The following is a 114624-nucleotide window of genomic DNA, read 5'->3' on the forward strand; positions in this document are numbered from 1 at the left end:
GAAACAGCGCGGCATCGCACACCAGGCAGTGGTAGACGCCATCGCGTTTGTTGTGGAGCAACCGCCCGGTGAACGGCGGTTCAGTACCGTGATTCTGCGTCACGTAAAACTGCATCTCGCTCAAATTTTTTTTGAGCTCGTCCGAAGAGGGTTTATTCGACATTGGCTTGCTTCTCGCTGTGAAAGGACAACTTTTCACGTCAATTCTAACAAAATATTAACAATGAAGCGTGCACTTTTGTTCTAAACTTAGGCGACGCCAAAAGGCAGCCACACAATTGTGATGAATATCACATTTTTATCTTCAGTGACCTTTAAAATTCCGGGCGCAGCCCCCATATGGAATTGGGCTCAAAGGGAAAGTGGGATAAATCGACCGCGCAAAGGCATGCTCTGGATTGATTTGTCGCAATGATTGACACGATTCCGCTTGACGCTGCGTAAGGTTTTTGTAATTTTACAGGCAACCTTTTATTCACTAACAAATAGCTGGTGGAATATATGACTATCAAAGTAGGTATCAACGGTTTTGGCCGTATCGGTCGCATTGTTTTCCGTGCTGCTCAGGAACGTTCTGACATCGAGATCGTTGCAATCAACGACCTGTTAGACGCTGACTACATGGCTTACATGCTGAAGTATGACTCCACTCACGGCCGTTTCAACGGTACCGTTGAAGTGAAAGACGGTCATCTGATCGTTAACGGTAAAAAAATCCGTGTTACCGCTGAGCGTGACCCGGCTAACCTGAAGTGGGACGAAGTGGGTGTTGACGTTGTTGCTGAAGCAACCGGTATCTTCCTGACCGACGAAACCGCTCGTAAACACATCACCGCTGGCGCGAAAAAAGTCGTACTGACTGGCCCGTCCAAAGACAACACTCCGATGTTTGTTAAAGGCGCTAACTTTGACAAATACGAAGGCCAGGACATCGTTTCCAACGCATCCTGCACCACCAACTGCCTGGCTCCGCTTGCAAAAGTTATCAACGACAACTTCGGCATCATCGAAGGTCTGATGACTACCGTTCACGCAACCACCGCGACTCAGAAAACCGTTGATGGCCCGTCTCACAAAGACTGGCGCGGCGGCCGCGGCGCAGCTCAGAACATCATCCCGTCCTCTACCGGCGCTGCTAAAGCTGTAGGTAAAGTTCTGCCAGAACTGAATGGCAAACTGACCGGTATGGCGTTCCGCGTTCCGACTCCGAACGTATCCGTTGTTGACCTGACCGTTCGTCTGGAAAAAGCTGCTTCTTATGAAGAAATTAAGAAAGCAATCAAAGCTGCTTCCGAAGGCGCAATGAAAGGCGTTCTGGGCTACACCGAAGACGACGTGGTATCCACCGATTTCAACGGTGAAATCTGCACTTCCGTATTTGACGCCAAAGCGGGTATCGCTCTGAACGACAACTTTGTGAAACTGGTTTCCTGGTACGATAACGAAACTGGTTACTCCAACAAGGTTCTGGACCTGATTGCTCACATCTCCAAATAAGTTGAGATGAGACAGTAATCTGTAAGAGCGACTTCGGTCGCTCTTTTTTTTGTCTGAAGATAAAGGATTGCGTAATGATTAATAAAATTTTTGCCCTCCCGGTTATCGAACAGCTTACCCCTGTACTTTCCCGCCGCCAGCTTGATGACCTGGAGCTGATCGTCGTTGACCATCCGCAGGTGAAAGCGTCCGTGGCTTTCCAGGGCGCTCACCTGCTCTCCTGGAAGCCCGCTGGCGAAGAAGAAGTCCTGTGGCTCAGCGGCAACACTCCATTTAAAAACGGCGTTGCCCTGCGCGGCGGCGTGCCGATTTGCTGGCCGTGGTTTGGTCCTTCTGCTCAGCAGGGCCTGCCCTCCCACGGCTTCGCCCGCAACCTGCCGTGGGCCCTGAAAGGGCACGATGAAGACGACAACGGCGTGGTGCTGACCTTTGCACTGAAAAGCAGCGACGCCACCCGCCAGTACTGGCCGCACGAGTTCACCCTGCTGGCGCGCTTTAAGCTGGGCAAAACCTGCGAAATTGAGCTGGAGGCGCACGGCGAATTTGAAACCACGTCAGCCCTGCATACCTATTTCAACGTCGGCGACATTGCGGCAGTGAAGGTCAGCGGTCTGGGCGACCGTTATATTGATAAAGTGAAAAATGCGGAAGAAGGCGTATTAAGCAACGGCACAGAGACTTTTCCCGATCGTACCGACCGCGTCTATCTGAATGCCGAAACCTGCAGCGTGATTCATGACGATGCGCTGAACCGCAACATCGACGTTACGCATCATCACAACAGCAACGTAGTGGCCTGGAACCCGGGCCCGGCGCTTTCCGTCAGCATGGGCGACATGCCGGATGATGGTTACAAGACCTTCGTTTGTGTAGAAACCTGCTGCGTGACCGAAACGCAGAAGGCCAGCGAAGAGAAACCTTCGCGCCTGACGCAAACCCTTCGCGTGGTGAAACGCTAACGCCAGGAAGGTTGGCCCACGGGTTAACCGCGTGTGCGCCACATCTGCCGAATGACGGCTGAAGCCCCGCGAAGTCGGGGCTTTTCTTTAACGCTTGTTCAGACCATATCCAGCGGCGTTTTTCTGGCCGGCGCCGGGTAGGCGTTATCCAGAAGCGCAAGCTCCTCATCGTTCAGCACAATATCCAGCACCGCGGCATTTTGCCTGACATGCTCAATGCTTGACGCTTTCGGGATCGCCATTACGCCCCGGTGGCTTATCACCCACGCCAGCAGAATCTGCGCCGCGGTTACGCCCCGCTCCTGCGCAATATTTTTCACAACGGTATGATTTAAAAGTCCATTGCGCAGTCGACCGGCCTGAGCCAGCGGACAATATGCCATCACCGGCAGCCGCTGCTGCTGGCACCACGGCAGCAGGTCATGTTCAATACCGCGTGAGGCCAGATGGTAGAGCACCTGATTGGTCGCGCACTGTTCGCCGCCGTCCGCCTGCCAGAGTTCCTGCATATCATCGTAATCGAGGTTTGATACGCCCCAGCGGCGAATTTTTCCCTGCGCAACGAGCGCGTCCATGCCAGCAACCGTCTCCTGCAATGAATAGTCCCCGCGCCAGTGCAGCAGGTAGAGATCCAGATAGTCGGTATTGAGGCGGCGCAGGCTCTCCTCGCAGGCGCTGGCTATTTTGCGACCGCCAGCGTTCCACGGATAGACTTTAGACACCAGCACCACGCGCTCGCGCTGCCCGCGAATGGCCTCGCCGACAACCTCTTCGGCGCCGCCGTCGGCGTACATTTCCGCCGTATCGATCACCGTCAGGCCAAGATCGATGCCCGCGCGTAGTGCAGCAGACTCCTGCGCGCGCAGAGCCGGGTTTTCGCCCATGAACCAGGTCCCCTGCCCTATGAGCGGAACCGCTGAATGCTCGCCAAAACGGATTGTCCTTTCTGCCATGACATGCTCCTGTGTTTGATTGCACCACCGTAATGCAAAACAGGGCTTTACGCCCTGTTTTGATGCACAAATTGCACTGTAATAATGCACTATCAGAAGGAGTAAGTGATCCCGGTTGAAATCAGCCCGCTCCAGGATTTGTCCACCATCGGACTATCGGTAATTTCGTCAGACAGGCGGGTATAGCGCGCCACGCCGTATACGCTCCAGTCGCCGAGGAAACGATAGTTAGCCGACAGCTCGAGGTACGGGTTCCAGCTGCTGTCCGGATCGTAGCTGCGCATGCCGCTGCGATTCGATTCATGCTTCGAAACACCGTAGTAGTACTCGTTCTGGTTGTCGCTGTTCCACTCCACGCCAATACCCGGCGTAAGCGTCAGGTTGCCGTTGGTATAGCGATACAGCCAGGCCAGATCCCACACGATACCGTTGCTGTTATCGAGGGTGTCCCCCGACAGCGCGGTGCGCAGGAAACCGTACTGCGTATAGTGTTCGTAGGAAAGCCCTGCCATCACCGTGGACTTACGTTTATCCAGACGGCGCATCTGCTCGCTATCGCTGTCGCCTGGCTTAAAGTACATCGGCGACCAGTAGGCGGTCACGGAGAGCTTATCGTTGGTATCATTCCACAGGTAGAGGCCACCGCCCAGGCCGCGGAACCAGAAGTTATCGCTCTCGTAATTAATCACCGGCACCGGGTAAACATCAGCATCATATTGCTTGTACGGATGTTCAACGACGCCTACACCCGCCCCTAAAGTGAACTTCCCTTCAGCGTGTACGGCGGATGCTGAAGTCGCAATCAACACACCAAGTGCCAGAAGTTTGATTTTAGTCACGATCCATATTCCTGTTGTCAAATTATTAGCGCAGGCAGTTTAACGTTGTATACGTCATGCCTCAAATTCTTTACCAGTCATTACACTGAATTCACCAGATTCTCATCATCAGATGACCACCCGCTGACAGCTGAATGACAGCGTCATGACGCGGCGAAACCCAAGGTGCGAATGAGACGCTGCTTTTCCGGATGAGTTGTTGATAAGTCATTGAAATTGATTTTCTGCGCCATGCAAGTTTTCCAAATGCATCTACGCTTTAATTTAGAAGAAGTAAATGCGGGGCACGTTATCCCGAGACTTCGGCAACCTGGCATAAGGGTTGCTGGAGATTCAGAGAGCGCTGTGCAGCTTACCTCTTCCGGGGGCTCCCACTATTCATATGAACGGCTCTCAACCTGTGCTAAAAACGAAAGGACGGCATGCCATGAATATATTCGATCACTATCGCCAGCGCTATGAAGCTGCCAAGGACGAAGAGTTCACACTGCAGGAGTTTCTTACCATCTGTCGGCAAGATCGCAGTGCTTATGCTAACGCAGCAGAAAGATTGCTGATGGCCATCGGTGAGCCGGTCATGGTCGATACGGCCCTCGAACCCAGGCTATCCCGTCTCTTTTCAAACCGGGTCGTCGCGCGCTACCCGGCCTTTGAAGAGTTTTACGGTATGGAAGATGCCATCGAGCAAATTGTTTCTTACTTAAAACACGCCGCTCAGGGGCTGGAAGAGAAGAAACAGATTCTGTATCTGCTGGGCCCCGTGGGCGGCGGTAAATCATCGCTTGCCGAACGCCTGAAGTCCTTGATGCAGCGCGTCCCTATCTATGTGCTCAGCGCAAACGGTGAGCGCAGCCCGGTCAACGACCATCCGCTGTGTCTGTTTAACCCGCAGGAGGATGCGCAAATCCTCGAAAAAGAGTACGGCATTCCAAACCGCTATCTGGGGACGATTATGTCGCCGTGGGCGGCCAAGCGTCTGCATGAATTCGGCGGCGACATCACGAAATTCCGCGTGGTGAAAGTGTGGCCGTCAATCCTGGCGCAGATTGCCATCGCCAAAACCGAGCCCGGTGACGAAAACAACCAGGACATCTCGGCGCTGGTCGGTAAAGTCGATATCCGTAAACTGGAACACTACGCGCAGAATGACCCGGATGCCTACGGCTACTCCGGCGCTCTGTGCCGCGCCAACCAGGGGCTGATGGAGTTCGTCGAGATGTTTAAAGCGCCTATCAAGGTGCTGCATCCGCTGCTGACCGCGACGCAGGAAGGCAACTATAACGGTACCGAAGGGATCTCCGCCCTGCCGTTCAACGGGATTATCCTCGCCCACTCCAACGAATCGGAATGGGTGACCTTCCGTAATAACAAAAACAATGAGGCCTTCCTCGACCGCGTGTATATCGTCAAGGTGCCTTATTGCCTGCGTATCTCGGAAGAGATCCGTATCTATGAAAAACTGCTTAACAACAGCGAGCTGACCCATGCGCCGTGCGCGCCGGGCACGCTGGAAACGCTGTCGCGCTTCTCCATTCTGTCGCGCCTGAAAGAGCCGGAAAACTCGAGTATTTATTCAAAAATGCGCGTCTATGACGGCGAAAGCCTGAAAGACACCGACCCGAAAGCGAAATCCTATCAGGAGTATCGCGATTATGCCGGCGTTGATGAAGGGATGAACGGCCTGTCTACCCGCTTCGCGTTCAAAATCCTGTCGCGGGTATTTAACTTTGACCATGCCGAAGTCGCCGCCAACCCGGTGCATCTGTTCTACGTCCTCGAGCAGCAGATCGAGCGCGAGCAGTTCCCGCAGGAGCAGTCAGAGCGTTACCTTGAGTTCCTCAAAGGCTATCTGATCCCGAAATACGCCGAGTTTATCGGGAAAGAGATCCAGACCGCCTACCTTGAATCCTACTCGGAGTACGGGCAGAACATTTTTGACCGTTATGTCACCTACGCTGACTTCTGGATTCAGGATCAGGAGTATCGCGACCCGGATACCGGCCAGCTGTTTGACCGCGAGTCGCTGAATGCGGAACTGGAGAAAATCGAGAAGCCCGCCGGGATCAGCAACCCGAAAGACTTCCGTAATGAAATAGTCAACTTCGTGCTGCGCGCCAGAGCGCACAACAGCGGGCGTAATCCAAACTGGACCAGCTACGAGAAACTGCGCACGGTTATCGAGAAGAAAATGTTCTCCAATACCGAAGAGCTGTTGCCGGTGATTTCCTTCAACACCAAAACGTCAACCGATGAGCAGAAAAAACACGATGACTTTGTCGACCGCATGATGGAGAAAGGCTATACCCGCAAGCAGGTTCGCCTGCTGTGCGAATGGTATCTGCGGGTACGTAAATCATCCTGATAGACCAGCCCGGCAGGCAGCGGCTGCCGGGCTAATAATAACTGCGAAGACCCAATGACATTCAGCGCCAGGCATATTTCGGCGCCTGAATGGCCGGGGCATAAGTTGGCAAATGCAGTACAGGAGGGCATATGACCTGGTTCATAGACCGACGCCTGAACGGGAAAAATAAAAGCGCCGTCAACCGGCAGCGCTTTCTGCGCCGCTATAAAGCGCAGATAAAACAGTCGATCTCCGAGGCCATAAACAAGCGCTCGGTAACCGATATTCAGAGCGGAGAGTCCGTCTCCATCCCAACGGACGATATTAACGAACCGATGTTTCATCAGGGGCGCGGCGGCCTGCGCAATCGCGTACACCCGGGTAACGATCACTTCGTACAGAATGACCGCATTGAGCGCCCTCAGGGCGGCGGAGGCGGTGGAGGCAGCGGTCAGGGCCAGGCCAGCGCCGACGGCGAAGGCCAGGATGAGTTTGTTTTTCAGATTTCGAAAGACGAATATCTCGATCTGCTCTTTGAAGATCTCGCCCTGCCGAACCTGAAGAAAAACCAGCAGCGTCAGTTGACGGAGTATAAAACCCATCGCGCGGGCTATACCGCTAACGGTGTGCCCGCTAACATCAGCGTCGTTCGCTCGCTGCAAAACTCGCTGGCGCGCCGCACGGCGATGACCGCCGGTAAACGCCGGGAACTGCACGCGCTGGAAGAAGACCTGGACACCATTAGCAAAAGCGAACCGGCGCAGCTGCTGGAAGAGGAGCGGCTGCGTAAAGAGATAGCCGAACTGCGGGCGAAAATTGACCGCGTGCCGTTCATTGACACTTTCGATCTGCGTTACAAGAACTACGAAAAACGGCCAGAACCGTCAAGTCAGGCGGTGATGTTCTGCCTGATGGACGTTTCCGGCTCCATGGACCAGGCGACAAAGGACATGGCAAAACGCTTTTACATCCTGCTGTATCTGTTCCTCAGCCGGACCTATAAAAACGTTGATGTGGTTTATATCCGCCACCATACGCAGGCGAAAGAGGTCGACGAACACGAATTCTTCTATTCGCAAGAAACCGGCGGCACCATTGTCTCCAGCGCCCTGAAGCTGATGGATGAAGTGGTCAAAGAGCGCTATGACCCGGCGCAGTGGAATATCTACGCCGCGCAGGCTTCGGATGGCGATAACTGGGCGGACGATTCACCGCTGTGTCACGAACTGCTGGCGAAGAAAATCCTGCCCGTGGTGCGCTACTATAGCTATATCGAGATAACCCGGCGCGCGCACCAGACGCTGTGGCGGGAATATGAACACCTGCAGTCAACCTTCGAAAACTTTGCTATGCAGCATATTCGCGACCCGGAAGATATTTATCCGGTGTTCCGTGAACTGTTTCATAAGCAAACCTCAAAAGCGGACGGTTAAGCCTTTCCGGACAGCCAGCACAGACGCTGGCTGTTTTTTTACCCCACCTTACCCGGCTCGCGCCTGTTGCAGGGTGACGGGATCAATCTCCGACATTATCAGGTCGGGCAAGCTCTCCAGCTGGTATACCTTGCCGCATTTAACGATAATCTGCCGCGCGTTGTCGTACCCCGGAGCCCAGAGTCGATTATTCATCCGCACATCTTTGTAGACCGCGATAAGCGGTTTTTTCCACGCCGCCGCCATATGGACCACCGAGGTATCCGGCGAGATAACTAAGTCGGCCTCGGCGATAAGCGCCATGCAGTGGTGCAGCGTTTTAAACGGATTCACGCAGACCTTCTCCGGCAGGGGGATCCGGATTTCATTGCGATGATCGAGCAATATGATATTGACGTCCGGATAATCCTCACACAGCCTGGCCAGAAGCGTTGCCAGCTGCGCCTGCGACATGCTGCGGTCCTGATGCCCGGCAAAAATATTAATCACCACGTTACGCCCGTTGAGCGCCGCCAGATAATCACGAACCTGCTGGCAGATATCCTGTGGTATATGCAGATCATAAGATTGCAGAGATTTTTTATCCAGCTGCAGATAATCAGCGATAAAAGAAAATGTCTTACTGACGTGCCAGTTTTCACAGTCAAAATCAAAAGACTTGCTGTAGTGTTTAATAGAAGGCCACTTATTGAAACCCAGTACCGCTCTGGGCTTTATCTGTCGTAACAGCAGCATCCTGTGTACCGGAATATCAAACAACGACGGGTCGATTACAATATCGTACTTATTATTCGCAAGCTCAGTAATAACTGACTGAGGAACGTTATGGGTAAATTTGTGCAAATAATCCGCCGAGTCGACATTCTCGGCCTCATAGATATGGCGAATGCGCGGATTATAGCGCATGACCTGACTATTGGATTTGGTCAACAGAAAGTCAACGGTCATTCCCGCCTCGTGAAGACATTTAACCAGCGCTGAATCAACAACTACATCGCCGATCGCACCTTCATTACGCATTAACAGCACCGTTTTCGCGGAGGTTAAATCAGCTTCGCGGCGCGCGCGACTATCCCAGAACGCTTTAGCGATATAGACTCGCAGATCATTGCGTATTTTCTTAAAAAAATAATTTCGACGCCTGTTTAGCGCCCTTATTTTTTTAAACTTTCGAGGGGTTCCCTGCACCGCTGCGTTTTCCATCATGATAACCTCATTGCCGCTTTCAATAGTACTGTCTGTAACCCTGCTAAGGACTGGTAAAAATAAGAAAAGTTCGCTTGATAATTAACATTATTTCATTTGTAGCTGCACCAGGATAGCCATAGCAGCATCATTGCAGCATATTTCATTGAGGATAAAATGAGTGAAAAATGGATTTTGCAGGATATTTACGACAGCAATATTCATTAGCGCCCTCATATTTAATAAACTATTTATTTTCATTGCCGCGCGGTGGTGCCCGATTCCGGCACTGGATAGATAAACAGTCTGCCTGCCACCGAACGTGGCGTCCCTGCGCCGCACATGGTAGAATTGTCTTAATTGTGCTGGCGAAATTATCATCATGAAATTACAGAATAAATTACTCCGACATTTCATTTCTGCGGGGGTGGTTGTCCTGACATCTTCATTTCTGGTGTATGAATTAGTCGCCAGCCATCGGGATATGTCGGAATACATGCGCTACATCGTCGAGAAGGGCGAATCCGCCTTTCTGTACGATAAATATCAAAATCAGCTGGTTATCTCCCAGGTCGCGCGAAAGCTGGATACGCACCCCACTGCCGAAAAGGCCCAACAGGCCTGCGCTGGCGTGCAGACCAATGGCAACGTATACGGGCTCAATATCGCCGGGCATACCTTCCCCGGGCTTCACGGTACGCTCAGTACCACCCAGCCTTCGTGCGAGCCGTGGATTAACGATCTCCCGGCGCTGCAGGCTTTTGATGCCGCGATAGCCCAAAGCGATATTATCGCCGCGCTGAATTCGGCAACCTTCAAATCCGATAAACGCTTCCGCTATTACCTCGATTTAGACAATAAATACGCGTATTTCTATTCGCCGATTGAGATAAATAGCAGCCCCGTTGATAACTGGAACTTTCTTCACGACAGTAAACTGGGCATCACTCAGTTCAGTCTTAACGGTTTACTTCGCGGGCGTACGCTAATTTCCAGTATCTATGCTGACGCGCTAACCGGACAGAATATTTTGTCGTTCTTAACCCCGGTCTATCATCGGGATCGGCTGAAGGGCATTGTGATGGTGGACGTCACTCGTCACGATATTGAGAAGCTGCTCTATACCACCGACCGCCCCCTGGTCTGGCGCTATCTCGACATCACCTTAACGGACTCGGACTCAACGTCTGAAATCCGCGTTCACCGCAGCAACACGCATTTTTTCAGCTACGCCCACCATAGCCAGCAGGTGGCGGAAAACCTGCACATTTCGCTGTCGCTGGATATGTCCTATTTTCTGCTTAGCTCCTGGAAGCTATTTTTGTTTTACCTGATATCTACCGGCGTTCTGCTGCACCTGGTACGCATGCACTTTCGCCTGTATACCGACGTTTTTAAAGAAAACATTAGTGATTCTTTAACCGGTCTGTACAACCGAAAAATTCTCTCCTCGCTGCTGGAATCGCGTATGCAAAAGCTCACCGAGCAAGGCGTGAATATCGTGTTTATGGCGCTGGACTGCGACCGGCTAAAATACCTTAATGACACCTGGGGACACGATGAAGGCGACCGCGCCATCGTGCTGCTCGCCCAGTCCATTTCCGCCGCCATACGTAAAAGCGATTACGGCATCCGGCTGGGCGGCGATGAGTTCTTCCTGATACTGATCGATTATGAGGAACAGGAGGCGAAAAATATACCCGAGCGTATTCGCCAGCACCTGAAGGAAATTGACATTAACCAGCGCGTTAATTTCTCATGGGGGGCCTGCAGCATGGCGCCGGGGGATAGCCTGGCCGACGTCATGAAAATCGCGGATGCCCGGCTGTACGAAAATAAAAAGCAAAAAAAACACGCTTACCCGGGGCGAGAGGATTAATCTTGAGGTTTTATTTTTAAGGAAAAAAACGACATGAACGCGCCGGTAAAAGTGAGTATTCATCAGCAGCTGTTGGCGCTGCTTAACCGCGACCACGCCCGTTACCGGGTCGTGGAACATGAAGCCGTCGGAAAGTGTGAAGCCGTGTCGAAGATCCGCGGCACCGCGCTGGGTCAGGGAGCAAAAGCGCTGGTATGTAAAATTAAAGGACATGGGGTTAATCAGCACGTTCTGGCTATCCTTGCCGCCGATCTGCAGGCGGATTTAGCCCGTCTGGCCGAATACGTCGGCGGCAGCAAAGCCTCTCTGGCCAGTCCGGCGGAAGTTGACGCCCTGACCGCCTGCGTCTTTGGCGCCATTCCCCCTTTCAGCTTCCACCCCTCTTTACGCCTGGTCGCCGACCCGCTGCTGTTTGAGCGCTTCCCGGAAATCGCCTTCAACGCCGGGCAGCTTGATAAGTCCATCATCCTTGATACCGCCGACTATCTGCGTATTGCCCGTCCGGAACTGATCGCGTTTCATCGCGAAGCCTGATTGTTCCCTCTCCTGCGCCAGGGCGCGCATTGTACCGCGGGGGAAAATCGATCGTGCAGATGCCTCAAATCGCGAGTCTGCGATAAAAAACCTGTTTACTTACGCGATTATGCGTAGAGTAAACGGGCTGTTCTTTTTTATATTCTGGCAAGGACCTCTGCACATGCTCGACACCACCCTGTTAATACTGCTGGGCCTGGCGGCGCTCGGCTTTATTAGCCATAACACCACCGTAGCTATTTCAATCCTGGTATTAATTATCGTCCGCGTCACCCCGCTCAACGCCTTCTTTCCGTGGATTGAAAAGCAAGGGCTGACCATCGGTATTATTATTCTCACCATCGGCGTGATGGCGCCCATTGCCAGCGGCACGCTACCGCCCTCTACGCTGCTGCACTCCTTCGTGAACTGGAAATCGTTGCTGGCGATTGCCGTGGGAGTTTTTGTTTCCTGGCTCGGCGGGCGCGGCGTGGCGCTGATGGGCTCGCAGCCGCAGCTGGTAGCCGGACTGCTGGTCGGCACCGTGCTCGGCGTCGCCCTCTTCCGCGGCGTCCCGGTCGGCCCGCTGATCGCCGCCGGGATCATTTCGCTGTTTATTGGGAAGTCGTAGCCAGGCTGGCAAGATAGCGCCCCGGGGTTTGCCCGAGGCCCTTTTTAAACATAGTAATAAAGGCGGTGGTCGAGTCATAGCCCAGGCTCTGCGCCGTCTGCTGTACCGTCTGCCCGCGGATCAGCATCTGCAGGGAGAGGATCAGCTGCAGCTGATGTCGCCAGCGGCGAAAGCTTAAGCCCGTCTCACGCACCACCAGCCGCGCCAGATTGCGTTCGCTCATGGCAAACTCCGCCGCCCACTGCGCCAGCGTTTGCCAGCGGGCCGGGTCGACGGCCATCATGTCCACCATCTGACGAATTTTTGGATGCCCGGAGACCGGGAGCTGCAGGTGCTCCTGCGGCTGCTGCGGGAGTTCATCGAACAGCACCTGCACCAGGCGGTTCATTGCCGGTTTAGCGAGTTCGGCCCTGCCGCGCTCGGCCATAACGAGGATAAGCTCGCGCACCAGCGGCGAAATCTTTAGCGTGCAGCAGAAATCCGGCATCGGCGCCGCGTGGGGTTCAATAAATAAAAAGCAGACCTGCGCCTCCGGCGTCGCGCGATTGCTGTGCGGCACCTGTCCCGGTACCCACACCGCGTACTGCGGGGGCACCATCCACATCGCGTTCTCCACTTCGCAGGTCAGCGCCCCGTGTAGCGCCAGGATGAGCTGACCTTTACGGTGATGATGGCGCGGAATGTACTGCTCGTCCGCGACCACCTGAATACGAAAAGCCGCCGCCGCTTCGTGGCCGCTGTCCGGGTCGTAGCCGTCCAGGCCGAGTCCGATCATGATATTGTCCGATTTTAGCGATAATCTGTCATTTTAGCTTGATTTAAACAGGCGGCAAACAGGCTATGGTAAGCGCCACGTATTCTTGTTTGAGATAGCCATGAATTCTGTTTCACCTTCTGCCGGCCGCCGTAATCTGCTATTGATTACCGGTATTCTGCTTATCGCCACCACCTTGCGGGTCACCTTTACCGGCGCCGCGCCGCTGCTTGATGCCATTCGCAGCGAATATGGCCTCACCACCGCGCAAACCGGTCTGTTAACCACCCTGCCGCTGCTGGCCTTTGGCCTGGTCTCGCCGCTGGCGGCGGGTGTCGCCCGCCGATTCGGCATTGAACGTAGCCTGCTGCTGGCGATGATCCTGATTTGCCTCGGCGTGGGTCTGCGCTCCCTGCCCTTCGTCTCGCTGCTGTTTATCGGAACCGCGATTATCGGCTGCGGCATCGCCCTGGGAAACGTTCTGCTGCCCGGACTGATCAAACGTGACTTCTCGCAGCACGTCGCCAAAATGACCGGCGCTTACTCTCTCACCATGGGGGGCGCGGCGGCGCTGGGTTCGGCAATGGTCGTTCCGCTGGCGCTCGCCGGACTGGGCTGGCGCGGCGCGCTGTTGATGCTGATGGCATTTCCGCTGCTGGCGCTGTTTATCTGGCTACCGCAGGCGCGCAGGCAAGTCACCGCGCCGCTGACGGGGTCGGGCGCCATCCACAACCGCGGGATCTGGCGCTCGGCGCTGGCCTGGCAGGTGACGCTGTTTCTCGGGATTAACTCGCTGGTCTACTACGTCATCATCGGCTGGCTGCCCGCCATTTTGCAAAGCATAGGCTACAGCGAAGCGCAGGCGGGCTCCCTGCACGGGCTGCTCCAGTTGGCCACCGCGGCGCCGGGGCTGGCGATCCCGTTAATACTGCATCGGCTGAAAGATCAGCGCGGCATTGCGGTGCTGGTCGCCCTGATGTGTGCAGTCAGCGCGCTCGGTTTATGGTTTTTACCCGCTCAGGCGGTGCTGTGGACGCTTATCTTTGGCTTCGGTTCCGGCGCGACCATGATTCTGGGATTGACCTTTATCGGGCTGCGCGCCAGCTCGGCGCACCAGGCCGCCGCGCTGTCGGGAATGGCGCAGGCGGTGGGCTATCTGCTGGCCGCCTGCGGGCCGCCGGTGATGGGAAAAATTCATGATGCCAACGGCGACTGGCATATCCCGCTGATCGCCGTGGCGCTGATTTCCGTTGCGATGGCGGTATTTGGCGCGCTGGCCGGTCGCGATCGGGAGATCAACGGCTAGCGATATCGACGCCCGGCAACCGCCGCCGGGCGTTCGCTCACTGACTTGCCGCGCGTAAAAACGCGTGAACCAGCGGCGCAGGTCTGCCTTCCAGCGCATTGCGCTCGTGCTGAAATAGCGTGGCGACAAAGAACGGATGCGTCACCAGTTCTACCGCCCGAATCTCACCGTCATCATCCCAGCCCGTAACCCGCAGGTCGCCCTGCTCCAGCTCGCGGGCAAAATCGCTGGCAATCCCGTAGCTGCAGTGGTAACCCTCTTCAATACTGTCGCGGCCATAGGCGCGAGAGATCAGCGTATTGGCCCGCAGTTCAATGTTGTCCGACTTTTCTACCAGCGAGCAGCTAAGCGGCGCGATAACCATCCGGCCTTCGGTATCGGTTTCCGCATGTGCGGCATCCCGCCAGCCCATAACGTTGCGCGCGTATTCGATAATCGCGTGCTGGAATCCTCCGCAGGTGCCAAGGAACGGAATGCTGTTTTCCCGCGCGTGGCGTATAGCGATAAATGCGCCTTCGGCGTTTTTATAGGGGCTGGCGGGAACCACCCAGATAGCATCGTAATCAGCGAGATCGTCAGCGGACTTTATTTCGCTGGTGGCCAGCCAGTCATAACGCAGCGGCAGCTCCAGTACGGCGGCGGCATCATCAATTGCCAGGGGAATCGCTTTATGGGCAACTACATCAGGGTTGTAATCACCAACCAGGGCAATACGCAGGGGGGAGTTCATAGCAGAATCCTTATGTCAGAGCGAATATCAGGCAACACAAGGAGCCTCAGGTTAGCGATCTCAACGGCAGAACACAATCCTTATTTTGTCTGCTTCTGAACGCGGGTAATTTAGCCTGACTGGCGCTATGGTATAGGGCAGACAAATCGCTATGGATGCATGATGAAGGACAAAATTTTGGTTAGCGCCTGCCTGATGGGCTTTCAGGTTCGCTATAACGGCAGCCACAAAGCCCGGCTGGCTAACGCGCTGTCTCGCTGGCAGAGCGAGGGGCGGCTGGTCACCCACTGCCCGGAGTTGGCTGCCGGATTGCCCATCCCCAGGCTACCGGCGGAAATCCTTGGCGCGCAGGGAGCGGATGTCATGCAAAACCGTGCGAAAATTGTTGAAAGTGACGGCCAGGACGTCACTGCGCGCTATCAGCTAGCCGCCTGGCTGGCGCTAAAAGCAGCGCAGGAGGAAGGCTGTACCGCAGCATTGCTCACCGACGGCAGCCCAACCTGCGGCAGTCAGTTTATCTATGATGGTACCTTTAACGGACAGCGCAAACCCGGTGCCGGCGTTGCCGCCGCCCTGCTTCGCGAATACGGGATAACGGTATTTTCCGAGCAGCAGTTGCCGCAGCTGCTTGCCTGGATGGAACAGAGGGAGAGTGACGATGATTCAATGTAAACGGGTTTATGACCCGCAGGAAGCGAGCGACGGCTACCGGATACTGGTAGACCGCCTGTGGCCGCGCGGAATAAAAAAAGAGGCGCTGAATTACGATGAGTGGTGCAAAATCCTGGCGCCATCGACTGATTTGCGTAAAGCTTTTCACGGCGAGACGCTTGATTTTGCCCACTTTAGCCAGCGCTATCGCCGGGAGCTGGAAGCCCACCGCGATGAAGGCGAGCGCATGGCCGCGCTTGCCAGGCAGCAGCCGCTGACGCTGCTCTACGCGGCGAAAAATACCCGGCAAAACCATGCCCAGGTGCTGGCTGACTGGCTGAAAGCGCTATGACTTAGCCGGATGATCGCGCCGCCAGAGCGCCCATTCATCTAACGTTTCACCACTGGGTAGCTTGCACTCGGTGCGCACGCCCTGCGGGCTTTGGACAGGAACCTGTTTCCCTCCCAGCTGCTGGCAGTATACCGAAGCCGGGTTAGCCATCCCTATCGGGTGTGCTTGCTGCGCTGGCTGACTCTGCGCGCATCCGGCAAGCGCCAGAGGTAGCATGACTATCATCCCCTTCATTTCCCCTCCTTAATCGATTAAAACGGTCTTTCACCCTGAATCTCCACGGTTTCTCCATTTTAGCTGCACTTTTGCATCGTAGAGTAGCCCTGTTCTCGAATTGACCAGAGAACAGATCATTCCATAATCAATGAGTTTTCCCCGTCGCCCCCGACGGGGCTTTTTTTCCCGCCGCGGATGCAGGTATTCTCCCCCCAGATGTGTTAAATTTTGTGTATCTCTGTTAATTCTGCGCTGATTGTTTTTTAGCATCATTTGCTGGTAGTGACGATTAGCATTCGGGAGCCGTATTTCTCATGTCCGATTTTATTCTCGCTCGCGTGTCGCAAACGCTCGCTAATGAACACTCCCTCGAAACCCTGGTGCGACAGCTGCTTGAGATGCTGGAGCTGGTTACCCGAATGGAATCTACCTACCTGACTCGTATCGACTTCGACGCGCAGCGCCAGCATATTATGTACGCGCACAACAGCAGCGAAATGCAGATCCCCGAAGGGTTCTCCGTCCCGTGGAACGACTCGCTGTGCAAACGCGCGCTGGACGACCGCTGCATTTTTAGCAACGATGTTGCCGAGCGCTGGCGTTCGTGTCTCGCCGCCCAGGATTTGGGGATCGCCACCTTTTTCAGCATTCCCGTGCGCCTGACCGACGGCTCATTATTCGGCACGCTGTGCGCCACCAGCCGGGCAAGACAGCCCTATAACATTGAGGGTGAGCAGGTGATGAATCTGTTTGCCAACCTCATCTCCCATTACGTTGAGAAAGAGACGCTGGTACAGCAGCTTCGGGCGGCTAACGTCGCGCTGGAGATGCATTCGTATACCGACGAGCTTACGGGTTTGCCGAATCGCCGCTCGCTGTTTAAGCATCTTGCCGCACAGTTTTCGCAGGCCCGGGAACAGCAGCGCAGCGTGCTGCTGATTTTTATCGATCTCGATGATTTCAAAGCAATCAACGATCGATTCGGCCACCCGTGCGGCGACAGCTTTTTGATTCAGATCGGAGAACGCCTGGCCGCCCGCGTGCGCAGCGGCGATATTGTAGGCCGTCTCGGCGGCGATGAGTTTTTAATTGTCGGTCCGGGTCCCGATTCAGCCGACCAGCAGGAGTATATCGCCGCGTTACGTCAAGCGCTGGCGGGGATCTATTTCCTTGGCGAACACCGGATTAACTACCCCGGCGCCAGTTTTGGGGTGATTGAAGCCGACCCCTGGCAGATCGACGTAGAACTGGCGCTGCGCGCCGCCGATGAGGCGATGTATCAGGATAAGCAGTCTCGCCGTCAGGGGCGTTTTTTTCATATTGACTAATCTACGGTGAAATCCCGTATCATAGTCGACACGACTCGCACTTACAGGGGCTCAATAATGAGACTGGGTATTCTATTTCCGGTGGCTATTTTTATCGTTGCCGTGGTTTTTCTGGGCTGGTTTTTTGTCGGCGGCTATGCGGCACCAGGCGGAGCGTAATGAAAAAAAGCACCATAATTATGCTTATTGTCGCCATCGTCGCCGTGGCGGGTACGCAATTGGGCTGGTGGTAAATCCAGGATTATTCGCGCGTCTTTCCGGCAAGGATTGCAGAATTATCTCATCTACTCAATAAGTTAAAAGCATACACTCACCTCATCAGCCGATGGCGCATGCCCGTTTTTGCGCACGGATTTAACTGGAGAAGTGAGAAATGAAAAAACCGATCGTGTTGCCGTTGATTCTCGCGCTTTGCACGCTGTTATCGGGATGTATTGTCGACCCAGGCTATCACCATCAACACCGCCACCATCATCATGACGACAGAGACTGGCGATAGCCGTGGAAACATAATAAGGCGAACTTCGGTTCGCCTTATTGCATGAAATTAGTCCCGGCGGTCGGAACCTAAAAAGAGGAAACCCAGCGGGATGGAAAACAGCAGCGTAAACACAATGCTGTAAACCGTGACCATCGCCCCCTGCAGGAAGAACATTGACGTCGTCCATTCTGAATACGGCATATTGTATTCACTCACCACGCCGCCAAAGGTGGCGCGCCCAACCACGATAAGCGCGATGGCAAAGATCGCCGCGATCGACAAAAAGAACTTCTTGCTGTTTTTATTGCTGGTGAGTTTCTGCAGAATCATCCGGGTTCCCTTTTTTCTGAGCGATAATCGGCTGTATATGTAACACCAATGCAATCAAAATTGAAGGGATTTTGTTACGAGGCAGTGACAGTCACTATGGGGCCGGTCCCGCGTACCGGCCCCCAACGATTACGACTGGAGCGTCGCCAGACGGGCGGCAAAACCGACAAACACAAGGCCTATCAGACTGTTGCCGATTTTCGCCAGCTTCTTTTTCGTCTTCACGTAACGCGTGACGAAAGAGCCGGAGAGGATCAAAAAGCTCATATAGATGAAGCTGATTATCTCCAGGGTCAGCGCCAGAATAAAGAACGCCAGCCCGGGCGTTTTGGCGCTGACGTCAATAAACTGCACGAAGAATGAGACATAAAAAAGAATCGCTTTTGGATTCGTCAGGCTAAGGGTCAGCGAACGTTTGAGAATCGCGCTGCCCGGCTCGGAATCAGCAGACGAATGACCATCACGCTGGGTTAACACCGCGTAGAGCATCTTGCCGCCCATCCACAGCAGATAAATCGCCCCCAGGTAACGCACGATATTGAACAGCACCGGCGTAGTCTTGATGAGCGTCGCGACGCCGGCAAAAGCCAGAAACATCAGCACCGCATCGCCAATAAACACGCCTGCCGCCGCCAGATACCCTTTTTTAACGCCGTGGGCGATGCCGGTCTTGAGGACAAAAAAGGTATTCGGGCCGGGAACCAGGATGATAAAGATAGCGCCGACCAGATAGGTCAGGTAATTCAATACACCAAACTCAGCGAACACAACGCACTCCTTCGCTTACAACAAAAAATATGATCCCGCGCACGTTAACGCAACCGGGACCATTTTGAAAGCGCCGCGAGTGCGGAGGGCTTAATAGAGCGAAGTTTCGCCCAGCGGACGGGTTTTAAAGCGGCGGTGAACCCACAGGTATTGCTCCGGCGCGCGCAGGATCTCTTTCTCAATAACCTTGTTGATATAGCTTGCCGCATCCTGTTTATCTTCGCCAGGATAGTCGCTCATGACGTCGCTGATGTGCAGGCTATAACCTCTGCGGTCCGCTTTACGCACCATGCTGATGGTGAGCATTTTCGCGCCCGACAAACGAGAGAGTACGTAGGTACCGTTGGTCGTTGCTGCCTGCTGTACCGAGAAGAACGGAGCAAATACGCTCCCCTTCGGGCCGTAGTCCTGATCCGGCGCAAACCACACCGCTTCACCCGACTTTAAGGCATGTACCAGACCGGATAAATTACGACGGTCAATCATCGCCTTGTTCGAGCGCAAACGACCGCGCGTCTGCACCCACTCCATTAACGGGCTATTGTGCGGACGGTAGGTCGCCATCATCGGACGACACAGCCCCATCGTACGGCCACCCAGTTCAAGCGACATAAAGTGGACGCCAACGACCATCACGCCTTTTTGTTCGCTCAGAGCATTATTGAGATTGACCATACCTTCCACGTCAAACCATTTCTTAACGCGCTCATCGCTCCAGAACCATGCCATCCCTGTTTCAATCAGGCCCATCCCTAGCGACATGAAGTTCTGTTCGATAAGCTTTTCGCGCGCCGCGGGCGACATGGTGGGAAAGCAAAGTTCGAGATTGCGTCTGGCGATATGCTCACGGCGTTTCAGGAAGCGCCGGGATGCGCGACCGGCGCTGGTACCGATAAGATGCAAGACGGGATAAGGAAGCTGGACGATGAGCCAGAGCACGCCCAGGCCAAACCAGGTCCCCCAATTACGGGGATGAAGAAGTTTTTTATTAAAAGCGTAAGACATGTTTTTTCCTGTAAACATTAGAACATGAGGTAACGCTTAAGGAAAAAACGAGTCCCTTCATCTGTCATTAGGCGGTACGTGTAGCAGTTCAGACAATAATAATCCTGGTAAATTCACTCCGGCAAGTAAAAAAAGAGGCCAACATAAAAAAACACAATACCAGCACACCTGTAACAAAATGTAAATAAAAAAGTGAATAATAAACCTCAAATATCCACCGCAAGAATGATTAACGCGCTAATCATTCAACATAAAGTATGCGTCTTTTCCAACCAGAACGTCGCTGTGGTAACCCGCAGGCCGCAGCTGAAGCCGCGTCGAGGTACGGCTGCATCCAGATGAGGTCGGGGTAGCCTCTGCTTTCTGTTATCCTTTTCACAACGTTTGCGGACAGGCTATTCCTTTATCTTCCATAAGCCTCACTGACATAAAATAGCAATATTAAAAATGAGTGTCAGAGAAATGACTAAAATAAGAATCAGCTTATTTTACTTTCCTGACAATAATTAATATTTATCGACAATTATCCATATCGCCGGTGGGTTATTTCAGACTTTTTACCTCCGTTGCTTTAACAGAACAGCAGGCAATAAAGTTCAAATGCCTTTTATGACGTTGAAAAAAACGCAACATAGAGAAAAATCTCGGACGATTCTCGCGCTTCAACAAACCATTGCCGACAATTTTTAGCGCCTGTTTAAAACCTTCATCTTTCATCAACCCTCGCGGCGACATCAGCGACATCGGTCCATGATGAATGCTTACGGCATCAAAGCCGGTCCGTTGGAAAAGCGTCTGCCAGGCGGCGGCGCTCAGCGGGCTGACGTGGGATTTCACCACCCCCTGCAGCTGCCGCCGGGCGTCCTCTCCCAGCGCATCCTGCGTATACATGATATCGTGCGTCAGCAAACGACCGCCGGGCTTAAGAACGCGAAAATATTCCGCCACCAGTTTCTCTTTGGCTTTATCCGCATACATGGTGAGCATCGCTTCATTTATCACCATATCAAATGTTGCATCGGCAAATGGCAGCCGAGCGGCATTCGCCTCCATCACTATCACCCGATGATCCACACCTTCGCGAACGATATTTTGCCGGGCTTTCGCCAGCGCGTCTTTATCCATATCGATGGCGTAAACGCTGCAGTGAAAACGCTGCGCCAGCTCAATAGAGGTTGTCCCCATATTACAGGCTACCTCCAGAACTTTACTGTCGGCGGTAAAACCCGCCTGCTGAAATAGCCACTCTGTGGCTTCAATGCCGCCGGGGCGTAAACGGGTTTTCCCCAGGCTTGCCAAAAACGTATGTCCGGCTTTTTCGCTTGCGTTCATTTGACTTTCCTCACTCCTCATAAAATGCATTATAAATACAACATTAAGGTTAATGAGGGAATAATGATAATGAATTTTATTTGCATTAAGCAGAAAGGGAAAGAAATGATGCAATGAGGGGAAAAATCTATTCAATATTTAACAATCACTTATCGTTACTATGAGTCTATATGGCCCTTATCCCTGCCGCGCTTTATTGAAATGATAACCATTCTCATATTAACATATGCCGTATTGATCAACTCTCCTGAACCTGGCTATGTCACCTTCTTCCGCCATCGCCTCTCCGCTGACGCTTGCCTCGCTCTATAGCGACCATCATGGCTGGCTGAAAAAATGGCTTACCCATAAGCTGCAATCCGCTTATGACGCCGACGACGTAGCGCAGGACACCTTTGTCCGAATTATGGCCGGCGAGTCGCTGTTGACGATTCGCGATCCAAAATCTTTTCTCTGCACGATTGCTAAACGGGTGATGATCGACCTGTTCCGCCGCAACGCCCTGGAGCGCGCCTGGCTCGACATGCTCTCTCAGCTACCGCCAGAGCTCTCTCCCTCACCGGAGCTACGGCAGAGCCAGCTCGAACTGTTACAGCAGATCGATGCCATGCTGGACGGGCTTAACGCAAAAGCCCGGGAAGCGTTTTTGCTCTCGCAGCTTGAAGGGCTGACCTACGCCGATATCGCCAGCCGCCTGGCGGTTTCCGTCAGTTCGGTTAAGAAATATATCGCGAAAGCCACCGAGCACTGCCTGCTGTTCCGTCTGGAGAATGGCCTGTGAAACCGACGCTAAGCGAATCCCGTCGTCAGGCGCTGCGTTCCGCCTCGCACTGGTACGCAGTCCTCAGCGATGGGCGCGTCAGTCCGCAGCAGGAGGCCCGCTGGCAGCAGTGGTATGAGCAAAACAACGAAAATCAGTGGGCGTGGCAGCAGGTAGAAAACCTGCGTCAGCAGATGGGGCAACTGCCGGGCGGGCTGGCCAGCCGTGCTCTTCACGATAGCCGTCTGGCGCGTCGCCACGTGCTGAAAGGGCTGATGCTTTTGCTGGCGGCCGGAGGCAGCTGGCGGCTCTGGGAGTCCGAGCTGGCGGAGGGCCTCCGCGCCGACTACCGGACGGCGAAAGGGATACCGCGCCCGCAGCGGCTTGCCGACGGTTCGCTGCTGACGCTGAATAGCGAAAGTGCCGCCGACGTCCGTTTTGACGCGCGGCAGCGCATGGTTCATTTACGCTACGGCGAAATCGCCATCAGGACCGCTCACGACAGCCGGCAGCGGCCTTTTCGGGTGCAAACGCGGGAAGGCACTCTCACCGCGCTCGGGACCGAATTCACCGTCCGTCAGTTTGCCGGCGGCACCCGGCTGGCGGTACAGCAGCATGCCGTAGAAGTGGTTTTACCGTCCGGCAGCGCCCAACGCGTTAACGCCGGGGAAAGCCTGTGGTTTACCCGCGATCGCTTCGCCGCCCTGGTTAAGCTCAACGGCGGCGAGGATAGCTGGATCCGGGGCGTGCTGACCTTCCACGACGCCCCGCTGAGCGAAGTGGTCGAAACCCTCGCCCGCTATCGCTCCGGGGTGCTGCGCTGCGATCCCGCCGTGGCCGATTTACGCCTGAGCGGCACCTTTCCGCTGGGCGACCCTGATGCCATTCTGCAGGTTATCGCGCAAACGCTGCCGATTACATTGCGGTCTGTCACCCGCTACTGGGTCACGCTCGTTCCGGCCTGAGAAAAGAAATCGAAAAAATTCTCATTCTCTATTATCCCTTTTCCCCTGCTCGTTCGACTTATCTGATGAATATAACCAAAAACGATGGTGGAGAAGAGATGACGCCTTTACGCGTTTTACGCAAACCGATGCCTCTGGTGATGGCAATCCGTTTAAGCCTGCTGCCGCTAGCGGGGCTGGCTGCCGCGCCGGTATTCGCCGCCGCGCAGTATGATATTGCCGCCGGGGAGTTAGATCACGCCCTGAACCAATATGCCGCCCGCAGCGGTATCACGCTTTCCGCCGACGCCAGCCTGACGCGCGGCAAGCATAGTCCGGGCCTGCACGGCAGCTTTGAAACCGAAGAGGGTTTACGCAGGCTGCTGAACGGCAGCGGATTACGGCTCAAGCCGCTGGGCAAGAACGTCTGGACCCTGGAGCTGGATCCCGCGTCCGTCAGTGCAGAATCCACCCTAACCGTCGTCGGGGACTGGCTTGGCGACGCGCGCGAAAATGATGTCTTTGAGCACGCCGGCGCCCGCGACGTGATCCGTCGGGAGGATTTCGCCAAAACCGGCGCCGCCACGATGCGCGAAGTGCTGAACCGGATCCCCGGCGTCAACGCGCCGGAAAATACCGGCACCGGCAGTCACGACCTGGCGATGAACTTCGGTATTCGTGGCCTCAACCCGCGGCTTGCCAGCCGTTCCACGGTGCTGATGGACGGTATCCCGGTTCCCTTTGCCCCCTACGGCCAGCCGCAGCTTTCGCTGGCGCCGGTCTCGCTCGGCAATATGGACGCCATCGATGTCGTGCGCGGCGGCGGCGCGGTGCGCTACGGGCCGCAGAGCGTCGGCGGCGTGGTGAACTTCGTCACCCGCGCCATCCCCGAGGATTTTGGCATTCAGGGCGGCATTGAAGGGCAGCTCAGCCCCATCTCTTCGCAAAACAACCCGAAAGAGACGCATAACCTCGCGATCGGCGGCACGGCGGACAACGGTTTCGGATCCGCCCTGCTTTACTCCGGCACCCGGGGCAGCGACTGGCGCGAACACAGCGCCACGCGGATTGATGATGTGATGCTGAAAAGCAAATACGCGCCCAACGAAGTCCATACCTTTAACAGCCTGCTGCAATACTATGACGGCGAAGCCGATATGCCCGGCGGCCTCTCCCGTGCCGACTACAACGCCGACCGCTGGCAGTCCACGCGTCCTTATGACCGCTTTTGGGGGCGCCGCCAGCTCGCCAGCCTCGGCTACCAGTACCAGCCGGATGCGCAGCATAAATTTAATATTCAGGGGTTCTATACCCATACCCTGCGCAGCGGCTACTTGGAACAGGGTAAGCGCATTACCCTCTCCCCGCGCGAATATTGGGTCCGCGGCATCGAGCCGCGCTACAGCCAAAGCTTTATGATCGGCCCATCCGCCCACGAAGTCGGCATCGGCTATCGCTACGTCAACGAATCGACCCACGAGATGCGTTACTACACCGCGACCACCAGCGGCGAGCTGCCCAGCACCGCCAGTCCGTACGATCGCGATACCCGTTCCGGCACCGAAGCCCACGCCTGGTATATCGACGATCGCGTGGATATCGGCAACTGGACGATTACGCCAGGTATGCGCTTTGAGCACATTGAGTCTTATCAGGACAATAATCTGCTGGGCACCCGCGAACGGGTCAGCTATAACGCCCCGCTCCCGGCGCTGAATGTTCTTTATCACCTCACCGACAGCTGGAATCTTTATGCCAACACAGAAGGCTCATTCGGCACCGTACAGTACAGCCAGATTGGCAAGGCTGTGCAAAGCGGCAATGTGGAACCGGAAAAAGCGCGAACCTGGGAAGTCGGCACCCGCTACGATGACGGCGCGCTGACCGCAGAGATGGGGCTGTTCCTGATTAACTTCAACAATCAGTACGATTCCAACCAGACCAATGACACGGTCACCGCCCGCGGTAAAACCCGTCATAGCGGCCTGGAAGCGCAAACCCGTTACGCCCTCGGCGAGCTTTCACCCGCGCTTGATAATCTCTCTGTCTACGCCAGCTATGCGTACGTCAATGCTGAAATTCGCGAGAAAGGCGATACCTACGGTAACCAGGTTCCCTTCTCGCCGAAGCACAAAGGCACCTTTGGCGTCGATTACAAGCCCGGCAGCTGGACGTTTAACCTCAACGGCGACTTCCAGTCGAGCCAGTTTGCCGATAACGCCAATACCGTTGCCGAAAGCGCCGATGGCAGCACCGGCCGCATTCCCGGCTATATGCTGTGGGGCGCTCGCGTGGCCTATGACTTTGGCCCGCAGATGGCCAATCTCAACCTCGCGCTGGGGGTGAAAAACATCTTCGACCATGCGTATTACACCCGCTCGTACGACGATAACAACAAAGGGCTTTACGCCGGTCAGCCGCGCACGCTGTACCTGCAAGGATCAATGAAGTTCTGATGATAGAGCGTTGCCGGACAGCGCTATTCGCGCCCTGTCCGGCAAGCTGGAGTGAATAATGTTTAGCCTTGTTCGTCTGTGTATTTTCAGCCTGCTGTTTCTGGCGGGCCCGCTCTTTGCCGCCACCGTACAGGATGAGCGCGGTCGCTTTACGCTTGATAAAACGCCGCAGCGCATCGTCGTGCTTGAACTCTCCTTTGTCGACGCGCTGGCGGCGGTTGACGTTAGCCCGACAGGCGTGGCCGATGACAACGATCCGTCGCGTATTCTGGCGGACGTACGCGCACGTCTGAAGCCCTGGCAGTCGGTGGGCACCCGCGCCCAGCCTTCACTGGAGGCCATCAGCGCGCTGCATCCCGATCTGATCGTCGCCGATAGCAGTCGCCATGCCGGAATTTACGCCGCCCTGAGGCAAATTGCCCCGGTGCTGCTGTTGAAATCGCGCAATGAAACCTGGGAGGAGAACCTGCAGTCAGCGGCGATTATCGGCAAAGTAGTGGGTAAGGATAAGGAGATGCAGCAGCGTCTGGCGCTGCATCGGCAAAAAATGGCGGCGTTTTCCCGACAGCTGCCGGCTGGCGCCAGCGTGCTGTTTGGCACCTCTCGCGAACAGCAGTTTAATCTTCACTCAACGCAAACTTATACCGGTAGCGTGCTGACGGCGCTTGGCCTGAAGGTTCCGCCGCCAATCGGCGGCGCGCCGATGGCGGCGATAAATTTCGAACAGCTGCTGGCCCTGAATCCGCAATGGCTGCTGGTCGCTCATTACCGTACTGAAAGTATCGTGAAAAAATGGCAGCAGGACTCCCTGTGGCCAATGCTGCAGGCCGAGCAGAAAGGGCAGGTCGCCGCCGTCGACAGCAACAGCTGGGCGCGGATGCGCGGGATCTTCGCCGCCGAGCGTATTGCCAGCGATATGGTTAAAATTGTCCACCACCGGGCGGTTGATATCACGCCATGAAACCGTTCCGTCGCGCGTTTTTTATCTGGGGATGGCCGCTGCTGGCCCTCAGCGGCCTGTTCTGGCTGAGCCTGTTCTGCTATTCGCCCATCCCGATTTCGCCGCTCAACGCCCTTCACGCCCTGCTGGCGCCTGAGTCTCCTTCGCTTGCGGAGGCGCTGGTGCTTAATCTGCGCCTGCCCCGCAGCCTGGTGGCGGTAATGCTCGGCGCCTCGCTGGCGATGTCGGGGGCGTTATTACAAACGCTTACCCATAACCCGCTGGCATCGCCTTCACTGCTCGGCATTAATAGCGGCGCGGCGCTGGCGATGGCGCTGACCAGCGCATTCAGTCCGGCACCGCTGGCGGGCTTTTCGCTGGCGCTGATTGCCGCCTGCGGCGGCGGAATAAGCTGGCTGCTGGTGATGAGCGCCGGCGGCGGCTGGCGTCAGCAGCAGGATCGCCAACGGTTGATCCTCGCCGGTATTGCCCTCTCGGCGCTATGCATGGCGCTGACCAGAATGACCCTGCTGCTGGCGGAAGATCGCGCCTGGGGCATTCTTACCTGGCTTGCGGGCGGCGTTTCCCACGTACGCTGGGCCGAGTTCTGGCAGCTTTTCCCTTTTGTCGCGCTGATCACCCCCGGCGTATTCCTGCTGGCCAACGCGCTTAATCTGCTCAACGTCAGCGATACCGCCGCCCATTCGCTGGGGGTGAATTTGCCGCGCCTGCGCCTGCTTATCAACGCGGCCGCGTTGCTGCTTACCGGCGCCAGCGTCAGCGTCGCCGGACCGATTGCCTTTGTTGGCCTGCTGGTCCCGCATCTGGCGCGTTTTTGGGCGGGTCACGATCATCGTACTTTTTTGCCGGTCAGCGCCCTGCTGGGCGCCCTGTTTATGCTGCTGGCGGATATGCTCGCCAGAGCGTTGGCCTGGCCGGGTGAACTGCCCGCGGGCGCGGTGCTGGCGCTGGCGGGCGGGCCCTGTTTTGTCTGGCTGGTCAGGAGACGCGGGTGAAACAACGCATCGTGTTTTTATGGCTCGCGCTCACGCTGTTAACCCTGTTCTCGCTGCGGATGGGGGCGATCCCGCTGCCGTGGCGAGCGCTGCTCAGCGGATGGCATACGGACAGCGAGTATCACTACGTCCTTATGCAATATCGCCTGCCGCGCGTGGTGCTGGCGCTGATTATCGGCGCCGCGCTGGCGGTTTCCGGGGCGCTGGTTCAGGGTATTGTGCATAATCCGCTGGCCTCGCCGGACATTCTGGGCATTAACCACGGGGCGAGCCTGACCTCGGTGGCGGCACTGTGGTTTTTACCGTCCCTGCCCCTGCCGTGGCTGCCGCTGCTGGCCTTTATCGGCGGAATGGTGGCGATGGTAATACCGCTCGCCCTTGCCGGTTTTTCTCGACCAATGCGCCTGGCGCTGACCGGCATCGCGCTGTCGGCCTGCTGGGCCAGCGTGACCGACTACCTCTTACTGTCGCGGCCGCAGGAGATCAATAACGCGCTGCTGTGGCTGACCGGAAGCCTGTGGGCCAGAGACGGCGCATTCGTCATCATCGTCCTGCCCCTGCTGGCGATTTTGCTGCCCTTAAGCTTCGCCCTCAGTCGCGATCTCGACCTGCTGGCGCTAGGCCATGAGCGCGCGGGAACGCTCGGCGTCAACGTGCGCTGGCTTAACGGCTACGGCTTAACGTTGGCGGTGGCCCTCGCGTCGATCGGCGTCGCGGTCTGCGGTCCTGTCGCCTTTATCAGCCTTGTGGTGCCGCATCTTGTGCGTCGCCTCTTCGGCGGCCGCCATCGCCGTTTATTGCCGCTCTCTGCGCTCACGGGCGGACTGGTTCTGCTGCTCGCCGATCTGCTGGCGCGAACGCTGCATCCGCCGCTTGAGCTGCCGGCAGGCGTGCTGACGGCGATTATCGGCGCCCCGTGGTTTATCTGGCTTCTTGTGAGAATGCGTTAAATGGAACTGCGAATAGAAAAGCTAACCGCTGGCTATGGCGGCAAGCGCGTTATCAACAATCTCGATCTGACGCTACCGGGCGGGAAAATTACCGCGCTGCTGGGGCCAAACGGCTGCGGTAAATCAACGCTGCTGAAGTGTTTCTCTCGCCTCCTGACGCCCATCGCCGGCGAGGTCTGGCTCAATGATGTCCCCTTAAACCGCCTATCCGCCCGTCAGCTGGCGCGGCGACTGGCGCTGCTGCCGCAGCAGCATCACGTTCCGGAAGGCGTCACCGTACGCGAGCTGGTCGGCTACGGCCGGAGTCCGTGGCTACCGCTGTGGGGGCGGCTTTCCGCGCAGGATCGACAGCAGGTCGACAGCTCGCTACAACGAACCGGCATCGCTGCGCTGGCGGAACGACCGCTGACCGCCCTTTCCGGCGGCCAGCGGCAGCGGGCTTTTCTGGCGCTGCTGCTGGCGCAGGATACGCCGCTGGTGCTGCTCGATGAGCCAACGACCTGGCTGGATATTCATCATCAAGTGGCGCTGATGACGCTGATGCGCGAGCTGCAGACGATGGGCAAGACCGTGGTCACCGTACTGCACGACCTGAACCAGGCCAGCCGCTACTGCGACCATCTGGTGGTGCTTGAAGGGGGCCGGGTGCAGGCTCAGGGCCTGGCGGAAACGGTACTGACGCCGGAGATGCTGCGGGAGATTTTTAACCTGGAGGCGGAGATTCACCCGGAGCCGGTGTCGCAGCGCCCGATGTGCGTGGTGAAATAACCCGGGTAAGGCGCGCTGCGCCCTACCCGAAGTTGATCAGTAGGTGTGAAAGTACTGCTGGATCACCTGCGGATTTTTCGTTTGCGTCAGCGCCGTCATCAGCAGGATGCGCGCTTTTGCCGGGTTGAGCGAATCGGCTACCAGCCCAGGCTGGCCGTCATCAACAGGCACGACGCCGCTGCCGGTACGCGAGGCGCGAACCACCACGATACCGGCTTTTTCCGCCTTTTCGATCCCCGCCGCGCTGCGTACGGAGACCGACCCCGCGCCGGTGCCCGCATAGATAATCCCGTCGGCATGGTGCGCGATCGCCGCGTCATACATATATTCAGGGTCATCCTGGTAGCCATAAATAATGACCACTTTCGGTAGCGCGTTAAGATTGCGGACGTCAAAAACCGAACGCACGGTGTGAATTTTATCCACGCGAGTTTCGAACTGCGGTTTGCCGCTCACGATAACGCCCAGATAGCCCTCCTCCGGCGCCTTGAAGGTATCCAGCGTCGTGGCGTTGGTCTTAGTGACAAAACGCGCCGCGCCGATGCGGTCATTAAGCACCACCATCACGCCGCGGCCCTTCGCTTCCGGGTCGGCCGCCACGGTCACCGCTTCCAGCAGATTCATCGGACCGTCGGCGCTGATGGCCGTGGCCGGACGCATTGCCGCCGTGAAAACGACCGGCTTATTGCTTTTTACCGTCAGGTTGAGGAAATAAGGCGTCTCGTCCAGGGTGTCGGTACCATGGGTAATCACTACGCCGTCCACATCATCGCGTGCCAGCAGTTCATTGACGCGCTTTGACAGTTTGAGAATGATGTCGCTGGTCATATTTTCGCTGCCGATATTAGCGACCTGCTCGCCGTCAACGCGCGCGACTTTGCTCATCTCAGGCACGGCATTAATCAGCGTCTGTACGCCAATCGCGCCGGCTTTGTACCCGGTAGTCTGGGTATTGCTGGCCGCTGAACCGGCAATCGTCCCTCCGGTCGCCAGGATTACGATATGCGGCAGACGCGTCTCACTCGAGGCGAAAGCGCTTATCGCCAGTAACGTAATTGCCAGTAATGCTCTAAAATTCATCATGACTCATCCCAAAATAGATATTAAATAAATTCGCGCAGAGAGAATGCAAACGGCTTGCCAGGATTTAATGTATTTTACTCGGTAAAAATGATTAACTATCGGACAAAAAAGGATTTTTACTTCGCCCGGAGCGCTACTTTGGTGCAGGGACGCGCTAAAAATGGGCAGGATAAAAATGCGAAACCCGAATGGACTTATTCAATCTATTTTGTCATGTCGGCATCGCTATCAACGAAATAGAGCAAAACGGTGCGGGTAATGCGATGGAGAAAAACGATGCATAATATCGCCTTAAAATCAGCATTGATGCTTACCACCCGCGTCATACAAATTATTAACCCTGAATTACACCTGCATATGCAACGAACGGCGCTGATCGCGCTGGAGCTTGCGCAGGCGTCAGGGCTCTCGCGTCAGCAGCAGCAGACGATCTTTTGCGCCGCGCTGCTGCACGACATTGGCGTTCTGGGCGATAAACGAGTGTTCTCCTCGCTGAACGCCATCGATAACCTCAACGATCCGCATCAGCACCGGGGAGCAGAAATGCTGGCCGGGTTAGCGACCCTGGCCCCCATCCTGCCCATTATCCGCGATCACCATTTTAGCCCACACCACAAAGGCAGCCTCGAACAGCATATCGTCTATTTCGCCGACGTTTTTGAACGCCTGCTTGCTGGCGATAAGCACGCGACAACCTTTCAAACCGATATGATTATTGGTAAATTTCGCGCGCTTTACCAGGCGATAGATCCGCCGCTATGCCAGACTTTGTGCCAGCTCGCACAAAAAGAGCATTTTTGGCTGCACCTCAATCCCGGACATATTCAGCGAATGCTGGAGATCATCGGCCCTATCAACCATGTTTATATCGATATCGACGGTCTGAAAGATATCTGCCTGTTAATTGCCAAAATTGTCGATACCTACAGCAGCTTCACCGCCAGCCATAGTCTGAAGGTCGGGCGAATTTCGCGCACCCTCGCCGCTTATATGAATCTGCCGGAGATGGAGTGTAAGAAAATTGAGATTGCCGGCTATTTACACGATATTGGCAAAGTACACATTCCGCTGAAAATCCTGGAGAAACAGGGCGAACTGAATGACGAAGAGCTGCTTCAGGTGCGGGAACATAGCTATATGACCGGCGAAATTCTTAGCACCTTCAGCGAACTCGGCGAAATAATTAACTGGGCCGCGAATCATCATGAAAAGCTGGATGGCAGCGGCTATCCGCTTCATCTCAATGAGCATTACCTGCAGCTTCCGGATCGGATTATCGCCATCGCGGATATTTTCACCGCGCTTACCGAAGACCGCCCCTATCGCCCCGGAATGAGCCGTCAGCAAGCGTTACAGCTGATAGAGAGTGATGTTATAAATGGCGCGCTGGATAAAGACGTGTACCGCATTTTGCATCACCATGCCGAAGCGCAGCACGCTATTATTACTCACACGCTACACCCGTAATCACCGTTTTTTTTCCGGTGAAGCCGGAGTGTGACGATAAAAAATAATTAATTCATCTGCACGCAAGGAATATCCGGTGAGAATCGCCACCATGACTAACTGGGCTAAGGGATCACCGTCGCCCTGACCCTCGCCTCAGGCATCGCCATGCTGATGGCCTCAAGTGCGGATAATGCCGAACGCCGCGCCGTCGAACAACGCCAGGCGTTTGACCAGCTAAGCGAAGAAGTAGAAAGCGGCGCCTGGGAGCTTTCCGATCTCGCGCGACTTTACATCATTCAAAAAAATCAGGATGTGCTGCAGGAGTACCGGCAGCAAGCCCAGGCCACCGCCGCCATTGAACATCGTCTGGAAAAGCTGAAAGACAATGGCGCAACCGCTGAAGAGCTGGCGCTGCTGCGCGAGGGTTTACAGATAGCCGATGAACTTCAGGATGAGCAGCAAACGGCGCTGGCGCAGGTTGCCAGGGGAGAAGAAAAAGCGGCGGTCAGCCTGCTTTACGGCGCTGCCTATGAGCAGGAGCTTGAGCGGGTCCAGACGCAGCTCGATCACTTTCGCCTGATGCTCGAAGGCCGGGTGAATAAAACCATTGCCGAGGCTACGGAGAAATCACGGATCTGGCGTACGCTTTCTGAGATCATGGTTGGGCTCACCGCGCTGATGTTCCTGTTTGTGCTGGGGTTTATTCTTAAGCGGCGGGTGCTCTATCCCGTCGTTCGCCTGAGCGACGTGGTGCAGCGGCTGGCATCGCAGGATTATGCGGTTGAGACGCCGCAGTTTACCCAGATTGATGAAATTGGCGATATGGCCCAGGCCATTCGTATCTTTCGCGAGAACGGGCTGGCGCGGCAGCGGCTGGAACAAGAGCGCGATGCGGACTGGGCGGTCCGCGAGCTGCTGGCGAGGATGACCCAGCGCTTGCAGGGCTGCGAATCGTTCGAGGATGTGATCAAGGTTGCCGAACTGTTCGCGCCAAATATCGCCCCGGAGATCCCGGGCCGGCTGTATATTCTCGATACCGATCCCTGGCAGATGCGCTGCGTGGCGCAGTGGCTTTCTCCGCCGCTTGAAGCCGACGTCTTCCATCCGGATAACTGCTGGGCCGTGCGGCGCGGGCTGAGCCATCCGCCGGTCAACGGTGAGCCGGATATCGCCTGTTATCACCTGTCGGAATCGCAGGCTCAACGGTCGCTATGCGTGCCGCTGATTGCGCAAGGAGAAGCGATTGGTCTGCTCTCCTTCAGCAACGTCACCTCCGCGACCGCCCCGTCCCGCGCCTATCTTGAACTGATGGCCGAAGCCCTGGGTCTGGCGCTGGCGAACCAGCGTTTACGCAACGCGCTGCTGGAAAAGGCGCTGTTTGATTCATTAACCGGCCTGCGCAACCGCCACCACCTGGATGACGCTCTGCATACTCAAATGAATCTGGCGGTACGCAACGGTACGCCGCTGAGCTGCCTGATGATCGATATCGATCACTTTAAGGCGATTAATGATAGTTATGGTCACGAAGCGGGCGATCTGGTCATTAAAAACGTCGCGGCGATTATTCAACGTGCGGTGCGCGATATTGGGATGGCCTTCCGCTATGGCGGCGAAGAGTTCCTGGTATTGCTGGGCGGAACCGATGAAGAGGCCGCGATGGCCTGCGCGACCGACATCTATCACAGCGTTCAACTGCTGACGCTACGCTATGGCCTGGCTGAAATTGGTCAGGTCGATGTGTCCATCGGCATCGCCAGCTACCCGCAGCATACGCAAAGCGATAGCCTGCTGCGCGCGGCTGACGCAGCGCTCTACCGGGCAAAAGAGCTGGGGCGGTCGAGAATTGTGAGCTTTGGGATGTTGAAGGCGGATTGAGTCGACAGTCACACCACCGCGTAAAACTGGACGAGAGACCGCTATACCCCTCCTTTTAGACCCGCGTAACGGACGCGATTCCCCCCGGAGAATAAAAAAACGGGAACCCATCGGCTCCCGTTTTTGTTTAACCCAGAGACTGGATTACATGTTCGCGATAATCGCGTCGCCAAACTCGCTACATTTCAGAAGTTTAGCGCCTTCCATCAGACGTTCAAAGTCATAGGTCACGGTCTTGGCGGCAATTGCGCCTTCGGTGCCTTTAACAATCAGGTCTGCCGCTTCGAACCACTGCATGTGGCGCAGCATCATCTCAGCGGACAGGATGATGGAACCTGGGTTCACTTTGTCCTGGCCGGCATATTTCGGCGCAGTACCGTGGGTGGCTTCAAACAGCGCGCACTCGTCACCGATGTTCGCACCCGGGGCAATACCGATACCGCCAACCTGCGCCGCCAGGGCATCAGAGATATAGTCACCGTTCAGGTTCATACAGGCGATAACATCGTATTCCGCCGGACGCAGCAAGATCTGCTGCAGGAAGGCGTCGGCGATAACGTCTTTAACGACGATCTCTTTCCCGGTGTTCGGGTTTTTAATCTTCAGCCACGGGCCGCCGTCAATCAGCTCACCGCCGAACTCTTCGCGTGCCAGCTGGTAGCCCCAGTCTTTGAACGCGCCTTCGGTGAATTTCATGATGTTGCCTTTGTGCACCAGAGTCAGAGAATCGCGATCGTTGGTGATAGCGTATTCGATGGCGGCGCGAACCAGGCGTTTAGTGCCTTCTTCAGAGCACGGCTTGATGCCGATACCGCAATGTTCCGGGAAGCGAATTTTCTTCACGCCCATTTCATCGCGCAGGAATTTGATCACTTTATCTGCTTCAGCAGAATCGGCTTTCCACTCGATACCGGCGTAGATGTCTTCAGAGTTTTCGCGGAAGATAACCATATCGGTCAGTTCAGGATGCTTAACCGGGCTCGGGGTACCCTGATAATAACGAACCGGGCGCAGGCAAACGTAGAGGTCCAGTTCCTGACGCAGAGCAACGTTCAGAGAACGGATGCCGCCACCGACTGGGGTGGTCAGAGGGCCTTTGATAGCAACACGATATTCACGAATCAGATCAAGAGTTTCGGCAGGCAGCCAGACATCCTGGCCATAAACCTGGGTCGATTTTTCACCGGTGTAAACTTCCATCCAGGAAATTTTACGCTCGCCCTTATAGGCTTTCTCAACGGCAGCATCAACCACTTTCAGCATCGCCGGAGTCACGTCAACGCCGATACCATCACCTTCGATGAACGGGATAATCGGGTTATTAGGGACGTTCAGCTTGCCGTTTTGCAGGGTGATTTTTTGACCTTCCGCCGGAACTACTACTTTGCTTTCCATTAACCTCTCCTTCGAGCGCTTCTGGTTCTGCTCTTCCCTCTTCACGCTAGCCGGGCGTTGGCTTTACTCGCCCACTCCCGTCATCGGAATATCCCGCTAACCGGAGATTTCGCGTCCGTGTCGCCTTCCTGTAATGCGAATCGGTTTGAGCAACCTTTTTGTTAATAAGTTGTAATGAGCATGTCAATACTACCTGAATGTTTGCATCCATGAAAGGCATTCGTAATTAGGCTATAATGCGGCAATTGATTGAGTCTGAAAATACCATGCAAAAAACTTCATTTAGAAAACATCGCGTTGAGCGATTCAGCACGCAACAAGTCACCAGACAACGCAAAGAACGCCAGCCAAAAACTGTGATCTTGTTCAATAAACCATACGATGTATTGCCGCAATTTACCGATGAAGCCGGACGCAGCACGCTGAAAGATTTTATTCCGGTTGCCGGCGTCTACGCTGCCGGTCGGTTGGATCGCGATAGCGAAGGCCTGCTGGTACTGACCAACGACGGCGCGCTGCAGGCGGCGCTCACTCAACCGGGTAAGCGCACCGGTAAAATTTATTATGTTCAGGTGGAAGGTGAACCCACGGCGGACGCGCTGGCCGCGCTCCGCGACGGCGTCACGCTTAATGACGGCCCTACTCTGCCCGCCGGCGTTGAGCGGGTTGCGGAACCAGAGTGGCTGTGGCCGCGGAATCCGCCCATCCGCGAGCGCAAATCTATCCCCACCAGCTGGCTGAAAATCACCCTCTATGAGGGACGCAACCGCCAGGTACGGCGGATGACCGCCCACGTCGGCTTTCCGACGCTGCGCCTGATTCGCTATGCGATGGGCGGCTATACGCTGGATGGCCTGGCCAACGGCGAATGGCGCAAAATTGATTAACCGTAGCCTAAGGAAAAACAATGTTTAAGCCGCACGTCACCGTCGCCTGCGTGGTTCACGCGAAAGGCAAATTCCTGGTTGTTGAAGAAACGATCAACGGAAAAGCGCTGTGGAACCAGCCTGCAGGTCACCTCGAAGCCGACGAAACCCTGGTTCAGGCCGCAGAGCGCGAGCTCTGGGAAGAGACCGGCATTCGCGCGACGCCGCAGCACTTTCTTCGCCTGCATCAGTGGATAGCCCCGGATCGCACCCCGTTTTTGCGCTTCCTCTTTACTATCGAGCTTAACGATACGTGCGTCACCGAGCCCCATGATAGCGATATCGATCGCTGCCTGTGGCTCAGTGCTGAGGAAATTCTTAACGCAACAAACCTGCGTTCTCAACTGGTTGCCGAGAGCATTCGCAGCTATCAGCAGGATCCGCGCTACCCGCTGTCGCTCATCGGCGAATTTAACTGGCCGTTTACAGGGGGTGCCTCGACGGATGACGCGTGCTAGAATACGCCGCCTCGAAGTTCAATGTAGTGAGTATTCCAATGTCAGAAAGCCAGAAAAAAGTGATCGTCGGCATGTCCGGCGGGGTTGATTCCTCAGTTTCCGCTTACCTGCTGCTCCAGCAAGGGTATAAGGTGGAAGGCCTGTTCATGAAGAACTGGGAAGAGGACGACGGCGAGGAATACTGCACCGCAGCGGCGGATCTTGCCGACGCGCAGGCCGTTTGCGATAAGCTGGGAATTGAACTTCACACCGTCAACTTTGCCGCAGAATACTGGGACAACGTATTCGAATTGTTCCTTGAAGAATATAAAGCCGGCCGCACGCCGAACCCGGATATTCTGTGCAATAAAGAAATTAAATTTAAAGCCTTCCTCGAATTTGCCGCAGAAGACCTCGGCGCTGACTACATCGCCACCGGGCACTACGTGCGCCGCGCCGACGTTAACGGCAAGAGCCAGCTGCTGCGCGGCCTCGACGGTAACAAAGACCAGAGCTATTTCCTTTATACTCTCAGCCACGAACAGATCGCGCAAAGCCTGTTCCCGGTAGGAGAGCTGGAAAAGCCGCAGGTGCGTAAAATCGCCGAAGAGCTGGATCTCATCACCGCGAAGAAAAAAGACTCGACCGGTATCTGTTTTATCGGCGAACGTAAATTCCGTGAATTCCTTGGCCGCTACCTGCCCGCCCAGCCGGGTAAAATTATCAGCGTTGACGGCGACGAAGTTGGCGAGCACCAGGGCCTGATGTACCACACGCTGGGTCAGCGTAAAGGCCTGGGCATCGGCGGCATCAAAGACGGCGGCGAAGACCCGTGGTACGTGGTCGACAAAGACGTCGAAAACAATATTCTGATTGTCGCCCAGGGCCACGACCATCCGCGTCTGATGTCCGTGGGGTTGATTGCTCAACAGCTGCACTGGGTAGACCGCGAGCCGCTGACCGGCACGCTGCGCTGCACGGTGAAAACCCGCTACCGCCAGACCGATATCCCCTGCAGCGTAAAAGCGCTGGATGACGACCGCATTGAAGTGATCTTTGATGAGCCGGTTGCCGCCGTCACGCCTGGCCAGTCTGCGGTCTTTTACCGCGACGAAGTCTGCCTCGGCGGTGGGATTATCGAACAGCGCTTGCCGCTGCAGGCTTGACAGACATATTAGCCGCGGAATGCCTCAACCGGGTATTCGGCGGTTTACAAGGAGAATGTGTGGCGAAGAATTATTATGACATTACGCTGGCGCTGGCCGGCGTTTGCCAGGCCGCGCGTCTGGTTCAGGAACTGGCGCACCAGGGGCACTGCGATAGCGACGCCCTGCATGTGTCGCTGAACAGCATCATCGACCTCGACCCGGATTCAACGCTGGCGGTGTTCGGTGGTAGTGAAGCCAATCTTCGTCTCGGGCTGGAAACTCTCATTGGCGTGCTGAATACCAGCAGTCGCCAGGGACTGAACGCCGAACTCACCCGCTATACTCTAAGCCTGATGGTGCTCGAGCGTAAGCTTGCCGCCAGCAAAGGGGCCATGGATACCCTCGGCAACCGTATCGGTGGCCTGCGCCGTCAGCTTGAACATTTCGACCTGCAATCCGAGACCCTGCTCAGCGCAATGGCCGGCATCTATGTTGATGTCATTAGCCCGCTGGGCCCGCGGATTCAGGTGACCGGCTCTCCAGCCGTGCTGCAAAGCCCTCAGGTTCAGGCGAAGGTTCGCTCTGCCCTGCTGGCAGGTATTCGCTCCGCGGTGCTATGGCACCAGGTCGGCGGCGGACGTCTGCAGCTGATGTTTTCCCGTAATCGTCTGGTTAACCAGGCAAAACAAATTCTTGCTCATTTAACCCCGGAGTTGTGATCTATGGAATTATCCTCACTGACCGCCGTTTCCCCAGTCGACGGCCGCTACGGCGACAAAGTCAGCGCGCTGCGCGGTATCTTCAGCGAATTCGGTTTGCTGAAATTCCGCGTTCAGGTAGAAGTGCGTTGGTTGCAAAAACTGGCCGCGCACGCAGCGATCAAGGAAGTTCCTGCTTTTGCTGCCGACGCAAACGGTTACCTTGATAAAATCGTCGCCGATTTCAGCGTAGAAGATGCAGAGCGCATCAAAACGATCGAGCGCACCACCAACCACGACGTCAAAGCGGTTGAGTATTTCCTCAAGGAAAAAGTCGCCGACGTGGCAGAACTGCACGCGGTCTCCGAGTTTATCCACTTCGCCTGCACCTCCGAGGACATCAACAATCTGTCCCACGCGCTGATGCTGAAAACCGCCCGCGACGAAGTGATCCTGCCATACTGGCGCAAGCTGATCGACGCGGTTAAGGACCTGGCGGTACAGTATCGCGATATCCCGCTGCTTTCCCGCACCCACGGCCAGCCGGCCACGCCGTCCACCATGGGTAAAGAGATGGCGAACGTCGCTTACCGTATGGAGCGCCAGTATCGTCAGCTGAATCAGATTGAAATTCTTGGCAAAATCAACGGCGCGGTGGGGAACTATAACGCCCACATCGCCGCCTACCCGGAAGTCGACTGGCACCAGTTCAGCGAAGAGTTCGTCACCTCGCTGGGTATCCAGTGGAACCCGTACACCACCCAGATTGAACCGCACGACTATATCGCCGAGCTGTTTGACTGCGTCGCCCGCTTCAACACCATCCTGATTGATTTCGATCGTGACGTGTGGGGCTATATCGCGCTCAACCATTTCAAGCAGAAGACCATTGCCGGCGAAATCGGCTCTTCCACCATGCCGCATAAAGTGAACCCGATCGACTTCGAGAACTCCGAAGGCAACCTCGGTCTGGCCAATGCGGTGATGCAGCATCTGGCAAGCAAACTGCCGGTTTCCCGCTGGCAGCGCGACCTGACCGACTCCACCGTCCTGCGTAACCTCGGCGTGGGCATCGGCTACGCGCTGATCGCGTATCAATCCACCCTGAAAGGCGTGAGCAAGCTGGAGCTGAATCAGGACCGCCTGCTGGATGAACTGGACCACAACTGGGAAGTTCTGGCCGAGCCGATTCAGACCGTCATGCGTCGCTACGGCATCGAGAAGCCGTACGAGAAGCTGAAAGAGCTGACCCGCGGCAAGCGCGTTGATGCCGAAGGCATGCAGCAGTTCATCGACAGCCTGGCGCTGCCGGAAGCGGAAAAAGTTCGCCTGAAGGCCATGACCCCGGCTAACTATATCGGCCGTGCGACCACCATGGTTGACGAACTGAAGTAAACCTTTCCACCCTCTTTCCGCCGGGAAAGAGGGTTATTTTTCCTCCCCCTCATCTGCTCGTCGTCATCCCCCGGGTCATCAACCAGAACAGCAGCGCCAGCAGACTGACCGAAGCCCCCAGCAGGCAAACGCCCTGCCATCCCGCGCGCGCATATACCGCTGTCGTACTCACCGCGCCCAAACCGCTGCCAAGCGCATAAAACAGCATATACAAACCGACCAGCCTGCTGTGCGCTTCGGGACGGGTACGGAAAATCATGCTTTGATTGGTGACATGCAGCGCCTGACCGCCGAGATCCAGTAGTACAATGCCGACCAACAGCGCCGCGGGCGACCATGCCATCAGCGACAGCGGCCACCAGGCTATCAGCAACATCACCAGGGCCGCGGCGCTGGTGCGCTGCCCATATCCGCGATCGGCCCATTTACCGGCACGACCCGCTGCCAGAGCGCCGATGACCCCGACCAGGCCCAGGGCGCCAATCTCAGTATGGGAAAAGCGAAAGGGCGGAGCGGTTAATGGCAAAACCAGCGCACTCCAGAAGATATTGAAAGCGGCAAACATCAGTAATGCCAGCACGCCGCGCACCTGAAGCACTTTTTCCTGGCGCAGCAGAGCCAGCATGGATATCAACAGCCGCGGATAGCTCAGAGGGTTCGGCGCAGCCGCCAATACCGGCAGCCGACGCCACAGCGGAAGCGCAATGCCCAGCATCAGTAAAGCGGCCAAGATGTACACCCCGCGCCAGCCGAAGAGATCGCTAATCGACCCGGAGAATACCCGCGCCAGCAGCAGCCCGATAAATACTCCGCTTTGCGCAGCGCCCACCACGCGTCCCTGTTCATGGGGCGCGGCGGCGCTGGCGGCATACGCGATTAGCCCCTGGGTCATCGCGGTACCCAGCAGGCCAACGGCAAGCATACAGCCCAATAGCATCACGGCGGTGGAAGCCATACTCACCGCTGCCAGGGCAGCGATCAGTAAAATCACCTGCGTCGCCATCAGGCGGCGGCGATTCACCCTGTCGCCCAGCGGCACCAGCAGTAGCAACGCCATTGCGCAGCCAATCTGGGTCGCCGCAATCACCCCGCCAATCGCGGCGTCGCCGATCGCAAAATCTCGCGCTAGCGCGTCGAGCAGCGGTTGCGCGTAATACACGTTTGCCACGCTCAGGCCGCTGGCGATAGCAAACAGCCAGACCAGGCTGCGAGGCATAACCGTTTGCGGATCGCTTAGCGTTGGAGATATCAGTGTCGCTTTCATGATGCCCACCTTGGTTACCTGGTTTCAAAATAAAACCAGTTGAAGGCTAGAACATCAAGTTTTAAAATGCAACTACTTACCAGGCCGTTCGGAGAGCCCATGCCAGCGCGTGAAAAAATGAAAAACGAAACCTGCCCCGTCGCCCGAAGCGTGGATATTATCGGCGATCGCTGGTCCTTGTTGATTGTACGCGACGCCTTTGATGGCATACGCCGCTTCAGCGATTTTCAGCGAAGCCTCGGTATGGCGCGTAATATTCTCTCTGACCGTCTGCACAAATTGGTAAACTCAGGTATTCTCACTATGCAATCCGCCTCGGATGGCACGGCTTATCAGGAATACGTACTGACGGCAAAAGGAGAGCGTTTGTTCCCCGTTGTCGTTGCGCTACGCCAGTGGGGAGAGCTGCATCTGTTTGCCCATGGGGAACCCCATTCCGTACTGATCGATAAACGTACGCTGCGCCCGATACCGATGATGTCGCCCGCGGCCGAAGATGGACTCGTCCTCACCGCCCAAGAGACCGAGGTACAAAAAATCGAATAAAATTCTTTATTTAACAGCTGTTTATATTAAAGGTGTATAATAAACGCTAAACTGTTCAATATCATAAATAAAATGGAGAACTGGCATGCGCGTACTCGTGGTTGAGGATAACGCTCTGCTGCGCCACCACCTGAAAGTTCAGCTGCAGGAGCTGGGACATCAGGTCGATGCGGCGGAAGACGCAAAGGAAGCGGATTACTATCTGGGTGAGCACGTTCCGGACATCGCCATCGTCGATCTTGGCCTGCCGGATGAAGACGGCCTTTCGCTGATTCGTCGCTGGCGCAGCCACGACGTGTCGGTACCGGTGCTGGTGCTGACCGCCCGCGAAGGCTGGCAGGATAAGGTTGAGGTCCTGAGCGCCGGAGCGGATGATTACGTCACTAAGCCGTTCCATATCGAAGAGGTTGCCGCCCGCATGCAGGCGCTTCTGCGGCGTAATAGCGGCCTGGCATCACAGGTTATCTCCATTCCGCCTTTCCAGGTGGATCTGTCGCGTCGCGAGCTGTCGGTCAACGACCAGCCCATCAAGCTGACGGCATTTGAATACACCATTATGGAAACCCTGATCCGCAATCGGGGCAAAGTGGTCAGCAAAGATTCGCTGATGCTGCAGCTCTATCCCGACGCCGAGCTGCGCGAAAGCCATACCATCGATGTGCTGATGGGACGATTGCGCAAAAAAATACAGGCTGAGTATCCGCAGGATGTGATTACCACCGTGCGCGGTCAGGGCTATCTGTTCGAACTGCGCGGATGAAAGGGGTGCTGCGGCATATTCTGCCGCTGTCGTTACGCGTTCGCTTTCTGCTGGCGACGGCCGCCGTGGTGCTGGTGTTGTCACTCTCCTATGGCATGGTCGCGCTGGTGGGGTATAGCGTCAGTTTCGATAAAACCACCTTCCGCCTGCTGCGCGGCGAGAGCAATCTGTTCTATATGCTGGCGAAATGGGAAAACAACACCATCGATGTTGATATCCCCGAAAACCTGAATATGCAAAGCCCCACGGTGACGCTCATTTACGACGCCCGCGGCCAGCTGCTGTGGGCACAGCGCGACGTACCCTGGCTGGTAAAACGTATTCAACCGGACTGGCTCAAAAACAACGGCTTTCACGAAATTGAGGCCGACGTTGACAGCAGCAGTATGCTGCAGCACAACAACCATGAGATTCAGCAACAGCTGGACGCCATTCGGCAAGAGGACGATGGCTCCGAAATGACCCACTCGGTGGCGATCAATATCTATCCGGCCACCAGCACCATGCCGCAGCTCAGTATCGTGGTTGTCGACACCATTCCGGTAGAGCTTAAGCGCTCCTACATGGTGTGGAGCTGGTTTATCTATGTCCTCGCGGCTAACCTGCTGCTGGTGATCCCGCTACTGTGGGTCGCGGCATGGTGGAGCTTGCGCCCTATCGAATCGCTGGCCAAAGAGGTGCGCGAACTGGAGGAGCATCACCGCGAGATGCTCAATCCGAATACCACCCGCGAGCTGACGCGGCTGGTCAGCAACCTCAACCGCCTGCTGAAAAGCGAACGCGAACGCTATGATAAATACCGCACGACGCTGACCGACCTCACCCACAGTCTGAAAACCCCGCTTGCGGTGATGCAGAGCACGCTGCGTTCCATGCGCGGTGAGAAAATGAGCGTCAATGAAGCAGAGCCGGTGATGCTGGAGCAGATTAGCCGCATCTCGCAGCAGATTGGCTACTATCTGCACCGCGCCAGCATGCGCAGCGGCGGTTCGCTGCTCAGTCGCGAGCTGCATCCCATCGCTCCGCTCCTCGACAGCCTGACCTCGGCGCTGAATAAGGTCTATCAACGTAAAGGCGTGAACATTACCCTGGATATCTCGCCGGAAATCAGTTTTGTCGGTGAAAAGAATGATTTTATGGAGGTTATGGGCAATGTGCTCGATAACGCCTGTAAATACTGCCTTGAGTTTGTGGAAGTCTCCGTCCGGCAGACCAACGACAACCATCTGCATATTCTGGTTGAAGATGATGGCCCGGGGATCCCTGCCGCGATGCGCAGCGCGGTGTTCGACCGCGGCCAGCGCGCAGATACGCTGCGCCCCGGACAGGGCGTCGGTCTCTCGGTTGCCCGCGATATCGTAGCCCAGTACGATGGCCGCATCCTCGCCGAAGAGAGCCTGCTCGGCGGCGCCTGCATGGAAGTTATTTTTGGTCGTCAGGCCCTGGAAGATAAAGAGAGCTAAAACCGTCGGTTTTTTAACGGCGCCTGCATCATGCTGGTGCCGCATCCGTTATAATCCCTAACAGACACCTGCTGTGGAATATAAATATGGATTATCAATTAACGCTTAACTGGCCCGACTTTATCGAACGCTACTGGCAAAAACGCCCGGTGGTGCTGAAACGGGGCTTTGCTAATTTCGTCGATCCGTTAAGCCCGGACGAACTGGCCGGACTGGCGATGGAGAGCGAAGTCGACAGTCGCCTGGTCAGTCATCAGGACGGTAAATGGCAGGTCAGCCACGGCCCCTTTGAGAGCTACGATCACCTGAGCGAGAATAACTGGTCGCTGCTGGTACAGGCAGTCAATAACTGGCATCAGCCAACGGCGGCGCTCATGCGTCCGTTCCGCGCCCTGCCCGACTGGCGCATCGACGATCTGATGATCTCGTTTTCCGTCCCCGGCGGCGGCGTCGGTCCGCATCTCGACCAGTACGATGTGTTTATCATTCAGGGTACCGGCCGCCGCCGCTGGCGCGTGGGTGAAAAAGTGCCGATGAAACAGCACTGCCCGCACCCGGACCTGCTGCAGGTCGACCCGTTTGAAGCCATCATTGATGAAGAGATGGAGCCGGGCGATATTCTGTATATTCCGCCGGGGTTCCCGCACGAAGGCTACTCGCTGGAAAACTCGCTCAACTATTCAGTTGGCTATCGCGCGCCTAACGCGCGTGAGCTGTTCAGCGGCTTTGCTGATTATATTTTGCAGCGTGAACTGGGCAGCCAGCGTTATGCCGACCCGGACGTACCGTCTCGCGAGCACCCTGCGGATATTCTGCCCGCGGAGCTGGATCGCCTGCGCGATATGATGCTGGGGCTGATTAATCAGCCGGAGCACTTTAAGCAGTGGTTCGGCGAGTTTATCACCCAGTCCCGGCACGAGCTGGACGTGGCGCCGCCGGAGCCACCGTATCAGCCGGATGAAATTTACGATGCCCTGCAGCAGGGAGATAAGCTGACGCGTCTTGGGGGCCTGCGCGTGCTGCGGATTGATGGCCAGGTATTCGTCAACGGCGAGAAGATCAACTCTCCGCACCGTCCGGCGCTGGATGCTCTGGCAACCCACCTGACGCTAAACGCTGAGCATCTCGGCGATGCGCTGGAAGATCCCTCCTTCCTCGCCCTGCTGGCCGCGCTGGTCAACAGCGGCTACTGGTTCTTTGAGGACTGAGTCTTCGACTGCCCGGTGACGGCTGACGCCTCACCGGGCCCGTAGCTTATAGCCTTCATGCGCCTCGTTTCGCCGTCAGCTCCGCAATACGTACAATCACCTGCACCGCCTTCTCCATGCCTTCAAGCGTCACAAACTCATGCTTGCCGTGGTAGTTATAGCCGCCGGTAAACAGATTCGGACACGGCAGCCCCATGAAGGAGAGCTGCGCGCCGTCGGTACCGCCGCGAATCGGCTTCATCTGCGGATCGATCTGGCAATCCACCATCGCCTGACGGGCAATCTCCACCACGTGCGGGTGCGCCATCACCTTTTCATGCATATTGTAATAGCTGTCTTCGATGACCAGCTCAATATAGCAATCCGGATGCAGCCCCTTGCCGACCTTCTTGGCGATCTCCATCATTTTGCGCTTGCGGGCCTCAAACTGCTTGCGGTCAAAATCGCGGATGATGTAGTGCATATCGGCCCGATCGACCGTGCCTTTGATGCTGGCCAGATGGTAGAAGCCCTCATAGCCTTCGGTGGTTTCCGGCGCTTCGTCCGCTGGGACTTCGGCATGAATGCGCGCCGCCAGCGACAGCGCGTTGACCATCACCCCTTTCGCCGTACCGGGATGAACATTGTTGCCAACGATCTTAATCGTCACCGACGCGGCGTTAAAGTTCTCGAACTCCAGCTCACCCACGCCGCCACCGTCGACGGTATAGGCCCAGCAGGCGTCAAACGCGGCAACATCGAAATGCTTCGCCCCTTTGCCCACCTCTTCATCTGGGGTAAAGGCCACGCGAATATCGCCGTGAGGAATATTCTTCGCCTTTAGCGTCGCCAGCGCGGTCATGATCTCTGCGATACCGGCTTTATCATCGGCGCCGAGGAGCGTTTTACCATCGGTGGTGATCAGCGTCTGCCCGAGCAGCTGGTGCAGTATCGGGAACATCACCGGTGAGAGAACCTCATCGCCAATACCAAGCGCGATATCGCCGCCGCGATAGTTTTCTACGATCTGCGGATTCACGTGCTTGCCGCTGAAGTCAGGCGACGTATCGACATGAGAAATAAAGCCAATGGCCGGAATATCACCCTCAACGTTAGCTGGCAGGGTGCCCATGATCGTCCCTTTCTCACTCAGCGTCACATTCACCAGTCCCATTTCTTGCAGCTGCGCCTGAAGCAGACGTAGCAGCTTCCACTGACCTTCCGTGCTCGGTACCTGACGCACGCCCGGTTTCGACTGCGTGTCTAAAGAAACGTACTGCAAAAAACGCTCAAGCAATTTATCCATGTAGCCACCCTCTTTTTTTGTGACAACATTATTGATAAGCCGGAAAAACCAAATATTGCGTCAGGTCATTTTTAGCCCGGCAAATGAGAATTTAATACATTTCACACGATAATGTTGTAAAGGTAGTTCATCATGGCGCATCAATCATTGGCGATTACAATCGTTTGCCGTAGAATGCTCGGCCTTATTATTATATGTGCAAAACCAAAGGTGGTTAACCACAAACCCCGCATCGGTAAGCTTTCCGCTGCGTCTACATGGGACAGAGTCGAAAATTGAATACACAACCGCGTTCGCGTTCTCCGCTGGTTCAGCTGGCGGGAATTCGCAAAAGCTTTGATGGTAAAACGGTTATCTCCGACCTCAATCTGACCATCAACAACGGTGAGTTTCTCACCCTGCTTGGCCCCTCTGGCTGCGGTAAAACAACCGTTCTTCGTCTTATCGCCGGACTGGAAAGCGTCGATAGCGGCCAAATCCATCTCGAAGATCACGATATCACCCATATCCCGGCGGAAAACCGCCATGTGAACACCGTCTTTCAAAGCTATGCGCTGTTTCCGCACATGACGGTGTTTGAAAACGTCGCCTTCGGCCTGCGTATGCAGAAAACCCCGACGGCGGACATCGCTCCCCGCGTCCACGATGCCCTGCGCATGGTGCAGCTTGAAGCGTTTGCTCAACGTAAACCGCATCAGCTGTCCGGCGGCCAGCAGCAGCGCGTGGCGATTGCCCGCGCGGTGGTAAATAAACCGCGCCTGCTGCTGCTTGATGAATCCCTCTCCGCCCTTGATTATAAACTGCGCAAGCAGATGCAGAACGAACTGAAGGCGCTGCAGCGTAAGCTCGGCATCACCTTCGTCTTCGTGACCCACGATCAGGAAGAAGCGCTGACCATGTCCGACCGTATCGTGGTGATGCGCGAGGGTAAAATCGAGCAGGACGGTACGCCGCGCGAAATCTACGAAGAACCGAAAAACCTGTTCGTCGCCAGCTTTATCGGCGAAATCAACATTTTCAGCGCCACGGTCATTGAACGGATTGACGATCGGCGGGTGCGCGCCAGCGTCGAAGGCCGCGAGTGCAATATCTACGTCAACTTCGCCGTTGAAAAAGGCCAGCGGCTTAACGTTCTGCTGCGCCCGGAAGACCTGCGCGTGGACGAGATCCACGACAGTAATGACGCCGATGGCCTGATAGGCTATATCCGCGAACGCAACTATAAAGGCATGACGCTGGAATCGGTGGTTGAACTGGAAAACGGTAAAATGGTGATGGTCAGCGAATTCTTTAATGAAGACGATCCTGATTTTGACCACTCTCTCGACCAGAAAATGGCCATTAACTGGGTAGAAAGCTGGGAGGTTGTGCTGGCCGATGAAGAACACCAGTAAATTCCAGAATGTGGCGATCGCCACCATCGTGGGCTGGCTTGTGCTGTTTGTCTTTCTGCCCAACCTGATGATCATCGCCACCAGCTTTCTGACCCGCGACGATACCAACTTCGTCAAGCTGGTCTTTACGCTGGACAACTACGCGCGCCTGCTCGACCCGCTCTACTACGACGTGCTGCTGCATTCGTTGAATATGGCGCTGCTGGCGACGCTGGCCTGCCTGGCGCTCGGCTACCCTTTCGCCTGGTTCCTGGCCAGGCTACCGGAGAAGGTGCGCCCGCTGATGCTGTTTCTGCTGATCGTGCCGTTCTGGACCAATTCGCTGATTCGTATCTACGGCCTGAAGATTTTCCTCAGCACCAAGGGCTACCTTAATGAATTTTTGCTGTGGCTGGGTATCATCGATACGCCGCTGCGCATCATGTACACCCCTTCGGCGGTGATTATCGGCCTGGTCTATATTCTGCTGCCGTTTATGGTGATGCCGCTCTACTCGAGCATCGAGAAGCTCGACCGCCCGCTGCTGGAAGCGGCAAAAGACCTTGGCGCCGGTAAGCTACAAACCTTTATCCGTATCATCATTCCGCTGACCATGCCGGGGATTATCGCCGGCTGCCTGCTAGTGATGCTTCCGGCCATGGGGCTGTTCTACGTTTCCGACCTGATGGGCGGCGCGAAGAACCTGCTGATTGGTAACGTGATTAAGAGCCAGTTCCTCAACATCCGCGACTGGCCGTTTGGCGCGGCGACCAGCATCACGCTCACGCTGGTGATGGGTCTGATGCTGCTGATTTACTGGCGCGCGGCGCGTTTACTGAATAAAAAGGTGGAGCTGGAATGATCGGTCGACTGCTGCGCGGCGGCTTTATGACCGCTATTTACGCGTATCTCTATATTCCCATTATTATTCTGATCGTTAACTCGTTTAACAGTTCACGCTTTGGCATTAACTGGCAGGGTTTTACCACCAACTGGTATAGCCTGCTGATGAACAACGACAGCCTGCTGCAGGCGGCGCAGCACTCGCTGACCATGGCGGTGCTCTCGGCGACCTTCGCTACGCTTATCGGCTCGCTGACCGCCGTGGCGCTGTACCGCTATCGCTTTCGCGGCAAGCCGTTCGTCAGCGGGATGCTGTTTGTGGTGATGATGTCGCCGGATATCGTGATGGCGATTTCGCTGCTGGTGCTGTTTATGCTGATCGGTATTCAGCTGGGATTCTGGTCGCTGCTGTTTTCCCACATCACCTTTTGCCTGCCCTTCGTGGTGGTCACGGTATTTTCGCGCCTGAAAGGTTTTGACGTGCGGATGCTGGAAGCAGCGAAAGATCTCGGCGCCAGCGAACTGACCATTCTGCGAAAGATCATTTTGCCGCTGGCGCTGCCCGCGGTGGCCGCAGGGTGGCTGCTGAGCTTTACCCTGTCGATGGATGATGTGGTGGTCTCTTCATTCGTCACCGGGCCGGGTTATGAGATCCTGCCGCTGAAGATCTATTCGATGGTTAAAGTTGGGGTATCGCCGGAGGTTAATGCGCTGGCGACCATTCTGTTGGTTCTGTCGCTGGTGATGGTTATTGCCAGCCAGATAATTGCACGTGATAAAACTCAGGGGACGTTAAAATGAAAAAATGGTCACGCCACCTGCTCGCTGCGGGCGCTCTGGCAGTCGGTATGAGCGCCGCGCACGCGGACGATAGCAAAACGCTCTATTTCTACAACTGGACCGAGTATGTCCCGCCGGGGCTGCTGGAACAGTTCACCAAAGAGACCGGTATCAAGGTGATCTATTCGACCTACGAGTCGAACGAAACCATGTACGCCAAGCTCAAAACCTATAAAGACGGCGCCTACGACCTGGTCGTGCCTTCTACCTACTTCGTCGACAAAATGCGTAAAGAGGGCATGCTGCAGAAGATCGACAAAAGCAAACTGAGCAACTTCAGCAATCTTGACCCTGAAATGCTCAACAAGCCGTTCGACCCCAACAACGACTACTCCATTCCGTACATCTGGGGCGCGACGGCCATTGGGGTGAATAGCGAAGAGATCGATCCGAAGACCGTCACCAGCTGGGCGGATCTGTGGAAACCCGAGTATAAGAGCAGCCTGCTGCTGACCGACGACGCGCGCGAAGTGTTCCAGGTCGCGCTGCGTAAACTGGGCTACTCCGGTAATACCACCGATCCGAAAGAGATTGAAGCGGCCTATAACGAGCTGAAAAAACTGATGCCGAACGTCGCGGCGTTCAACTCCGATAACCCGGCGAACCCGTATATGGAAGGCGAGGTCAACCTCGGCATGGTGTGGAATGGCTCCGCGTGGGTTGCGCGTCAGGCCGGTACGCCGCTGGAAGTGGTGTGGCCGAAAGAAGGCGGCATCTTCTGGATGGATAGCCTGTCGATTCCGGCAAACGCCAAAAACGTCGATGGCGCGCTGAAGCTGATCAACTTCCTGCTGCGCCCGGAAGTGGCTAAACAGGTCGCGGAAACCATCGGCTACCCGACGCCAAACCTTGCCGCGCGGAAGATGCTAAGCCCGGAAGTCGCCAACGATAAATCGCTCTACCCGGACGCCGCAACGATTCAGAAAGGCGAATGGCAGAACGATGTCGGCAGCGCCAGTACGCTTTATGAAGAGTATTATCAGAAGCTGAAAGCGGGTCGTTAATCACCTCACAGGTCGGGTAGCATGGTGCTTACCCGACCGCTTCGGGAAGTGCGTTTCTAGCTTCTCAACGGATGAATTCTTGATTTAACCAGCGCGTCTTCAACGTCAAAATCGGCCAGCGGATAGTTGGTCGCCACCAGATAAAATCGCCCATCCTGCGCCGGATATTCATGGACGTTGTAGTTCACCATTTTTGGCTGCTCGGCAGAGGCGTCTCCCCGGACGGAACCGGCTGCGTATTTCGAACGGACCCGGAGAGAGTGGCTTTTAATATCCCTGTGGATTTCGCCGTGATGCTCGTCGCCGAGGATCAGGTAGTCAACATATTCAGTGGCCATGGAGTTATTCCTTCTCTGTTGTCCGAGTGAAGAAACATGCCACAAATGTCTGTCTGATACTGTTTTGTTAATCACAGCGTTACATATATGTGAAATATATTAACGGCCAAATTAATACCAGCGCTGCCGCTTTGGCAACGGTGCCATGCACGGTGAAGCCAAACTCTTCAAACAGCGGCTCCGCCGGCGCAGACTCACCGAAGCTGGTCATGCCAACAATCGCGGTCGCTCCTAGACAGGTTCTGCGGATTACGATTCAGGAAAGCACGCCACAGGACTTCGGCAATGTCAGCCATACCCATCGGGGCACCCGGGTGAACGGTTTTGGCTTGCTGTACTGCGTTCATGCTCAGCGTACGAATAGCGTTAGCAAGTTCACATCTTGCGAACATCATACTGCTCCTGGCAGACAGAAAGGTTACAGCGTCCCCAACGCAACTGCGGCAATGCGGGAAAACAGAAAGCCGGACCGGTTAAATAGACCTCTGCTTAAACCCGTATTGACGTGCCGATTGAGGACGCTGTAAATTTTATGCGTTAACCTCACCCTCGAAGAGAGTCATCCTATTATCCCAGGCGTAGCCGGGCTCAGTACCACGCCGCAGCGGAATAATCTCTTCCGGGTGGTTAACCATCAGATGCACATCAACGAGGGTGAAAACTGAGCAGCCGTATCCCTCCGCCAAAAAAATCAATTAATTAAACCAGGCCACAACGTGTCCGAGCACGATGCCAACCACGCCAAAGTCCGCATCACCGAAAGTGGTGGATGCAAAGCCCAGGTCGCCCATCAGCGGCAGCAGAATGGCGGGCAAGAAAGAAATCAGTAAGCCTTGTGCAAACGCGCCAACAATGGCGCCACGGCGGCCGCCGCAGATATTGCCGTATACGCCCGCGGTTGCGCCGCAGAAGAAGTGCGGAACCAGGCCGGGAACAATCACGCTGAGGCCAAACAGTGGACACAGGAACATGCTCACCAGACCAGCGGCAAAACTCGACAAGAAGCCGACGATGACCGCATTCGGCGCGAACGGGAATACCGTTGGGCAATCAAGCGCCGGTTTAGCGTCTTTGACCAGCTTATCGGCAATACCTTTAAAGGCCGGGACGATTTCGGCAATCACCATGCGTACGCCGGCAAGAATGATCCATACCCCTGCGGCAAAGGTTAGCGACTGAATAATGGCGAAGATAATGAAGTTCTGACCGCCGCTAATGCTGGTTTCAACAAAGTTTTTCCCCGCCACCAGTACCAGAATCAGGAACAGAATCATCATAGTCAGCGAGATGGCCACCGATGAATCACGCAGAAAGTTCAGCGATTTCGGTACCTTCAATTCTTCAATCGACGGACTGCCTTTACCTATCGCTTTACCGACCAGCGCCGACAGCAGATAGCCGGTGGAACCAAAGTGTCCCAGAGCCAGATCGTCAGTGCCGGTAATTTTACGGGTAAAGGGCTGCAGGATTGCCGGGGAAACTACCATCATCGCGCCGAGGATCGCCGCGCCGAGAGCAACAACCCAGAAAGGCGTCAGGCCGCCAACGGACAGGATCACTGCCAGCATTGCCGACATATACAGCGTATGGTGACCGGTCAAAAAGATATATTTCAGCGGAGTAATGCGCGCCAGAACGATGTTAAACAGCATCCCCAGCACCATGATCATCGCTGTCGCCGTACCGTAGTTTTTTTGCGCCAGCGCGGCCATCGCATCGGTGTTGGGCACCACGCCCTGAATATGGAATGAATGTTCAAACAGCTGGCTAAATGTTGTTAACGTCGTGGCAATAATCGCCGCCCCTGATGTTAATATGACGAAACCCATAATCGTTTTCAGGGTCCCGGAAATAACATCAGAGATAGCCTTTTTCTGTAATAGCAAACCAATTAAAGAAAAAAGGCCGACCAGTATTGCTGGTGTGCCAAGCACATCATGAATAATAAACTGCAGCATAGAATGACTCCGTAGGGCCACAAGGAATTAATTAAAGGTTAGCCACAAGAATTTCTTTAATTTTATTATTATCCAACAGGTTATTTAAACCAAAAACCTGAGCGCTGTGCCCGGTCAGGTGCTCAGCGATATCTTTAGCGCTTAAAATAATATCTGCAGATTCGCTTTTTGCCGAAGTGAGATCGGTATGCGAGACTTCCGCCTCTTTACCTAACTCAGTAATGATTTTTTTGACGTTCATTTCAACAATGAAGCTGCTGCCTAAGCCATTACCGCATACAATCAAAATCTTCTTCATCACAAACCTCATTAACCATTGATAATATTGTTTATTTTTTCTTTCGTCGATGCCTTAAGCAGGCCATCAAGACACGCTTCGTCGCAGAAATTTTCCGCCAGCGCGGTAATCATTCGGATATGTTCATCGCCAGAAACCGCGCATAGCATAATCACGACAAAGATGGGATCATTTTCATCAGCATCAAAAGAAACGCCTTCCTTTATGTGCAATAAGGATAACCCATTTTTTTTAGCTCCCTGCTCCGGGCGTGCGTGAGGCATTGCCAGACCGGGGGCTAAAACATAATACGGACCTAATTCTTCATGGCTACGAAAAATAGCTTCAACATAGTTTTCATTAATTGATTCATCGACTAGCAACGGCTGCGCAGAAATAGTAATCGCCTGTTTCCAGTCGCTGACGCTATCAACGATTTGAATCTTCTTTTCTGTTAACCAGGTGGAAATCATAAATCCCCCGCTCTATTTCAATGTGGGCCTACTATAGTGGAATACTTTCCGGACTTACCGTGATCTGTATCGCAAAGTTAGCGCTAACACGATAAAATGTTAAAATACTTGTTACCGCTAACTTTATTAACCATACTCCTGGTGAGCTTTACGCATGAGCATTAGTAGTGCCCTGGTCGCTCGCCATCATTTACAATAGACCGGTGCGATTGGGTAAACAGGAGGAAATCAGTGCAGACGTTACAAACGGATGACGGCGCAAAAGAAAAACGCAGAAAGAACACCGGCAAAATCACGCTGGCAGAAGTCGCAAAGCTGGTGGGCGTCAGTACTATGACCGTATCCCGCGCGTTACGTATGCCTGAAAAGGTCAACCCAGAACTACGCACGCGCATCGAAGCCGCGGTCAGCGAACTCGGCTATGTGCCCAATTTGCAGGCCCGAAGCCTGGCTTCAGCGGACTCAACGCTGGTTATGGGCGTTGTCCCCTCTTTTTCATCGCCCGGTTTTATCGCCGCCTCGGAAACGCTACAAACCGTCCTCGCACCTCAGGGCTATACCATGATGTTTATCGAATCTGGTCAGGGCGGGCAAAGTGAAGAGAAGGCTTTTCGGCAGATGCTGGCCTATAATCCGGCGGCAATCGTTCAGTTCAATATCGATAACGTTGACAGCTGTTCGCAGATGCTGATGAATGCCGGTATACCGATGGTAGAAATCGGCGCGATTAACCACGAAACGGCCGGTATTAGCATTGGAGTAGACTACTCCGCCGCGCTAAAAAAACTGGTCTCATCGCTGGCACAGGCGGGCTATAAAAACCTTGGTTTACTCTGCACGGCGTCAAACAACATCATGTTCAGGCAGGTATTAAGCGGCTGGAATAGTGCAATGCTCTCAATCAACCACTCTCCGCACCGGGTAGTGACGCCGCATTTACCTTCAGGGATCACCACCGGTTTCAATCTGCTGAATGATATTCGCATCACCTGGCCAGAGCTGGATGCGCTGATCTGTACCTCGGACGAGCTGGCCTGCGGCTGTATTATGGCCTGTCATAACGCGGGAATTAAGGTTCCGGATACCCTGGCGTTGGCCAGCCTTAGCGGCGGTACGCTTGCCGCGGTCTGCTCGCCGGCGTTAACTGCGGTAGAGTTTCCATGGAGCGAGGCGGGAACCGTTGCTGGTAAAACGCTGCTGGATTTACTGGCTGGAAATACGCTGGAGAGCGCCATTGAGCTCCCCTCCAGCCTGAAGGTCCGCGCCAGCAGCAGAAAGCCGCTGCGCTAAAACGTTAAAACGCTTTCAGTAGCTTGCCTATAAACTCCGGCACCACTTCGCTTGCCAGGCCATAGTGTTTTTCGGCAAATTCGCTGCCCACCTGGCTTGGCTCGAGGTTGAGCTCTACCGTATGGGCGCCCTGCAGCCGCGCTTCGTGAACAAAGCCTGCCGCCGGATAAACGTGCCCGGAAGTGCCGATGGCGATAAAGATATCGCACTCGGCCAGCGCAAGGTAGATCTCATCCATATCCAGCGGCATCTCGCCGAACCACACCACGTGCGGGCGCAGCGGCGCGGGGAACTGGCAGCAGTGGCATTTGTCCTCCGTCGTCACATCGCCGGTCCACGCCAGCACCTGGCCGCTCCACGAGCAGCGCACCTTCAGCAGCTCGCCGTGCATATGAATCACCCGGCGATTGCCCGCGCGCTCGTGCAGATTATCGATATTCTGGGTGACCAGCAGAAAACGATCGCCCAGCGCCTCTTCCAGCCGCGCCAGCGCCTGATGCGCCGCGTTGGGCGCAATGTCCGGACTTTGCAGCTGACGACGGCGGTCATTGTAAAACGCCTGCACCAGCGCCGGATCGCGGGCGAAGCCTTCCGGCGTCGCCACGTCTTCCACCCTATGCTCTTCCCACAGGCCATCGGCGGCGCGGAAGGTTTTAATTCCCGACTCTGCCGAAATACCCGCGCCGGTTAGCACCACGACTCTTGGTTTTTCCATCGTTTCAGGGGTCTCCTTATCTTCGCCGAAGAAAATCCGCTGACGCAGACGGTCTCGTAACCGACGCTTATTGCGGCGAAATCGGCTTAATCGATGTAAGCGGCGCGACTGCATAGCTACCTCTGTCGTTATTGAGTCAGATGAAGGAAGGCCGCACCGCGCATGCCTCCGGCATCGCCATGGCGCGCGCGCTCAATGCGCGGCACGCTGGCAACGGGAAGCAGATGTCGCGGCAGGCGCTGCGCCAGCCCTTCGGTTATTGCTGTAAAGTTAGACAATCCACCGCCAAGCACCAGCAGATCCGGGTCGACAATCGTTAAAATATTGCCCAGGCATACCGCCAGTAAATCGAGATAGCGCTCGACGTGCTCGCGCGCCTTCGCGTCGCCCTGCTGCCATAGCGCGACGATCTCGGGCGAGGTTAAAGCGTGTTGGTAAAAATGTTCATACAGCCAGGCGAAGCCGCGTCCGGAAAGGTAATTTTCAATGCAGCCCAGCTGGCCGCAGCCGCAGCGCGTAAGCGGAAAATCGCGTCCCACCACCTCCAGCGCATCCACTGGCAGGCGGATATGGCCGAATTCGCCGGTAATATAGCGATGCCCGGTAATCGATTTTCCGTTGAGCACCAGCCCCCCGCCAACCCCGGTGCCGAGGATCATCCCCATCACCAGCGGATATTGGGTGAACTCGTCATCCCACGCTTCGGAGAGGGCAAAACAGTTGGCGTCGTTATCAAGCCGCACATCGCGGCCCAGACGTTCGCTCAGATCGGCCCGCAGCCGCCTGCCGCTGGCGGCGGGCACGTTGGCGGCGTAGAGCGTGCCGTCTTCCGTCTCCGGCATGCCCGGAATACCGATGCCCACCGAGCCCTGGCAGCCGAAGCGCTGGTCGGCTTCTTCAACCAGCTCCTCTACCGCCTGCAAAAATGCTTCGTAGCTCTCTTTCGGCGTGGCGACGCGTTTTTCCCACTGCAGCCGCCGCGCTTTATCAAATACGCCCAGCGCTATCTTGCTGCCGCCAATGTCAAATCCATAGTACATTTCAGCAATTCCTCTTTACTGGTCAGCAAAGCCGACCATGACGATAAATTACTGGCCACTCAGCACCCTCGCCGGGTCAATGCGGCTGGCGCGGCGGGCGGGATACCAGCTGGCCAGCAAACTCAGCAACAGTGCCGTCACCAGCACGTAAACGACGTCCAGCCAGTGCAGTTCAGACGGCAGGAAGTCAATAAAATAGATGTCGCCGGAGAGGAATTTATGCCCGATCAGGTTCTCAATACCGTTAATGATTGCGGTCAGCTTAAAGGCGCAGATAACGCCAATCGCCACCCCAATCAGGCTCCCTACCGAACCGGCAAGTAAACCATACCATACGAAAATCGCGCGGATCAGCCCGTCTTTTGCGCCAAGCGTGCGCAGCACCGCAATATCGCCGCTTTTATCTTTCACCGCCATCACCAGGGTCGAGACGATGTTAAAGCAGGCCACGCCAATCACCAGCACCATCGCCAGGTACATAATGGCGCGGATCATCTGAATGTCCCGGTACATATAGCCGTAGGTGCCTATCCAGCTCTTGATATAAACGTAGCTATTGGTCACCTGGCCCGCATCGCGTACCAGGGTGTTGGCATGAAACACGTCGGTCACTTTGATGGCGATCCCCGTCACGCTGCTGCCCATATCAAGGTACTGCTGCGCATCCTGCATGGGAATCATGGCAAAACTATGATCAAGCTGACCGCTGAGCTGCAAAATACCGGCGACGTGAAGCCTGACGCGCTTTGGCTGCAGCAGCTGATGCTCGGCATCGGAGTTAGGGATCATAATTGACACCCAGTCCCCCTGCTTAACGTGCAGGGCATCGGCGACGCCTTTACCAAGGATCACCTGCTGTTCGCCGGCTTTAAAGCTGGCCCACGCATTGTTCTGCACAAAGTTGGGCAGCGAACTGAGACGGCTCTCCTGCTGCGGGTCAACGCCTTTCACCTGGATGGCGCGCATATTACTGCCGCTCTCCACCAGCCCGGTGAAGTTAATATATGGCGCCGCGGCAACGATGCCTTTGACCTTCTCAACCTTCGCCAGCGCCTCGTTCCAGTTGTTCCACGGCTGGTTCACCGGTTCAATCTCACCGTGCGGGACCACCGCCAGAATGCGGTTGTTGAGCTCGCGTTCAAAGCCGTTCATCGCGCTCAGGCCAACGATCAACACCGCCACGCCCAGCGCGATACCGATCGTCGAAATAACCGAAATCAGCGACACCATCCCACCGCGCCGCCGTCCACGGCTGAAGCGCAGGGCAATCAATAACGATAACGGAGAAGCCATTACTCAGCCCCCATCAGGGAGAGTTCGGCTGTCAGGCGCCCGTCGCGCATCTCCAGCTGGCGGCTCATGCGTTTTGCCAGCTGCAGGTCGTGGGTCACCACCAGGAAGGCGGTACGCTGCGCCACGTTCAGCTCGCCAAGCAGCTGAAAAATGCTGTCGGCGTTGCGGGCGTCAAGGTTACCGGTGGGCTCGTCCGCCAGCACCAGGCGCGGTTTATTGACCAGCGCGCGGGCAATCGCAACGCGCTGACGCTCGCCGCCGGAGAGCTCCGACGGACGGTGGTCGCTGCGGTGCTCAAGCCCGACGGCGCGCAGCATCGCTTTCGCCTGCCGCTCGATATCCGCCGCCTTCTGCTTACCAATCAGCAGCGGCATCGCCACGTTTTCCAGCGCGGTGAAATCCGGTAAGAGGTGGTGAAACTGATAGATAAAGCCCAGTTCGCGGTTGCGCAGATCGGCGCGGGCGGCGGCGGAGAGCTGGCTCATCGGCTGGCCGGAAAAGATAACGTCGCCGGAGGTCGGCGTATCCAGCCCGCCAAGCAGATGCAGCAGCGTACTTTTGCCGGAACCGGAGGTACCGACAATCGCCATCATCTCGCCCTCCTCAATGCTGAAGCTGACATCATGCAACACGTCGGTTTGCACGGTGCCTTCCTGATAGCGTTTGCACAGGTTGTCGCATTGCAGCAGGATCTTATTCATAACGTAAAGCCTCAGCGGGTTGAGTGGCGGCAGCGCGCCATGAAGGATACAACGTAGAGAGTAATGCCAGCACCATTGCCACCAGGGCAATCACAATGACCTGCAGCGGCTCAATGGCCACCGGCAGCGCGGCGCCGTCGAGGAACGCGCCGATAATCGGCATCAAATTATTCAGCTGGCTGGCCAGCAGCGCGCCCAGCCCGGCGCCAAGCAGCGCGCCGACGATCCCGGCGCTGGCCCCCTGAACCATAAAGACCAGCATGATCTGCCGCGGCGTCAGGCCGAGGGTCTGGAGAATCGCCACCTCGCCCTGCTTTTCCATCACCATCATTCCCAGAGAGGTAATGATGTTAAAGGCGGCGACGGCGACGATCAGGCTCAGCAGCAGGCCCATCATATTTTTTTCCATCCGCACGGCCTGGAACAGTTCGCCTTTACGCTCGCGCCAGTCCTGCCATTTGGTCCCTTCCGGCAGCGTCTGCTGGCTGAGGGTATCCACCTGTAAAGGCTGATTCAGCCACAGCCGCCAGCCGGTAATATTTCCCTGCGGGTAGCGCATCAGGCGCGAGGCGTCGTCGATGTTGGTCAACATTTGATAACCATCGACTTCACTGCTGGCGGCAAAGGTACCGATTACGTTAAACAGGCGCTGGCTGGGAAGCCGCCCCATCGGGGTAAACTGGCTGGCGGAAGGCACCATCACGCGGATTTGATCGCCGCGATTGACGCCCAGCTGTCCTGCCAGCTGTTCACCCAGGATGACGTTATACTTGCCGGCCTGCAGATCGCTCTGCTTGACGTTAACCAGGTAGGGCGTCAGGGGATCTTTTTGCGCCGGGTCGATGCCGAGCATCACGCCGACCGCCACGCTGCGGGCGCTTTGCAGCACCACATCGCCGGTGGTCAGCGGCGCCACGCGGGTGACCCCCTGTAATCTGGCCGCGCTTTCCGGCAGCTGTTGCGGGTTTACAGACCCCTGCTTGGCGCTAAGAATGGCCTGCGGCATCAGCCCCAGGATGTTGTTTTGCAGCTCGCGTTCAAAGCCGTTCATCACCGAAAGAACGGTCACCAGCGCCATCACGCCAAGCGTAATGCCGATGGTCGAAAGCCAGGAGACGAAACGACCGAAGCGGTCGGCTGCGCGCCCACGCATATAGCGAAGGCCGATAAAGAGTGCGGCAGGTTGATACATGTAATCCATCTGATTGCTGATAGCCGATGCCCGAGTATATAAGCGATTATGGGCAGCGTAAATGACTGATACCTGTAGATTTTATTGACAAAAACAGCAAAACATCAATATAAACAACAAGATAGACAGGTAAGTCATTATTTAACTTTACGCTTATCGGAGTTCGTTACATTTTTGGCCACGACAGGATGTTTGCGATACGGGTTGGCGAATCCGGGTCGATCGCGGATAATCTCACTATTGAATATCAGCGAGTTGCCCTCCATATCGGCAGAGCGAATACCCAAGAGATCATGATACCGTCTATGCCTGAACAATACCGATACTCTCTGCCGGTTAAAGCCGGCGATCAGCGCCAGATTGGCGAACTGACCGGCGCGGCCTGCGCCACTCTGGTGGCGGAAATGGCCGAGCGCCACGGCGGACCGGTGGTACTGATTGCCCCCGATATGCAAAACGCCCTGCGTCTGAATGATGAAATCAGGCAGTTTACCGATAGCATGGTGGCGGGCCTGGCGGATTGGGAAACCCTCCCCTACGATAGCTTTTCCCCGCACCAGGACATTATCTCTTCCCGTCTCGCCACCCTGTACCAGCTCCCGACCATGGAACGCGGCGTACTGATTATCCCGGTCAGCACCCTGATGCAGCGCGTCTGTCCGCATAATTTCCTCCACGGCCACGCGCTGGTGATGAAAAAAGGCCAGCGCCTGTCGCGGGATGCGCTGCGCTCCCAGCTGGATAGCGCCGGCTATCGTCACGTCGACCAGGTGATGGAGCACGGCGAGTACGCCACGCGCGGCGCATTGCTTGACCTTTTTCCTATGGGCAGCGAGCAGCCCTACCGTCTCGATTTTTTTGATGATGAGATAGACAGCCTGCGTCTGTTCGACGTCGACAGCCAGCGTACGCTGGAGGAAGTCGCCAGCATTAACCTGCTTCCGGCGCACGAATTCCCGACGGATCAGGCCGCTATCGAGCTATTCCGCAGCCAGTGGCGCGACCGCTTTGAGGTCAAACGCGACGCCGAGCATATTTATCAGCAGGTTAGTAAAGGCACGCTGCCCGCGGGAATCGAATACTGGCAGCCGCTGTTCTTTAACGAGCCGCTGCCGCCGCTGTTCAGCTATTTCCCGGCGAAAACGCTGATCGTTAATACCGGCGATCTGGAGGCCAGCGCCGAACGCTTCCAGAACGAAACCCGCGCCCGCTTTGAAAACCGCGGCGTCGACCCGATGCGCCCGCTTTTGCCGCCGGAACAGCTGTGGCTGCGCAGCGATGAGCTGTTTAGCGAGCTCAAAAAATGGCCGCGCGTCCAGCTCAAAACCGAGCGTCTGGCGGAAAAAGCCGCCAACACCAATCTCGGTTATCAGAAATTACCCGAGCTGGCGATCCAGGCGCAGAACAAAGCGCCGCTGGATAACCTGCGCCGATTCCTCGAGTCCTTCAGCGGGCCGGTGATTTTTTCGGTCGAGAGCGAGGGGCGTCGAGAGGCGCTTGGCGAAATGCTGGCGCGTATTAAGATCGCGCCAAAGCATATCCTGCGTCTTGAAGAGGCGACGGGTAATGGCTGCTATCTGATGATCGGCGCCGCCGAGCATGGTTTCGTCGATAGCCAGCGTAATCTGGCGCTGATTTGCGAAAGCGACCTGCTGGGCGAGCGCGTCGCGCGCCGTCGTCAGGACTCTCGCCGAACCATCAATCCCGATACGTTGATTCGTAACCTGGCGGAGCTGCATATCGGCCAACCGGTGGTGCATCTTGAGCATGGAGTTGGGCGCTACGCCGGAATGACCACCCTTGAAGCGGGCGGCATCAATGGCGAATACCTGATGCTGACCTACGCCAACGATGCCAAACTGTACGTGCCGGTGTCGTCGCTGCATCTGATTAGCCGCTATGCGGGCGGCGCGGAAGAGAATGCGCCGCTGCATAAACTGGGCGGCGACGTCTGGGCGCGGGCGCGGCAGAAAGCCGCCGAGAAAGTGCGCGACGTGGCCGCCGAACTGCTGGATATCTACGCCCAGCGCGCGGCGAAAGCGGGCTACGCGTTTAAACATGATAAAGAGCAATATCAGCTGTTCTGCGACGGCTTCCCGTTCGAGACCACGCCCGATCAGGCGCAGGCTATTAACGCCGTACTGAGCGATATGTGTCAGCCGCTGGCGATGGACCGTCTGGTGTGCGGCGATGTCGGCTTCGGCAAAACGGAAGTGGCGATGCGCGCCGCGTTTCTGGCGGTTGAAAACCATAAGCAGGTGGCAGTGCTGGTGCCGACCACCCTGCTCGCCCAGCAGCACTTCGATAACTTTCGCGATCGCTTCGCCAACTGGCCGGTGCGCATCGAGATGCTCTCGCGCTTTCGTAGCGCCAAAGAGCAGGCGCAGATCCTCGAGCAGGTCGCGGAAGGGAAAGTCGATATTCTTATCGGCACCCATAAACTGCTGCAGCCGGACGTTAAGCTGCGCGATCTCGGCCTGCTGATTGTTGATGAAGAGCACCGCTTTGGCGTGCGCCATAAAGAGCGCATCAAGGCGATGCGCGCCGACGTCGATATCCTGACCCTGACCGCCACGCCTATTCCGCGTACGCTGAATATGGCGATGAGCGGTATGCGCGATCTGTCGATCATCGCCACCCCGCCCGCCCGCCGTCTGGCGGTCAAAACCTTCGTCCGCGAATATGACGCGCTGGTGGTCCGCGAGGCGATCCTGCGTGAGGTACTGCGCGGCGGCCAGGTTTACTACCTCTATAATGACGTGGAAAACATCCAGAAAGCCGCCGAGAGGCTGGCGGAGCTGGTGCCGGAAGCGCGCATTACCATCGGTCACGGCCAGATGCGCGAGCGCGAACTCGAACGGGTGATGAACGATTTCCATCACCAGCGCTTTAACGTGCTGGTGTGCACCACCATTATCGAAACCGGGATCGACATTCCAACGGCGAACACCATTATTATTGAGCGCGCCGATCACTTCGGTCTCGCACAGCTGCACCAGCTGCGCGGTCGCGTCGGTCGTTCGCACCATCAGGCTTATGCCTGGCTGCTGACGCCGCATCCGAAGGCGATGACCACCGATGCGCAAAAACGCCTTGAGGCTATTGCATCGCTGGAAGATCTCGGAGCTGGCTTCGCTCTGGCAACGCATGACCTCGAAATTCGCGGCGCGGGTGAACTGTTGGGCGAGGATCAGAGCGGTTCCATGGAAACCATCGGCTTCTCCCTCTATATGGAGCTGCTGGAAAATGCCGTTGACGCGCTGAAAGCAGGCCGCGAACCCTCGCTGGAGGATCTTACCAGTCAGCAGACCGAAGTTGAGCTACGGATGCCGTCGCTGCTGCCGGATGACTTTATCCCGGATGTGAATACGCGCCTGTCGTTCTACAAACGCATTGCCAGCGCGAAGAACGAGAATGAGCTGGAGGAGATCAAAGTCGAGCTTATCGATCGCTTTGGCCTGCTGCCCGACCCGGCAAGAAACCTGCTCGATATCGCCCGACTGCGCCAGCAGGCGCAGAAGCTGGGGATCCGCAAGCTGGAGAGCAACGAAAAGGGCGGCACCATTGAGTTTAACGAGAAGAATAACGTGAATCCGATGTGGCTGATTGGCCTGTTGCAAAAGCAGCCTCAGCACTATCGCCTGGATGGCCCAACGCGCCTCAAGTTTACGCAGGACCTTGCCGAGCGTAAAACGCGGATGGAGTGGGTGCGCCAGTTTATGCGCCAGCTCGAAGAGAACGCCGCCGCCTGATAGCAAGCGGGATACGGCCTGTGCGTCGTATCCCGCCCCTCCCCACTTGTTCGGCAAAATTTACAAACATTTTGCAATCCCTCTGAACTTCCAGACACTCTCTTCGCCATAATTTCAGGGACTTTTCGTATAAAAATAACCACTTACTTATTATGGAATTAGGGTAATGAAAAGCTTTACGCGAATTTCTCTCTGGCTGGGGATGATGGCTTTCGCCGCCGCGCTGGCGCTGCCCGCTCGCGCCAATACCTGGCCCCTGCCGCCTCCGGGCAGCCGTCTGGTCGGGCAAAACCAGTTTCATGTCGTTGAGAATAACGGCGGCTCGCTCGAAGCGATCGCCAAAAAGTACAACGTCGGTTTTCTGGCCCTGCTCCAGGCTAACCCCGGGGTGGATCCGTATGTTCCACGAGCCGGTAGCGTGCTGACGATTCCGCTGCAAACCCTGCTACCCGACGCGCCGCGCGAAGGATTAGTCCTTAACCTGGCCGAACTTCGCCTCTATTACTATCCGCCAGGAAGAAGTGAAGTGACCGTTTATCCTATCGGCATTGGTCAGCTCGGCGGCGATACCATCACGCCGACAATGGTCACCACCGTCTCCGACAAACGCGCCAACCCGACCTGGACGCCGACGGCCAATATTCGCGCCCGCTATAAAGCAATGGGCATTGACCTGCCTGCCGTCATGCCCGCGGGCCCGGATAATCCCATGGGGCACCACGCTATTCGCCTGGCGGCGTACGGCGGCGTGTATCTGCTGCACGGCACCAACGCCGACTTCGGCATCGGCATGCGCGTCAGCTCCGGCTGTATTCGCCTGCGCGATGACGACATCAAAGCGTTGTACAACGAAATCACCCCTGGCACCAGGGTGACGATTATCAATACGCCAATCAAGGTGTCCGTGGAGCCGAACGGCACCCGTCTGGTGGAGGTCCATCAGCCGCTGTCAAAACATATTGATGACGACCCGCAGACGCTGCCCATTACCCTTACCGACAGCATGCAGGCGTTTAAGCAGGCACAGTTGACCGACACCGAGGTAATGGAACGCGCGATGATGCTGCGTTCGGGCATGCCGATTGACGTCACCCGCCACCATCGCGTAACGGAGCAGTCGCTCTAGTTCGCTAAACTGCCGACGAAAAAAAACCGCCTTCAGTTCACTGAGGCGGTTTTTTTATGGCAATAATCAAACAGGGTCCTGCTTTTCTGCGGGTTGCGGCGCCATATAAGGGGTGGGCACCGCCTCTCGTCAGAGAACAACGTACTTCTTACTTCACGCGGACTGCTGAAGGGGGTCAGAACCGCGCGTAGTCAGTGGCATAACAGGGGTAGCGCAACAAATTATTTGTAGATAACCGCAGTCCCGTGAAGGGTGTTAGGACCGGTTACGGACGTAATACGGTAAGAGGTTGCGCCCATCTCTTCCGCTTTTTGCGCCAGCTGATCTTCCAGCGAACCCAGGTTGGTCCCGGCTGAGGCGGAAACGGTACCGATTTTATGCTGACCCGCCGGCGTTGACTGAACTTCTACAGCGGCGAAGCTGGCGAAAGAGAGTGAGCTAAGAACAGCGGCGATAGCGAGTGTTTTAACATTTTTCATGATTGTTATACCTGTGCAGATGAATGTTTTTGTAGGGGGCGAACGCATTTAATTAACGATCGATAGGGAAATGATAATGTGATCCACATCACACGTCAAACTATTTTTATAACGACCGTTTAACTATTTATAAACAGCTTAAAATTCATACATATATGAATTATTTATTTTTAGAGCAACATCGCTGGTAGCACGTAAGGTTTATTTTTATAATGCCCTTTCAACAAACCAACACAGGTACAGCGGCACCATGACAACTGACGTTCAAAGTTGCACGAAAAAAAGCCGTGGCCGACCTAAAGTGTTCGACAGGGAAGCGGCGCTGGATAAGGCCATGACACTCTTCTGGCAGCACGGCTATGAAGCGACCTCTCTCGCCGATTTAGTGGAGGCGACGGGCGCAAAAGCGCCTACGCTTTACGCGGAATTTGTGAATAAAGAGGGGTTGTTTCGCGCGGTGCTGGATCGCTACATCGCGCGTTTTGCCGCCAGGCACGAAGCGCTCCTCTTTGACGAAGAGAAAAGCGTCGATCGGGCGTTACGCGACTACTTCACCGCCGTCGCGACTTGCTTTACCAGCAAAGAAACGCCGGCAGGCTGCTTTATGATTAATACCTCCGCAGCGCTGGCGGCGGCGTCCACCGATATCGCCAATACCGTTAAGTCCCGGCACGCAATGCAGGAACAGACGCTAACGCAGTTTCTCCAGCAGCGGCAGCTGCGCGGCGAGCTGCCGCCAGACGGTGACGTACGTCAGCTGGCGCAGTTCCTCAACTGCATATTACAAGGCATGTCGATCAGCGCCCGCGAAGGCGCCGACTTCACTAAAATCATGCAAATCGCCGAGACCACGCTGCGTCTGTGGCCCCAGGTTCTTCAGCGCTAAGACCTCGCTTACCGGTGGGCTCCCCACCGGTTCCCCTCCCCTTTATCCCTACATAACGCAATGTTTTCAGTCATTTATTTTGTTCATTTCGCGAGAATGATATTGATAACAATAATCAATACGGGCAAAATTCAGTCTTAAACGTTTCTGTATATTTCACCATGTAACAACCGGTACGCCCGTACCGAATAACGAAAACAACGATATCGTAAGCCCTAAATAATTCGAGTTGCAGGACATGGCGCTTGTGCCTTGATCTGCGCTAGCGCTGGCCCCGTAGGGGCGAGGCCCATGGATGGGCCGAGTAATCCGCAGTCAACACACCTGCAACTTGAAGAATGACGGGCATAAACTCATAAAAGGAATGAGCATGAACAAGCGTCTCTGGGTGCTTAACCCACTGCTGCTGGCAACCGCCCTGCCCGCCTGGGCCGCTGATGACAGCATGATCGTCAGCGCAAACCGAACGCACCGCACCGTCGCTGAAATGGCCCAGACCACCTGGGTTATCGAAGGCCAGGAAATTGAACAGCAAGTTCAGGGCGGAAAAGAATTTAAAGACGTGCTGGCGCAGCTGATCCCCGGCATCGACGTCAGCAGCCAGGGACGCACCAACTACGGCATGAATATGCGCGGCCGCGCGATCGTCGTGCTGATTGACGGCGTTCGCCTTAACTCCTCCCGTACCGACAGCCGCCAGCTGGATTCTATCGATCCGTTTAACATTGAGCATATCGAGGTGATCTCCGGCGCCACATCGCTGTACGGCGGCGGTAGTACCGGCGGCCTTATTAATATCGTCACCAAAAAGGGCCAGCAGGAGCGCCAGGTCGACCTGGAGCTGGGGAGCAAAACCGGTTTTGCCAACAGCAACGATCATGATGAACGCGTGGCGGCAGCGGTCAGCGGCGGTACCGACCACGCTTCCGGCCGTTTATCGGTCGCCTATCAGCGTTTTGGCGGCTGGTATGATGGCAATAATGATGCGCTGATCCTTGATAATACCCAGACCGGGCTTCAACATTCCGACCGTCTGGATGTGATGGGAACGGGAACCATTGAGATTGACGAGAACCGTCAGCTGCAGCTGGTAACCCAGTACTATAAAAGCCAGGGCGACGATTACGGTCTGTACCTCGGGAAAAATATGTCGGCGGTGACCGGCGACGGCAAAGCCTTTACCACCGATGGCCTGAACTCCGACCGCGTCCCCGGCACCGAACGTCACCTGATAAGCCTGCAGTATTCCGATGCCGATTTCCTCGGCCAGAATCTGGTCAGCCAGGTCTATTATCGTGATGAATCCCTGACTTTTTACCCTTTCCCTACGCTCAGCAAAGGCCAGGTCAGCAGCTTCTCCTCTTCAAAGCAGGATACCGATCAGTACGGCGCGAAGATCACCCTGAATAGCCAGCCGCTGGATGGCTGGGATCTGACCTGGGGAGTGGACGCCGACCACGAAACCTTCAACGCCAATCAGATGTTCTTCGATTTGGGCCAGTCTATATCTTCCGGCGGTCTGAATAACCAGGCTATCTACACCACCGGCCGTTATCCCGGCTACAGCATTACCAACCTGGCGCCGTTCCTGCAGTCCAGCTATGACCTGAACGACATCTTCACTATCAGCGGCGGCGTACGTTATCAGTGGACGGAAAACCGGGTCGATGATTTTGTCGGCTATGCCCAACAGCAGGATGTCGCCAGCGGCAAGGTCAGCTCTGCGGATGCCATTCCGGGCGGAAAAACCGATTACGACAACTTCCTGTTTAACGCCGGGATTGTCGCCCATCTCACCGATCGTCAGCAGACCTGGTTTAACTTCTCCCAGGGCGTTGAGCTGCCGGATCCGGGCAAATACTACGGCATCGGTAAGTACGGCGCGGCGGTCAACGGCCATCTTCCGCTTCTCTCAAGCGTGAACGTTGGCGATTCGCCGCTGCAGGGAATTAAAGTTAACTCGTACGAACTGGGCTGGCGCTACACCGGCGATAATCTGCGCACTCAGCTGGCGGCTTACTACTCGACCTCCGATAAAACGATCGTCGTTAACCGTACCGATATGACCATCGATGTGCAGTCCGATAAACGTCGTATTTATGGCGTAGAGGGCGCGGTGGACTACTACTTCCCGAACAGCGACTGGAGCGCCGGAGCTAACTTTAACGTGCTGAAATCGCGGGTGAAAAGTGACGGTAGCTGGCAGAAGTGGGACGTCACTCTCGCCTCGCCGTCAAAAGCCACCGCGTGGGTTGGCTGGGCGCCGGAGCCGTGGTCGCTGCGGGTGCAGAGCCAGCAGGTGTTTGATATCAGCGATGCCAGCGGCAATAAGCTCGACGGCTACAATACGGTAGACTTTATCGGCAGCTACGCGCTCCCTCTCGGCAAGCTGACCTTCAGCATTGAGAACCTGCTCAATGAAGATTATGTCACCCTCTGGGGCCAGCGCGCGCCGCTGCTGTATAGCCCGACCTACGGCAGCAGCTCTCTCTACGAGTATAAAGGTCGCGGACGCACCTTCGGCCTGAACTACGCTTTGAGCTTCTGATAAAAAAAGCCCCTCAGCCAGAGAGCCTGAGGGGCGAATAAAGATACACATCTTTTTTACGCTTTGTTAGTCAGAATCAGTTGGCCATTGCTGTCCAGCGGGATTTGCGTACCAGGGTCGCGATCCATACGGATTTTGCCCTGCTGGTCGCCGATTTTGTAAGTGACATCGTAGCCGAGCATTTTTTCTGATTTATCGTACACCGTTTTGCAGCGCTGCTGCGTCGTGGTGTAGGTATCCCCTTCCTGCATTGAACCCTGAATCTGGTTACCGGCATAGCCGCCGCCCAGCGCGCCCACGACGGTGGCAACGTCGCGGCCGCGTCCGCCGCCGAACTGATGGCCAATAACCCCACCGGCCACCGCGCCCAGCACGGATCCGGCGATGCGGTTTTCATCCTGCACCGGTCGACGATGGGTCACGGTGACGTTCCGGCACTCCTGACGCGGGGTTTTGACGCTCTCTTTTATCGGCGTACTGGATACTACCTGTGCATACTGCGGGCCGCGATCTAACACGTTAAGACCGGCAACGGCTGCGACGCCCAGCGCGGCAGCCACGCCAATTCCTATACCCGCCAACATTGATTTATTCACGGGACTTCCTCCTTCGTTGCTATTGCCCGTAATTTTGCAATCCAGGCATCAGGCTTGCAAATAAGAAAGCGGATGAAAAGTGCGTGAACGTGTGGCAAATCAACGGGATTCGGAGGAATCTGAGAGGGTTTCCCGGCAAGGAAAGGAGGATATTCTGGTTATGAGTCTCTTAATGCGAAAAGCAAACGGGCGGACAAAACCTTCTGGCTTTGCCGCCCAGAGACATTAATGCAGCTTCAGGCGCGGACGAATAATGCGGTTGATACGTCCTACCAGCATCATCAGGCCGGTTTTAAAGTAGCCGTGCAGCGCAATCTGGTGCATGCGATACAGAGAGATATAGACGAAGCGCGCAATGCGACCTTCGATCATCATTGAACCGCGCATCAGGTTGCCCATCAGGCTGCCCACGGTGGAATAGTTAGAGAGCGACACCAGCGAACCGTGATCTTTATAGGTATAAGCTTTCAGCGGCTTACCTTTCATCTGCGCCAGAATATTGTGCAGGGCGCAGGTCGCCATCTGGTGCGCAGCCTGAGCGCGCGGCGGGACAAAACCGCCTTCCGGGCGGGCGCAGGACGCGCAGTCGCCGATGGCGTAAATATCCGCATCGCGCGTCGTTTGCAGCGTCGGTTCGACCACCAGCTGGTTAATACGGTTAGTCTCCAGACCGCCAATCTCTTTCATAAAGTCCGGCGCCTTAATCCCGGCCGCCCAGACCATCAGGTCAGCGTTGATAAATTCGCCTTCTTTCGTGTGCAGACCGTTTGCATCGGCGCTGGTGACCATGGTTTTGGTCAATACGCGGACGCCAAGCTTGGTCAGCTCGCTGTGCGCGGCGCCGGAAATGCGCGGCGGCAGCGCGGGCAGAATACGCTCGCCAGCTTCAACCAGCGTCACGTTCAGAGCTTCGTTAGTCAGACCTTTGTAGCCGTAGCTGTGCAGCTGTTTCACCGCATTGTGCAGCTCGGCCGACAGCTCAACGCCGGTCGCGCCGCCGCCGACGATGGCGATATTCACCTTGCCGTTCGCCCCGAGGTTCGCCGAATACTTGAGGAACAGATCCAGCATTTCCTGATGGAAACGACGCGCCTGATGCGGATTATCGAGGAAGATGCAGTTCTCTTTCACGCCAGGCGTGTTGAAGTCGTTCGACGTACTTCCCAGCGCCATGACCAGCGTGTCGTACGGCAGCTTACGCTCGGGCACCAGCAGCTCGCCCTTCTCGTTATGCAGCTCGGCGAGGGTGATCGTTTTGGTTTCACGGTTAATATCCACCACCGATCCCAGCTGGAACTGGAAGTCGTGGTTACGGGCGTGAGCAAGATAGCTCAGCGCGTCTACACCTTCATCAAGTGAACCGGTCGCCACTTCATGCAGCAGCGGTTTCCACAGGTGGCTGTGGTTACGATCAACCAGCGTGATTTTGGCCTTTTTATTACGGCCCAGCTTTTTACCCAACTGGGTAGCCAGCTCCAGCCCACCGGCACCACCACCCACAATCACTATTTTTTTCAATGGCGTAGTCACGCGACCCCCTAAAATTATTAACCAATTGTTAACTAAAAGTTATACATATAACCTTTAATTAACAACAGGTTACGGCAGTGAAACCATTCAGCGAGATCGAGAATAACATGAACGGTGCATTGGTCATACCAAAATTGATATGCATCAAGTTTTACCGCATATTTTTTGAGCGCAGAATCGCAAAAATGAATAAAAAAAAGCCCGCGATGTTTTCACATTGCGGGCCGGCGCGCGTTTAGCCGAGGGTTTTGAAGGCTTTTATGCGCTGGAGATGCGGGGAGATATTCTTGAACTTGTGGGTCTGTTCTTCATCCCAGATTATCTCATAGTAATGGTGCAGCAGGTCCGCCGAACGCTGGCTATTCAGCGCTTCGTCCTGACGAGATAGCACCACCAGGCAGCGATCGCGGTTTTTTTCGCGGAAATTATTCACGCATTTGGTGGCAATATCCGCATACTCTTCCGGCCGATCAATTTTCCCTTCCATGTTTTCATTGGGAAACAGGTTCGGGTTAAAAATGGCCTGGCGGATATCGCAAAGAAAGCCAATTCGCTCCGCCCAGAAGCCGCCGAGACCCACGCCGCAAATCAGCGGCCGATCGTCGGCACTCAGCTGCAGCATCTTATCGACCTCTTTTAATAAGTGCTGCATATCATGTTTGGGATGCCGCGTGCTGTAGCTAATCAACCGAACATCGGGGTCAATAAACTGAAGCTGAAGCACCTTCTCATGGTTACCGGGGCTGTTTGAGTCAAAACCATGTAAATAGATAATCATCGCATCCTCACCAGACAACAACGCCTTTCAGGTTTATTACGCGGATTTCGCCTCTTGCCAGCGCGCGTGAAGCTGCTCAAGCTGCGCGCTGATCGTCTTCCAGCGGGCGGAATCCCTTAACGCCTGACGGCTAAAGGAACCTTTATGATACAATTTCGTAACACGTTCTGCTTTGATCGGCGACAGGTTATCCAGCACGCTGACCGCACCCTTACGATTATTGCAGACAAGGATCATATCGCAACCCGCATCCAGCGATGCCTGGCCGCGCTCGGCGTAGCTGCCCATAATCGCCGCCCCTTCCATCGACAGATCGTCAGAGAAAATCACCCCTTCAAATCCCAGCTCACCACGCAGAACCGTTTTTAGCCAGTGCGCAGATCCGCTGGCCGGACGCGGGTCAACGTCGCTGTAGATGACGTGGGCGGGCATGATCGCATCAAGCCGCTGCTCGCCAATCAGCGTACGGAAGATGGCCATATCTCTGGCGCGAATTTCCGCTTCCGCGCGCGGATCGCGCGGCGTCTCTTTATGGGAATCGGCCGTCACCGCGCCGTGTCCGGGAAAGTGCTTACCGGTGGTTTTCATTCCCGCGGCGTGCATGCCGTCAATAAAATGACGAGCTATCGCCAGGGCTTTGTCGGGATCGTCGTGATAGGATCGCTCGCCAATAGCGGCGCTGATATGCCCAACGTCCAGAACCGGCGCAAAGCTGATATCAATATCCATGGCGATCATTTCGCTGGCCATCAGCCAGCCGGCCTCTGCGGCCAGCTTACCGCCCTCCTCCATGCCGAGCAGCGCGGCGAAAGATTGCGCCGCGGGAAGGCGGGTAAAGCCCTCGCGGAAACGCTGTACGCGCCCGCCTTCCTGATCTACCGCCACCACCAGATGGTTGCGCGAGGCCTCGCGGATCTGGCGGACCAGCTCACGCAGCTGCGCCGGATCGTGATAGTTGCGGGTAAACAGGATCAGCCCGCCAACCAAAGGATGCGCCAGAATCTCACGCTCTTCCGCATCCAGTTCAAAACCTTCGACATCCAACATTACCGGGCCCACATCCACCTCTCTTATCCTTTTACTTTTTGTCTAACTGGCGCCATACCTCATCCGCCAGCGCAATAAACTGTCGGTCGCCGGTTTGCTGCCAGCGTCGCTCGTACCAGCCCGCCATCAGCAGCTGCACCCACGGACGCCAGCGCTGAATTTGCCGCCAGAGCTGAAGCTCATCGATGCTCGCCCGTCTCGCGTATTCTGCGGCTAGCCGACGATGCGCGGCGGGCTCGATCCACACCGCCGCCAGCTCCAGCGCAACATCGCCATCGCCCGCATATTCCCAGTCAATCAGCCGCAGCCCCGCCTCGCCGCGAACGATGTTGCCCGCATGGACATCCATATGTAACGGGGCGAGACGCAGCGGCCGGGGCTCGCCGCGACGCAGCAGCCGTTTGTGCCAGCGTAGCCACTGCGGTGTGCGCCGCGCGGGGCTGCACTGTTGCCAGTAGCGCTCAAGCAGCGGCCGCAGCGCGATACGCCAGCCAAAGCGCGGCTGCTGGTGCAGATGATACAGTAACCCTGCGAGCGCCGGACACTCCGGTAATGCGTTAACCACATCGCCTGAGCAATATTCCACCACCATCCAGGCGGGAGAATAAAACACCGGCGCGGGCGCTAACGAATCGGGAAGGCGTGACAGAACGTGATATTGACGGCGAAAGTCGCAGGCCGGCGCATGCGGATCGTGCGGCTGGCGCAGCACCCGCTTTTGCCGACCATCGCTGAGAATGCAGCTGCCGCCGCTCAGCCCGTTTTGGGGCGGCGCGGCGACAGGCGTATAGCGCGAGAAAAAGCGCGACAGCACTTCGTCGCGCGTGAGCTTATTGTTGCTGAACAGCACCTTTGCCTGACCAGATTATTTCGCCGGTCTGGACCAGCATTAGCTGCATTTTCAGCTCAGGGGAATTAACGTTGCCGGTCGCGTTGGAATAGAGCACGTACTGTGCGCCAACGGTACGCGCAATGCCCATCGCTTTACTGCGGCTGCCAAGGCTATCCTGCGGCGTCAGGCCAAGCTGCTGTTTGGCTACGCCCAGCTGCTGCTGCGAGACCAGGGTGAATTTTCCATTGCCTTCCAGCGCGTTGCGCAGCGCCGTGGTGGCCTCTCCCGCATTCAACGTGCCGTTGGTGCGGTTATTGACGCTGTCGACCAGCAAAATGCTGCCCGCATTTACGCCGCTGGCCTGCAGCATCTGCCCTATCATCGGCTGCACCGCGGAATTCCAGTCAAAATGACGCACGCGCGGCGCCGGCTGCGCTGGCTGCTCGCCGTGTTCAATCGGACCCGGCTGCGTAGGTATCACGGGAATAGTCGGCACAGTCGGCTGCGGCTGAACGGGCTGCTGCGGCTTCGGCTGCGCTTCCTCAACGGGAGCGGGTTCCTGACGTTGACCCACGCATCCGGCAAGGAATATCGCCAGTGCGGTAACTAATGCATAGCGACATAGTTTAATCATTACGATTACCTCTTACAGATAAAGATAAAGTCGGGCCTTGTGCGCCCCCAGAATATTGGCGCTGCCATAAAGCGTAACGGAAGAGTGCGCAGGCACCGTTATGCTGCGCGCGGACTCCAGCGGATGCATTTCCAGCCCTCTGGCGTCATACCAGAAAAAGCGATAATGCACGGTCACCGGTACCTGGCGTTCATTGAACAATCGGGTGGTCGCCGTCGCCTGAATCTCGGATGCGGTCACCGTCGGTACTTCAGCGCTGATACCCGCTGCCAGTACGTTTGATTCCATCACCAGACTTTGCTGATCGCTGACCGGAATTTCCGGATGCGAACTGCACCCGGCCAGTAACGTCACGGCCAGAAGTGCGCCGAAGTGGGCTGCGCGCATGAATGTTAACCTTTATGAGCCAGCATCGGGCCTAACGGACGGCCGCCCAGCAGGTGCATATGGACATGGTAGACCTCCTGGCCCCCGTGGCGATTGCAGTTGACGATCAGGCGATAGCCATCGTCGGCAAGCCCCTCATCGCGGGCGATTTTCGCCGCGACGGTCATCATGCGTCCCAGGGCAAGCTCGTGCTCTGCGGTCACATCGTTGACGGTGGGAATCAGGATATTGGGAACGATCAGAATATGGGTTGGCGCCTGCGGAGAGATGTCGCGAAAAGCGGTCACGAGCTCATCCTGATAAACCACATCCGACGGGATCTCCCGGCGAATGATTTTGCTGAAAATCGTTTCTTCTGCCATGACTGATTCCTTAATAATTTTTATACCGTGCTCTGGCCTGCCTCTGCAGGTAAACGCGGATGCACAGGATTCCCCTAAGAGTATGAGCGAGTTACTCCCCCTCTTTCAACCTGAATGCGTTTTTTCTTACGCGACCAAGCGCTTAGCTGCTGACGGATTAAGCGTTTCTTCGCTGTATGCCCCCCCGGTACCGGTCAACAAGACCCGGGTACAGCCGTTTTCCCACTTGTTTACACATTAAATATTGCTATCAGGTCACTAAAAATTTTGCTGTTCAGGGTAACGTCAATAACCTGTTCGACAAAACCTACGACACCAACGTCGATGGTTCCATCGTCTACGGCGAACCGCGCAACGTCAGCATTACGGCCAGCTATCAGTTCTGATCTCTGCTTAACGTGACAAAAGCCGCGGGCGCGCTTTTAACGCCTGCGGCCATTAAAAAAGGCAGCCCGTAGGCTGCCTTAGTCTCCCCATATCACAACTTAGCTGTTGCGGATGTATTCATCCATTTCAGTTTTCAGGTTATCGGATTTGGTACCGAAAATAGCCTGAACGCCTGAACCTGCAACAACCACGCCTGCGGCACCCAGTTTTTTCAGGCCAGCCTGATCAACTTTCGCCACATCCGCCACGCTCACGCGCAGACGAGTGATACATGCGTCGAGGTTAGTAATGTTCTCTTTACCGCCGAACGCGGCAATCAGAGCCGGAGCCATTTCACTGGTCGCGCCAGCTTTGCCGTCTTCGGTGGCGTCTTCACGACCCGGGGTTTTCAGATCCAGCGCTTTGATCAGCACGCGGAACACCACGTAGTAAACAATCGCGTAGCAGATACCGACGATCGGGAACAGCCACAGCTTGCTGCTGTTGCCAGACAGAACGATGAAGTCGATCAGGCCGTGAGAGAACGACGTACCGTCACGCATACCCAGCAGGATACAGATCGGGAAGGCCAGACCTGCCAGAATCGCGTGGATGATGTACAGGATCGGCGCAACGAACATGAACGAGAACTCGATCGGCTCGGTAATACCGGTCAGGAACGAGGTCAGCGCTGCGGAGATCATGATACCGCCCACTTTCGCGCGGTTTTCTGGTTTAGCAGAGTGCCAGATAGCGATAGCGGCGGCCGGCAGACCGTACATTTTGAACAGGAAGCCGCCGGACAGTTTGCCCGCAGTCGGGTCGCCTGCCATATAGCGCGGAATATCACCGTGGAAGACCTGACCTGCTGCGTTGGTGTATTCACCAATCTGCATCTGGAAAGGAACGTTCCAGATGTGGTGCAGACCAAACGGCACCAGGCAGCGCTCAATGAACCCGTAGATACCGAACGCGACAACCGGGTTCTGGTAAGCGGCCCACTGGGAGAAAGTCTGGATTGCAGTACCGATCGGCGGCCAGATAAAGGACAGGATCACGCCAGTGAAGATCGCTGCCAGGCCGGAGATAATTGGCACAAAACGCTTGCCCGCAAAGAAGCCCAGATACTCAGGCAGCTTAATGCGATAGAAGCGGTTGAACATGTAGGCTGCGATGGCACCGGAGATGATACCGCCGAGGACGCCGGTATCCGCCAGGTGTTTAGCCGCAATCTCTTCAGCAGGTAAATGCAGAACCAGAGGTGCAACCACGGCCATGGTTTTCACCATGATGCCGTAAGCGACGACCGATGCCAGAGCGGATACGCCGTCGTTATTGGTGAAGCCAAGTGCGACACCGATAGCAAAAATCAGCGGCATGTTAGCGAAGACCGAACCGCCCGCTTCCGCCATGACGTGGGAAACTACGGCTGGCAGCCAGCTGAAGTTTGCGGAACCGACGCCCAGCAGGATACCTGCGATAGGCAGTACGGATACCGGCAGCATCAGCGATTTACCGACCTTCTGCAGGTTAGCAAATGCATTCTTAAACATAATTGAGAGTGCTCCTGAGTATTTGGTGCTTTTTTACGTTTTCACGCATTGGCCCGGGGGGAGAACCGCGCCGTGGACAGGACATCTAAGCGCCCTTTATTTATTACACAGAGTAAAATAATTACCGGGATGATTGTTTGACGGCTATCACGTTTCAATCAGACACCCATTAAAAACTGACATTGATTTACATAACTCGTGTCTGAATGTTGCCAAAAAACCTTCACCGCCCCATTTGTGGCGGTGAACTTTACTCGCTTTAGCTATTAATTACGAGCCTTAAAATAATAAGCAATATCAGAGAGGTTGCAGCCGGGAGGGGTCAATATGAAAAAGCGTCGCGAAATTTTCAGTCGTCTGTTGTGCCAGCTGCTCCAGCGATACGCCCTTGAGGACCGCCATATACTCGGCGACGTCCCTGACCATCGCCGGCTGGTTCTCTTTGCCGCGATGCGGTACCGGCGCCAGATACGGCGAATCGGTCTCCACCAGCAGGCGATCGAGAGGTACATAGCGCGCAGCATCGCGAAGCTGCTCCGCATTACGGAACGTCACAATGCCGGAAAACGAGATATAGAACCCCATATCCAGCAGCTTACCCGCTGTCTCCCTATCCTCAGTGAAACAGTGTAGTACGCCACCGCAATCCGTCACTTTTTCTTCGCGTAAAATTTCCAGCGTATCGGCGCGGGCATCGCGGGTGTGAACAATAACCGGCTTATTCAGCTCCCGGCCTATACGGATATGATCGCGAAACGACGCCTGCTGACGCGCTTTTGTTTCCGGCGTGTAGAAATAATCGAGCCCGGTCTCGCCCATCGCGACGACGCCGTCCTCTGCTGCGAGTTTGCGCAGCTCTTCAACGTCATACTCTTCATCCTGGTTTAACGGATGGACGCCGCAGGAAAAAACGACGTCGTGACGCTGCCCCACCAGCTCGCGCATACCGCGGTATCCCGGCAGCGTCGTCGCCACCGCCAGGCAAAATTTCACATCGCGCGCGGAAGCCTTTGCCAGTACATCGTCCACATCTTTATGCAGCGTTTGATAATCCAGGCCATCGAGATGGCAATGGGAGTCGACTAAAAACATGATGTCTCTCTCAGAGGTGGGATACGGGAAGAACCGCCCCGGGTTGCAGGTAATGTTCCCAGCGCAGAAGGCGCTCGGTTAGCAGCAGTTCGCGATTAATGCCGACAACGCTCAACAGCTGTTCGCGGCAGGCGCTGACGTCACGCGCAATCGCCTGCAGGCGCGCCGCCGGCAGCGCAGCGGCCAGCTGATTGACCAGTGGCCAGGCGTCCGGATTGCTGATAAGCGTAATCCCCTGCTGCCTTTTTTGCGCATCGACCAGCAGCGATGCCAGCCAGTGCAGGCGAATCGCGGCCTGTTCATGGTTCAAAATCGGCAACAGCGTCAGCCAGTCGCCGTGAGTTAAAATATTACCCAGGATCTGACAAAGCTGCTGGCGCGGTGCCCAGTGAGCATCCTGCAGCAGATCCAGCGCTGCCGCTGGCGCGTTGGCGCTCAGCCGCAGCGCCGCGAGCAGCGCGTCTTGTGACATCGTCACTTCCCGCTCTAACCACGCCAGCGCGTAACGTTCTGAAGGCGGAGCAAGGTGATACAAACGACAGCGGCTGCGCAGCGTTGCCAGCAGGCGCGCTGGCTCCTGACAGGCCAGGAAGAACCAGGTATTCTCCGGCGGCTCCTCCAGCGTTTTCAGCAGCGCGTTTGCCGCCGCATCCGTCAGCATAGCGGCATCGCCTATCCACACCACCTTCGCGCCGCCAAGCCGGGCGTGCTCATAAAGCTTTTCGCTCACTTCGCGCACGGCATCGATCCCGAGCGAGCTCTTCCCCTTTTCCGGGGTCAACGCATAATAATCAGGATGGGTACCGGCCTGCATCAGCTGACAGCTGTGGCAATGACCGCAGCTTTTATGCCCTTCCGGCTGGCGGCACATCAGAAAGCGACAAAGCGCGTAAATCAGCGCATCGCTCCCCATGCCCGGCAGCGCCTGGACCATCAGCGCATGGTGGCCCCGTCCCGCCTGATAGCTGGCAACCAGCTGTTCAAAGGGCGGGCGTAACCACGGATACCATTTCATGGGAGTTGCTCCGCAACCCACCGATTCACCACCGCACGGATGTCGCGCTCGACGGCCTCCAGCGGCTGGGTGGCGTCAACGGTGCGGATGGTGGGATCCTGCGCCGCCAGTTCAAGGTAGCGCGCGCGAGTTCGATTAAAGAAATCCAGCGACTCCTGCTCAATTCGGTCAAGTTCGCCGCGGGCGCGGGCGCGCTTCAAGCCCACCTCCGGAGTCACATCAAGATAAAGCGTCAGATGGGGACGAAAGTCTCCCAGTACCGCGTCACGCAGGGTCGCCAGCATCGTCTGGTCGATACCGCGACCGCCGCCCTGATAGGCCTGGGTAGAGAGATCGTGACGATCGCCAATGACCCATTGACCGCGCGCCAGAGCGGGTTTAATCACCGTCTCTACCAGCTGTACGCGCGCCGCGTAAAACATCAGCACTTCCGCTTTATCATTAATCACTTCATCGCCGGTGGACTGAATATCCAGCACCAGGCTGCGCAGCTTCTCGGCCAGAATGGTGCCGCCCGGTTCGCGGGTAAACACCATATCGCTAACGCCCAGCTGTTTTAGCGTCTCTACCACACATTCACGCGCGGTGGTTTTCCCTGCGCCCTCCAGGCCCTCGATGACGATATAGTTACTGCGCATTTTTTTCCTTAAGTACTTTCAAATAATCCTGAACCGAGCGGTTATGGCTGGCCAGGTTGGTGTTAAACGTATGCCCGCCCTTACCGTCCGCGACAAAATAAAGATACGGCGTTTTCGCCGGATGCGCGGCGGCGTTCAGCGAGGCCTCGCCCGGTGCGGCAATGGGTCCGGGCGGCATACCGTTAATGGCATAGGTATTGTAAGCGGTCGGCGTTTCCAGGTCTTTACGCGTCAATTTGCCATTATAACTCTCCCCCATCCCGTAAATCACGGTGGGATCGGTTTGCAGACGCATGCCGATACGTAAACGATTAATAAATACCGATGCGACGCGGTCGCGCTCTTCCGGCAGCGCCGTCTCTTTTTCAATGATAGAGGCCATCGTCAGCAGCTGATTCTTATCATGATACGGCAGATTCTCCATCCGCCCTTCCCAGGCTTTATCGACCGCGGCAACCATCTTCTGATGCGCGCGCTTAAGGATCGCCACATCGCTGGTATTGGCGGTATACATCCAGGTATCCGGCCAGAACCAGCCTTCGACCCAATCGGGATGTTCCAGTTCAAGGGCCTTCGCCACGGTTTCATAGCTGTCATCCGCCAGCGTATGCTTGACGTAAGGCGCATCGCGCAGCTGACGCAGGTAGTCACTCACCCGCATACCTTCAACGAAGCGCAGCGGAAACTGCGCCTCTTTACCGCTGGCGAGCAGCTGCAGCATCTGGCGTACCGTCATATCAGGCGTGAAGCGATAGGTCCCGGCTTTAAAGTGGGACAGCTCAGGCTTGATGCGCAGCAACCACTGGAACACCCGAGGGCGGTTAATGACTTTATCGCTATACAGCTGTTGCCCAAGCGCCAGGCGCCCCGTTCCGGCCTCAAGGGTAAAGATGGTCTCTTCTTTAATCAGTAACTTACTGTCCGCCAGCTGGCGAACTTTCCACATACCGATGCCCGCGGCGATGCCCAGCACCACCACCAACAGCAGAATGAAACGTAACATTTTCTTCATGGCTAATCAGACAGCTCACACAAGGGGGCTAAAAAATGATAAAGCTCGCGCGTGGACCAACGTTTATCGTTCCAGCGGCGAACAGGCACCAGCGGCATTAATGCGTTACAGACAAGGACCTCGTCGGCTTCGCGTAACGCCTCGGGGCGCATGGTGGCTTCGACAACGCGAAACGGCGATGGTGCCAGCTTAGCGAGAATGTACTGGCGCATAATACCGTTGACCCCCGCCTGATCGAGGCGCGGGGTAAAGACGTCGGATCCTTTACGCCAGAATAAGTTCGCGGCACAGCATTCCGTAAGCCACCCGTCGCTGTCAAGGACCAGCGCTTCATCGGCGTCCGTCTGCTCAAGATGAGAACGAATCAGCACCTGCTCCAGCCGATTAAGGTGTTTGAGGCCGGCGAGCGAGGGATTGCGTCCCAGCCTGACAGGGCTCAACGTCACGGAGATCCCCTCCTCGCGCCAGCGAAGATAGTGCTCCGGCCAGGGCGATACGCTGAGGATTCTCACGGGATTCACGCAGCCGGCAGCGCTGTATCCGCGCCCCCCCGCCCCGCGCGTGATGATGACCTTCAGCACGCCATCCTGATGGGGCTGTGCCAGATGCGCCATCTCCTGCGCTAATAGCGCCCAGTCGTCGTAGGGGATAAAGAGCTGTTCACAGGCCTTCTGCAGGCGGGCCAGATGGGCTGACAGCAGCTGAACCCGGCCTCTGACGATGCGCGCCGTGGTAAAGCAGCCATCGCCGAACTGAACGCTGCGATCGTTCACCGCAAGCGTTTCACTTTCAGCGCCATTTATCAAATACATAAAAGTCTCCTTATCGCTGGCCGGTTAGTTTCGCAGGAGGAGATACATTGAACAAGCGGAGAAAACTGAATAAAAAAAGGCCCGACAAGCGGGCCAGTTTTTCGATGAGCATTGACGTCAGCAAAGACGTGGCGTCAGGCGCGCATCACACCCTTTTAAAGATTAGCGAGCCGTTAGTGCCGCCGAAGCCGAAGGAGTTACACAGGGTATACTCCAGATCGCTAACCTGACGCGCTTCGTGCGGAACGAAGTCCAGATCGCAACCGTCATCCGGGTTATCCAGGTTGATGGTTGGCGGAACCGCCCGATCGCGCAGCGCGAGGATGGAGTAGATAGACTCTACTGCGCCCGCGGCGCCCAGCAGGTGGCCGGTCATTGACTTAGTCGAGCTGACCATGACGCGGCTGGCAGCGTCACCGAAGACAGATTTCACCGCCTGCGCTTCTGCTTTATCGCCTGCCGGCGTAGAGGTGCCGTGGGCGTTGACGTAGCCAATCTGGCTAGCTTCAATGCCAGCATCACGAATGGCGTTCACCATCGCCAGCGCGGCTCCAGCACCATCTTCCGGTGGCGAAGTCATATGGTAGGCATCGCTGCTCATACCAAAGCCGACGATTTCCGCATAGATTTTCGCGCCGCGTTTTTTCGCGTGCTCATACTCTTCCAGCACGACCATGCCGGCGCCGTCGCCGAGCACGAAACCGTCACGCTCTTTATCCCATGGACGGCTTGCCGCCTGCGGGTTGTCATTGCGCGTGGACAGCGCGCGCGCTGCACCAAAGCCGCCTACGCCCAGCGGGGTACTGGCTTTTTCCGCACCACCGGCGACCATTGCGTCAGCATCGCCATAGGCGATAACGCGCGCGGCGTGACCAATGTTGTGTACGCCAGACGTGCAGGCGGTTGCGATGGAAATGCTTGGTCCACGCAGACCAAACATGATGGTCAGATGCCCGGCCACCATGTTAACGATTGTGGAAGGAACAAAGAACGGGCTGATCTTACGCGGTCCGCCTTTTACCAGCGAACTGTGGTTTTCTTCGATCAGGCCAAGCCCGCCAATACCGGAACCAATAGCGGCACCGATGCGGGTAGCATTCTCTTCCGTCACTTCAAGGCCAGAATCCTGCATGGCCTGAATGCCAGCGACAATTCCATATTGAATGAAGGCGTCCATCTTGCGCTGTTCTTTGCGCGAGATGAAGTCATCACAGTTAAAATCCTTTACTAAGCCAGCAAATTTCGTTGCATAGGCGCTAGTATCGAAATGGTCGATCAGGCTGATGCCACTCTGACCGGCAAGGAGAGCTTTCCAGGTAGACTCTACGGTATTGCCGACAGGAGACAACATGCCCAGTCCGGTCACAACTACACGACGCTTAGACACGGTTGTCCTCCAGGGAGGGAAAATAGATTCTTGTGGGACAAAATATAGATAAAACTCAGGCGGTCGAATGACCGCCTGGAGATGTTCACTTACGCCTGGTGGCCGTTGATGTAATCAATGGCAGCCTGAACAGTAGTGATTTTCTCAGCTTCTTCGTCCGGAATCTCAGTATCAAACTCTTCTTCCAGAGCCATTACCAGCTCAACGGTGTCAAGAGAATCAGCGCCCAGGTCTTCAACGAAGGAAGCATTGTTGGTAACTTCTTCCTGCTTAACGCCCAGCTGTTCGCCGATAATTTTCTTAACGCGTTCTTCGATAGTGCTCATACTCTTAAATTTCCTATCAAAACTCGCTTTCGCGATGGTTTTCGTAGTGTATAAAATGTTGAAAAATTTGCAACTAAATCCCGGCAGGTCTTACCACGATTTTACGCTATTTTGCGGCTGTTTGCCCTCATAACGCAAATCATTTTGTACAAAACATTACGGTGAACCGCACAGACTGCGCGGTTCCTGAGCGTTTTGCACAAATCTCGGTCAGACCATATACATTCCGCCGTTGACGTGCAGAGTTTCACCGGTGATGTAACTCGCTTCGTCAGAGGCTAAAAATGCCACCGCGCTGGCGATTTCATTTGGAGAGCCTAAGCGCCCCGCAGGAACTGCCGCCAGCGTACCCGCACGCTGCTCATCGGTCAGCGCACGCGTCATGTCCGTTTCAATAAAGCCCGGAGCAACAACGTTTACAGTAATACCGCGGGACGCAACTTCGCGAGCCAGTGATTTACTGAAGCCAATCAGACCCGCTTTCGCCGCAGCGTAGTTGGCCTGACCCGCATTTCCCATGGTACCAACCACAGAACCGATAGTGATAATACGTCCATGACGCTTTTTCATCATAGCGCGCATTACCGCTTTTGACAGACGGAAAACAGATGACAGGTTGGTTTCGATAATATCGTTCCACTCATCATCTTTCATGCGCATTAACAGGTTATCACGAGTAATCCCGGCATTGTTCACCAGGATATCAACTTCACCAAATTCTGCGCGAATATTTCCCAGAACAGATTCGATAGATGCAGGATCGGTCACATTCAGCAGCAGACCTTTACCGTTAGCACCTAAATAATCGCTGATCGCCTGCGCACCGCTCTCGCTGGTCGCAGTACCGATAACTTTCGCGCCACGGGCAACGAGCGTTTCAGCGATTGCGCGGCCAATCCCGCGACTTGCACCGGTAACCAGCGCGATTTTTCCTTCAAAACTCATGGTTTTCCTCTTTTATTGCTCAAGCGCCGCAGACATCGCCGCCGGCTCGTTAAGCGCGGAAGCGGTCAGGGTGTCAACAATACGTTTAGTCAGACCGGTGAGGACTTTACCCGGACCAACTTCATACAGATGCTCTACGCCCTGTGATGCCATAAACTCAACGGTTTTGGTCCACTGAACCGGACTATACAGCTGGCGAACCAGGGCATCACGGATAGCATCAGGTGCCGTTTCACTTTTCACGTCGACGTTGTTTACCACCGCAATCGTCGGCGCGTTAAAGGTGATTTTCTGCAGCTCAACCGCCAGTTTTTCCGCCGCCGGCTTCATCAGCGCGCAGTGGGACGGTACGCTGACCGGCAGCGGCAGGGCACGTTTCGCACCCGCAGCCTTACAGGCGGCTCCCGCGCGCTCGACGGCCTCTTTGTTACCCGCAATAACCACCTGTCCTGGCGAGTTAAAGTTTACCGGAGAAACCACCTGCCCTTCAGCAGATTCTTCGCAGGCTTTGGCAATCGCAGCGTCGTCAAGCCCGATGATCGCGGACATCGCACCGGTACCTTCCGGTACCGCTTCCTGCATAAACCTGCCGCGCATCTCAACCAGGCGGACGGCATCAGCAAAATCGATAACGCCTGCGCATACCAGCGCAGAGTATTCGCCGAGGCTGTGGCCCGCCAGCAAAGCGGGCGCTTTACCGCCCTGCTGCTGCCAGACGCGATACAGCGCTACGGAGGCGGTCAGCAGAGCCGGCTGCGTCTGCCAGGTTTTGTTCAACTCTTCCGCCGGGCCCTGCTGTGCAAGCGCCCACAGATCGTAACCCAACGCCGCAGAGGCTTCACGGAACGTCTCTTCAATGACCGGGTAAGCGGCCGCCATGTCTGACAGCATCCCGACACTCTGAGAGCCCTGTCCCGGGAACACAAAAGCAAATTGCGTCATGTTTAAATCCTTATCCTAAAAACGAACCAGCGCGGAACCCCAGGTGAAACCACCACCGAAGGCTTCCAGCAGAATAAGCTGACCACGTTGAATGCGGCCATCGCGAACGGCTTCATCCAGCGCACAGGGAACAGATGCCGCCGACGTATTGCCGTGTCTGTCGAGCGTGACGACCACGTTGTCCATCGACATGCCCAGCTTCTTCGCCGTGGCGCTGATAATACGCAGGTTGGCCTGATGCGGCACCAGCCAGTCAAGCGCAGAGCGCTCGAGGTTGTTCGCAGCTAAAGTCTCGTCCACGATGTGCGCCAGCTCGGTTACCGCCACCTTAAAGACTTCATTACCCGCCATCGTCAGATAGATGGGGTTTTCCGGTTCGACGCGATCGGCGTTCGGCAGCGTCAGCAGCTCGCCGTAGCTGCCATCTGCGTGCAGATGGGTGGAGATGATGCCCGGCTCTTCAGAAGCGCCCAGCACCACGGCACCGGCGCCATCGCCAAAAATAATAATGGTTCCGCGATCGGCAGGATCGCAGGTGCGCGCCAGCACGTCAGCGCCGATCACCAGCGCGTAATCCACCGCACCGTTTTTCACGTATTGATCGGCAACGCTGAGCGCGTAGGTGAACCCCGCGCAGGCCGCAGCGACGTCAAACGCCGGGCAGCCTTTAATACCCAACATTGATTGAATCTGGCAAGCCGAGCTAGGAAACGCATGGGTACCGGAGGTGGTCGCAACAATAATCAGACCAATTTGCTCCGGCTTGACGCCCGCCATGTCCAGCGCATTCTTTGCGGCTTCAAGGCCCATCGTAGCAACTGTTTCATTCGGTGCGGCAATACGACGCTCGCGGATACCGGTACGAGTAACAATCCACTCGTCAGACGTATCGACCATATTTTCCAGTTCAGCGTTCGTACGCACGTGCTCAGGCAGATAGCTGCCGGTACCAATAATCTTCGTATACATGTACGCTCAGTCACTCTTGGGTAATATACCGGGTTAACTCAAACTGCGAGGCGTCAGTCGTTGCCGGTCATCCGGGTTTGAGGCCTGGAATTTCCGCTTCTGCCGCCTTCAGGCAATTCGAAACCTGCAGGGTATAAAGATTCCAGGCGAGCGGCAATTCGCTGAGGAACCTGCCGCTGCACAGCCTGCACTGCCTGCTCTATCGCGACGCAAAAAGCGCGCTGATTGGCAGCCCCATGACTTTTAATCACGGAACCGCGTAATCCTAACAGACAGGCACCATTATACTGGTCGGGGTTGAGGTGACTGAATCGCCTCGACAGGCTTTTTTGTAACCAACGCTTTAATAAAAGCAGCCACCACGACCTTTTTTTCCCCTCTCCCTGTGATTTCAACAGTGAAAGGAACATTCTGACAACACCTTCCATCGTTTTTAATGTGACGTTGCCCGTGAATCCATCACAAACCAAAACATCCGTCTTGCCCGTCAACAATTCGTTGGCTTCCAGATACCCAATATAGTTGAGGGTTGGCAGGGTCTTCAAAACCGCCGCCGCATCGCGAATGCTGCTGAGACCTTTCATCTCTTCTTCGCCGATATTCAGAAGCGCAACGCGGGGATCCTTAATACCGATCGCTTCTTCGGCAAGAACCGCCCCCATGATGGCAAACTGCACCAGCATTGTGCTATCGCAATCCACGTTAGCGCCTAAATCCAGCACCACCGTTTTGCCCTTCAGCTGATGCGGCAACATAGTAACCAGCGCAGGGCGCTCAATCCCCTCAATGGGCTTAAGCAGCAGCTTCGCCAGCCCCATCAGCGCTCCGGTATTACCCGCACTGACGCAGGCCTCCGCCCGCCCTTCTTTCACTAACTCAAGCGCAATGCGCATTGAGCTACCGCGACTCGCGCGAATCGCTTGCGCGGGTCGAGCATCACTGGCAATAACTGACTGCGCAGGGATAACCTGCAGACGTGAACGTTGTTCAAAATCAGCTTTGGCAAGTAATGGCGCGATAGTGTCGGGATCGCCGACTAAAAGAAGTGTGAGTTGTGAATTAGAGTTCAGTGCCTGCAATGCTGCAGGCACTGTCACGGAAGGGCCAAAATCCCCGCCCATGACATCTAACGCCAGGGTTAGACGTGTCAAGGTATCGTCGCTGCTCGGTTCGGTTATTCCCCAGTTACCCGGGGAGATCCTCACTAAGCTTCATCACGCTTTTACTCTTCGTCTTTCACGCGGCAAGTGCGTTGACTGCGCTCGTTCACACCAGTCACATAGTGAGCTATGCTCCTGGTGCTTCTCTCGCTTGCGTCTTCTTGCAACGCGAAATCCATGGAGTAATGCGTGATTACTTAGCGATAACCTTGCGACCGCGGTAGAAACCGTCGGCAGTGATGTGGTGACGCAGGTGTTTTTCACCAGAAGCTTTGTCTACAGACAGGCTGGTGACTGCGGTCAGCGCGTCATGGGAACGACGCATGCCACGTTTGGAACGGGTTGGTTTATTCTGTTGTACGGCCATGGACCTTACTCCTCAATTACTTATGCTTTAAGCTGGCTAATACGGCAAATGGATTTGGTTTTTGTGCCTTTTCAGGCAGTTCACCAAAGACCATGTCCGCGTCGGACACTTCACAGTGTTCAGAATCATGCACCGGAACTACGGGCAAGGCGAGGATGATTTCATCTTCAACCAGCGCCAGCAGATCGATTTCACCGAATTCGTTAACCTCAATCGGCTCATACGCTTCCGGCAGTGCTTCGGCCTGTTCGTCATTTCTGACGGGGCTGAAACAATACGTTGTGTGAACATGATGGGGGAACGGTTTCCCGCAACGCTGACATTCGAGGGTTACCGACACCGTCGCATCGCCGCTTAAAACGGCAAGACGCTGGTTATCGATAGCGAACGACATGCTGCATTCCACATCGCTGTCCACGCTGACAACAGAATCAGCGACACGCACAGCCTGATCACGGGTATAGATACCTTGGTAATCTAAGCGTTTTTGAGCCGTGCGAACCGGATCGAGAGTCAGGGGTAATTTTACCTTTTGCATAGGGCGCGCATATTAACTTTGTAACGTCATAGAGTCAAAGAAAAAGGCAGCCTCAGGTTGCCTTTTGCCATTTATTCGCACACATTGCGGCGCATAGTTTAAAATGATGCTCTGCGAAGCGCTATATGTGGATGAAAAAATATGTCTGAACTAATCCTCGCGTCAACCTCGCCGTGGCGGCGAATGCTGCTGGAAAAACTGTCGGTGCCTTTTGAATGCGCTGCGCCGAACGTTGATGAAACCCCGCTGCCCGGCGAACCTGCCCGCCAGCTGGTGATGCGTCTGGCGCAGGCAAAGGCGCAGGCCCTTGCCGCACGCTACCCACAGCACCTCATTATAGGCTCCGATCAGGTTTGTGTCCTGGACGGTGAAATTACCGGCAAACCGCATACGGAAGAAAACGCCCATCGCCAGCTGAGAAAGGCCAGCGGCACCATCGTCACGTTCTATACCGGCCTGGCGCTGTACAATTCCGCCAACGGTCATCTACAAACGGAATGCGAACCTTTCGACGTTCATTTCCGCCGTTTAAGCGACCAGGAAATTGAGAGCTATATCCGCAAGGAAAACCCGCTGCAGTGCGCCGGAAGCTTTAAAAGCGAAGGTTTAGGCATCACGCTATTCGAACGGCTTGAGGGGCGCGATCCCAACGCGCTGGTCGGTTTGCCGCTCATTGCCCTGTGCCAGATGCTGCGCCGGGAAGCGTTGAATCCCCTGCTCACGTAAACATGATAAAGGCCTCCCGATCCCACGCGGTCTCTTCCTGAGGCCGCGTGCCGCCACTTTACAACGCGTTTTACCCGCTGCCCAACGGAGCAGAGCAGGTTTACCCCAACTTAATTAATGCATCGCCTGTCACAGTTTATTTTACCCGCGCCATTAGAATCCATTATGAAACGTTGTTTTATTTTTAAATGGAGCCACTATGCCAACCCGCGCTACGCTTTTGACCCTCACCCTGCTGGCCGCCGCCGGCGTTAATGCCCATGACTGGCAGCGCCAGGGCATCGTAGAGGGCAATCTCCCCGCCTCCTGGCAGCAGTTGAAAGCGCAGATGACCTACCCGGACTCGTGGCTCTCTGGCCACTACCGTGATTTTGAGCAATGGCGACAGCAGGCTCGTACGCTGCTTCGGCAGTCTCTGCTAACCCCGGCGTCGACACTCCCCTTCGCGCCGCAAACGCTGATGAGAGAAAATCGAGGCGCGTATACCGCCGAGAAGCTGGCCTTCAACGTAACCGACGATAACAGGATTGCCGCGCTGATGTTGACGCCAAATTCCCCCGGCCCTCACCCGGCAATTGTTCTGCTGCACGACCATGGCTCAAAGTTTGATATCGGTAAGGAGAAGCTAATCCGTCCGTGGAACGACGCTGCACGGCTGGCCAGCGCCGAGGCGTGGGCGGATAAATTTTTCAGCGGTCGGTTTATCGGCGATGAACTGGCGCAGCGCGGCTATGTCGTCATCGCCATTGATAGCCCGGGTTGGGGGGACCGAGGGCCGATGGTCTACGAGCAGCAGCAGGCCCTCGCCAGCAACTACTTTAACCTGGGGCGCTCGCTGGCTGGTGAAGTTGCCTATGAAGATCTGCGTACCGTCGATTTCCTCAGCACTTTAAAAACGGTTGATAGTCAACGCATTGGGGTCGTGGGTTTCTCAATGGGCGGTTTTCGCGCCTGGCAGCTGGCCGCCCTGTCTGACAAAGTCGCCGCGACTGCGGTTATCTCCTGGTTTGGAACCTGGAACGGCCTGATGCAGCCTGGCAACAACGTTTTGCGCGGCCAGTCGGCGTTTTATATGCTTCACCCTGGCTTATCCGGACGCCTCGATATTCCCGATATCGCCAGCATTGCCGCGCCAAAACCGATGCTTATTTACAGCGGCGGACAAGATAAGCTCTTCCCGGCGGAAGCCGTTAACGACGCCTTCGCAAAAGTACATAAAGTGTGGGCGTCGCAAAACGCGCAGGATAAGCTGGAAACAAAAACGTGGCCGGAACTGGGCCACGTTTTTAATCAACAACAGCAGGATGAAGTTTTCCCCTGGCTTGCCAGGTGGCTCAAACCCTGAGCCTGAGCGCGGTCATTTCGCGTTACGCAAGACCTGCAGGCAGCGCTTAAGCTGATTATCTAAGGGGGCTTCAATGCGCATAATCTCCCCGCTACCCGGATGGGTAAACTTCAGCGCCGCCGCATGCAGAAACAGCCGGTTAAGGCCGGTGCCCGCCAGCTGCTTATCAAATTCACGGTCGCCGTAGCGGTCGTCAAAAGCAATAGGGTGGCCGGCGTATTGCGTATGTACGCGGATTTGATGCGTACGACCGGTCACCGGACTGCAGCGCACCAGCGTCGCATGGGTATAACGCTCTTCAACTTTAAAGCGCGTCTCCGACGGTTTCCCCTCCTGGTTAACCCGCACAATGCGCTCACCGCTCTGCAGAATATTTTTCAGCAGCGGCGCCTGCACCACTTTAGTATGCGACTGCCACTGCCCGCGCACCAGCGCCAGGTAATCCTTCTGCATTCCTTTGTCGCGCAGCTGCTCGTGCAGGGAACGCAGCGCGGAACGCTTTTTGGCGACCAGCAGCACGCCGGAGGTGTCGCGATCCAGGCGATGTACCAGCTCCAGGAAACGCGCTTCCGGACGCAGCGCGCGCAGACCTTCAATTACGCCAAAGCTCAATCCGCTGCCGCCGTGTACCGCCGTTCCGGAAGGCTTGTTAAGCACCAGGATATGATCGTCTTCATATAAAATCACATCGGCCAGCGCGGCTACTTTTTGCAGGTGTGGAGAGACCGCCTCTTCTTCTTTCTCAGAGACGCGAACCGGCGGGATGCGCACTTCGTCGCCGGCTTCCAGCTTATATTCCGGCTTCACGCGCTTTTTGTTAACCCGCACCTCGCCTTTACGCAAGATGCGATAAATCATGCTCTTCGGTACGCCCTTCAGCTGCGTACGCAAAAAGTTGTCGATACGTTGCCCGGCTTCATCATCAGCAATGGCAACCATTTTTACGCTTGGGATCTCAGTTTTCATGGTGCGCGATTCTAAATAGCCCGACGCATTAGCGCCACTCATTTTTATATGCTTATATTTATCATCATCCGGATTTCACAGTACGCTTCATCATCGTTTTGTTTGTTATTAGAACAATCTGTATACGCGGGTGAAAAAACTGTGAGTAACCGGGTGATAAAAGGTGAAAGTCAACTTGCTATAACGAGCTTAGCAATGGAATAATGATGCAGTATTCCGTGCTGAAACTTGTTAGAACAAGAAATTAGCGGAATGACCAATTTTGTCTGACCGATCATCAACGCAGCAATGGCGTAAGACGTATTGATCTTTCAGACAGTTAGCGGGCTGCGGGTTGCAGTCCTTACCGGTACAGGCTCTATGGATTTCACGTCGCAGGAAGGCGTTCACACTGGGATATCCCGGCGCTCATCTGGATCAAATGATTAAGATGAGCAGGTTAAGCCGCCACGCCTGCTGCATGAAAAACGATGGGTATAAATGGAATCTTCTCTGGTGATACATCCCAGGCAGTTCCCCTGATAAGTGCGCTGTGTTTCCGTTTGAAATACAGGCGACCGACACTCTGCGCCTCTTAAGCGCGCGACAGCCGTGAGGTTGGCGACGTGAAACAGACACGAGGCCATCGGTTTTCCCCGGTAAGGCGTTACTCTGCCCGTAGCTTAGTCGTCAATGTAAGAATAATGAGTAAGTTACGATGAAAAGAATGTTAATCAACGCAACTCAGCAGGAAGAGTTGCGCGTCGCCCTTGTTGATGGGCAGCGCCTGTACGACCTGGATATCGAAAGCCCCGGGCACGAACAGAAAAAAGCGAACATCTACAAAGGCAAAATCACTCGTATTGAACCTAGCCTCGAAGCCGCATTTGTTGATTATGGTGCCGAGCGTCATGGTTTCCTCCCTCTCAAAGAAATTGCCCGCGAATACTTCCCTGCCAACTACAATTCTCACGGTCGTCCAAACATCAAGGACGTGCTGCGTGAAGGCCAGGAAGTGATTGTCCAGATCGATAAAGAAGAGCGTGGCAATAAAGGCGCCGCGCTGACCACCTTTATCAGCCTGGCGGGTAGCTATCTGGTGCTGATGCCGAATAACCCACGCGCTGGCGGTATTTCACGCCGCATCGAGGGTGACGATCGCACCGAACTCAAAGAAGCGCTGGCCAGCCTTGAGCTGCCGGACGGCATGGGACTTATCGTTCGCACCGCTGGCGTCGGCAAATCCGCCGAAGCGCTGCAGTGGGACTTAAGCTTCCGCCTGAAGCACTGGGAAGCCATCCAGAAAGCCGCAGACAGCCGCCCTGCTCCGTTCCTGATCCATCAGGAAAGCAACGTCATCGTGCGCGCTTTCCGCGACTATCTGCGTCAGGATATCGGCGAAATCCTTATCGACAACCCGAAGGTGCTTGAGCTGGCTCGCCAGCACATTGCGGCGCTGGGTCGTCCGGATTTCAGCAGCAAAATCAAACTGTACACCGGGGAAATCCCGCTGTTCAGCCACTATCAAATCGAATCGCAGATTGAGTCCGCTTTCCAGCGTGAAGTGCGTCTGCCTTCCGGCGGTTCTATCGTTATCGACAGCACCGAAGCGCTGACCGCTATCGATATCAACTCCGCACGCGCCACCCGCGGCGGCGACATCGAAGAAACGGCGTTTAATACCAACCTTGAAGCAGCCGATGAAATCGCTCGTCAGCTGCGTCTGCGCGACCTTGGCGGCCTGATCGTTATCGACTTCATCGATATGACCCCGGTTCGCCACCAGCGTGCGGTAGAAAACCGCCTGCGCGAAGCCGTCCGTCAGGACAGAGCGCGCATCCAGATCAGCCATATTTCCCGCTTTGGACTGCTGGAGATGTCGCGTCAGCGCCTGAGCCCGTCGCTCGGGGAGTCCAGCCATCACGTCTGCCCGCGCTGTAGCGGAACGGGTACCGTGCGCGATAACGAATCGCTGTCGCTTTCTATTCTGCGTTTGATCGAAGAAGAAGCGCTGAAAGAGAACACCAAAGAAGTTCACGCTATCGTACCGGTGCCGATTGCCTCTTACCTGCTGAACGAAAAACGTGCCGCGGTAAGCGCGATTGAAACCCGTCAGGCCGATGTGCGCGTTATTATCGTGCCAAACGACCAGATGGAAACGCCGCACTACTCTGTTCTGCGCGTGCGTAAGGGCGAAGAGACCTCCACGCTGAGCTATCTGCTGCCGAAACTGCACGAAGAAGAGATGGCCATGCCTTCTGATGAAGAGCCGGCCGAGCGTAAACTCCCGGAACAACCGGCGCTGGCTGCTTTTGTCATGCCTGACGCGCCTCCGGCTCCGGCCCAGGAAGAGCCGGCCAGAGCCGCGGCTACCGTTGCGCCTGCCGCATCCGCACCGAAAGCGGCAGCGACGGCGCAGCCTGGCCTGGTTGCCCGCTTCTTCAGCGCGCTGAAAAATATGTTCTCCAGCGAGGAAGAGACTAAACCGGCAGAAGTTCAGGTTGAGAAAAAAGCGGAAGAGAAATCCGAGCGTCAGCAGGATCGTCGTAAACCGCGCTCCAACAACCGCCGCGATCGCAATGACCGCCGCGACAACCGGGATAATCGCGATAGCCGCGAGAACCGCGATAGTCGTGCCGAGAACAGCGAAGGCCGCGAGTCTCGTGAAGAAAACCGCCGCAACCGTCGTGAGAAGCAGCAGCAGAACGCTGAGCCGCGCGAAATCCGCCAGACAACGGTCGAAGATAGCGAAAAAGGCAAAGCGCGCGACGAGCAGCAGCCGCGCCGCGAACGTAATCGCCGTCGTAACGATGATAAACGTCAGGTTCAGCAGGAAGCCAAAGCGCAAACCCGCGAAGAGCCGGTTGTTCAGGAGAGCGAGCAGGAAGAGCGCGTGCAGACGATGCCGCGTCGTAAACCTCGCCAGCTGGCGCAGAAGGTGCGTATTGAATCCGCCGCCGCTGAACAGGTTGTCGAGCCGGTAGCCGCGCCTCAGGTCGCCGAAGCGCCGGTCGTCCAGCCGGAAGCCGCAGCGCCGCGCACTGAACTGGCGAAAGTCGACCTGCCGGCGGTTGTTGAAACCGCTGCGGAACATGATGAGAACGGTGAAGCCCGCGAATCCAACGGTATGCCGCGTCGTTCACGTCGTTCCCCTCGTCACCTGCGCGTCAGCGGCCAGCGCCGTCGTCGCTACCGTGATGAGCGTTACCCGACGCAATCCCCGATGCCGCTGACCGTAGCCTGCGCATCGCCGGAAATGGCGTCTGGTAAAGTGTGGATCCGCTACCCGGTCGTTCGCCCTCAGGACCAGCAGCAGGAAGACGTGCAGGTTCAGGAGCTCTCAACCACTGCGGCTGAGCCCGTCGCCGCGCCAGTGGCTGCCGCTGAGCCGGCTGTCTCTGACGTCATTGCCCCGGCTGTCGCCGCAGAAAGCGCAGTCGAGCCAGTGGCCACTACCGAGCCTGTGGCGGTGATTAACGAACCTGAAGTTCCGGTCGTAGAAACCACGCATCCGGAGGCTATCGCCGCCCCGGTTGATGAACAGCCGCAGCTGATTGCCGAAGTCGATGAAGCCGTGGCCGAAGAAGTTGTCGCAGAAGCCGTTGACGTCGTTGCGCAAGAGGCTGTCGAACCGGAAGCTGCGGTCGCTGAACCTGTTGCGGTTGAAGAGGCGGCGGTGATTGTTGAGGAAGCGCCTGTTGTTTCCGAACCGGTGGTTGAACCTGCACCAGCGGCGGAGCCGGTCGTTGCGACTCAACCTGTTGTCACGGCTGCGCCGGTCGTTAAGGTCGCCAATCGTCACGCCACGGCGCCGATGACCCGCGCCCCAGCGCCAGACTACGTACCTGAAGCACCTCGTCAAAGCGAGTGGGTTCGCCCGAACTTTGATTTTGACGGTAAAGGTTCTGCTGGCGGTCATAGCGCCACGCACAAAGCCGCTGCCGGACCTACCCGTCCGCAGCCCGTAGAGTAACGTCACCTCGACAAGACCGGCCCCCGCGGCCGGTCTTTTTTTATTCCCCTTCCGGACGCTGCATCCCCGCAATCTGCGGCATGACCTCACGCATCAGATCGAGAAATTTACGCAACCGCGTTGGATAGTAGCGCGCCCAGGGATACACCAGGTGTACCGGCAGCGGTGAGGCTCGCCACTGCGGGAACAGCTCCACCAGCCGCCCGGCGGCAATATCGTCCGCTACCGCCCAGCTCGACACAATCGCCGCGCCCAGCCCCGCCAGCGCGGTATTACGCGCCACATGCACGCTATCGGTACTCAGACACGGCGCGATGGCAAAGGTAATAAGCTGCTCATCCACCTGCGACTGCAGCCTCACCTCATGCTGATAGAACGTGCTGATGGCTATCCACGGCAGCAACGACATCTCCTGCGGCGCGCTTAACGGCGGTAAGTTCGCCAGCAGCGATGGGGATGCCACCACGCTGCGGGGAACCTCGGCCAGCAGTACCGATACCGTAGCCGGATCCACCTCGGCCCCCACGCGAATCGCGCAGTCGATACCATCGCTCAGAAAATCGACCGTCTTATCGTTCAGCATCCATTCAACCGCCAGCTGGGGATAGCGCTGCAAAAAATCCACCAGTGGCCCCAGCAGCTGTTGCTGACCAAACGCATGCGGGGCCCGCACTCTTAAAATCCCCACCGGCCGGTCATCGGTGATCCGCAGGTCGTCCTCCAGCGCCAGCCAGGCATCGACGACCTGGCGGGCATGCTGATAACAGCGCTCACCGTCATCGGTCAGCTTCATCGCGTGAGTCGTGCGCAGAATCAACTTTGCGCCAAGCAGCCCCTCCAGAGACTGAAGCCGTCGACTTACCGTCGCCTGGGTCGTATTCATCTGTACCGCGGCGGCGGAGAGAGACCCGGCCTCCACGATACGAATGAACGTACGCATCAGTTCGATACGATCTATACGCTCTTGCTTCTTCATTTATATTTTGCCTATACGCTTAGCGTATAACCGTTTTACCACCGGGCTATCTACCGCGCCAGCCGGATTACGGGAAAAATAGCGCCATCGCTTCTAAGAGGAATCCACCATGACACCAACTCCACTCACCTCCCGCGCCGCCGGGTGGGTCATTTTCATCCTTGCGCTGGGCGCAGGCTTCAGCGTCGCCTCAATCTATTACGCGCAACCGCTGCTGCCGCTGATGGGGGCTAACCTCCATTTGAGCGTTGAGGGTATGGGTCTGGTTCCGACCCTGACCCAGGCCGGCTACGCGCTGGGCATACTTTTCCTTCTCCCGCTTGGCGACCGCCACGACCGCAGAAAGCTGATCCTGATGAAAAGCGCCGCGCTGGCCGTCCTGTTGCTGCTCTGCAGCCTTACCGGTCAGCTAAGCTCTCTGCTGATTGTCAGCCTGCTTATCGGTATGGCCGCGACCATGGCGCAGGATATCGTACCGGCAGCCGCGATTCTGGCTCCCGCGGGCAAGCAGGGGAAAATGGTGGGTACGGTGATGACCGGCCTGCTGCTGGGGATCCTGCTGTCGCGAACCGTTAGTGGTCTGGTGGGGGCGCTATTCGGCTGGCGGGTAATGTATCAGGCGGCTGCGGTCAGCATCGCGATGATTGGTGTGGTGATGTGGCGCGTGCTGCCGCGCTTCGAAATTCACTCAACCCTCAGCTACCCGCAGCTGATGAAATCGATGGCGCATCTGTGGAAACGCTATCCGGCACTGCGTCGCGCCGCATTCGCCCAGGGATTCCTCTCTATCGCCTTTAGCGCCTTCTGGTCTACGCTTGCGGTCATGCTGTTGGCGCACTATCAGATGGGCAGCGCGGTAGCCGGTGGCTTCGGTATTGCAGGGGCTGCCGGGGCGCTTGCCGCCCCGCTGGCCGGCGGCCTGGCCGACAAGTTCGGCGCAGAAAAAGTCACGCAAATGGGCGCGGCGCTGGTGACGGTTTCGTTTGCCCTGATGTTTTTGCTGCCTGCGCTACCGCCGCATGGTCAGCTAATCCTGATTGCCATCTCGGCCGTCGGTTTTGACCTGGGGCTGCAATCCAGCCTCGTGGCGCACCAGAATCTGGTGTATGGCCTGGAGCCGCAGGCGCGCGGACGCCTCAACGCGCTGCTGTTCACCGGCGTGTTTATTGGGATGTCGCTGGGTTCAGTACTGGGAAGCAAACTGTATGTGCTCGCAGGCTGGAGCGGCGTGGTGACCCTCGCCGTCGTAACCGGTGCGATTGCCCTTGGGATCCGCCTGCTGGAAAGCGCCAGGGTCGTATCGGCGCAGCGAACCGCCAGATAAAGAGCGAACCGTCAGGTAAAAAAAGCCGCTGTGCAATTCCTGCAGAGCGGCTTTTCTTTCATCAGAACAACTCAAACCGTGCGGCGAGCAAACTCTTTCACGCGAAAGCCCAGCAGCAGCAGCGTCGCGAAATAGGCGACAACGCCGGCCACCACGACCACCATCAAGCGCAGCAGGCGGAACGGCATCGTCCCCTGCGACCACTCCGGCATCAGGTACATCACACCCAGCAGCGCCGCTGACATAATAATCACCGCGATGACCAGGCGCAGCAGGAACAGGAACCAGCCCGGCTGAGGCGTAAAAATTTTCTGTTTCCGCAGCTGCCAGTAGAGCAGCGCGGCGTTCAGGCAGGCCGCCAGACCAATCGACAACGACAGACCAGCGTGCTTCAGGGGGCCAATAAAGGCGAGGTTCATCACCTGCGTCATGATCAGCGTGACGATGGCAATTTTCACCGGCGTTTTAATGTCCTGCCGCGAATAGAATCCGGGAGCCAGCACCTTCACGACGATGAGCCCCATCAGCCCGACAGAATACGCCACCAGCGCGCGCTGGGTCATCGCGGCATCAAAAGCGGTAAATTTCCCGTACTGGAATAACGCGACCGTCAGCGGCTTGGCCAGGATCCCTAACGCCACCGCGCTCGGTAGCGCGAGCAGGAAGCACAGGCGTAATCCCCAGTCCATCAAACGGCAATATTCATCGTGATTGCCGCTGGCGAAGCTTTTAGACAGCGAAGGCAGCAAAATGGTCCCCAGCGCCACGCCCAGTACGCCGGACGGAAACTCCATCAGACGATCGGCGTAGTACATCCACGATACGGAGCCGGAAACGAGGAATGAGGCAAAAATCGTGTTAATGATCAGCGAGATTTGGCTGACTGAGACGCCGAGAATCGCCGGGCCCATCTGTTTTACCACCCGCACCGCGCCAGCATCTTTAAGGTTGACCCGCGGCAGCACCAGCATGCCGATTTTTTTCAGATGCGGCAGCTGCCAGGCTAGCTGCAAAATACCGCCAACCGTTACCGCCCACGCCATTGCCAGCATCGGCGGATTAAAATAGGGCGCGGCAAACAGCGCAAAACCAATCATGCTGACGTTCAGGAAGGTCGGGGCAAAAGCAGGCACCGAAAAGCGGTTCCAGGTATTCAGGATGGCGCCCACGAGTGAAGCCAGGGAGATCAACAGAATATAGGGAAAAGTGATGCGCAAGAGCTGCGTGGTCAGGGCGAACTTTTCGGGCGTATTGGCAAATCCCGGCGCGGTGATAGTAATCACCCACGGTGCCGCCAGCATACCGGCGACGGTGACCAGCGCCAGAACCAGCGTCAGCAGCCCCGAAACATAGGCGACGAAAACCCGGGTCGCATCTTCACCCTGCTTGCTTTTATACTCCGCCAGAATCGGCACAAAAGCCTGTGAGAAAGCGCCTTCAGCAAAAATACGCCGTAAAAGGTTCGGGAGTTTAAAAGCAACGAAGAAGGCGTCGGTGGCCATCCCCGCGCCAAAAATACGCGCCACAATCGCATCGCGCGCAAAGCCCAGCACGCGCGAAAACATGGTCATCGAACTGACGGCCGCCAGTGATTTTAAAAGATTCATTAACGTGTTATTCCACAACCCTGGAGTAAAACGCCCGCAAATGCGGGCGCTGGAAAGTGGCGATAGTCTACCGGGTTCATAATGAATTACTACTGTCAGTTGTTACAACGGATTATTCGCTCATCGCTTCGCGCCAGAGTTTCTCTATAACGCGCTGAGCCAGCAGCGCCTGCTCGCCGGACGTTTCAGGAACCGTCTGATTTTGCACGCATTCGATAAAATGCCGCGCGCAGCCGGTAAATCCACGCTGCTCAAGGGTGGTCTGCCAGCCGGGGATCGGGCGCTGGATCACGCCGCGCCCCCGCTCCTCCTGCCACTCCCGCATATCCCGGACTTCATATAATCCGCCGTCGGTTACCGCCTGTACCCACTCCCGCTGGCTTCCGGCGCGGCGGTGCATACTGGTGGTTATCTGCATCATTCCGCAACTGAAATGGTGTTCGGCATACAGCATCTCCCCTTGAGCGGTGGTGTGCAGCGCACCGCCGCTTAAACGCGCTTTATCGCCCGCCAGCCATAGCGCGGTATCGACGACGTGCAGATAGTCATCCAACAGCGTGAAGCGCAGATCGTGGCCCACGCTGTCGCTACGGTGCTTATCCATCCGCAGCGACGCAGCGCTCCCGAGCTGGGCCTTCAGCTCGCGATAGAGGGGGGCAAAACGGCGGTTAAACCCGACCATTAGCGTGAGATGACGGCGAGCGGCCAGCTCAACCAGCGCCTCCGCATCGCTGAGTTTATCCGCCAGCGGTTTATCAACGCAGACATGCACTCCGGCATTGAGCAGGCGGGAAACCACTTCATAATGTGAAGCCGTTGAAGTATGCACGAATACGGCATCACACTGCGCCGCCAGCTGTTCCAGAGAATCCGCATAGGGAATACGCCAGGTTTCACAGATACGCAGCGCTTTCTCTTTCCCGGGCGACCACGCCGCCTGTAGCGTCCAGTCATCGGCGGCCCCCAGCACCGGTAACCACGCCTTTTGCGCGATACCGCCCAGGCCAACCACTCCTATACGTAGTTTCGCCGACATGCTTAATCTCCCAGGTGAGCCAGCAGTGAATCGAGACGCGCTTTCAGCTCGGCAACTTCCGCCTCCAGCGCCTCAACGCGCATCTGAAGATCGTCGCCGGGCGGCGACACGGCCTCCACGACGGTAATTAGTGAATCCATATCATCGCAGAACAGATGCATATAGCGGCTTTCACGCTTGCCAGGCTCCCGCGGCAGACGCGCAACATAGGGGCCATCTTCTCGCGAAGCCAGGTTTTCGAGGACGCTTTCAACCTCGGCCATATCGCTGAATTCATGCATTCGCTGCGCGCGACCGCGGAGTTCGCCAGGCGTCTGCGCCCCGCGCAGCAGCAGTGTGGTCACGATAGCGACTTCCGCCGGCGTGAATTTCAGATCGCCGAATTCAGAGTTGCAGAAGCGTTGTTCATACTTGGTTACCCGGTTGCCGAAACCGCTGACCGTACGCAAATAATGGCGCTTGACTAGCGTATCGAGCAGATCCTGAACTTCACTTTCGCTGAGCGACATTACCGGTTCACGGTTTGTTTTCTGGTTACAGGCGGTGACCACCGCGTTGACCGACAGGGGGTACTGCTCCGGCGTGGTGACCTGCTTTTCCAGCAGGCAGCCAATGACCCGCGCCTCATGCGCGGTTAACTGATATTTCATGATGTCTCCTTAGCGACCCGGGGTCCAGTCCGGTGTCGTCAACGCCGTCAGTACGTGATCGCGCCACTGCCCATCAATGAGCAGGTAATCTTTGGCGTAACCCTCTTTTTCAAAGCCCAGACGCGCCAGCAAATCGCCGCTGCGCTGATTATGCGGCATATAGTTTGCCATTATGCGATGGATATGTTGCGTGCGCTGCATATAGCGAATGGCCGACGTCAGCGCTTCATACATCAGCCCCTGCCCTTGCCATTTCTCCCCGATGGAGTAGCCGAGATAGCAGGCATGAAACGATCCGCGCACCACATTCGAAAAATTCGCCACGCCGATGATCTCTTTTTCTTCCGGGTCAAGCAGAGCAAAATAGAACGCCGAGCCCTGCTTATGAAACTCAGAAATCATCGATAAACGCGCCTGCCAGCCGGAAGGATAACAGTGGCTGTCATCGCGCACCGGTTCCCAGGGTTTTAAGAACCCTTTATTTTCCGCGTAATAATCGGCCAGACGCCAGGCGTCACGATCGTGCACCAGCCGAACCACCAGCCGGTCCGTCGTCAAACGCACCTTCGGTACGTTACTGCGATAGCCAAACATTCCCCTCTCCTGTTCCCCTGACGCAATACTTGCTGACTTTACTATACCTGTCCTGCACGGCGGTGTGAAAACAGCAACATACCATTTTCTGCACCATCTCTGCTTTTCGATGAATAGCCTCTATCGTTCTTGCATTTTGATAAAAAAATATTGTCGCGAGCGCGCTGGGAAAATAGCCATTAACCCCGCAAAATGTCAGAGCTTATTCTTATTTTTCCCTGGAGGGGAAATGTCCCGCGTATCGCAGGCAAGGAGCCTGGGTAAATATTTCCTGTTAGTCGATAACATGCTGGTCGTACTCGGCTTTTTCGTTGTGTTCCCGCTTATCTCCATTCGCTTTGTCGACCAGATGGGGTGGGCTGCGCTGATGGTCGGGATTGCGCTCGGCCTGCGTCAGCTGGTGCAGCAAGGCTTAGGAATATTTGGCGGCGCCATTGCCGACCGTTTTGGCGCCAAGCCGATGATCGTTACCGGTATGCTGATGCGCGCGGCCGGCTTCGCGGCGATGGCCGTCGCTCATGAACCCTGGGTGCTGTGGCTCTCCTGTATTCTTTCAGGCCTCGGCGGCACGCTGTTCGATCCCCCGCGGGCGGCGCTGGTGGTCAAGCTGGTACGCCCGCACCAGCGCGGACGTTTCTTCTCTATCCTGATGATGCAGGACAGCGCAGGAGCGGTGATCGGCGCGCTGCTGGGCAGCTGGCTGCTGCAATATGATTTTCGCCTGGTGTGCAGCGCCGGAGCGGCGCTGTTTATCGCCTGTGCGGCATTCAACGCCTGGTATCTTCCCGCCTGGAAGCTGTCGACGGTCAAAACGCCGGTTCGTGAAGGACTGGGGCGCGTGTTGCGCGACAAACGCTTTGTCACCTATGTGCTGACGCTGACCGGGTATTACATGCTAGCGGTGCAGGTGATGCTGATGCTGCCGATTATGGTGAATGATATTGCGGGTTCTCCGGCGGCGGTCAAATGGATGTACGCCATTGAAGCGACCATTTCGCTAACGCTGCTGTATCCGATTGCCCGCTGGAGCGAAAAGCGTTTTCGCCTGGAGCAGCGCCTGATGGCCGGCCTGCTGATCATGACGCTCGCGATGATGCCAATTGGCCTGAGCAGCAATTTGCAGCAGCTGTTTACGCTGATCTGCGTATTTTATATGGGGTCAATCATCGCTGAACCCGCGCGTGAAACGCTGGGGGCGTCGCTGGCGGATGCCAGAGCGCGCGGCAGCTATATGGGCTTTAGCCGGTTAGGCCTGGCCTTCGGCGGCGCTTTCGGCTACGCAGGCGGCGGCTGGCTGTTCGATGCCGGTAAGGCCGTCGGTCAGCCTGAGCTGCCGTGGCTGATGCTGGGCATTATCGGCCTCGCGACGTTTATTGCGCTGTGGTGGCAGTTCAGTCCAAAACGTTCGGCCTCCGGAATGCTGGAGCCGCGAACCTGATTTGCCGGGCCTTCGTTTCTCCTCCATACTGAATTGAGGATGTTCAGCAACAATGGAGGAGAAACGTGAAGTTATATATCTACGATCACTGCCCGTTCTGCCTTAAAGCCCGCATGATTTTCGGCCTGAAAAATATCCCCGTCGAACTGATTGTGCTCCTGAACGATGATGAATTAACCCCCACCCGAATGATCGGCCAGAAAATGGCGCCAATCCTGCAAAAAGACGATAGCCGCTATATGCCGGAAAGCATGGATATCGTGCACTATGTCGATAAGCTGGACGGCAAACCGCTGCTTACCGGCCCGCGTAATCCGGCGGTGGAAACCTGGCTGCGGAAGGTCAACGGCTACGCGAACCGCCTGCTGATCCCCCGCTTTGCCAAATCCGCGTTTGATGAATTCGCCACGCCAGAGGCGCGCGCCTATTTTGTGAAAAAGAAAGAGGCGGCTATCGGCAGCTTTGCTGACCATCTCGCCCATTCCCCCGGTCTGGTGAAGAACATCAGCGACGATCTGCGGGCGCTGGATAAACTGATTGTCCAGCCAAACGCCGTCAACGGAGAACTCTCTGAAGATGATATTCAGCTCTTTCCTCTGCTGAGGAATCTGACGCTGGTTGCCGGCGTGAACTGGCCGAGTCGGGTGGCCGCCTATCGTGACAACATGGCCAAACAGACGCAGATCAACCTGCTTTCTTCAATGGCTATTTAACCTCAAGGCAGCGGATGGTTTGGCCCTTCGCTGCCGAACGCCTCTTTTTCAGTCTTTTCCGCTAGCACCTCCTGCGCTGGCGGGCCATGCTGCTTTGTGTCAGGATGAACCCATGGCATGACATTAAGGAATCCAATGAAAAAGATGTTTATCGCGGCCGCGCTTATCGTTAGCGGCCTGCTTAGCGCCTGTAATCAGCTCACGCAATATTCCGTGAGCGAGCAGGAAATCAATCAGGCGCTGCAGAAACGTAACCACTTCGCTAAGGATATTGGCCTGCCAGGCGTAGCGGATGCCCATATTGAACTGCAAAATCTTACCAGCGCTATTGGCCGTGAAGAACCAAACAAAGTCACGTTAAGCGGCGTGGCCAATTTAGATCTGAATTCACTTTTCGGGAACCAGAAAGCGACCATCGATCTGAAGCTCAAAGCGCTGCCGGCTTTCAATAAAGAAAAGGGGGCCATTTTCCTGCAGGAGATGGAAGTCGTCGATGCTAAAGTTCAGCCGGAAAAGCTCCAGTCTGTCGTACAGACGCTGATCCCTTACCTGAATCAGTCCCTGCGTAGCTACTTCAATCAGCAGCCTGCCTACGTCCTGCGCGAGGATGCCAGCACCGGTGAAGCGCTGGCGAAAAAGTATGCTAAAGGGATTGAAGTGAAGCCCGGCGAGATTATTATCCCGTTCACCAACTGATGGCTCGGGCGCTGAAGCGCCCGATTTTTTACGGAAGTTGATGCAAAGGAAAACGTTTACGCTTATCCTTAGTGCCCGGCAAAAACAGCCCTGATGACTGAACCTATTAGCCGGAGCCTTCCATGACAGCACAATCCCAGGTATTGAAAATCCGCCGCCCTGACGACTGGCATATCCATCTGCGCGATGACGATATGTTAAAAACCGTCGTGCCTTATACCAGTGAATTTTATGGCCGGGCAATCGTGATGCCAAACCTGGTACCGCCTGTCACTACCGTCGAAGCCGCCCTCGCCTATCGCCAGCGTATCGTTGATGCGATCCCTGCGGGCCATGATTTTACGCCGCTGATGACCTGCTATCTGACGGATACGCTCGACCCGGCTGAGCTGGAGCGCGGATTTAACGAAGGCGTATTCACTGCCGCCAAGCTCTATCCGGCCAACGCCACCACCAACTCCAGCCACGGCGTCACCAGTACGGATGCCATTATGCCGGTGCTGGAACGCATGGAAAAGCTGGGGATGCCTCTGCTGGTTCACGGTGAGGTCACCCATGCTGATATCGATATTTTTGACCGGGAAGCGCGCTTTATTGAAACGGTCATGGAGCCGCTGCGTCAGCGCCTGCCCGGCCTGAAGGTGGTCTTCGAACACATCACGACCAAAGATGCCGCTGAATACGTACGCGACGGTAACGAGCTGCTGGCGGCCACCATCACTCCGCAGCACCTGATGTTCAATCGCAACCATATGCTGGTTGGCGGCGTGCGTCCCCACCTTTATTGCCTGCCGATCCTGAAACGCAATATTCACCAGCAGGCGCTGCGCGAACTGGTTGCCAGCGGTTTTGACCGCGCTTTCCTCGGCACGGATTCCGCTCCCCATGCCCGCCATCGTAAGGAAGCCAGCTGCGGATGCGCAGGCTGTTTTAACGCGCCGACCGCGCTGGGCAGCTACGCCACGGTATTTGAGGAGATGAACGCCCTGCAACACTTTGAAGCCTTCTGTTCGCTTAACGGCCCCCGCTTCTATGGCCTGCCGGTCAATGAGGGCTACGTGGAGCTGGTGCGCGAAGAGAGCCAGGTGGTCGAGAGTATCACCCTGCCAGGCGACGCGCTGGTGCCGTTCCTTGCCGGGGAAACCGTGCGCTGGACGATGAAAAAATAAATAGCCTGCCCCCTGTTGTAAATCTTCAGAGTGTACTGTATAAATAAACAGTACATTATCCAGGGGGCAATTATGCGTATTGAAGTCTCTATCGCCAAATCAACAGCCTTACCCAACGGCGCCTTAGATGCGCTGAACAATGAACTCTCGCGTCGTATCGAACAGCAGTTTCCCTCTACCTCAAGTCAGGTAACGGTTCGGTACGCGGCTAATAACAATCTGTCGGTTATCGGCGGCCTGAAAGAAGACAAAGACCGGATTAGCGAAATCCTGCAAGAAACCTGGGAAAGCGCTGACGACTGGTTTGTCCGCGACTAGTCAATTAAATTTGCTCCCTCATTGTGCAATTTTTTGCCGGGTCGCCCCGGCTTTTTTATTTTTTTCATAGTCAGACTCTCCCCTATTGCTTTTCCTTAGCACCTTCATAAATAACAATTAACCCTCCCTGATCTGCCTAAAAAATCAGCAAATGGGCGCGTATGTATCTCTATTTCATTTAATTTCTCGAGTTTATTCTTGACTACTGATATAATTAACTTGCTTCAAAAAACACGCATTAAACCTCGAGAACTGTTGTCTTTTAACATATGAATAAGGGGTTATGATGGAAAAGAATAATGAAGTCATCCAGACCCATCCCCTCGTCGGATGGGACATCAGCACCGTTGATAGTTACGATGCGCTGATGTTGCGCCTGCACTACCAAAACCCCGCTCAAGAAAGCAGTAGAGACGCAGAGATTGGCCAGACGCTATGGCTAACGACGGACGTCGCACGTCAGTTTATTTCGATTCTGGAAGCAGGTATTGCGAAGATTGAATCTGGCGAATACCAGGAAAATGAGTATCGAAGGCATTAAAATTTAGCGCTAATGTCAGAATATTCACTTAACAGGCACCCTCGGGTGCCTGAATTATTTTCGGGCTTGTATAACAGCAGGTTGTTAATTACCCTGCTAATAAAGCAATAACCTGGAACTCACCATGCAATACGATCTTATCATTATCGGTAGCGGCTCGGTCGGCGCTGCCGCAGGCTATTATGCGCGGCAGGCAGGGCTCAATGTACTGATGATTGATGCCCATCAGCCGCCGCATCAGGAAGGCAGCCATCACGGCAGCACCCGCCTCATTCGTCACGCCTACGGCGAAGGCGAAAGATATGTCCCCCTGGTACTGCGCGCGCAACAGCTATGGGATGAGTTTGCCGCCGCCAGCGGTGAAGCCGTCTTTGAACGTACAGGAGTGATTAACCTCGGGCCTGCCGGTTCCGACTTTCTGCGCAATGTTGCCAGCAGCGCGCGCGAGTTCCAGCTCAATATCGAAGAAATGGATGCGCAGACGGTGATGACTCGCTGGCCGGAAATTCGTATTCCTGATGATTATCGGGCGATATTTGAACCCGCATCCGGCATACTGCGCAGCGAACTGGCCGTTGAAAGCTGGATCCGTCTGGCACGCGAAGCGGGCGCCGCACAGCTCTTCAACTGCCCGGTATCGGCCATTCACCACACGCCGAACGGCGTAACCGTCGATACGCTTGATGGTGAGTACAGCGGCAAAAAACTGCTGGTTAGCGCCGGTACCTGGGTTACCCGGCTGATGCCAGAACTCCCTGTCCAGCCGGTACGTAAAATTTTCGCCTGGTTTCAGGCGGATGGCCGCTACAGCAGCAAAAATAATTTCCCGGCGTTTACCGGTGAGTTAGCGAATGGCGATCAGTTTTACGGTTTCCCGGCAGAAGATAACGAATTGAAAATCGGCAAGCATAACGGCGGGCAGCCTATTTCCACGCCGGAAGAACGTAAGCCGTTTGGTGCCGTTGCAACGGACGGCTCTGAAGCTTTTAGCTTCTTGCGTAATGTGTTGCCCGGTATCGGCGGCTGCCTGCATGGCGCATCCTGTACCTATGACAACACCGCCGACGAGGACTTTATCATTGATACGCTGCCCGGCCAGCCGGATACGCTATTGATTACCGGCCTGAGCGGACACGGCTTTAAGTTCGCACCGGTACTCGGTGAACTGGCCACACGGTTCGCGCTTGAAGAACCCTTTGGGTTTGATCTATCCCCGTTTTCACTGGCGCGGTTTAAGAAATAATCGCCCGCCGTACAACCTGACAACCACGCTAAAGAAACGGCCTCGCTTGAGGCCGTGAATGATGAGAGAGATGATGCGTCGCCTGTTCGAATTACTGGTTAACAACGTCCGCGAACATTTTATGATTTATCTGGCGCTGTGGCTTCTGCTGGCGTTTATCGATCTTATCTGGCTATGGTTTTTCTGAAGGCTCAGGATCCGGGATCCCCAGCTTCGTATTCAACCGACCGCGAGATTTATTAAAGATCTTATTGCCATTCTCGCGGCCGGCGCGCAGTTTTCGCTGCTCCTCTTCCGGCAGCTTATGCTCTTCCATGCAGGCTTCGCTACAGCAGCCGGCGAATTTCTCCGCGCAGGCAGGACACTGAATAAACAGCAGGTGGCAACCATCGTTCAGGCAGTTGGTATGGCTGTCGCAGGGAGCGCCGCACTGATGGCAATGGGCGATAACATCATCTGAGATACGCTCTCCCATACGCTCATCGAATACAAAGTTCTTACCGACAAAGCGAACCGGCAGCCCCTGTTCGCGCGCGCGTCGCGCGTATTCGATAATCCCGCCCTCAATATGCGAGACCTTAGTGAACCCATTGTGCTTCATCCACGCGCTGGCTTTTTCGCAGCGGATACCGCCGGTGCAGTACATCACGATATTTTTATCTTTATGTTCCTGCATCATCTCAACGGCCTTCGGCAGCTGGTCGCGAAACGTATCCGCCGGGATCTCCAGCGCGTTCTCGAAATGGCCGACCTCATATTCGTAATGGTTACGCATATCAATAAAGACCGCATCCGGGTCGTCCAGCATCGCGTTGACTTCCGCAGCCTTTAAATAATCGCCCACGTCCGATGCATCAAACGTCGGATCGTCAATCCCATCCGCGACGATCCGATCGCGTACCTTGAGACGCAGAACCCAGAAGGATTTACCGTCATCATCGAGGGCGATATTCAGGCGCAGGCTATTCAGGGCGGGATCAAAAGCGTATAAGAATTCGCGCAGCGCATCGACCCGGCTTTGCGGAACGCTAATTTGCGCGTTAATACCTTCGTGAGCCAGATAAATTCGGCCAAAAACGTTCAGCTTAGTCAACGCAATCCACAGCGCATCGCGCGTGGCTTTTGGGTCGATAATAGTGAAATATTTATAAAACGAGATCGTCGTGCGCGGCTCGGTCTCAGCCAACATTTGCGCCTTTAACGTCTCATTTGAAATGCGGTTATGTAACACTGGCATGGTGTACCTGCTCGGCATAGTCAATGAGTAAAATAAACGGCGGGCATCATATAGCAAACACGCTTAATTTACATCCCCACATTTTGCGCTACATTTTTCTCACCCATATTTGCTTGCGTTAACATTAAATGCCATCTGCGGCCGGTATTTTGGCTGAGGCATAAAAAAATGCGATAATAGAACACGTTGCTTAATTAAACAGGTATGAGATGACCCATTTACCTAAATTTTCCGCAGCGTTGCTGCACCCGCGTTACTGGTTGCTTTGGCTCGGGATCGGCCTGCTCTGGTTGGTTGTTCAGCTGCCTTATCCGCTGATTTATCGCCTCGGAACCGGTCTTGGCCGCCTCGCCATGCGGCTAATGAAGCGCCGGGCCAAAATAGCCAACCGGAATCTGGAGCTCTGTTTTCCCGATAAGAGCGAACAAGAGCGTCACCGCATGGTCGTGGCAAACTTTGAATCCGTTGGCATGGGGTTAATGGAAACCGGCATGGCCTGGTTCTGGCCGACGAAGCGTATTGCGCGCTGGACTGACTCCATCGGCGTCGAGCATATCCGTGATGTTCAGGCGCAAAAGCGCGGCATTTTGCTGATTGGCATTCATTTCCTCACGCTGGAGATGGGCGCGCGCATGTTCGGTATCAACGAGCCGGGCATTGGCGTTTATCGTCCAAACGATAACCCGGTTATCGACTGGCTGCAGACCTGGGGACGCCTGCGCTCCAACAAAGACATGATCGATCGTAAGGATCTGAAAGGCATGATCCGCGCGCTGAAAAAGGGTGAAGTGATCTGGTATGCGCCGGATCACGACTATGGCCCGGCCGCCAGCGTATTTGTGCCGTTTTTCGCCGTTGACCAGGCCGCGACCACCTCGGGCACCTGGATGCTGGCAAAGATGTCTAAAGCCTGCGTTGTGCCGTTCGTGCCGCGCCGTAAACCGGACGGTAAAGGCTATGAGCTGATTATCCTGCCGCCGGAGTGCGATCCGCCGCTGGACGATGCGGAGACTACCGCCGTCTGGATGAACAAAGTGGTAGAGAAGTGCATATTGATGGCGCCGGAACAGTATATGTGGATGCATCGCCGCTTTAAAACGCGTCCTGAAGGCGTTCCTTCTCGTTACTAGCGCCTCCCGGCGCGCGCTCGCGCAATGACTCCGCATCTGAATCCGGATGCGGGGTAAGCCCCACCGTTCAGGGCCCTCCTTTAGCTTTAAAAGCTCTCCTCCATTGCGGCAACCATTTCTCAGGCGCATAATTAGCAGGCTCATATTTTCAATTATTTGACCTGCGCGGCAGGCCAGTGGAATCCTATGCCCTCTGCTGATACCCCCATTAACTGGAAACGTAATCTCACCGTCACCTGGCTCGGCTGCTTTTTAACCGGCGCCGCCTTTAGCCTGGTGATGCCGTTCCTCCCGCTCTACGTCGAACAACTCGGCGTAACCGGCCATAGCGCCCTCAATATGTGGTCAGGGCTGGTTTTCAGCATTACCTTTTTATTTTCCGCCGTGGCCTCCCCCTTCTGGGGCGGTCTCGCGGACCGCAAAGGGCGCAAAATTATGCTGCTGCGCTCGGCCCTCGGTATGGCAATCGTCATGCTGCTGATGGGCCTGGCGCAGAATATCTGGCAGTTTCTGATCCTGCGCGCGCTGTTAGGTCTGCTCGGCGGATTTATTCCTAACGCCAATGCGCTGATAGCGACGCAAATTCCCCGTCATAAGAGCGGCTGGGCGCTGGGGACTCTCTCTACCGGGGCGGTCAGCGGCGCGCTGCTGGGGCCGCTGGCCGGCGGTTTCCTGGCCGATCACTGGGGATTGCGTACCGTCTTCTTTATGACAGCAGGCGTACTGTTTATTTGTTTCTTATTTACCCTTTTTCTCATCCGCGAAAATTTTGTCGCCGTCAGTAAAAAAGAGATGCTCAGCGCGAAAGACGTTTTCACGTCGCTTAAAAATCCGAAGCTGGTGCTGAGTCTGTTCGTGACATCGCTGATTATCCAGGTGGCTACCGGGTCCATCGCGCCGATTTTGACGCTTTACGTGCGCGATCTCGCCGGCAACGTCAGTAATATTGCGTTTATCAGCGGCATGATAGCTTCAGTCCCCGGTATTGCCGCCCTGCTTAGCGCCCCTCGCCTCGGTAAACTCGGCGACCGTATCGGTCCGGAAAAGATCCTGATCGTTGCGCTGGTGATTTCTGTCCTGCTCCTGATTCCCATGTCGTTTGTCCAGACGCCGCTGCAGCTGGGGATCCTGCGCTTCCTGTTAGGCGCCGCCGACGGCGCGCTGCTGCCGGCAGTGCAAACGCTGCTGGTGTACAACTCCACCAGCCAAATCTCGGGCAGAATATTCAGCTATAACCAGTCGTTCCGCGATATCGGCAACGTCACGGGCCCGCTCATCGGCGCATCGGTTTCCGCCAACTACGGCTTCCGGGCAGTCTTTTTAGTCACCGCCGGTGTGGTGCTGTTCAATGCGGTCTACTCGACCCTGACCCTCGGTCGCTCCCGCCGCCCCCGGGCAACGGACAATCCGGGTTCCGGCACGCATTCGGTAAATTAATGTCCGTGTGGCGTTCACCTCCTTGACGCATTGCCAACCGCCTTCTATAGATTGAATCGTGTTCATTTCTATTCATCTTAGGAGGTTAGCCATGCCAAAGGATTCGATGTTCTATGCCACGCTTGAAGAAGCAATCGATGCAGCCCGCGAGGAGTTTCTGGCTAATAATCCCGATAGCGACGAAGAGAGCGCCAGCATTGAGCAGCTAAATATCCAGAAGTACGTACTCCAGGACGGTGATATTGCCTGGCAGGCCGAATTTTTCGCCGACGAGGATGAACAGGGCGAATGTCTGCCGGTCCTCAGCGGTCAGGCTGCGCAGAGCGTCTTTGACGGCGATTATGATGAGATTGAGCTTCGCCAGGAGTGGCTGGAAGAAAACACGCTGCATGAATGGGATGAAGGCGAGTTTCAGCTTGAACCCTCTCTCGATACCGAGGAGGGCCAGGCTGCCGCCGATGAATGGGATGAACGCTAATTAGTTATAGGGGCCGTGGCTGGCGTCAAGCGGCAGCAGTAGCGTATCAAACACCAGCGAAAAGGGCAGATCGAGAATAGTGATATAGCGCCATGCTGAATCACGAACATCCCACTGAACGCCGGGATAGTACTGGTTTCCATGGCCCTGGCCAGGCACTGTGCGGCTGATAATACTCCCGCAGCCGCTGAGAAACAGCGCCATTGCGATAACCAGTAAAACTCTCATCAACAACCTCGATTTTCAGGTAAAAAAATACCGGCACCATTGCCGGTATTTTCCTTAACGTACGGCTTACTTCGTTTTTAACGCCAGCGGATTCAACGTCAGCTGCTGATAGGCGCCGACCCACGAAGAGTATTTCTCCGGCGCGGCCCACACGCGATAGTGCAAGCGTGACATCGTGACCGGGTCGCTCAGCAATACCAGACGACGATCGCGGTTTAGTTTATCCGGCGTCTCGTTCAACGCCTGCTCAACGTGACGTTCGCGAGCGATATCCAGAATATGCCCGTGACGGTGGCGCGCGGTGGCCATCGCCGTTGCCAGCGCGTTAAACGACGGGTTAAATACCGCATGCATAAAGCCGTCGTCCAGCGAACGCTGACGGTTAAGCGTCAGGTAAGCGTCAGTATCTTTAAGCACCTGCGGCGGGGAGTACTCTTCCGGGATCAGGAACAGCTTCCAGCGTTTAGTGCGCAGGCCGATGGTGGCGCGGCTGGAAAGGGCCGACACGAACGGCGACAGAATCAGCGACACCACAATCGGCGCCAGCCAGAACAGGAAGCGCAGATCCAGCCATGCCATGCCCACCGCCCAGACCAGACCCAACAGCATCTGCGAGCCGTGACGCATAAACGCTTCGCCCCACGGGGTAGAGTCGTCATCACGCTGCGGCGAGTTCCACACCACTTCCCAGCCGAGGAACGCGCTGACCACAAACACGGTATGGAACAGCATACGCACCGGCGCCAGCAGCACCGAAAAGAGCACCTCCAGCAGCAGAGAAAGGGTCACGCGGATAAATCCGCCGTACTCTTTTGGCCCTTTACACCACACCAGGATAATACTCAGCAGCTTCGGCAGAAACAGCAGCACCATGGTGGAAGCAAACAGGGCAATGGCCAGCTCCGGACGCCACTGCGGCCAGACCGGGAACAGCTGCCGCGGCTGCAGAAAGTACTGCGGTTCGGTCAACGCATGCACCACCTGCAGGGCAGTTGAGAGCGCAAGGAACATAAACCACAGCGGCGCCGACAGGTATGACATCACGCCGGTCAGGAACACCGCGCGGTGAACCGGGTGCATCCCTTTAACCAGGAACAGGCGGAAGTTCATCAGGTTCCCCTGACACCAGCGGCGATCGCGCTTCAGCTCGTCCAGCAGGTTCGGCGGCAGCTCTTCATAAGATCCGGGGAGATCGTAAGCAATCCAGACCCCCCATCCGGCGCGACGCATCAATGCGGCTTCGACGAAGTCGTGCGACAGAATGGAACCCGCGAAGTTACCCTCACCCGGCAGCGGCGCGAGGGCACAGTGCTCAATAAACGGTTTCACCCGGATAATGGCGTTGTGTCCCCAGTAGTGCGACTCACCCAGCTGCCAGAAGTGCAGCCCTGCGGTAAACAGCGGGCCGTAGACGCGGGTGGCAAATTGCTGACAGCGAGCATACAGCGTATCCATGCCCGACGCGCGAGGCGATGACTGGATGATACCGGCATTCGGGTTCGCTTCCATCAGGCGCACCAGGCCGCTCAGGCACTCACCGCTCATGACGGAGTCGGCATCCAGCACCACCATGTAACTATACTGGCTACCCCAACGGCGGCAGAAATCATCAATGTTACCGCTTTTGCGCTTCACGCGGCGGCGGCGGCGGCGATAGAAGATCTGCCCTTCGCCCTGCACTTCGGCAATGAGCTCCATCCACGCCTTTTGCTCTGCCACGCAGATATCCGGGTTGTAGCTATCGCTCAGGATATAGACATCAAAGTGCTCGGCGTTGCCGCTGGCCTTTACCGACTCCCAGGTCGCACGCAGGCCGGCGAATACGCGGTCAACGTCTTCGTTGCAGATCGGCATGATCAGCGCCGTGCGATGCTCCGGGTTCAACGGCTCATTCCCGACGGTCGAGGCTGAGATACTGTACTTATCACGCCCGATGAGCAGCTGCAGGAAGCCCATCAGCGCGGTCCAGAATCCCGCTGAGACCCAGCAAAAAAGCACGGCGAACAGGATCAGGATCCCCGACTGCAGCACATAGGGCAGCAGCTGCATAAAGGAGATCCACAGGTTCTGCCCCACCATATCCGCCGGGTTAATCAGCGCCCAGCCCTGGTAGGGCAAAATGGTTTTCATATACCACGTCGCCACCACGGTCTGCGCCAGCGTCAGCAGCAGAAGAATGTAGCGGCGGATAGAGCCGACGGTACGCCATTTCTGCTCGCTCTCCTGCTCTTCCTGGCTCAGGCGAGAAAGATAGCGCGGCGTCACGTCGCGTCCGCGCAGCCGATCCCAGAAGCGCCCGACCGGGTTAGTCCGCCAGGGGTCCGGAAACATGGAGGAGCGTTTTGCTTTCGGCATGGCGTTGAGCTGAGTGCGCCCTTCGTCATCCTTAACCAGCTGGTTACCGGCCAGTGAATCTGGCCAGCTGTGCTCCAGCCGCGATTTTACCGACCCCAGCGGGGAGTCGTCTTCGCGGTGGTAAACGTGATGTTCAGCGTCCAGTGCTTGATGTACGGCCTGCAGACTTGCGTCAGGTAACGCGCGTTTTTCTGCATCCGACAGCGGCAATGCGTCGATGTACTTCGTTATCTTATTCATTGGCAGGCAGCTGATAGCTCCAGGTTTCGCTCAGCGTCTGGTCGGTATTGACCAGGGCTGCGCGCATATCCGTGGTTTTCTTAGGATCTTTCACTTTGACGCGCAGGATCATACGCCAGCCTTTCGTTACTGGGTTGTAGCGCACGGTATTTTCGACGATTTCAGCGTTATCGCCGATGCTGGCCTGGGCAGTCACTGGCGTATCTGCGGGCAGCTTTTTCATCTCGGCGCCGGTGAAATCGACAATAAAGGCAATGGTGCCATCAGGCTGGCGGATCAGATTCGATTGCTTGACGTCACCGGTAGAACGGCGGGTCTGCATAACGTAAGCGTTATCCGGCGCATGCAGTTTGTCTTCGTCACGGCTGAAAGTGATGGTGTATTTGAAGTTCATCTCTTTGCCGGGTTCCGGCAGCTGATCCGGCGTCCAGTAGGTGACGATGTTATCGTTGGTTTCATCGTTGGTTGGGATCTCGACCAGTTCGATTTTCCCTTTGCCCCAATCACCTTTCGGCGTAATCCACGCGCTTGGGCGCAGATCGTAGCGGTCGTCG

The 114624-nt window shown here is 56.0% G+C and carries 112 protein-coding genes and 4 pseudogenes (2 of these 116 running past the window's edge); 57 read left to right on the forward strand and 59 right to left on the reverse strand.

The window, feature by feature from the left end; genetic code table 11:
* Positions 1 to 163: the 5' portion of a peptide-methionine (R)-S-oxide reductase MsrB gene (gene msrB / locus MKleb_RS16025; RefSeq protein WP_004121465.1), read on the reverse strand. The gene continues 251 nt to the left of window position 1, outside the view; 163 of the gene's 414 nt are visible here — the first part of the coding sequence; its start codon is at positions 161 to 163; the stop codon falls past the left edge of the window.
* 338 nt (positions 164 to 501) lie between these two features.
* Between msrB and gapA the strand changes: the two genes are divergently transcribed.
* Positions 502 to 1497 carry a glyceraldehyde-3-phosphate dehydrogenase gene (gene gapA, locus MKleb_RS16030; RefSeq protein ID WP_004138295.1) on the forward strand — a complete coding sequence of 332 codons (996 nt, stop codon included), beginning with the start codon at positions 502 to 504 and terminating at the stop codon, positions 1495 to 1497.
* Between the two features lie 74 nt (positions 1498 to 1571).
* Positions 1572 to 2456, forward strand: a complete 885-nt coding sequence (locus tag MKleb_RS16035) for a D-hexose-6-phosphate mutarotase (protein ID WP_014838178.1) — start codon at positions 1572 to 1574, stop codon at positions 2454 to 2456.
* Positions 2457 to 2554: 98 nt separating this feature from the next.
* Here the strand turns inward: MKleb_RS16035 and MKleb_RS16040 are convergent, their stop codons facing one another.
* Both MKleb_RS16040 and MKleb_RS16045 read right to left on the reverse strand, forming a co-directional pair.
* Complete coding sequence (locus MKleb_RS16040) at positions 2555 to 3409, reverse strand: aldo/keto reductase (RefSeq protein ID WP_049070251.1); 855 nt, start codon at positions 3407 to 3409, stop codon at positions 2555 to 2557.
* Positions 3410 to 3501: 92 nt separating this feature from the next.
* A complete protein-coding gene (locus MKleb_RS16045) occupies positions 3502 to 4248 on the reverse strand; it encodes a MipA/OmpV family protein (RefSeq protein ID WP_004850021.1) in 747 nt (248 codons plus the stop codon).
* Between the two features lie 427 nt (positions 4249 to 4675).
* Here MKleb_RS16045 and yeaG point away from each other — a divergent pair, with 427 nt between their 5' ends.
* Both yeaG and MKleb_RS16055 read left to right on the forward strand, forming a co-directional pair.
* On the forward strand, positions 4676 to 6610 hold the full coding sequence (gene yeaG, locus MKleb_RS16050) for a protein kinase YeaG (protein WP_004121478.1): 1935 nt from the start codon (positions 4676 to 4678) through the stop codon (positions 6608 to 6610).
* Positions 6611 to 6741: 131 nt separating this feature from the next.
* Entirely contained in the window at positions 6742 to 8025 is a 1284-nt protein-coding gene (locus tag MKleb_RS16055) for a YeaH/YhbH family protein (protein ID WP_004138302.1), read from the forward strand.
* Between the two features lie 48 nt (positions 8026 to 8073).
* On the opposite strand, the gene MKleb_RS16060 is transcribed toward MKleb_RS16055, so the two are convergent.
* Complete coding sequence (locus MKleb_RS16060; protein ID WP_004850015.1) at positions 8074 to 9231, reverse strand: glycosyltransferase family 9 protein; 1158 nt, start codon at positions 9229 to 9231, stop codon at positions 8074 to 8076.
* A gap of 361 nt (positions 9232 to 9592) precedes the next feature.
* On the opposite strand from MKleb_RS16060, the gene dgcJ reads away from it, so the two are divergent.
* The 3 genes from dgcJ (at position 9593) to MKleb_RS16075 (ending at position 12233) form a co-directional block, all read left to right on the forward strand.
* A complete protein-coding gene (gene dgcJ / locus MKleb_RS16065) occupies positions 9593 to 11089 on the forward strand; it encodes a diguanylate cyclase DgcJ (RefSeq protein WP_025106948.1) in 1497 nt (498 codons plus the stop codon).
* A 33-nt stretch (positions 11090 to 11122) separates the two neighbouring features.
* Positions 11123 to 11623 (forward strand): YbaK/prolyl-tRNA synthetase associated domain-containing protein, encoded by a 501-nt coding sequence (locus tag MKleb_RS16070; RefSeq protein ID WP_004850011.1) that lies wholly within the window; start codon positions 11123 to 11125, stop codon positions 11621 to 11623.
* A gap of 163 nt (positions 11624 to 11786) precedes the next feature.
* Positions 11787 to 12233: a DUF441 domain-containing protein gene (locus MKleb_RS16075; protein WP_004138309.1), complete on the forward strand. Its 447-nt coding sequence runs from the start codon at positions 11787 to 11789 to the stop codon at positions 12231 to 12233.
* Here the strand turns inward: MKleb_RS16075 and MKleb_RS16080 are convergent.
* Entirely contained in the window at positions 12217 to 13011 is a 795-nt protein-coding gene (locus MKleb_RS16080; RefSeq protein ID WP_162557342.1) for an AraC family transcriptional regulator, read from the reverse strand. The two genes, MKleb_RS16075 and MKleb_RS16080, sit on opposite strands and share 17 nt — an antisense overlap.
* Before the next feature lie 97 nt (positions 13012 to 13108).
* Here MKleb_RS16080 and MKleb_RS16085 point away from each other — a divergent pair, with 97 nt between their 5' ends.
* Positions 13109 to 14293, forward strand: a complete 1185-nt coding sequence (locus MKleb_RS16085; RefSeq protein WP_025106946.1) for a CynX/NimT family MFS transporter — start codon at positions 13109 to 13111, stop codon at positions 14291 to 14293.
* A 37-nt stretch (positions 14294 to 14330) separates the two neighbouring features.
* Here MKleb_RS16085 and MKleb_RS16090 read toward each other — a convergent pair whose 3' ends face one another.
* A complete protein-coding gene (locus MKleb_RS16090) occupies positions 14331 to 15023 on the reverse strand; it encodes a CTP synthase C-terminal region-related (seleno)protein (RefSeq protein ID WP_025106945.1) in 693 nt (230 codons plus the stop codon).
* A gap of 162 nt (positions 15024 to 15185) precedes the next feature.
* Between MKleb_RS16090 and MKleb_RS16095 the strand changes: the two genes are divergently transcribed.
* Complete coding sequence (locus MKleb_RS16095) at positions 15186 to 15695, forward strand: 2-thiouracil desulfurase family protein (RefSeq protein ID WP_014228941.1); 510 nt, start codon at positions 15186 to 15188, stop codon at positions 15693 to 15695.
* Positions 15682 to 16026 carry a DUF488 domain-containing protein gene (locus MKleb_RS16100; RefSeq protein WP_217075996.1) on the forward strand — a complete coding sequence of 115 codons (345 nt, stop codon included), beginning with the start codon at positions 15682 to 15684 and terminating at the stop codon, positions 16024 to 16026. Before MKleb_RS16095 ends, MKleb_RS16100 begins: the two co-directional genes overlap by 14 nt.
* On the opposite strand, the gene MKleb_RS16105 is transcribed toward MKleb_RS16100, so the two are convergent.
* Complete coding sequence (locus MKleb_RS16105) at positions 16021 to 16260, reverse strand: putative hemolysin (RefSeq protein ID WP_025106943.1); 240 nt, start codon at positions 16258 to 16260, stop codon at positions 16021 to 16023. The genes MKleb_RS16100 and MKleb_RS16105 overlap by 6 nt on opposite strands.
* Positions 16261 to 16556: 296 nt before the next feature.
* On the opposite strand from MKleb_RS16105, the gene MKleb_RS16110 reads away from it, so the two are divergent.
* From MKleb_RS16110 to MKleb_RS16125, 4 genes are all read left to right on the forward strand, one after another.
* A complete protein-coding gene (locus MKleb_RS16110) occupies positions 16557 to 17570 on the forward strand; it encodes a sensor domain-containing diguanylate cyclase (RefSeq protein WP_025106942.1) in 1014 nt (337 codons plus the stop codon).
* Between the two features lie 57 nt (positions 17571 to 17627).
* Complete coding sequence (locus MKleb_RS16115) at positions 17628 to 17729, forward strand: YoaK family small membrane protein (RefSeq protein WP_004101234.1); 102 nt, start codon at positions 17628 to 17630, stop codon at positions 17727 to 17729.
* Entirely contained in the window at positions 17729 to 17803 is a 75-nt protein-coding gene (gene yoaJ, locus MKleb_RS30315) for a protein YoaJ (protein ID WP_100248259.1), read from the forward strand. Before MKleb_RS16115 ends, yoaJ begins: the two co-directional genes overlap by 1 nt.
* A gap of 140 nt (positions 17804 to 17943) precedes the next feature.
* Positions 17944 to 18069 carry a hypothetical protein gene (locus MKleb_RS16125; protein WP_086074258.1) on the forward strand — a complete coding sequence of 42 codons (126 nt, stop codon included), beginning with the start codon at positions 17944 to 17946 and terminating at the stop codon, positions 18067 to 18069.
* A gap of 48 nt (positions 18070 to 18117) precedes the next feature.
* Here the strand turns inward: MKleb_RS16125 and MKleb_RS16130 are convergent, their stop codons facing one another.
* From MKleb_RS16130 to MKleb_RS16145, 4 genes are all read right to left on the reverse strand, one after another.
* On the reverse strand, positions 18118 to 18381 hold the full coding sequence (locus tag MKleb_RS16130; protein WP_004131510.1) for a DUF2534 family protein: 264 nt from the start codon (positions 18379 to 18381) through the stop codon (positions 18118 to 18120).
* A gap of 129 nt (positions 18382 to 18510) precedes the next feature.
* The gene (leuE, locus tag MKleb_RS16135; protein ID WP_025106941.1) at positions 18511 to 19149 is read right to left on the reverse strand and encodes a leucine efflux protein LeuE; all 639 of its coding nucleotides are present in this window, start codon (positions 19147 to 19149) and stop codon (positions 18511 to 18513) included.
* Positions 19150 to 19239: 90 nt separating this feature from the next.
* Positions 19240 to 20154 carry a kdo(2)-lipid IV(A) palmitoleoyltransferase gene (lpxP, locus tag MKleb_RS16140; RefSeq protein ID WP_004138325.1) on the reverse strand — a complete coding sequence of 305 codons (915 nt, stop codon included), beginning with the start codon at positions 20152 to 20154 and terminating at the stop codon, positions 19240 to 19242.
* Between the two features lie 543 nt (positions 20155 to 20697).
* Complete coding sequence (locus MKleb_RS16145; RefSeq protein ID WP_025106940.1) at positions 20698 to 21486, reverse strand: class I SAM-dependent methyltransferase; 789 nt, start codon at positions 21484 to 21486, stop codon at positions 20698 to 20700.
* Positions 21487 to 21745: 259 nt separating this feature from the next.
* Here MKleb_RS16145 and fecI point away from each other — a divergent pair, with 259 nt between their 5' ends.
* The 7 genes from fecI (at position 21746) to fecE (ending at position 29320) form a co-directional block, all read left to right on the forward strand.
* Positions 21746 to 22267: a ferric citrate uptake sigma factor FecI gene (gene fecI, locus MKleb_RS16150; RefSeq protein ID WP_014838169.1), complete on the forward strand. Its 522-nt coding sequence runs from the start codon at positions 21746 to 21748 to the stop codon at positions 22265 to 22267.
* Positions 22264 to 23211: a ferric citrate uptake sigma factor regulator FecR gene (fecR, locus tag MKleb_RS16155; RefSeq protein WP_025106939.1), complete on the forward strand. Its 948-nt coding sequence runs from the start codon at positions 22264 to 22266 to the stop codon at positions 23209 to 23211. The genes fecI and fecR overlap by 4 nt, the downstream gene beginning before the upstream one ends.
* Before the next feature lie 98 nt (positions 23212 to 23309).
* Positions 23310 to 25646, forward strand: coding sequence for a TonB-dependent Fe(3+) dicitrate receptor FecA (fecA, locus tag MKleb_RS16160; RefSeq protein ID WP_025106938.1), 2337 nt, complete (start codon positions 23310 to 23312; stop codon positions 25644 to 25646).
* A gap of 58 nt (positions 25647 to 25704) precedes the next feature.
* Positions 25705 to 26607 carry a Fe(3+) dicitrate ABC transporter substrate-binding protein FecB gene (locus MKleb_RS16165; RefSeq protein ID WP_014838166.1) on the forward strand — a complete coding sequence of 301 codons (903 nt, stop codon included), beginning with the start codon at positions 25705 to 25707 and terminating at the stop codon, positions 26605 to 26607.
* A complete protein-coding gene (gene fecC, locus MKleb_RS16170; RefSeq protein ID WP_025106937.1) occupies positions 26604 to 27602 on the forward strand; it encodes an iron-dicitrate ABC transporter permease FecC in 999 nt (332 codons plus the stop codon). Before MKleb_RS16165 ends, fecC begins: the two co-directional genes overlap by 4 nt.
* Complete coding sequence (gene fecD, locus MKleb_RS16175; RefSeq protein ID WP_025106936.1) at positions 27599 to 28552, forward strand: Fe(3+) dicitrate ABC transporter permease subunit FecD; 954 nt, start codon at positions 27599 to 27601, stop codon at positions 28550 to 28552. Before fecC ends, fecD begins: the two co-directional genes overlap by 4 nt.
* Positions 28553 to 29320, forward strand: a complete 768-nt coding sequence (gene fecE / locus MKleb_RS16180; protein WP_025106935.1) for a Fe(3+) dicitrate ABC transporter ATP-binding protein FecE — start codon at positions 28553 to 28555, stop codon at positions 29318 to 29320. It begins immediately after the preceding gene.
* A 36-nt stretch (positions 29321 to 29356) separates the two neighbouring features.
* On the opposite strand, the gene fraE is transcribed toward fecE, so the two are convergent.
* The gene (fraE, locus tag MKleb_RS16185) at positions 29357 to 30400 is read right to left on the reverse strand and encodes a fructose-asparagine asparaginase (RefSeq protein ID WP_009653379.1); all 1044 of its coding nucleotides are present in this window, start codon (positions 30398 to 30400) and stop codon (positions 29357 to 29359) included.
* Positions 30401 to 30679: 279 nt separating this feature from the next.
* Here fraE and MKleb_RS16190 point away from each other — a divergent pair, with 279 nt between their 5' ends.
* Together MKleb_RS16190 and MKleb_RS16195 are read left to right on the forward strand one after the other, a co-directional pair.
* Positions 30680 to 31870: an HD-GYP domain-containing protein gene (locus MKleb_RS16190; RefSeq protein ID WP_217075997.1), complete on the forward strand. Its 1191-nt coding sequence runs from the start codon at positions 30680 to 30682 to the stop codon at positions 31868 to 31870.
* A 76-nt stretch (positions 31871 to 31946) separates the two neighbouring features.
* Positions 31947 to 33730, forward strand: a pseudogene (locus MKleb_RS16195) (diguanylate cyclase).
* Positions 33731 to 33874: 144 nt separating this feature from the next.
* On the opposite strand, the gene icd reads toward MKleb_RS16195, so the two are convergent.
* On the reverse strand, positions 33875 to 35125 hold the full coding sequence (icd, locus tag MKleb_RS16200; RefSeq protein ID WP_004131480.1) for an NADP-dependent isocitrate dehydrogenase: 1251 nt from the start codon (positions 35123 to 35125) through the stop codon (positions 33875 to 33877).
* Between the two features lie 236 nt (positions 35126 to 35361).
* Between icd and rluE the strand changes: the two genes are divergently transcribed.
* Genes rluE through purB form a run of 5 tightly spaced genes read left to right on the forward strand, consistent with a single transcriptional unit; the run spans position 35362 to position 39729 of the window.
* Positions 35362 to 36012: a 23S rRNA pseudouridine(2457) synthase RluE gene (rluE, locus tag MKleb_RS16205; protein WP_004138338.1), complete on the forward strand. Its 651-nt coding sequence runs from the start codon at positions 35362 to 35364 to the stop codon at positions 36010 to 36012.
* A gap of 20 nt (positions 36013 to 36032) precedes the next feature.
* The gene (locus tag MKleb_RS16210; protein WP_025106932.1) at positions 36033 to 36509 is read left to right on the forward strand and encodes an NUDIX hydrolase; all 477 of its coding nucleotides are present in this window, start codon (positions 36033 to 36035) and stop codon (positions 36507 to 36509) included.
* 38 nt (positions 36510 to 36547) lie between these two features.
* On the forward strand, positions 36548 to 37654 hold the full coding sequence (gene mnmA, locus MKleb_RS16215; protein ID WP_004849976.1) for a tRNA 2-thiouridine(34) synthase MnmA: 1107 nt from the start codon (positions 36548 to 36550) through the stop codon (positions 37652 to 37654).
* Between the two features lie 59 nt (positions 37655 to 37713).
* Positions 37714 to 38355: a high frequency lysogenization protein HflD gene (gene hflD / locus MKleb_RS16220; protein ID WP_004131471.1), complete on the forward strand. Its 642-nt coding sequence runs from the start codon at positions 37714 to 37716 to the stop codon at positions 38353 to 38355.
* A 3-nt stretch (positions 38356 to 38358) separates the two neighbouring features.
* Complete coding sequence (purB, locus tag MKleb_RS16225; RefSeq protein WP_004131470.1) at positions 38359 to 39729, forward strand: adenylosuccinate lyase; 1371 nt, start codon at positions 38359 to 38361, stop codon at positions 39727 to 39729.
* A 49-nt stretch (positions 39730 to 39778) separates the two neighbouring features.
* Here purB and MKleb_RS16230 read toward each other — a convergent pair whose 3' ends face one another.
* Positions 39779 to 40993, reverse strand: coding sequence for an MFS transporter (locus tag MKleb_RS16230; protein ID WP_025106931.1), 1215 nt, complete (start codon positions 40991 to 40993; stop codon positions 39779 to 39781).
* 99 nt (positions 40994 to 41092) lie between these two features.
* On the opposite strand from MKleb_RS16230, the gene MKleb_RS16235 reads away from it, so the two are divergent.
* The 4 genes from MKleb_RS16235 (at position 41093) to MKleb_RS16250 (ending at position 44970) form a co-directional block, all read left to right on the forward strand.
* Entirely contained in the window at positions 41093 to 41539 is a 447-nt protein-coding gene (locus MKleb_RS16235; protein WP_009653498.1) for a winged helix-turn-helix transcriptional regulator, read from the forward strand.
* 85 nt (positions 41540 to 41624) lie between these two features.
* On the forward strand, positions 41625 to 42299 hold the full coding sequence (gene phoP / locus MKleb_RS16240; protein WP_004101181.1) for a two-component system response regulator PhoP: 675 nt from the start codon (positions 41625 to 41627) through the stop codon (positions 42297 to 42299).
* Positions 42296 to 43762 carry a two-component system sensor histidine kinase PhoQ gene (gene phoQ, locus MKleb_RS16245; RefSeq protein WP_004849971.1) on the forward strand — a complete coding sequence of 489 codons (1467 nt, stop codon included), beginning with the start codon at positions 42296 to 42298 and terminating at the stop codon, positions 43760 to 43762. Before phoP ends, phoQ begins: the two co-directional genes overlap by 4 nt.
* Before the next feature lie 86 nt (positions 43763 to 43848).
* Complete coding sequence (locus MKleb_RS16250) at positions 43849 to 44970, forward strand: ribosomal protein uL16 3-hydroxylase (protein WP_025106929.1); 1122 nt, start codon at positions 43849 to 43851, stop codon at positions 44968 to 44970.
* A gap of 55 nt (positions 44971 to 45025) precedes the next feature.
* Here the strand turns inward: MKleb_RS16250 and pepT are convergent, their stop codons facing one another.
* A complete protein-coding gene (pepT, locus tag MKleb_RS16255) occupies positions 45026 to 46255 on the reverse strand; it encodes a peptidase T (protein WP_025106928.1) in 1230 nt (409 codons plus the stop codon).
* Positions 46256 to 46512: 257 nt separating this feature from the next.
* Between pepT and potA the strand changes: the two genes are divergently transcribed.
* The 4 genes from potA to potD are packed head-to-tail and all read left to right on the forward strand — an operon-like array spanning position 46513 to position 50315.
* Complete coding sequence (potA, locus tag MKleb_RS16260) at positions 46513 to 47649, forward strand: spermidine/putrescine ABC transporter ATP-binding protein PotA (RefSeq protein WP_014228869.1); 1137 nt, start codon at positions 46513 to 46515, stop codon at positions 47647 to 47649.
* Positions 47633 to 48490, forward strand: coding sequence for a spermidine/putrescine ABC transporter permease PotB (potB, locus tag MKleb_RS16265; RefSeq protein ID WP_004849963.1), 858 nt, complete (start codon positions 47633 to 47635; stop codon positions 48488 to 48490). Before potA ends, potB begins: the two co-directional genes overlap by 17 nt.
* A complete protein-coding gene (gene potC, locus MKleb_RS16270; RefSeq protein ID WP_004849960.1) occupies positions 48487 to 49272 on the forward strand; it encodes a spermidine/putrescine ABC transporter permease PotC in 786 nt (261 codons plus the stop codon). Before potB ends, potC begins: the two co-directional genes overlap by 4 nt.
* A complete protein-coding gene (potD, locus tag MKleb_RS16275; protein ID WP_004849958.1) occupies positions 49269 to 50315 on the forward strand; it encodes a spermidine/putrescine ABC transporter substrate-binding protein PotD in 1047 nt (348 codons plus the stop codon). The genes potC and potD overlap by 4 nt, the downstream gene beginning before the upstream one ends.
* A 56-nt stretch (positions 50316 to 50371) precedes the next feature.
* Here the strand turns inward: potD and MKleb_RS16280 are convergent, their stop codons facing one another.
* From MKleb_RS16280 to MKleb_RS16300, 5 genes and pseudogenes are all read right to left on the reverse strand, one after another.
* Complete coding sequence (locus MKleb_RS16280) at positions 50372 to 50653, reverse strand: hypothetical protein (protein ID WP_025106927.1); 282 nt, start codon at positions 50651 to 50653, stop codon at positions 50372 to 50374.
* A gap of 218 nt (positions 50654 to 50871) precedes the next feature.
* Positions 50872 to 51045: pseudogene (locus MKleb_RS16285) on the reverse strand (hypothetical protein); the annotation flags it as partial.
* 303 nt (positions 51046 to 51348) lie between these two features.
* On the reverse strand, positions 51349 to 52611 hold the full coding sequence (locus MKleb_RS16290) for a PTS ascorbate transporter subunit IIC (RefSeq protein ID WP_025106925.1): 1263 nt from the start codon (positions 52609 to 52611) through the stop codon (positions 51349 to 51351).
* Positions 52612 to 52642: 31 nt separating this feature from the next.
* Entirely contained in the window at positions 52643 to 52909 is a 267-nt protein-coding gene (locus MKleb_RS16295) for a PTS sugar transporter subunit IIB (RefSeq protein ID WP_025106924.1), read from the reverse strand.
* Between the two features lie 11 nt (positions 52910 to 52920).
* Positions 52921 to 53361, reverse strand: a complete 441-nt coding sequence (locus MKleb_RS16300; protein WP_217075998.1) for a PTS sugar transporter subunit IIA — start codon at positions 53359 to 53361, stop codon at positions 52921 to 52923.
* Positions 53362 to 53592: 231 nt separating this feature from the next.
* On the opposite strand from MKleb_RS16300, the gene MKleb_RS16305 reads away from it, so the two are divergent.
* Positions 53593 to 54651 (forward strand): LacI family DNA-binding transcriptional regulator, encoded by a 1059-nt coding sequence (locus MKleb_RS16305; protein ID WP_025106922.1) that lies wholly within the window; start codon positions 53593 to 53595, stop codon positions 54649 to 54651.
* Positions 54652 to 54655: 4 nt separating this feature from the next.
* Here MKleb_RS16305 and cobB read toward each other — a convergent pair whose 3' ends face one another.
* From cobB to MKleb_RS30320, 6 genes and pseudogenes are all read right to left on the reverse strand, one after another.
* Positions 54656 to 55480, reverse strand: a complete 825-nt coding sequence (gene cobB / locus MKleb_RS16310) for a Sir2 family NAD+-dependent deacetylase (RefSeq protein ID WP_025106921.1) — start codon at positions 55478 to 55480, stop codon at positions 54656 to 54658.
* Positions 55481 to 55494: 14 nt separating this feature from the next.
* Positions 55495 to 56406: an N-acetylglucosamine kinase gene (gene nagK / locus MKleb_RS16315; RefSeq protein ID WP_025106920.1), complete on the reverse strand. Its 912-nt coding sequence runs from the start codon at positions 56404 to 56406 to the stop codon at positions 55495 to 55497.
* 48 nt (positions 56407 to 56454) lie between these two features.
* Positions 56455 to 57699 (reverse strand): lipoprotein-releasing ABC transporter permease subunit LolE, encoded by a 1245-nt coding sequence (gene lolE / locus MKleb_RS16320; protein WP_014228856.1) that lies wholly within the window; start codon positions 57697 to 57699, stop codon positions 56455 to 56457.
* On the reverse strand, positions 57699 to 58400 hold the full coding sequence (gene lolD, locus MKleb_RS16325) for a lipoprotein-releasing ABC transporter ATP-binding protein LolD (protein ID WP_014228855.1): 702 nt from the start codon (positions 58398 to 58400) through the stop codon (positions 57699 to 57701). The genes lolE and lolD overlap by 1 nt, the downstream gene beginning before the upstream one ends.
* Complete coding sequence (lolC, locus tag MKleb_RS16330; RefSeq protein WP_004849945.1) at positions 58393 to 59592, reverse strand: lipoprotein-releasing ABC transporter permease subunit LolC; 1200 nt, start codon at positions 59590 to 59592, stop codon at positions 58393 to 58395. The genes lolD and lolC overlap by 8 nt, the downstream gene beginning before the upstream one ends.
* A gap of 200 nt (positions 59593 to 59792) precedes the next feature.
* Positions 59793 to 59858 (reverse strand): annotated as a pseudogene (locus MKleb_RS30320) (hypothetical protein); the annotation flags it as partial.
* Between the two features lie 39 nt (positions 59859 to 59897).
* On the opposite strand from MKleb_RS30320, the gene mfd reads away from it, so the two are divergent.
* Both mfd and ldtC read left to right on the forward strand, forming a co-directional pair.
* Entirely contained in the window at positions 59898 to 63344 is a 3447-nt protein-coding gene (gene mfd / locus MKleb_RS16335; protein ID WP_025106919.1) for a transcription-repair coupling factor, read from the forward strand.
* A gap of 166 nt (positions 63345 to 63510) precedes the next feature.
* Positions 63511 to 64470 (forward strand): L,D-transpeptidase LdtC, encoded by a 960-nt coding sequence (ldtC, locus tag MKleb_RS16340; RefSeq protein ID WP_217076000.1) that lies wholly within the window; start codon positions 63511 to 63513, stop codon positions 64468 to 64470.
* Positions 64471 to 64691: 221 nt separating this feature from the next.
* Here the strand turns inward: ldtC and bhsA are convergent, their stop codons facing one another.
* Entirely contained in the window at positions 64692 to 64949 is a 258-nt protein-coding gene (gene bhsA, locus MKleb_RS16345; protein WP_004131427.1) for a multiple stress resistance protein BhsA, read from the reverse strand.
* Positions 64950 to 65199: 250 nt separating this feature from the next.
* Here bhsA and MKleb_RS16350 point away from each other — a divergent pair, with 250 nt between their 5' ends.
* Positions 65200 to 65835: a TetR/AcrR family transcriptional regulator gene (locus tag MKleb_RS16350; protein WP_004849937.1), complete on the forward strand. Its 636-nt coding sequence runs from the start codon at positions 65200 to 65202 to the stop codon at positions 65833 to 65835.
* A gap of 370 nt (positions 65836 to 66205) precedes the next feature.
* On the forward strand, positions 66206 to 68383 hold the full coding sequence (locus tag MKleb_RS16355) for a TonB-dependent siderophore receptor (RefSeq protein WP_217076001.1): 2178 nt from the start codon (positions 66206 to 66208) through the stop codon (positions 68381 to 68383).
* Positions 68384 to 68439: 56 nt separating this feature from the next.
* Here the strand turns inward: MKleb_RS16355 and MKleb_RS16360 are convergent, their stop codons facing one another.
* From MKleb_RS16360 to hinT, 8 genes are all read right to left on the reverse strand, one after another.
* On the reverse strand, positions 68440 to 68979 hold the full coding sequence (locus MKleb_RS16360) for a glycine zipper 2TM domain-containing protein (RefSeq protein WP_004131424.1): 540 nt from the start codon (positions 68977 to 68979) through the stop codon (positions 68440 to 68442).
* Between the two features lie 225 nt (positions 68980 to 69204).
* Positions 69205 to 70509, reverse strand: coding sequence for an NAD(P)/FAD-dependent oxidoreductase (locus MKleb_RS16365; protein ID WP_004849932.1), 1305 nt, complete (start codon positions 70507 to 70509; stop codon positions 69205 to 69207).
* A 235-nt stretch (positions 70510 to 70744) separates the two neighbouring features.
* Complete coding sequence (gene ycfP / locus MKleb_RS16370; protein ID WP_004849931.1) at positions 70745 to 71287, reverse strand: alpha/beta hydrolase YcfP; 543 nt, start codon at positions 71285 to 71287, stop codon at positions 70745 to 70747.
* Between the two features lie 36 nt (positions 71288 to 71323).
* Complete coding sequence (gene nagZ / locus MKleb_RS16375) at positions 71324 to 72334, reverse strand: beta-N-acetylhexosaminidase (protein WP_029946910.1); 1011 nt, start codon at positions 72332 to 72334, stop codon at positions 71324 to 71326.
* 31 nt (positions 72335 to 72365) lie between these two features.
* Positions 72366 to 73184, reverse strand: coding sequence for a thiamine kinase (thiK, locus tag MKleb_RS16380; RefSeq protein WP_025106914.1), 819 nt, complete (start codon positions 73182 to 73184; stop codon positions 72366 to 72368).
* A complete protein-coding gene (lpoB, locus tag MKleb_RS16385; protein ID WP_217076002.1) occupies positions 73165 to 73800 on the reverse strand; it encodes a penicillin-binding protein activator LpoB in 636 nt (211 codons plus the stop codon). Before lpoB ends, thiK begins: the two co-directional genes overlap by 20 nt.
* 12 nt (positions 73801 to 73812) lie before the next feature.
* Positions 73813 to 74187 (reverse strand): YcfL family putative periplasmic lipoprotein, encoded by a 375-nt coding sequence (locus MKleb_RS16390; RefSeq protein WP_014228846.1) that lies wholly within the window; start codon positions 74185 to 74187, stop codon positions 73813 to 73815.
* Between the two features lie 5 nt (positions 74188 to 74192).
* Positions 74193 to 74549, reverse strand: coding sequence for a purine nucleoside phosphoramidase (hinT, locus tag MKleb_RS16395; RefSeq protein WP_004849924.1), 357 nt, complete (start codon positions 74547 to 74549; stop codon positions 74193 to 74195).
* 248 nt (positions 74550 to 74797) lie between these two features.
* On the opposite strand from hinT, the pseudogene MKleb_RS16400 reads away from it, so the two are divergent.
* Positions 74798 to 74935: pseudogene (locus MKleb_RS16400) on the forward strand (TonB-dependent siderophore receptor); the annotation flags it as partial.
* A 99-nt stretch (positions 74936 to 75034) separates the two neighbouring features.
* On the opposite strand, the gene ptsG reads toward MKleb_RS16400, so the two are convergent.
* From ptsG to yceD, 14 genes are all read right to left on the reverse strand, one after another.
* On the reverse strand, positions 75035 to 76468 hold the full coding sequence (ptsG, locus tag MKleb_RS16405) for a PTS glucose transporter subunit IIBC (RefSeq protein ID WP_217076004.1): 1434 nt from the start codon (positions 76466 to 76468) through the stop codon (positions 75035 to 75037).
* A 297-nt stretch (positions 76469 to 76765) separates the two neighbouring features.
* On the reverse strand, positions 76766 to 77560 hold the full coding sequence (locus MKleb_RS16410) for a metal-dependent hydrolase (RefSeq protein WP_004849918.1): 795 nt from the start codon (positions 77558 to 77560) through the stop codon (positions 76766 to 76768).
* 10 nt (positions 77561 to 77570) lie between these two features.
* A complete protein-coding gene (gene holB, locus MKleb_RS16415; protein WP_025106912.1) occupies positions 77571 to 78575 on the reverse strand; it encodes a DNA polymerase III subunit delta' in 1005 nt (334 codons plus the stop codon).
* Positions 78572 to 79213 (reverse strand): dTMP kinase, encoded by a 642-nt coding sequence (gene tmk, locus MKleb_RS16420; RefSeq protein ID WP_025106911.1) that lies wholly within the window; start codon positions 79211 to 79213, stop codon positions 78572 to 78574. The genes holB and tmk overlap by 4 nt, the downstream gene beginning before the upstream one ends.
* Positions 79203 to 80225: a cell division protein YceG gene (gene yceG / locus MKleb_RS16425; protein ID WP_004849912.1), complete on the reverse strand. Its 1023-nt coding sequence runs from the start codon at positions 80223 to 80225 to the stop codon at positions 79203 to 79205. Before yceG ends, tmk begins: the two co-directional genes overlap by 11 nt.
* A 2-nt stretch (positions 80226 to 80227) precedes the next feature.
* Complete coding sequence (gene pabC / locus MKleb_RS16430; RefSeq protein WP_025106910.1) at positions 80228 to 81037, reverse strand: aminodeoxychorismate lyase; 810 nt, start codon at positions 81035 to 81037, stop codon at positions 80228 to 80230.
* 145 nt (positions 81038 to 81182) lie between these two features.
* Positions 81183 to 82424: a beta-ketoacyl-ACP synthase II gene (gene fabF, locus MKleb_RS16435; RefSeq protein ID WP_004849908.1), complete on the reverse strand. Its 1242-nt coding sequence runs from the start codon at positions 82422 to 82424 to the stop codon at positions 81183 to 81185.
* Between the two features lie 89 nt (positions 82425 to 82513).
* The gene (gene acpP, locus MKleb_RS16440) at positions 82514 to 82750 is read right to left on the reverse strand and encodes an acyl carrier protein (RefSeq protein ID WP_000103754.1); all 237 of its coding nucleotides are present in this window, start codon (positions 82748 to 82750) and stop codon (positions 82514 to 82516) included.
* Between the two features lie 210 nt (positions 82751 to 82960).
* Positions 82961 to 83695, reverse strand: coding sequence for a 3-oxoacyl-ACP reductase FabG (gene fabG / locus MKleb_RS16445; RefSeq protein WP_004131399.1), 735 nt, complete (start codon positions 83693 to 83695; stop codon positions 82961 to 82963).
* A 12-nt stretch (positions 83696 to 83707) separates the two neighbouring features.
* Entirely contained in the window at positions 83708 to 84637 is a 930-nt protein-coding gene (gene fabD / locus MKleb_RS16450) for an ACP S-malonyltransferase (protein WP_025106909.1), read from the reverse strand.
* A gap of 15 nt (positions 84638 to 84652) precedes the next feature.
* A complete protein-coding gene (locus MKleb_RS16455) occupies positions 84653 to 85606 on the reverse strand; it encodes a beta-ketoacyl-ACP synthase III (RefSeq protein ID WP_004131395.1) in 954 nt (317 codons plus the stop codon).
* A gap of 53 nt (positions 85607 to 85659) precedes the next feature.
* Positions 85660 to 86757 (reverse strand): phosphate acyltransferase PlsX, encoded by a 1098-nt coding sequence (gene plsX, locus MKleb_RS16460; protein ID WP_071846169.1) that lies wholly within the window; start codon positions 86755 to 86757, stop codon positions 85660 to 85662.
* Positions 86758 to 86959: 202 nt separating this feature from the next.
* Positions 86960 to 87133 (reverse strand): 50S ribosomal protein L32, encoded by a 174-nt coding sequence (gene rpmF / locus MKleb_RS16465; protein ID WP_004101077.1) that lies wholly within the window; start codon positions 87131 to 87133, stop codon positions 86960 to 86962.
* Positions 87134 to 87149: 16 nt separating this feature from the next.
* Positions 87150 to 87671 carry a 23S rRNA accumulation protein YceD gene (yceD, locus tag MKleb_RS16470; protein WP_217076006.1) on the reverse strand — a complete coding sequence of 174 codons (522 nt, stop codon included), beginning with the start codon at positions 87669 to 87671 and terminating at the stop codon, positions 87150 to 87152.
* Positions 87672 to 87812: 141 nt separating this feature from the next.
* Here yceD and MKleb_RS16475 point away from each other — a divergent pair, with 141 nt between their 5' ends.
* Together MKleb_RS16475 and MKleb_RS16480 are read left to right on the forward strand one after the other, a co-directional pair.
* A complete protein-coding gene (locus tag MKleb_RS16475; protein ID WP_004849894.1) occupies positions 87813 to 88397 on the forward strand; it encodes a Maf family protein in 585 nt (194 codons plus the stop codon).
* Positions 88398 to 88596: 199 nt separating this feature from the next.
* A complete protein-coding gene (locus MKleb_RS16480; protein ID WP_014228837.1) occupies positions 88597 to 89742 on the forward strand; it encodes a dienelactone hydrolase family protein in 1146 nt (381 codons plus the stop codon).
* A gap of 12 nt (positions 89743 to 89754) precedes the next feature.
* On the opposite strand, the gene rluC is transcribed toward MKleb_RS16480, so the two are convergent.
* Positions 89755 to 90708, reverse strand: a complete 954-nt coding sequence (gene rluC, locus MKleb_RS16485) for a 23S rRNA pseudouridine(955/2504/2580) synthase RluC (RefSeq protein WP_014228836.1) — start codon at positions 90706 to 90708, stop codon at positions 89755 to 89757.
* A gap of 697 nt (positions 90709 to 91405) precedes the next feature.
* Between rluC and rne the strand changes: the two genes are divergently transcribed.
* Positions 91406 to 94660 carry a ribonuclease E gene (rne, locus tag MKleb_RS16490; RefSeq protein WP_025106907.1) on the forward strand — a complete coding sequence of 1085 codons (3255 nt, stop codon included), beginning with the start codon at positions 91406 to 91408 and terminating at the stop codon, positions 94658 to 94660.
* A 40-nt stretch (positions 94661 to 94700) separates the two neighbouring features.
* Here the strand turns inward: rne and MKleb_RS16495 are convergent, their stop codons facing one another.
* On the reverse strand, positions 94701 to 95636 hold the full coding sequence (locus MKleb_RS16495) for a LysR family transcriptional regulator (protein WP_004849886.1): 936 nt from the start codon (positions 95634 to 95636) through the stop codon (positions 94701 to 94703).
* Positions 95637 to 95745: 109 nt separating this feature from the next.
* On the opposite strand from MKleb_RS16495, the gene MKleb_RS16500 reads away from it, so the two are divergent.
* Complete coding sequence (locus MKleb_RS16500) at positions 95746 to 96960, forward strand: MFS transporter (RefSeq protein WP_014228834.1); 1215 nt, start codon at positions 95746 to 95748, stop codon at positions 96958 to 96960.
* 71 nt (positions 96961 to 97031) lie between these two features.
* Here the strand turns inward: MKleb_RS16500 and murJ are convergent, their stop codons facing one another.
* The 4 genes from murJ to rimJ form a co-directional block, all read right to left on the reverse strand.
* A complete protein-coding gene (murJ, locus tag MKleb_RS16505; protein ID WP_004849883.1) occupies positions 97032 to 98567 on the reverse strand; it encodes a murein biosynthesis integral membrane protein MurJ in 1536 nt (511 codons plus the stop codon).
* A gap of 112 nt (positions 98568 to 98679) precedes the next feature.
* Complete coding sequence (locus MKleb_RS16510) at positions 98680 to 99603, reverse strand: Gfo/Idh/MocA family protein (RefSeq protein ID WP_025106906.1); 924 nt, start codon at positions 99601 to 99603, stop codon at positions 98680 to 98682.
* 2 nt (positions 99604 to 99605) lie between these two features.
* A complete protein-coding gene (locus tag MKleb_RS16515) occupies positions 99606 to 100253 on the reverse strand; it encodes a YceH family protein (protein ID WP_014228831.1) in 648 nt (215 codons plus the stop codon).
* Between the two features lie 9 nt (positions 100254 to 100262).
* Complete coding sequence (gene rimJ, locus MKleb_RS16520) at positions 100263 to 100847, reverse strand: ribosomal protein S5-alanine N-acetyltransferase (protein ID WP_004131378.1); 585 nt, start codon at positions 100845 to 100847, stop codon at positions 100263 to 100265.
* A 229-nt stretch (positions 100848 to 101076) separates the two neighbouring features.
* Between rimJ and mdtH the strand changes: the two genes are divergently transcribed.
* The 8 genes from mdtH (at position 101077) to MKleb_RS16560 (ending at position 107152) form a co-directional block, all read left to right on the forward strand.
* Positions 101077 to 102285 (forward strand): multidrug efflux MFS transporter MdtH, encoded by a 1209-nt coding sequence (gene mdtH / locus MKleb_RS16525; RefSeq protein WP_004849878.1) that lies wholly within the window; start codon positions 101077 to 101079, stop codon positions 102283 to 102285.
* A gap of 65 nt (positions 102286 to 102350) precedes the next feature.
* Positions 102351 to 102998, forward strand: coding sequence for a glutaredoxin 2 (gene grxB / locus MKleb_RS16530; RefSeq protein ID WP_004849875.1), 648 nt, complete (start codon positions 102351 to 102353; stop codon positions 102996 to 102998).
* A 135-nt stretch (positions 102999 to 103133) separates the two neighbouring features.
* Positions 103134 to 103694, forward strand: a complete 561-nt coding sequence (locus MKleb_RS16535) for a lipoprotein (RefSeq protein WP_004849873.1) — start codon at positions 103134 to 103136, stop codon at positions 103692 to 103694.
* A gap of 122 nt (positions 103695 to 103816) precedes the next feature.
* Positions 103817 to 104863 (forward strand): dihydroorotase, encoded by a 1047-nt coding sequence (gene pyrC, locus MKleb_RS16540; RefSeq protein ID WP_025106905.1) that lies wholly within the window; start codon positions 103817 to 103819, stop codon positions 104861 to 104863.
* Positions 104864 to 104935: 72 nt separating this feature from the next.
* The gene (gene dinI, locus MKleb_RS16545) at positions 104936 to 105181 is read left to right on the forward strand and encodes a DNA damage-inducible protein I (RefSeq protein WP_004101040.1); all 246 of its coding nucleotides are present in this window, start codon (positions 104936 to 104938) and stop codon (positions 105179 to 105181) included.
* Positions 105182 to 105467: 286 nt separating this feature from the next.
* Positions 105468 to 105722, forward strand: coding sequence for a biofilm formation regulator BssS (gene bssS / locus MKleb_RS16550; protein ID WP_004101039.1), 255 nt, complete (start codon positions 105468 to 105470; stop codon positions 105720 to 105722).
* A 124-nt stretch (positions 105723 to 105846) separates the two neighbouring features.
* Positions 105847 to 106965 (forward strand): N-methyl-L-tryptophan oxidase, encoded by a 1119-nt coding sequence (gene solA, locus MKleb_RS16555; RefSeq protein ID WP_025106904.1) that lies wholly within the window; start codon positions 105847 to 105849, stop codon positions 106963 to 106965.
* Positions 106966 to 107038: 73 nt separating this feature from the next.
* A complete protein-coding gene (locus MKleb_RS16560; protein ID WP_004101037.1) occupies positions 107039 to 107152 on the forward strand; it encodes a YceO family protein in 114 nt (37 codons plus the stop codon).
* Here MKleb_RS16560 and MKleb_RS16565 read toward each other — a convergent pair.
* On the reverse strand, positions 107138 to 108202 hold the full coding sequence (locus MKleb_RS16565) for an oxygen-dependent tRNA uridine(34) hydroxylase TrhO (RefSeq protein WP_217076007.1): 1065 nt from the start codon (positions 108200 to 108202) through the stop codon (positions 107138 to 107140). The two genes, MKleb_RS16560 and MKleb_RS16565, sit on opposite strands and share 15 nt — an antisense overlap.
* 209 nt (positions 108203 to 108411) lie before the next feature.
* On the opposite strand from MKleb_RS16565, the gene MKleb_RS16570 reads away from it, so the two are divergent.
* The 3 genes from MKleb_RS16570 to MKleb_RS16580 all read left to right on the forward strand — a co-directional run bounded on the left by MKleb_RS16570 (position 108412) and on the right by MKleb_RS16580 (position 111247).
* On the forward strand, positions 108412 to 109332 hold the full coding sequence (locus MKleb_RS16570) for a Kdo(2)-lipid IV(A) acyltransferase (RefSeq protein ID WP_004849864.1): 921 nt from the start codon (positions 108412 to 108414) through the stop codon (positions 109330 to 109332).
* Between the two features lie 186 nt (positions 109333 to 109518).
* Complete coding sequence (mdtG, locus tag MKleb_RS16575; protein ID WP_014228827.1) at positions 109519 to 110769, forward strand: multidrug efflux MFS transporter MdtG; 1251 nt, start codon at positions 109519 to 109521, stop codon at positions 110767 to 110769.
* Between the two features lie 91 nt (positions 110770 to 110860).
* Positions 110861 to 111247 (forward strand): MysB family protein, encoded by a 387-nt coding sequence (locus MKleb_RS16580; protein WP_004137236.1) that lies wholly within the window; start codon positions 110861 to 110863, stop codon positions 111245 to 111247.
* Here MKleb_RS16580 and MKleb_RS16585 read toward each other — a convergent pair whose 3' ends face one another.
* The 3 genes from MKleb_RS16585 to mdoG form a co-directional block, all read right to left on the reverse strand.
* Positions 111248 to 111475, reverse strand: coding sequence for a YceK/YidQ family lipoprotein (locus MKleb_RS16585; RefSeq protein WP_025106903.1), 228 nt, complete (start codon positions 111473 to 111475; stop codon positions 111248 to 111250).
* 66 nt (positions 111476 to 111541) lie between these two features.
* Positions 111542 to 114070: a glucans biosynthesis glucosyltransferase MdoH gene (gene mdoH / locus MKleb_RS16590; protein WP_025106902.1), complete on the reverse strand. Its 2529-nt coding sequence runs from the start codon at positions 114068 to 114070 to the stop codon at positions 111542 to 111544.
* Positions 114063 to 114624: the end of a glucans biosynthesis protein MdoG gene (gene mdoG / locus MKleb_RS16595; RefSeq protein WP_004101027.1), read on the reverse strand. Its footprint extends 992 nt past the window's final position; only the last 562 of its 1554 coding nucleotides appear in the window; its start codon lies off the right edge, out of view — the gene reads right to left on this strand; it ends in the stop codon at positions 114063 to 114065. Before mdoG ends, mdoH begins: the two co-directional genes overlap by 8 nt.

It is taken from the genome of Klebsiella sp. PL-2018, from assembly GCF_019048985.1.
In the GTDB taxonomy this organism is placed as follows: domain Bacteria; phylum Pseudomonadota; class Gammaproteobacteria; order Enterobacterales; family Enterobacteriaceae; genus Klebsiella; species Klebsiella michiganensis.

Bases quoted from the DNA above. Each gene is read 5' to 3' on its own strand.
- gapA (WP_004138295.1), top strand. From the start codon at position 502: ATGACTATCAAAGTAGGTATCAACGGTTTTGGCCGTATCGGTCGCATT.
- MKleb_RS16035 (WP_014838178.1), top strand. From the start codon at position 1,572: ATGATTAATAAAATTTTTGCCCTCCCGGTTATCGAACAGCTTACCCCT.
- MKleb_RS16040 (WP_049070251.1), bottom strand. From the start codon at position 3,409: ATGGCAGAAAGGACAATCCGTTTTGGCGAGCATTCAGCGGTTCCGCTC.
- yeaG (WP_004121478.1), top strand. From the start codon at position 4,676: ATGAATATATTCGATCACTATCGCCAGCGCTATGAAGCTGCCAAGGAC.
- MKleb_RS16055 (WP_004138302.1), top strand. From the start codon at position 6,742: ATGACCTGGTTCATAGACCGACGCCTGAACGGGAAAAATAAAAGCGCC.
- MKleb_RS16060 (WP_004850015.1), bottom strand. From the start codon at position 9,231: ATGATGGAAAACGCAGCGGTGCAGGGAACCCCTCGAAAGTTTAAAAAA.
- dgcJ (WP_025106948.1), top strand. From the start codon at position 9,593: ATGAAATTACAGAATAAATTACTCCGACATTTCATTTCTGCGGGGGTG.
- MKleb_RS16070 (WP_004850011.1), top strand. From the start codon at position 11,123: ATGAACGCGCCGGTAAAAGTGAGTATTCATCAGCAGCTGTTGGCGCTG.
- MKleb_RS16075 (WP_004138309.1), top strand. From the start codon at position 11,787: ATGCTCGACACCACCCTGTTAATACTGCTGGGCCTGGCGGCGCTCGGC.
- MKleb_RS16085 (WP_025106946.1), top strand. From the start codon at position 13,109: ATGAATTCTGTTTCACCTTCTGCCGGCCGCCGTAATCTGCTATTGATT.
- MKleb_RS16090 (WP_025106945.1), bottom strand. From the start codon at position 15,023: ATGAACTCCCCCCTGCGTATTGCCCTGGTTGGTGATTACAACCCTGAT.
- MKleb_RS16095 (WP_014228941.1), top strand. From the start codon at position 15,186: ATGAAGGACAAAATTTTGGTTAGCGCCTGCCTGATGGGCTTTCAGGTT.
- MKleb_RS16100 (WP_217075996.1), top strand. From the start codon at position 15,682: ATGATTCAATGTAAACGGGTTTATGACCCGCAGGAAGCGAGCGACGGC.
- MKleb_RS16105 (WP_025106943.1), bottom strand. From the start codon at position 16,260: ATGAAGGGGATGATAGTCATGCTACCTCTGGCGCTTGCCGGATGCGCG.
- MKleb_RS16110 (WP_025106942.1), top strand. From the start codon at position 16,557: ATGTCCGATTTTATTCTCGCTCGCGTGTCGCAAACGCTCGCTAATGAA.
- MKleb_RS16115 (WP_004101234.1), top strand. From the start codon at position 17,628: ATGAGACTGGGTATTCTATTTCCGGTGGCTATTTTTATCGTTGCCGTG.
- MKleb_RS16125 (WP_086074258.1), top strand. From the start codon at position 17,944: ATGAAAAAACCGATCGTGTTGCCGTTGATTCTCGCGCTTTGCACGCTG.
- MKleb_RS16130 (WP_004131510.1), bottom strand. From the start codon at position 18,381: ATGATTCTGCAGAAACTCACCAGCAATAAAAACAGCAAGAAGTTCTTT.
- lpxP (WP_004138325.1), bottom strand. From the start codon at position 20,154: ATGTCTTACGCTTTTAATAAAAAACTTCTTCATCCCCGTAATTGGGGG.
- MKleb_RS16145 (WP_025106940.1), bottom strand. From the start codon at position 21,486: ATGAACGCAAGCGAAAAAGCCGGACATACGTTTTTGGCAAGCCTGGGG.
- fecI (WP_014838169.1), top strand. From the start codon at position 21,746: ATGTCACCTTCTTCCGCCATCGCCTCTCCGCTGACGCTTGCCTCGCTC.
- fecA (WP_025106938.1), top strand. From the start codon at position 23,310: ATGACGCCTTTACGCGTTTTACGCAAACCGATGCCTCTGGTGATGGCA.
- MKleb_RS16165 (WP_014838166.1), top strand. From the start codon at position 25,705: ATGTTTAGCCTTGTTCGTCTGTGTATTTTCAGCCTGCTGTTTCTGGCG.
- fecC (WP_025106937.1), top strand. From the start codon at position 26,604: ATGAAACCGTTCCGTCGCGCGTTTTTTATCTGGGGATGGCCGCTGCTG.
- fecE (WP_025106935.1), top strand. From the start codon at position 28,553: ATGGAACTGCGAATAGAAAAGCTAACCGCTGGCTATGGCGGCAAGCGC.
- fraE (WP_009653379.1), bottom strand. From the start codon at position 30,400: ATGAATTTTAGAGCATTACTGGCAATTACGTTACTGGCGATAAGCGCT.
- MKleb_RS16190 (WP_217075997.1), top strand. From the start codon at position 30,680: ATGCATAATATCGCCTTAAAATCAGCATTGATGCTTACCACCCGCGTC.
- icd (WP_004131480.1), bottom strand. From the start codon at position 35,125: ATGGAAAGCAAAGTAGTAGTTCCGGCGGAAGGTCAAAAAATCACCCTG.
- rluE (WP_004138338.1), top strand. From the start codon at position 35,362: ATGCGGCAATTGATTGAGTCTGAAAATACCATGCAAAAAACTTCATTT.
- MKleb_RS16210 (WP_025106932.1), top strand. From the start codon at position 36,033: ATGTTTAAGCCGCACGTCACCGTCGCCTGCGTGGTTCACGCGAAAGGC.
- mnmA (WP_004849976.1), top strand. From the start codon at position 36,548: ATGTCAGAAAGCCAGAAAAAAGTGATCGTCGGCATGTCCGGCGGGGTT.
- purB (WP_004131470.1), top strand. From the start codon at position 38,359: ATGGAATTATCCTCACTGACCGCCGTTTCCCCAGTCGACGGCCGCTAC.
- MKleb_RS16230 (WP_025106931.1), bottom strand. From the start codon at position 40,993: ATGAAAGCGACACTGATATCTCCAACGCTAAGCGATCCGCAAACGGTT.
- MKleb_RS16235 (WP_009653498.1), top strand. From the start codon at position 41,093: ATGCCAGCGCGTGAAAAAATGAAAAACGAAACCTGCCCCGTCGCCCGA.
- phoP (WP_004101181.1), top strand. From the start codon at position 41,625: ATGCGCGTACTCGTGGTTGAGGATAACGCTCTGCTGCGCCACCACCTG.
- phoQ (WP_004849971.1), top strand. From the start codon at position 42,296: ATGAAAGGGGTGCTGCGGCATATTCTGCCGCTGTCGTTACGCGTTCGC.
- MKleb_RS16250 (WP_025106929.1), top strand. From the start codon at position 43,849: ATGGATTATCAATTAACGCTTAACTGGCCCGACTTTATCGAACGCTAC.
- pepT (WP_025106928.1), bottom strand. From the start codon at position 46,255: ATGGATAAATTGCTTGAGCGTTTTTTGCAGTACGTTTCTTTAGACACG.
- potA (WP_014228869.1), top strand. From the start codon at position 46,513: ATGGGACAGAGTCGAAAATTGAATACACAACCGCGTTCGCGTTCTCCG.
- potB (WP_004849963.1), top strand. From the start codon at position 47,633: ATGAAGAACACCAGTAAATTCCAGAATGTGGCGATCGCCACCATCGTG.
- potC (WP_004849960.1), top strand. From the start codon at position 48,487: ATGATCGGTCGACTGCTGCGCGGCGGCTTTATGACCGCTATTTACGCG.
- potD (WP_004849958.1), top strand. From the start codon at position 49,269: ATGAAAAAATGGTCACGCCACCTGCTCGCTGCGGGCGCTCTGGCAGTC.
- MKleb_RS16280 (WP_025106927.1), bottom strand. From the start codon at position 50,653: ATGGCCACTGAATATGTTGACTACCTGATCCTCGGCGACGAGCATCAC.
- MKleb_RS16290 (WP_025106925.1), bottom strand. From the start codon at position 52,611: ATGCTGCAGTTTATTATTCATGATGTGCTTGGCACACCAGCAATACTG.
- MKleb_RS16295 (WP_025106924.1), bottom strand. From the start codon at position 52,909: ATGAAGAAGATTTTGATTGTATGCGGTAATGGCTTAGGCAGCAGCTTC.
- MKleb_RS16300 (WP_217075998.1), bottom strand. From the start codon at position 53,361: ATGATTTCCACCTGGTTAACAGAAAAGAAGATTCAAATCGTTGATAGC.
- cobB (WP_025106921.1), bottom strand. From the start codon at position 55,480: ATGCAGTCGCGCCGCTTACATCGATTAAGCCGATTTCGCCGCAATAAG.
- nagK (WP_025106920.1), bottom strand. From the start codon at position 56,406: ATGTACTATGGATTTGACATTGGCGGCAGCAAGATAGCGCTGGGCGTA.
- lolE (WP_014228856.1), bottom strand. From the start codon at position 57,699: ATGGCTTCTCCGTTATCGTTATTGATTGCCCTGCGCTTCAGCCGTGGA.
- lolD (WP_014228855.1), bottom strand. From the start codon at position 58,400: ATGAATAAGATCCTGCTGCAATGCGACAACCTGTGCAAACGCTATCAG.
- lolC (WP_004849945.1), bottom strand. From the start codon at position 59,592: ATGTATCAACCTGCCGCACTCTTTATCGGCCTTCGCTATATGCGTGGG.
- mfd (WP_025106919.1), top strand. From the start codon at position 59,898: ATGCCTGAACAATACCGATACTCTCTGCCGGTTAAAGCCGGCGATCAG.
- ldtC (WP_217076000.1), top strand. From the start codon at position 63,511: ATGAAAAGCTTTACGCGAATTTCTCTCTGGCTGGGGATGATGGCTTTC.
- bhsA (WP_004131427.1), bottom strand. From the start codon at position 64,949: ATGAAAAATGTTAAAACACTCGCTATCGCCGCTGTTCTTAGCTCACTC.
- MKleb_RS16350 (WP_004849937.1), top strand. From the start codon at position 65,200: ATGACAACTGACGTTCAAAGTTGCACGAAAAAAAGCCGTGGCCGACCT.
- MKleb_RS16355 (WP_217076001.1), top strand. From the start codon at position 66,206: ATGAACAAGCGTCTCTGGGTGCTTAACCCACTGCTGCTGGCAACCGCC.
- ycfP (WP_004849931.1), bottom strand. From the start codon at position 71,287: ATGATTATCTATTTACATGGTTTTGACTCAAACAGCCCCGGTAACCAT.
- nagZ (WP_029946910.1), bottom strand. From the start codon at position 72,334: ATGTTGGATGTCGAAGGTTTTGAACTGGATGCGGAAGAGCGTGAGATT.
- lpoB (WP_217076002.1), bottom strand. From the start codon at position 73,800: ATGATTAAACTATGTCGCTATGCATTAGTTACCGCACTGGCGATATTC.
- MKleb_RS16390 (WP_014228846.1), bottom strand. From the start codon at position 74,187: ATGCGCGCAGCCCACTTCGGCGCACTTCTGGCCGTGACGTTACTGGCC.
- hinT (WP_004849924.1), bottom strand. From the start codon at position 74,549: ATGGCAGAAGAAACGATTTTCAGCAAAATCATTCGCCGGGAGATCCCG.
- ptsG (WP_217076004.1), bottom strand. From the start codon at position 76,468: ATGTTTAAGAATGCATTTGCTAACCTGCAGAAGGTCGGTAAATCGCTG.
- MKleb_RS16410 (WP_004849918.1), bottom strand. From the start codon at position 77,560: ATGTTTTTAGTCGACTCCCATTGCCATCTCGATGGCCTGGATTATCAA.
- holB (WP_025106912.1), bottom strand. From the start codon at position 78,575: ATGAAATGGTATCCGTGGTTACGCCCGCCCTTTGAACAGCTGGTTGCC.
- tmk (WP_025106911.1), bottom strand. From the start codon at position 79,213: ATGCGCAGTAACTATATCGTCATCGAGGGCCTGGAGGGCGCAGGGAAA.
- yceG (WP_004849912.1), bottom strand. From the start codon at position 80,225: ATGAAGAAAATGTTACGTTTCATTCTGCTGTTGGTGGTGGTGCTGGGC.
- pabC (WP_025106910.1), bottom strand. From the start codon at position 81,037: ATGTATTTGATAAATGGCGCTGAAAGTGAAACGCTTGCGGTGAACGAT.
- acpP (WP_000103754.1), bottom strand. From the start codon at position 82,750: ATGAGCACTATCGAAGAACGCGTTAAGAAAATTATCGGCGAACAGCTG.
- fabG (WP_004131399.1), bottom strand. From the start codon at position 83,695: ATGAGTTTTGAAGGAAAAATCGCGCTGGTTACCGGTGCAAGTCGCGGG.
- fabD (WP_025106909.1), bottom strand. From the start codon at position 84,637: ATGACGCAATTTGCTTTTGTGTTCCCGGGACAGGGCTCTCAGAGTGTC.
- MKleb_RS16455 (WP_004131395.1), bottom strand. From the start codon at position 85,606: ATGTATACGAAGATTATTGGTACCGGCAGCTATCTGCCTGAGCACGTG.
- rpmF (WP_004101077.1), bottom strand. From the start codon at position 87,133: ATGGCCGTACAACAGAATAAACCAACCCGTTCCAAACGTGGCATGCGT.
- yceD (WP_217076006.1), bottom strand. From the start codon at position 87,671: ATGCAAAAGGTAAAATTACCCCTGACTCTCGATCCGGTTCGCACGGCT.
- MKleb_RS16475 (WP_004849894.1), top strand. From the start codon at position 87,813: ATGTCTGAACTAATCCTCGCGTCAACCTCGCCGTGGCGGCGAATGCTG.
- MKleb_RS16480 (WP_014228837.1), top strand. From the start codon at position 88,597: ATGCCAACCCGCGCTACGCTTTTGACCCTCACCCTGCTGGCCGCCGCC.
- rluC (WP_014228836.1), bottom strand. From the start codon at position 90,708: ATGAAAACTGAGATCCCAAGCGTAAAAATGGTTGCCATTGCTGATGAT.
- rne (WP_025106907.1), top strand. From the start codon at position 91,406: ATGAAAAGAATGTTAATCAACGCAACTCAGCAGGAAGAGTTGCGCGTC.
- MKleb_RS16495 (WP_004849886.1), bottom strand. From the start codon at position 95,636: ATGAAGAAGCAAGAGCGTATAGATCGTATCGAACTGATGCGTACGTTC.
- MKleb_RS16500 (WP_014228834.1), top strand. From the start codon at position 95,746: ATGACACCAACTCCACTCACCTCCCGCGCCGCCGGGTGGGTCATTTTC.
- murJ (WP_004849883.1), bottom strand. From the start codon at position 98,567: ATGAATCTTTTAAAATCACTGGCGGCCGTCAGTTCGATGACCATGTTT.
- MKleb_RS16510 (WP_025106906.1), bottom strand. From the start codon at position 99,603: ATGTCGGCGAAACTACGTATAGGAGTGGTTGGCCTGGGCGGTATCGCG.
- MKleb_RS16515 (WP_014228831.1), bottom strand. From the start codon at position 100,253: ATGAAATATCAGTTAACCGCGCATGAGGCGCGGGTCATTGGCTGCCTG.
- rimJ (WP_004131378.1), bottom strand. From the start codon at position 100,847: ATGTTTGGCTATCGCAGTAACGTACCGAAGGTGCGTTTGACGACGGAC.
- mdtH (WP_004849878.1), top strand. From the start codon at position 101,077: ATGTCCCGCGTATCGCAGGCAAGGAGCCTGGGTAAATATTTCCTGTTA.
- MKleb_RS16535 (WP_004849873.1), top strand. From the start codon at position 103,134: ATGAAAAAGATGTTTATCGCGGCCGCGCTTATCGTTAGCGGCCTGCTT.
- pyrC (WP_025106905.1), top strand. From the start codon at position 103,817: ATGACAGCACAATCCCAGGTATTGAAAATCCGCCGCCCTGACGACTGG.
- dinI (WP_004101040.1), top strand. From the start codon at position 104,936: ATGCGTATTGAAGTCTCTATCGCCAAATCAACAGCCTTACCCAACGGC.
- bssS (WP_004101039.1), top strand. From the start codon at position 105,468: ATGGAAAAGAATAATGAAGTCATCCAGACCCATCCCCTCGTCGGATGG.
- solA (WP_025106904.1), top strand. From the start codon at position 105,847: ATGCAATACGATCTTATCATTATCGGTAGCGGCTCGGTCGGCGCTGCC.
- MKleb_RS16560 (WP_004101037.1), top strand. From the start codon at position 107,039: ATGCGTCGCCTGTTCGAATTACTGGTTAACAACGTCCGCGAACATTTT.
- MKleb_RS16565 (WP_217076007.1), bottom strand. From the start codon at position 108,202: ATGCCAGTGTTACATAACCGCATTTCAAATGAGACGTTAAAGGCGCAA.
- MKleb_RS16570 (WP_004849864.1), top strand. From the start codon at position 108,412: ATGACCCATTTACCTAAATTTTCCGCAGCGTTGCTGCACCCGCGTTAC.
- mdtG (WP_014228827.1), top strand. From the start codon at position 109,519: ATGCCCTCTGCTGATACCCCCATTAACTGGAAACGTAATCTCACCGTC.
- MKleb_RS16580 (WP_004137236.1), top strand. From the start codon at position 110,861: ATGCCAAAGGATTCGATGTTCTATGCCACGCTTGAAGAAGCAATCGAT.
- MKleb_RS16585 (WP_025106903.1), bottom strand. From the start codon at position 111,475: ATGAGAGTTTTACTGGTTATCGCAATGGCGCTGTTTCTCAGCGGCTGC.
- mdoH (WP_025106902.1), bottom strand. From the start codon at position 114,070: ATGAATAAGATAACGAAGTACATCGACGCATTGCCGCTGTCGGATGCA.